Origin of the sequence: Aggregicoccus sp. 17bor-14, assembly GCF_009659535.1 — a bacterium.
GTDB lineage: Bacteria > Myxococcota > Myxococcia > Myxococcales > Myxococcaceae > Aggregicoccus.
The window spans coordinates 1-93714 of sequence record NZ_VJZZ01000022.1; the positions used below are offsets into that span (position 1 = coordinate 1).

General features: G+C 72.9%; 89 protein-coding genes and 1 tRNA gene. 25 read left to right on the plus strand and 65 right to left on the minus strand.

The window, feature by feature from the left end; all coding sequences use genetic code 11:
- Nucleotides 1-1124 precede the first annotated feature (1124 nt).
- Genes gmk through FGE12_RS28170 form a run of 12 tightly spaced genes read right to left on the minus strand, consistent with a single transcriptional unit; the run spans nt 1125 to nt 13646 of the window.
- Nucleotides 1125-1778, minus strand: coding sequence for a guanylate kinase (gene gmk / locus FGE12_RS28115; protein WP_153869730.1), 654 nt, complete (start codon nt 1776-1778; stop codon nt 1125-1127).
- Nucleotides 1775-2653, minus strand: a complete 879-nt coding sequence (locus FGE12_RS28120) for a YicC/YloC family endoribonuclease (protein WP_153869731.1) — start codon at nt 2651-2653, stop codon at nt 1775-1777. The genes gmk and FGE12_RS28120 overlap by 4 nt, the downstream gene beginning before the upstream one ends.
- A 10-nt stretch (nt 2654-2663) precedes the next feature.
- The gene (locus FGE12_RS28125; RefSeq protein WP_153869732.1) at nt 2664-2852 is read right to left on the minus strand and encodes a Trm112 family protein; all 189 of its coding nucleotides are present in this window, start codon (nt 2850-2852) and stop codon (nt 2664-2666) included.
- Between the two features lie 20 nt (nt 2853-2872).
- Nucleotides 2873-3349 carry an adenylyltransferase/cytidyltransferase family protein gene (locus FGE12_RS28130; RefSeq protein ID WP_153869733.1) on the minus strand — a complete coding sequence of 159 codons (477 nt, stop codon included), beginning with the start codon at nt 3347-3349 and terminating at the stop codon, nt 2873-2875.
- On the minus strand, nt 3346-4359 hold the full coding sequence (locus FGE12_RS28135) for a bifunctional heptose 7-phosphate kinase/heptose 1-phosphate adenyltransferase (RefSeq protein ID WP_153869734.1): 1014 nt from the start codon (nt 4357-4359) through the stop codon (nt 3346-3348). The genes FGE12_RS28130 and FGE12_RS28135 overlap by 4 nt, the downstream gene beginning before the upstream one ends.
- A 41-nt stretch (nt 4360-4400) precedes the next feature.
- Nucleotides 4401-5462 carry a tetraacyldisaccharide 4'-kinase gene (lpxK, locus tag FGE12_RS28140; protein ID WP_153869735.1) on the minus strand — a complete coding sequence of 354 codons (1062 nt, stop codon included), beginning with the start codon at nt 5460-5462 and terminating at the stop codon, nt 4401-4403.
- Complete coding sequence (locus FGE12_RS28145; protein WP_153869736.1) at nt 5459-6481, minus strand: glycosyltransferase; 1023 nt, start codon at nt 6479-6481, stop codon at nt 5459-5461. The genes lpxK and FGE12_RS28145 overlap by 4 nt, the downstream gene beginning before the upstream one ends.
- A complete protein-coding gene (locus FGE12_RS28150) occupies nt 6481-7488 on the minus strand; it encodes a glycosyltransferase family 4 protein (RefSeq protein ID WP_370459179.1) in 1008 nt (335 codons plus the stop codon). The genes FGE12_RS28145 and FGE12_RS28150 overlap by 1 nt, the downstream gene beginning before the upstream one ends.
- Nucleotides 7485-8798, minus strand: a complete 1314-nt coding sequence (locus FGE12_RS28155; RefSeq protein ID WP_153869737.1) for a 3-deoxy-D-manno-octulosonic acid transferase — start codon at nt 8796-8798, stop codon at nt 7485-7487. The genes FGE12_RS28150 and FGE12_RS28155 overlap by 4 nt, the downstream gene beginning before the upstream one ends.
- A gap of 27 nt (nt 8799-8825) precedes the next feature.
- Nucleotides 8826-9980, minus strand: coding sequence for a PHP domain-containing protein (locus FGE12_RS28160; protein ID WP_370459180.1), 1155 nt, complete (start codon nt 9978-9980; stop codon nt 8826-8828).
- The gene (locus tag FGE12_RS28165; RefSeq protein WP_370459181.1) at nt 9977-11758 is read right to left on the minus strand and encodes an ABC transporter ATP-binding protein; all 1782 of its coding nucleotides are present in this window, start codon (nt 11756-11758) and stop codon (nt 9977-9979) included. The genes FGE12_RS28160 and FGE12_RS28165 overlap by 4 nt, the downstream gene beginning before the upstream one ends.
- A 1-nt stretch (nt 11759) precedes the next feature.
- Nucleotides 11760-13646: a DUF4388 domain-containing protein gene (locus tag FGE12_RS28170; RefSeq protein WP_153869738.1), complete on the minus strand. Its 1887-nt coding sequence runs from the start codon at nt 13644-13646 to the stop codon at nt 11760-11762.
- 84 nt (nt 13647-13730) lie between these two features.
- Here FGE12_RS28170 and lpxB point away from each other — a divergent pair, with 84 nt between their 5' ends.
- Genes lpxB through FGE12_RS28185 form a run of 3 tightly spaced genes read left to right on the plus strand, consistent with a single transcriptional unit; the run spans nt 13731 to nt 16271 of the window.
- Nucleotides 13731-14891, plus strand: a complete 1161-nt coding sequence (gene lpxB / locus FGE12_RS28175; RefSeq protein ID WP_153869739.1) for a lipid-A-disaccharide synthase — start codon at nt 13731-13733, stop codon at nt 14889-14891.
- Between the two features lie 40 nt (nt 14892-14931).
- Nucleotides 14932-15636: a polyprenol monophosphomannose synthase gene (locus tag FGE12_RS28180; protein ID WP_153869740.1), complete on the plus strand. Its 705-nt coding sequence runs from the start codon at nt 14932-14934 to the stop codon at nt 15634-15636.
- 5 nt (nt 15637-15641) lie between these two features.
- Nucleotides 15642-16271 (plus strand): MarC family protein, encoded by a 630-nt coding sequence (locus FGE12_RS28185; protein WP_153869741.1) that lies wholly within the window; start codon nt 15642-15644, stop codon nt 16269-16271.
- A gap of 9 nt (nt 16272-16280) precedes the next feature.
- On the opposite strand, the gene FGE12_RS28190 is transcribed toward FGE12_RS28185, so the two are convergent.
- From FGE12_RS28190 to FGE12_RS28275, 18 genes are all read right to left on the minus strand, one after another.
- Nucleotides 16281-16739, minus strand: a complete 459-nt coding sequence (locus tag FGE12_RS28190; RefSeq protein ID WP_153869742.1) for a hypothetical protein — start codon at nt 16737-16739, stop codon at nt 16281-16283.
- 14 nt (nt 16740-16753) lie between these two features.
- Nucleotides 16754-17773 (minus strand): OmpA family protein, encoded by a 1020-nt coding sequence (locus tag FGE12_RS28195; protein ID WP_153869743.1) that lies wholly within the window; start codon nt 17771-17773, stop codon nt 16754-16756.
- A 124-nt stretch (nt 17774-17897) separates the two neighbouring features.
- Nucleotides 17898-18701 (minus strand): UDP-2,3-diacylglucosamine diphosphatase LpxI domain-containing protein, encoded by an 804-nt coding sequence (locus FGE12_RS28200; RefSeq protein WP_194798359.1) that lies wholly within the window; start codon nt 18699-18701, stop codon nt 17898-17900.
- Nucleotides 18702-18708: 7 nt separating this feature from the next.
- A complete protein-coding gene (lpxA, locus tag FGE12_RS28205) occupies nt 18709-19485 on the minus strand; it encodes an acyl-ACP--UDP-N-acetylglucosamine O-acyltransferase (RefSeq protein WP_153869744.1) in 777 nt (258 codons plus the stop codon).
- 23 nt (nt 19486-19508) lie between these two features.
- On the minus strand, nt 19509-19973 hold the full coding sequence (fabZ, locus tag FGE12_RS28210; protein ID WP_370459182.1) for a 3-hydroxyacyl-ACP dehydratase FabZ: 465 nt from the start codon (nt 19971-19973) through the stop codon (nt 19509-19511).
- Nucleotides 19970-21034 (minus strand): UDP-3-O-(3-hydroxymyristoyl)glucosamine N-acyltransferase, encoded by a 1065-nt coding sequence (gene lpxD / locus FGE12_RS28215; protein WP_194798360.1) that lies wholly within the window; start codon nt 21032-21034, stop codon nt 19970-19972. Before lpxD ends, fabZ begins: the two co-directional genes overlap by 4 nt.
- A gap of 18 nt (nt 21035-21052) precedes the next feature.
- Complete coding sequence (locus FGE12_RS28220) at nt 21053-21646, minus strand: OmpH family outer membrane protein (RefSeq protein ID WP_153869745.1); 594 nt, start codon at nt 21644-21646, stop codon at nt 21053-21055.
- 171 nt (nt 21647-21817) lie between these two features.
- Nucleotides 21818-24142, minus strand: a complete 2325-nt coding sequence (bamA, locus tag FGE12_RS28225) for an outer membrane protein assembly factor BamA (protein WP_370459183.1) — start codon at nt 24140-24142, stop codon at nt 21818-21820.
- A gap of 166 nt (nt 24143-24308) precedes the next feature.
- Nucleotides 24309-24983: an ABC transporter ATP-binding protein gene (locus FGE12_RS28230; RefSeq protein ID WP_153869747.1), complete on the minus strand. Its 675-nt coding sequence runs from the start codon at nt 24981-24983 to the stop codon at nt 24309-24311.
- A gap of 5 nt (nt 24984-24988) precedes the next feature.
- Nucleotides 24989-27424: an ABC transporter permease gene (locus tag FGE12_RS28235; protein WP_194798361.1), complete on the minus strand. Its 2436-nt coding sequence runs from the start codon at nt 27422-27424 to the stop codon at nt 24989-24991.
- 14 nt (nt 27425-27438) lie between these two features.
- Nucleotides 27439-28959, minus strand: coding sequence for a lysine--tRNA ligase (gene lysS / locus FGE12_RS28240; protein ID WP_194798362.1), 1521 nt, complete (start codon nt 28957-28959; stop codon nt 27439-27441).
- 124 nt (nt 28960-29083) lie between these two features.
- Nucleotides 29084-30203, minus strand: a protein-coding gene (gene prfB / locus FGE12_RS28245) for a peptide chain release factor 2 (protein WP_228531181.1) whose coding sequence is annotated in 2 segments (ribosomal slippage) — nt 29084-30133 and nt 30135-30203 — 1119 coding nt in all. Because the reading frame shifts where the segments join, the coding sequence is not laid out codon by codon here.
- 47 nt (nt 30204-30250) lie between these two features.
- Nucleotides 30251-31558, minus strand: coding sequence for a DUF4105 domain-containing protein (locus FGE12_RS28250; protein ID WP_153869750.1), 1308 nt, complete (start codon nt 31556-31558; stop codon nt 30251-30253).
- 100 nt (nt 31559-31658) lie between these two features.
- Nucleotides 31659-32555, minus strand: coding sequence for an rRNA maturation RNase YbeY (gene ybeY, locus FGE12_RS28255; RefSeq protein WP_194798363.1), 897 nt, complete (start codon nt 32553-32555; stop codon nt 31659-31661).
- A 33-nt stretch (nt 32556-32588) separates the two neighbouring features.
- Nucleotides 32589-35081, minus strand: coding sequence for an HD family phosphohydrolase (locus tag FGE12_RS28260; RefSeq protein WP_153869751.1), 2493 nt, complete (start codon nt 35079-35081; stop codon nt 32589-32591).
- Between the two features lie 66 nt (nt 35082-35147).
- Nucleotides 35148-36194: a PhoH family protein gene (locus FGE12_RS28265; protein ID WP_153869752.1), complete on the minus strand. Its 1047-nt coding sequence runs from the start codon at nt 36192-36194 to the stop codon at nt 35148-35150.
- Nucleotides 36195-36284: 90 nt separating this feature from the next.
- Nucleotides 36285-37460 carry a DUF4388 domain-containing protein gene (locus FGE12_RS28270; protein WP_153869753.1) on the minus strand — a complete coding sequence of 392 codons (1176 nt, stop codon included), beginning with the start codon at nt 37458-37460 and terminating at the stop codon, nt 36285-36287.
- Nucleotides 37460-39568 carry a hypothetical protein gene (locus FGE12_RS28275; RefSeq protein ID WP_194798364.1) on the minus strand — a complete coding sequence of 703 codons (2109 nt, stop codon included), beginning with the start codon at nt 39566-39568 and terminating at the stop codon, nt 37460-37462. The genes FGE12_RS28270 and FGE12_RS28275 overlap by 1 nt, the downstream gene beginning before the upstream one ends.
- A gap of 155 nt (nt 39569-39723) precedes the next feature.
- Between FGE12_RS28275 and mazG the strand changes: the two genes are divergently transcribed.
- Complete coding sequence (gene mazG / locus FGE12_RS28280) at nt 39724-40899, plus strand: nucleoside triphosphate pyrophosphohydrolase (protein WP_153869754.1); 1176 nt, start codon at nt 39724-39726, stop codon at nt 40897-40899.
- A 166-nt stretch (nt 40900-41065) separates the two neighbouring features.
- Nucleotides 41066-41338 (plus strand): 30S ribosomal protein S20, encoded by a 273-nt coding sequence (rpsT, locus tag FGE12_RS28285; protein WP_153869755.1) that lies wholly within the window; start codon nt 41066-41068, stop codon nt 41336-41338.
- Between the two features lie 59 nt (nt 41339-41397).
- Here rpsT and lptE read toward each other — a convergent pair whose 3' ends face one another.
- The 29 genes from lptE to FGE12_RS28430 form a co-directional block, all read right to left on the minus strand.
- Entirely contained in the window at nt 41398-41970 is a 573-nt protein-coding gene (lptE, locus tag FGE12_RS28290) for an LPS assembly lipoprotein LptE (protein WP_153869756.1), read from the minus strand.
- Nucleotides 41971-42025: 55 nt separating this feature from the next.
- Entirely contained in the window at nt 42026-42586 is a 561-nt protein-coding gene (locus FGE12_RS28295) for a hypothetical protein (RefSeq protein ID WP_153869757.1), read from the minus strand.
- Nucleotides 42587-42605: 19 nt separating this feature from the next.
- Entirely contained in the window at nt 42606-45116 is a 2511-nt protein-coding gene (leuS, locus tag FGE12_RS28300; protein ID WP_153869758.1) for a leucine--tRNA ligase, read from the minus strand.
- Between the two features lie 68 nt (nt 45117-45184).
- A complete protein-coding gene (locus FGE12_RS28305) occupies nt 45185-46918 on the minus strand; it encodes a putative ABC exporter domain-containing protein (RefSeq protein WP_153869759.1) in 1734 nt (577 codons plus the stop codon).
- A complete protein-coding gene (locus FGE12_RS28310) occupies nt 46915-47691 on the minus strand; it encodes an ABC transporter ATP-binding protein (RefSeq protein WP_153869760.1) in 777 nt (258 codons plus the stop codon). The genes FGE12_RS28305 and FGE12_RS28310 overlap by 4 nt, the downstream gene beginning before the upstream one ends.
- Nucleotides 47688-48065: a response regulator gene (locus FGE12_RS28315; RefSeq protein ID WP_153869761.1), complete on the minus strand. Its 378-nt coding sequence runs from the start codon at nt 48063-48065 to the stop codon at nt 47688-47690. Before FGE12_RS28315 ends, FGE12_RS28310 begins: the two co-directional genes overlap by 4 nt.
- A gap of 34 nt (nt 48066-48099) precedes the next feature.
- Complete coding sequence (locus FGE12_RS28320) at nt 48100-49113, minus strand: chemotaxis response regulator protein-glutamate methylesterase (protein WP_153869762.1); 1014 nt, start codon at nt 49111-49113, stop codon at nt 48100-48102.
- Entirely contained in the window at nt 49110-49997 is an 888-nt protein-coding gene (locus tag FGE12_RS28325; RefSeq protein ID WP_370459185.1) for a protein-glutamate O-methyltransferase CheR, read from the minus strand. Before FGE12_RS28325 ends, FGE12_RS28320 begins: the two co-directional genes overlap by 4 nt.
- 11 nt (nt 49998-50008) lie before the next feature.
- A complete protein-coding gene (locus tag FGE12_RS28330) occupies nt 50009-51982 on the minus strand; it encodes a HEAT repeat domain-containing protein (protein WP_194798365.1) in 1974 nt (657 codons plus the stop codon).
- Nucleotides 51979-52476 (minus strand): chemotaxis protein CheW, encoded by a 498-nt coding sequence (locus FGE12_RS28335; protein WP_153869763.1) that lies wholly within the window; start codon nt 52474-52476, stop codon nt 51979-51981. The genes FGE12_RS28330 and FGE12_RS28335 overlap by 4 nt, the downstream gene beginning before the upstream one ends.
- Nucleotides 52473-53039 (minus strand): chemotaxis protein CheW, encoded by a 567-nt coding sequence (locus tag FGE12_RS28340; protein ID WP_194798366.1) that lies wholly within the window; start codon nt 53037-53039, stop codon nt 52473-52475. Before FGE12_RS28340 ends, FGE12_RS28335 begins: the two co-directional genes overlap by 4 nt.
- A 27-nt stretch (nt 53040-53066) precedes the next feature.
- Nucleotides 53067-55142 (minus strand): chemotaxis protein CheA, encoded by a 2076-nt coding sequence (locus tag FGE12_RS28345; RefSeq protein ID WP_194798367.1) that lies wholly within the window; start codon nt 55140-55142, stop codon nt 53067-53069.
- A 4-nt stretch (nt 55143-55146) separates the two neighbouring features.
- Nucleotides 55147-55521 carry a response regulator gene (locus FGE12_RS28350; protein ID WP_153869764.1) on the minus strand — a complete coding sequence of 125 codons (375 nt, stop codon included), beginning with the start codon at nt 55519-55521 and terminating at the stop codon, nt 55147-55149.
- A 61-nt stretch (nt 55522-55582) separates the two neighbouring features.
- Entirely contained in the window at nt 55583-56074 is a 492-nt protein-coding gene (locus FGE12_RS28355; protein ID WP_153869765.1) for a M17 family peptidase N-terminal domain-containing protein, read from the minus strand.
- Nucleotides 56075-56091: 17 nt separating this feature from the next.
- Nucleotides 56092-56535 (minus strand): transcription antitermination factor NusB, encoded by a 444-nt coding sequence (nusB, locus tag FGE12_RS28360; RefSeq protein WP_153869766.1) that lies wholly within the window; start codon nt 56533-56535, stop codon nt 56092-56094.
- Nucleotides 56536-56540: 5 nt separating this feature from the next.
- Nucleotides 56541-57029, minus strand: coding sequence for a 6,7-dimethyl-8-ribityllumazine synthase (ribE, locus tag FGE12_RS28365; RefSeq protein WP_153869767.1), 489 nt, complete (start codon nt 57027-57029; stop codon nt 56541-56543).
- A gap of 27 nt (nt 57030-57056) precedes the next feature.
- Nucleotides 57057-58280 carry a 3,4-dihydroxy-2-butanone-4-phosphate synthase gene (gene ribB / locus FGE12_RS28370; RefSeq protein ID WP_153869768.1) on the minus strand — a complete coding sequence of 408 codons (1224 nt, stop codon included), beginning with the start codon at nt 58278-58280 and terminating at the stop codon, nt 57057-57059.
- Nucleotides 58281-58283: 3 nt separating this feature from the next.
- Entirely contained in the window at nt 58284-58964 is a 681-nt protein-coding gene (locus FGE12_RS28375) for a riboflavin synthase (protein WP_153869769.1), read from the minus strand.
- Nucleotides 58965-59083: 119 nt separating this feature from the next.
- Nucleotides 59084-60247: a bifunctional diaminohydroxyphosphoribosylaminopyrimidine deaminase/5-amino-6-(5-phosphoribosylamino)uracil reductase RibD gene (gene ribD, locus FGE12_RS28380; RefSeq protein ID WP_153869770.1), complete on the minus strand. Its 1164-nt coding sequence runs from the start codon at nt 60245-60247 to the stop codon at nt 59084-59086.
- A gap of 17 nt (nt 60248-60264) precedes the next feature.
- The gene (nrdR, locus tag FGE12_RS28385; protein WP_153869771.1) at nt 60265-60783 is read right to left on the minus strand and encodes a transcriptional regulator NrdR; all 519 of its coding nucleotides are present in this window, start codon (nt 60781-60783) and stop codon (nt 60265-60267) included.
- A gap of 31 nt (nt 60784-60814) precedes the next feature.
- Nucleotides 60815-62071, minus strand: a complete 1257-nt coding sequence (glyA, locus tag FGE12_RS28390) for a serine hydroxymethyltransferase (protein WP_153869772.1) — start codon at nt 62069-62071, stop codon at nt 60815-60817.
- Nucleotides 62072-62192: 121 nt separating this feature from the next.
- The gene (gene rpiB / locus FGE12_RS28395) at nt 62193-62636 is read right to left on the minus strand and encodes a ribose 5-phosphate isomerase B (RefSeq protein ID WP_194798368.1); all 444 of its coding nucleotides are present in this window, start codon (nt 62634-62636) and stop codon (nt 62193-62195) included.
- A gap of 100 nt (nt 62637-62736) precedes the next feature.
- A complete protein-coding gene (fabF, locus tag FGE12_RS28400; RefSeq protein WP_194798369.1) occupies nt 62737-63993 on the minus strand; it encodes a beta-ketoacyl-ACP synthase II in 1257 nt (418 codons plus the stop codon).
- 105 nt (nt 63994-64098) lie between these two features.
- Entirely contained in the window at nt 64099-64341 is a 243-nt protein-coding gene (gene acpP / locus FGE12_RS28405) for an acyl carrier protein (RefSeq protein WP_153869773.1), read from the minus strand.
- A 103-nt stretch (nt 64342-64444) separates the two neighbouring features.
- Nucleotides 64445-65197 carry a 3-oxoacyl-[acyl-carrier-protein] reductase gene (gene fabG, locus FGE12_RS28410; RefSeq protein WP_153869774.1) on the minus strand — a complete coding sequence of 251 codons (753 nt, stop codon included), beginning with the start codon at nt 65195-65197 and terminating at the stop codon, nt 64445-64447.
- Entirely contained in the window at nt 65194-66144 is a 951-nt protein-coding gene (gene fabD, locus FGE12_RS28415) for an ACP S-malonyltransferase (RefSeq protein ID WP_153869775.1), read from the minus strand. The genes fabG and fabD overlap by 4 nt, the downstream gene beginning before the upstream one ends.
- 44 nt (nt 66145-66188) lie before the next feature.
- Entirely contained in the window at nt 66189-67250 is a 1062-nt protein-coding gene (gene plsX / locus FGE12_RS28420; RefSeq protein ID WP_153869776.1) for a phosphate acyltransferase PlsX, read from the minus strand.
- A gap of 11 nt (nt 67251-67261) precedes the next feature.
- Nucleotides 67262-67444: a 50S ribosomal protein L32 gene (gene rpmF, locus FGE12_RS28425; RefSeq protein ID WP_194798370.1), complete on the minus strand. Its 183-nt coding sequence runs from the start codon at nt 67442-67444 to the stop codon at nt 67262-67264.
- A gap of 60 nt (nt 67445-67504) precedes the next feature.
- A complete protein-coding gene (locus FGE12_RS28430) occupies nt 67505-68101 on the minus strand; it encodes a DUF177 domain-containing protein (RefSeq protein WP_153869778.1) in 597 nt (198 codons plus the stop codon).
- 175 nt (nt 68102-68276) lie between these two features.
- On the opposite strand from FGE12_RS28430, the gene FGE12_RS28435 reads away from it, so the two are divergent.
- The 12 genes from FGE12_RS28435 (at nt 68277) to FGE12_RS28490 (ending at nt 79805) form a co-directional block, all read left to right on the plus strand.
- The gene (locus FGE12_RS28435; protein WP_153869779.1) at nt 68277-68963 is read left to right on the plus strand and encodes a response regulator; all 687 of its coding nucleotides are present in this window, start codon (nt 68277-68279) and stop codon (nt 68961-68963) included.
- A gap of 12 nt (nt 68964-68975) precedes the next feature.
- Nucleotides 68976-70346: a cell wall metabolism sensor histidine kinase WalK gene (locus FGE12_RS28440; RefSeq protein WP_153869780.1), complete on the plus strand. Its 1371-nt coding sequence runs from the start codon at nt 68976-68978 to the stop codon at nt 70344-70346.
- A gap of 14 nt (nt 70347-70360) precedes the next feature.
- Nucleotides 70361-71413: a metallophosphoesterase family protein gene (locus FGE12_RS28445; RefSeq protein WP_228531182.1), complete on the plus strand. Its 1053-nt coding sequence runs from the start codon at nt 70361-70363 to the stop codon at nt 71411-71413.
- An 81-nt stretch (nt 71414-71494) separates the two neighbouring features.
- A complete protein-coding gene (locus FGE12_RS28450) occupies nt 71495-72184 on the plus strand; it encodes a response regulator (RefSeq protein WP_153869781.1) in 690 nt (229 codons plus the stop codon).
- Between the two features lie 113 nt (nt 72185-72297).
- Complete coding sequence (locus FGE12_RS28455; protein WP_153869782.1) at nt 72298-73491, plus strand: hypothetical protein; 1194 nt, start codon at nt 72298-72300, stop codon at nt 73489-73491.
- A gap of 139 nt (nt 73492-73630) precedes the next feature.
- A complete protein-coding gene (gene pstS, locus FGE12_RS28460) occupies nt 73631-74662 on the plus strand; it encodes a phosphate ABC transporter substrate-binding protein PstS (protein WP_153869783.1) in 1032 nt (343 codons plus the stop codon).
- Nucleotides 74646-75632 carry a phosphate ABC transporter permease subunit PstC gene (gene pstC / locus FGE12_RS28465; RefSeq protein WP_228531183.1) on the plus strand — a complete coding sequence of 329 codons (987 nt, stop codon included), beginning with the start codon at nt 74646-74648 and terminating at the stop codon, nt 75630-75632. Before pstS ends, pstC begins: the two co-directional genes overlap by 17 nt.
- Nucleotides 75629-76474: a phosphate ABC transporter permease PstA gene (pstA, locus tag FGE12_RS28470; RefSeq protein WP_370459186.1), complete on the plus strand. Its 846-nt coding sequence runs from the start codon at nt 75629-75631 to the stop codon at nt 76472-76474. Before pstC ends, pstA begins: the two co-directional genes overlap by 4 nt.
- Before the next feature lie 20 nt (nt 76475-76494).
- A complete protein-coding gene (gene pstB, locus FGE12_RS28475; RefSeq protein WP_370459188.1) occupies nt 76495-77235 on the plus strand; it encodes a phosphate ABC transporter ATP-binding protein PstB in 741 nt (246 codons plus the stop codon).
- 16 nt (nt 77236-77251) lie between these two features.
- Nucleotides 77252-77938 (plus strand): phosphate signaling complex protein PhoU, encoded by a 687-nt coding sequence (phoU, locus tag FGE12_RS28480; protein WP_153869785.1) that lies wholly within the window; start codon nt 77252-77254, stop codon nt 77936-77938.
- A 147-nt stretch (nt 77939-78085) separates the two neighbouring features.
- Nucleotides 78086-79309 (plus strand): glycosyltransferase, encoded by a 1224-nt coding sequence (locus tag FGE12_RS28485; protein ID WP_153869786.1) that lies wholly within the window; start codon nt 78086-78088, stop codon nt 79307-79309.
- Between the two features lie 130 nt (nt 79310-79439).
- A complete protein-coding gene (locus tag FGE12_RS28490) occupies nt 79440-79805 on the plus strand; it encodes a response regulator (protein ID WP_228531184.1) in 366 nt (121 codons plus the stop codon).
- A 55-nt stretch (nt 79806-79860) separates the two neighbouring features.
- On the opposite strand, the gene FGE12_RS28495 is transcribed toward FGE12_RS28490, so the two are convergent.
- Nucleotides 79861-79934: transfer RNA gene (locus FGE12_RS28495), tRNA-Arg, on the minus strand.
- A gap of 111 nt (nt 79935-80045) precedes the next feature.
- Here FGE12_RS28495 and FGE12_RS28500 point away from each other — a divergent pair.
- Together FGE12_RS28500 and hmgA are read left to right on the plus strand one after the other, a co-directional pair.
- On the plus strand, nt 80046-80276 hold the full coding sequence (locus tag FGE12_RS28500; protein WP_153869787.1) for a hypothetical protein: 231 nt from the start codon (nt 80046-80048) through the stop codon (nt 80274-80276).
- Nucleotides 80277-80366: 90 nt separating this feature from the next.
- Nucleotides 80367-81668 (plus strand): homogentisate 1,2-dioxygenase, encoded by a 1302-nt coding sequence (hmgA, locus tag FGE12_RS28505; RefSeq protein ID WP_228531185.1) that lies wholly within the window; start codon nt 80367-80369, stop codon nt 81666-81668.
- On the opposite strand, the gene FGE12_RS28510 is transcribed toward hmgA, so the two are convergent.
- Nucleotides 81665-82282, minus strand: a complete 618-nt coding sequence (locus FGE12_RS28510; RefSeq protein WP_153869788.1) for a transposase — start codon at nt 82280-82282, stop codon at nt 81665-81667. The two genes, hmgA and FGE12_RS28510, sit on opposite strands and share 4 nt — an antisense overlap.
- A 231-nt stretch (nt 82283-82513) precedes the next feature.
- Between FGE12_RS28510 and FGE12_RS28515 the strand changes: the two genes are divergently transcribed.
- The 5 genes from FGE12_RS28515 to FGE12_RS28535 all read left to right on the plus strand — a co-directional run bounded on the left by FGE12_RS28515 (nt 82514) and on the right by FGE12_RS28535 (nt 88122).
- Nucleotides 82514-84622: an ATP-binding protein gene (locus tag FGE12_RS28515; protein ID WP_370459187.1), complete on the plus strand. Its 2109-nt coding sequence runs from the start codon at nt 82514-82516 to the stop codon at nt 84620-84622.
- A complete protein-coding gene (locus tag FGE12_RS28520; protein ID WP_153869790.1) occupies nt 84612-85985 on the plus strand; it encodes a sigma-54 dependent transcriptional regulator in 1374 nt (457 codons plus the stop codon). The genes FGE12_RS28515 and FGE12_RS28520 overlap by 11 nt, the downstream gene beginning before the upstream one ends.
- A gap of 90 nt (nt 85986-86075) precedes the next feature.
- Entirely contained in the window at nt 86076-86597 is a 522-nt protein-coding gene (locus tag FGE12_RS28525; protein ID WP_153869791.1) for an OmpA family protein, read from the plus strand.
- Between the two features lie 100 nt (nt 86598-86697).
- Nucleotides 86698-87159 (plus strand): DUF6232 family protein, encoded by a 462-nt coding sequence (locus tag FGE12_RS28530; protein ID WP_153869792.1) that lies wholly within the window; start codon nt 86698-86700, stop codon nt 87157-87159.
- Nucleotides 87160-87300: 141 nt separating this feature from the next.
- Nucleotides 87301-88122 (plus strand): DUF3014 domain-containing protein, encoded by an 822-nt coding sequence (locus FGE12_RS28535; protein ID WP_153869793.1) that lies wholly within the window; start codon nt 87301-87303, stop codon nt 88120-88122.
- Nucleotides 88123-88135: 13 nt separating this feature from the next.
- On the opposite strand, the gene FGE12_RS28540 is transcribed toward FGE12_RS28535, so the two are convergent.
- From FGE12_RS28540 to FGE12_RS28555, 4 genes are all read right to left on the minus strand, one after another.
- Entirely contained in the window at nt 88136-90529 is a 2394-nt protein-coding gene (locus FGE12_RS28540; protein ID WP_153869794.1) for an ADOP family duplicated permease, read from the minus strand.
- 22 nt (nt 90530-90551) lie between these two features.
- On the minus strand, nt 90552-91217 hold the full coding sequence (locus tag FGE12_RS28545; RefSeq protein ID WP_153869795.1) for a response regulator transcription factor: 666 nt from the start codon (nt 91215-91217) through the stop codon (nt 90552-90554).
- A 138-nt stretch (nt 91218-91355) separates the two neighbouring features.
- On the minus strand, nt 91356-91625 hold the full coding sequence (locus tag FGE12_RS28550) for a hypothetical protein (protein WP_153869796.1): 270 nt from the start codon (nt 91623-91625) through the stop codon (nt 91356-91358).
- 164 nt (nt 91626-91789) lie between these two features.
- Nucleotides 91790-92128, minus strand: a complete 339-nt coding sequence (locus FGE12_RS28555) for a hypothetical protein (RefSeq protein WP_153869797.1) — start codon at nt 92126-92128, stop codon at nt 91790-91792.
- Nucleotides 92129-92415: 287 nt separating this feature from the next.
- Between FGE12_RS28555 and FGE12_RS28560 the strand changes: the two genes are divergently transcribed.
- Nucleotides 92416-93087, plus strand: a complete 672-nt coding sequence (locus FGE12_RS28560; protein WP_194798371.1) for a helix-turn-helix domain-containing protein — start codon at nt 92416-92418, stop codon at nt 93085-93087.
- Nucleotides 93088-93714 lie beyond the last annotated feature (627 nt).

The window sequence follows — 93714 nt, forward strand, 5'->3', positions numbered from 1 at the left end:
TCGCCAGTGCGAGGGGGGCGATGCTTCTAACCCTGGCGCTTTCGCCTGTCAACCACTCCGCCCGTCCTGCCCGCCCGTCCCTGCCGCCCGCTTTCGGGCGGGGCGCGGCTTCTACTTCAGCGCCGCGTTCGGTGTCAACCACTCACCGCTTCGTCTGCTTCCCGCCGGCGCGCGCCCGACTTCGGCGTCTGCTTCTCGGCGGCGGGGCGCGGCTTCTAACCCGCTGCGCCCTCACTCGTCAACCGCCTCGTCATCCAGCGGCTTGCTGCCCGCTGGTGCTTCCGGTCGGCGGGGCGCGGCTTCTACTTCGTCGCCGCGCCTGCTGTCAACCGCTGCTCGTCTTCGCTCTATTTCGGCTCGAAGACCCCTTCGTCCTGCCATGGTCTCGACCCTCTCGAGCGGGGCGCCGTAACTACCCCTTCGACGCTCTCGGCGTCAACATCGACTTCGCCGTCCATTCGTCCTGGCCGCCGACATCTCGGCCGATCCTTCCGGGGCGGGGCGCGGCTTCTACGTCCTGGCCGCGTTTCGTGTCAACCGCGCTCTGCTTCCCCCTATTTCGAGGTCCTCGCCTGGGCGGGGACGTCCGTTCTGAGGGTGTGATGCGGTTGCTTCGCTGCCACGGAGTTCGAGTCGATCCTCACTCTCGGCCCTCTGCGCTCAACCACCCTGCTCTGCTCCCGAGGAGCAGCTCCATCCACCGTCCCGCCACCGTCCGCCAGGGACCTGCCAGTCAACGCGCTTCATGCCGAGCCGAGGGACGCTTCGGGTCCACCGCATAAAGCCGATGGGTCTCTCCGTGCTGCGATCCTTCTTTGCGGCCTCCGCTCCCGAGGGAGAGGCTGCCGCAGCTCGTTCGGTCTCTATTGATGAAATAAAAGAGCAGCAGCGCTTTCGCGCCGTTTTCATCAAACCCTTGTGAGGTTTCCTCGAGCCTGCGGGCTTTCACCCGCTTGCGAGCACCGTTGTGCGCCGCGTTGCCGTCGGTGGGGCGGCTTATGCGTCAAACCTCCGCGCGCCGCAAGAACTTTGTTCAACACCCGCCGATGCCTCTCGGCGTCACGGCTCCCGGGCTCCACGCGAGGTGCGCCCGGTAGGGGTCAAAACGGTCTGCCCCCGGCTGGTCATTCCCTGCCCTTCGCGGGCTCCGACGTCAGCGAGGCCTCGAGCTTCAGGCGCGAGAGATCGACACGTCCGCGGCGGCACCGCTCGGCGGCCACCACTGAGCGGAGGTCGGAGTACGCACGCTCGAAGTCGTCGTTCACGATGATGAAGTCGTAGGAGGCGGCACCCCGCTCCATCTCTGCGCGCGCGGCCAGCATCCGGCGGCGGATGGTCTCGTCCGAGTCGGTGTTCCGGTCGCGGAGCCTGCGCTCCAGCTCCTCCATCGAAGGGGGCAGGATGAACACGAGGAGGGCATCGGGGTGCTTGCGCTTGATCGCCTGCCCTCCCTGCACGTCGATGTCGAAGACGGCGACGCCGTGCTTCGCCTTCGCCTCGTCCACAACCGACTGAGGGCTGCCGTAGAAGTGCCCGTGGACCTCGGCCCACTCCACGAAGCCGCCCTGCTCGATCAGGCGCTGGAAGCGCTCCACGTCGACGAAGTGGTAGTCCACTCCGTCGCGCTCCTGCCCACGGGGGCGGCGCGTGGTGTAGCTCACCGAGAACACGCCCCCGGGCAGCTCCGAGAGGAGCTTGCGAGCGAGCGTCGTCTTCCCCGCTCCGGACGGCGCGGAGAGGACGAGCAGGAGACCGGGATGCAGAGTGGATTCGCTCATTCGACGTTCTGAACCTGCTCGCGGATGCGCTCGACCTCGGCCTTCATCGAGACGACCCGGTTCGAGATCTCGGCGTGCTGGCTCTTGGAGCCCGTGGTGTTCACCTCCCGGTGCATCTCCTGCACGAGGAAGTCCATGCGGCGCCCCGAGGGCTCGCTGCTCTGGATGAGCGCCCGGAACTGCTCGAGGTGGCTCGAGAGTCGGGTCATCTCCTCCGCGATGTCGGTGCGCTCGGCGAAGACCGCGACCTCCTGCGCGAGGCGCTGGGGGTCGACCGTCATCCCCCGCGAGAGCTCGGCCACCCGCTCCTCGAGGCGGCGGCGGTAGTCGTCCACGGAGCGCGGGGCGAGCTGCGCGACCTCCGAGGCCCAGCCGGAGATGAGGGAGAGGCGCGACTCGAGATCGGCCCGGATGGCCTCGCCCTCCACGCGCCGCATCTCCTCGAGCGCGCTCAGCGCCTGGCCCAGTGCGGCCTGACAGGCTGTGGCGGCCTCCTCGACGTTCGCTCCGCGCTCCTCGAGGCGCACGACGCCCGGCTGGTTCACGAGCTGCGAGAGGCTCAGCTCGCCCGAGAGGCCGAGCGAGCTGGAGAGCTCCCGAAACGCGCGTGCGTACTCGCGGGCGAGCCCGAGGTCGATGGTGGGCACCGTGCCTGTGGCCGTCGGCGACTGGCGGCGCACGAGCAGCTCCACGGAGCCTCGGGCGAGCCGGTCCTTCACCTGCTTCACGAGCGCCGGCTCCAGCGTGGCCAGCTCGCGCGGCAGGCGTGCCTTCACCTCGCAGAACTTGTGGTTGAGGGAGCGCAGCTCGACGCTGAGCTCCTCGTCACCTACCCGGGCGCGTCCCGCGCCGAACCCCGTCATGCTCCTCAACATTGCCGGGTTGCTAGGGGCTTTTGGCGGCCAGGTCAAGCGGCCGCGCGCTCTCCGGGAGCAGGTCCGGGACGCCGCCCTCCACCGGGTACGCGAGGCGACACGCCGCACAGACGAGCACGGCACCGTCGCTCCCGTGTGTGAGCGGTCCCTTGCACCGCGGACACGCGAGCAGGGCGAGCACTGCCTCTTCGAGCTTCATGCGGGCTCCAGGGGCAGGCCTCAGGGTTTGAGCCGGGCCGCCAGGGCCGTGGTGCTGTGGTCCTTCGGGTCTCCCGAGACGGCGGTGCGGCCCCCGTAGGCGCACACCTCGTCGGCCTCGGGGATGGTGTCCGGGGTGTAGTCCGTCCCCTTCACGTGCACGTCCGGGCGCAGCGCGCGGATGATGCCGCGGACGTTGGGCTCGTCGAAGACGAGGACGGCATCGGTGCAGGCCAGCGCGGCCACCAGCTCCGCCCGCTCGTTCTCCGGGATGATGGGCCGACCCGGGCCCTTGTACGCGCGGGTGGAGGCGTCCGAGTTCACCGCCACCACCAGGACATCCGCCAGCGCCCGCGCGCCCTCGAGGTAGCGCACGTGCCCCACGTGCAGCAGGTCGAAGACGCCGTTGGCCAGCGCCACGGTCCGGCCTTCGCGCCGCCAGCGCTCGCGCTGCTCCGCGAGGGCCTCGAGGGACTGCAGCTTGTCCAGTGTCCTCATCCGCGCCCCCGCAGCTCCGCCTGCAGCTCCTCGCGCGAGACCGTGGCCGTCCCCTGCTTCTGCACGACGAGTGCCCCCGCGACGTTCGCGAGGCGCGCCGCCTCCAGGAAGGTGCCGCCCGCCGCGAGCCCCAGCGCGAAGCTCGCGATGACCGTGTCCCCCGCTCCGGTCACGTCCACTGCCTCCTTCATCCCGTGGACGGGGATGCGCTCCACGCCCCCCTTCGCATCGAAGAGCACCATGCCGTGGCGGCCCCGGGTGACGAGGAGCGCCTGGCACTGGAGACGCCGCAGGGCGGCGTGCCCCGCGTCCAGCAGCTCTGCCTCGGTGCGCACCGGGCGGCCGGCGAGGCTCTCCAGCTCGGGCTCGTTGGGCTTGCAGACCGTGACGCCCGTGAACGAGGCGAGCGCATAGCGGGAGTCGACGCAGACCGGCATCCCCTCCGCGGCGAGTGCGCGCAGCGACGCTCGTACCTCGTCGCCCACCACCCCTGCCCCGTAGTCGCTCACGACGATGGCATCCGCATCGCGCGCGGCGCGCACCAGCTGCCGCGCGAGCTCGCGCCGCGCCCGCGGCGGCAAGGACGTGCGCCGGCTGCGGTCCAGCCGCAGCATCTGCTGGCGCGTCGTGCTCACACCTCCCGCGAGGATGCGCGTCTTGGTCTCGGTCTCCACGCCCGGGCCGCCCACCGCGCTGAGCGCGATGCCGCGCGAGCGGAACTGCTGCCGCAGCTCCCGCCCCATCTCATCGTCCCCGAGGGCGCCGAGCGCGCGGACCTCGCCCTCCAGGCTGCGCAGGTTCGCCGCCACGTTCGCTCCGCCGCCGAGCTTCACCTCGGCGGACTCGTAGCGGACGATCAGCACCGGTGCCTCGCGGCTCACGCGGTCCGTCTGGCCGTAGATGTAGTGGTCCGCGACCAGGTCGCCGACCACGAGCACGCGGCGGCGAGGGAAGAGGCGGGGCAGACGCGAGAGCTCGGGCGGCTTGCGAGGCGGAGAGGCGGCGCGCATGGGACGGCCGGTTTGTCCCACAGGGCAGGAGGGCCCACAAGTCAGCCGAGGCTGGACGAGAGCCCGAGGGCGCGCCGGAGGTGGGCCTCCCCCTCCATCACCTGCACCTCGAGGCGCACCTGCCAACAGGCGAAGGACGGAGGCAGCCGCACCGCGTCCTTCTCCGTCGTGACCACCCGTGCGCCCAGCTGCTCGGCCTTCGCGCTGACCTCGCGCAGCTCCGCGGCGCTGAAGCGGTGGTGATCGGGGAACAGCGCCGTGCCGCGCAGGTCCGTGCCCAGCGAGCGCAAGGTGGCGAGGAAGCCCGCGGGCCGCGCGAGGCCGGCGAGCGCGAGCACCGGGGCACCCTGGAGTGCCGCGGGAGGCAGTGCCGCGCCGGAGGGTTCGATCCAGGCGCTCGGCGCATAGCGCACGCGAACCACCGGCCCTGGCAGCGCGGGCAGCGGCGCCGCAGGGCCTGCACCTTCGCGAACCCAGAAGAGCGTGGCCCGGTGCAGCGCAGAGGGGGGCTCTCGCAGCGGCCCGCGCGGCAGCAGGTGGCCATTGCCCAGCCCTGCGCTCGCGTCGAGCACCACCAGGTCCTCGTCGCGCGCGAGCTTGCGGTGCTGGAAGCCGTCGTCGAGCAGCAGCGTGTCCAGGCCGTGCTCGTCGCGCGCCTGCCGCGCCAGCGCGCGGCGGTCCGGGCCGACGAAGACCCAGGCCTCGGGGCAGCGCTTCGCGATGAGCAGCGGCTCGTCCCCGACCTCCTCTGGCGAGGGCAGCAGTGCGCGGCCCTGGAAGGCGTAGGGCCGCTTCGCCGTGCGGCCGTAGCCACGGCTCAGCACGCCCACGCGCCGGCCGGCGGCAATGAGCTGCTGGGCCAGGTGCAGCACCGCGGGCGTCTTCCCCGTCCCACCCACGTGGAGGTTGCCCACCGAGACGACGCGCACGCCCTCCACGCGCTCCGGGCGCAAGACCCCTCCCGTGTAGAGCGCCCCGCGCGCCCACACGCCCGCGCCGAACGCCCACGAGAGACCGGTGAGCGGAGCGAGCAGTGCGCGCCTGGACCAGGGCTCGACGCCCCCAGGGTAGAAGACGCGCTCGAGGATGGTGGGCTCGCTCATCGTCGACTCCGCGCGGCGTCGTAGAGGGCGAGCGTGGCCTCGGCCACCTCGCGGTGCGTGGGCAGCGACCGGGGTGAGCGCGTGCCCGAGAGCGATGCCGCGACGACCGCGTCTGGCGTCGGGTCGCTGACGAGCGCGTCGGCGAGCGACGGGAGCGCGCCCTCCGCCACGGCCACCACGCGCACCCCACAGGCGCGTGCCTGTGCGGCAGCCCTCGCGCTCCAGTCATTGCCGAGCCCGAGGAGCCACACCTCGTCCAGCGCCTGGAGCCAGCGGACGAACTCGGCGCCCGAGCGATACCCCGCGAAGGTCACGGCGTGTCCCAGCTCGAGCGCCTGCACCTGCGCACGCAGGGCGCCCTCGAGTGCGCCATCTCCCACGAGCACCAGGTGCGCCCCGGGACGCTTCGGGTGGAGGCGGGCGAAGGCGTCCAGCCCGAGGCCGTGGCGGCGCGAGGGCTGGAAGGTGGACACCATGCCGATCAGCGGCGCGCCGCGCAGGCCGAGCGCCGCGCGCAGGGCGCCGACGTCGGGCGCCGGCGTGAAGCGCTCGTCCACCAGCGCCGGGAGCTGGAGCACGGCGTGCCCTGCGAGGCGTGTGCGGTCCTGGCCGCTGAACACGGTGTACGCGTCCGCATGCGGAAGGCTTCGCCGCAGGCTGCGCGGCGCGTGCACCGAGCGCACGAGCACGCTGCCCGGGGGCCGGCCCCACCGAGCCAGGAGGTGATCGTGCGTGAAGTGCGCGTGCACCACGTCCAGGGGGCGCGTGCGCAGCCGGCGCAGGTCGCGCAGCACGGCCCAGGGCGTGGACTTCACCGACAGCTCCAGGCCTCCCTCGTCCAGCAGGCCCCACTCGCGCAGGCGCGGCGCGATGGGCTCCTCCGCGAGGGTGGACTCGCGCTTGCGGTCGACGGCGATGTGCACCTCGTGGCCGAGCTGCGCCTGCGCCCGCGCGAGCAGCGCCACGTTCTCGGCGGGGCCGCTGAAGAAGGGGCTGGCGAGCAGGTGGAGGATGCGCATCAGCGGTCGAGTGACGCGTAGACCCGGGTGAGTGCCTGCGCCTCGTGGCTCACGCCGAAGCGGGTGCGCGCAGCGGCAGCGGCGGCGGCCCCCATCGCGCGGGCGCGTGCGGGGTCTGCGAGCAGGGAGGCGAGGAGCGAGCGGAGCGCCGGGACATCTCCCGGTGGATAGAGGAAGCCCGTCTCGCCGTGCACGATGGCGTCCTCCGAGTAGGGCAGCCGTGCCGCCACCACGCAGCAGCCGGAGGCCATGGCCTCGAGGAGGACCATCGAGTAGCCCTCGGTGTGCGAGGGCTGCACCATCACCGTGAGGCCGCGGTACCAGCGCTCGACGTCCGAGCGCTCGCCGAGCAGCGCGAGCCCACTGCCGCCCTGCGCGCGCAGCGCCTCCGCGAAGCCCTGCTCGGGCGGCTTGACCGCCCCCACCAGCACGGCGCGCCACTCGGGATGCGCGGCAAGCAGCGGCGCGAGCGCCGCGACGAAGTCCCCCTGCCCCTTCGCGGGACGCACGCGGCCGATGACCCCGATGCCCCAGCGGCCTCCCACCTCCAGGGCGCGCCAGGCCTCGTCCCGATCCTGCGGCGGCACGAAGCGCGAGAGGTCGATGCCGTGGCCCACCACGTCCGCCGGCAGGTGCAGCTCGGCCGCCATGGGCGCCGTGAGCGCGACGACGCGGTCCGCGCCGCGGGCGATGAGGCGGGTGAAGCGCCCGGGCCGCGCGGAGTGCCGGGTGAACACCACGCGCACGCGCCGCCCCAGCGCCTTGAGCGCCAGGCCCCAGAGCAGCTCGTTGTTGCGGTGCGCGTGCCAGATGACCGGCTCCTGTCCCGCCCGCCGCCAGAGCTCGCGCCAGCCGATGGTGGGCAGCCCCGGCTCCAGCGTGCGGCCCAGGGTGCGCGTCTCCTGGTGCTCGGCGAGCGCAGGCACCACCATCTCCACGTGGCGCGTCACGCCCGTGCGGCGCGGATGGAAGTGCGGGTGCACCACGAGCGGACGGGGCGCGCTCACGGGCCCACCGCGGGGCGAGGGCTCGCGCTGCGGTCCTCGCGCCGGCCTCCGGTGAGCAGGCGGTCCATGTGGTCCACGTTGCGCGCGCTCGCGCCGGAGACCTGTCGCACGGCGCTCTGCGCGAGCTCGCCGAGCGAGGCGATGGTGTCCGGACGGCCAAGCAGCTCGGCGATGACGCGGTAGAGGTGATCCGGGTCGTTCACCTGGATGCCTCCGCGCCCCACGAGCACCTGCACGCTGTCGTGGAAGTTCTCCATGTGCGGCCCGAAGAGCACGGGGCGGCCCTGGGCCGCAGGCTCCAGGATGTTCTGGCCTCCGCGCAGGGTGAAGGAGCCGCCCACGAAGACCAGCGTGGCGAGCCGGTACGCGCGGCTGAGCTCGCCGATGGTGTCCAGCACCACCACGGGCGCGCCCTGCCGGTTCTCCTGCGAGCGAAGGCCCGCCGTCAGCCCCGCCTCCTGCGCGAGCGCGAGGATGCGTCCGGCGCGGTCGATGTAGCGCGGCGCAATGACGAGCCGCAGGTCCGGGTGCTGCGCCCGGAGGCGGCGGTAGACCTCGAGGACGTGCTCCTCCTCGCCCTCGTGGGTGCTCCCCGCGATGAGCACGCGCGCCTCATCGGGGAGGCCGAGCGAGCGCCGCAGGCTCTCGTCGGCCGCGGCCACGTTCGGCACGGTGAGCGCGTCGAACTTGGTGTTGCCCGTCACCCAGACGCGCTCGAGTGGGGCGCCGAGTCGCAGGACGCGCTCGGCCTCGTCGTCCTCGCGCATGAGGAAGAGGTCGATCTCCCGCAGCGGGTTGCCGATGAGCGAGAAGAGCGTGCGGTAGCGGCCCAGGTGCGCGGGGCTGAAGCGCCCGTTGGTGAGCGCCACGCGCGCCCCGGAGCGCTTCACGGCGCGGATCAGGTTGGGCCAGATCTCGGTGTACTCGAGCACGAGCAGGTCCGGGCGCAGCGCCCGGACGGCCCGGCGCGTCGCGCCCCAGAGATCGTAGGGCGCGTACACCACCACGTCGATCTGCTTCGCGAGCCGCTCGCGCGCCATCATGTAGCCCGAGTTCGTGGTCGTGGAGAGCACGATGCGGCAGCCGGGGAAGCGGGCGCGCAGCGGAGCGAACATCGGGGAGAGCGCGAGCAGGTCTCCCGCGCTCGCGCCGTGCAGCCAGAGCGTGGGCCCGCTTCCCGCCGGGACGATGCCCGCCGGGTAGAAGCCGAGGCGCTGCAGCAGGCCGTTGCGCGTCTTGCGGTGCAGCGAGAGCACCGGGAAGAGCAGCGCGAAGAGCACGTAGCTGGCGAGGACGTAGAGGAGGCGCATGGCGCGGGCGGGGTTGGGGCTGCTCTATCAGATGCCCGCGGCGCGCGGCAGCACCTGCACGGGGCTGGGGACGAGCCACGGGCGCCACTCGCGTCCCCACAGCCGTCCGGGGCCGAGCACCCAGACCTCCACCTGCACCGCGCCGGGGCCGCTGAGCTGCACGCTGCGGCCGTCCGCCAGGAGCCTCCCCTGCCCCCACACCCGCACGCGCACCTGCTCGGGCGGCAGCGGGGGCAGGCGCACGCGCAGCACGTCGCCTGCGTGCGCGCGGCGGGCCCCGGGACCCGAGGCAGCGAGCCCCTCGAGCGCGAAGTCGGGGGGCTCGCCCAGCGCGCGGAACGCACACAGCGCGCGGCCAGAGCCGAGCGCCTGCACGACCTGCGAGGCCGCGAGCGCGGGGTCCGCGGGCAGCTGGCCCCCGGGCGCGGGGACGTAGAGCGCGAAGGTGCGGAAGACGTCCGCGTAGGGAGGAAGGCCGTGGGCGTCGTGGGCGCAGAGTGCGACCTGCGGCCCACGCGCCGCGAGCCCGAGCAGCCGCGGGAGTGCGGGCGAGTCCTCGTGCGCGAGCAGGAGCAGGCCGTGCTCGGGGTTGGCGAGGAAGGCGCCCGCCGCGGGCAGGAGGCGCGCGAAGGGCTCGGCGAGCGCCTCGCGGAAGAGCGAGTCCGCGCTGTACAGCTCGAGCCCCGTCGCACGCGGCGCCCCCTCCCAGTCGCGCCACGGGTTCTTGCGCTGCACCGGGTGCGCGAGGAAGGCCAGGGCGCCCGCGGCGCGGACCGCGTCGATGCCGCCCTCGCGCGCCGAGGCATCGAGCGGATGCGGGGCGCCGAGCGCGACGAGGTGGCCGCTGGGCGTGGAGAGCTCGACGCCGGGGACCACCAGCACGCCGTCGACATACGCGGGTGCAGCGGGCGCGAAGTCGTTGTGGTCCGTCACGACGACGAAGCCGAGCCCCGCGCGCTTCGAAGCAGCGACCACCTCCTGCAGCGTGCCGCGGCCGTCGGAGCGCAGCGTGTGGACGTGGTAGGCCCCGCGCACCCACGCGCCGGAGGGCCCAGCGGGGGCCAGGACCGGATAGTCCACGGCGCTCGCGCGCAGGCTGAACAGGCCCACGTACCCGAGCAGGAGCAGCACCAGGCCGGCGAGGGCCCTCAGCAGGCGGATGGCGAGCGCCGCGGGCCTCACGCGGCGCTGCCCTCCACCTCTCCGTGCTGCAGGCGCCAGAGCTGCGCGTAGCGCCGGCCCGCGGCGAGCAGCTGCGCGTGCGTGCCGGACTCGACGATGCGGCCGGCCTCCACCACGTGGATGACGTCCGCGTGGACCACGGTGTCCAGCCGGTGGGCGATGACCAGCGCGGTGCGTCCCGGGAGCACCTCGGCGAGCGCCGCCTGCACCTCGCGCTCGCTCTCCGGGTCCAGGCTGCTCGTCGCCTCGTCCAGCAGCAGCACCGGGGCGCGCGAGAGCACCGCGCGCGCGATGCACAGGCGCTGGCGCTGGCCCCCGCTCAAGGTCACCCCGCGCTCGCCCACCGGCGTGTCGTAGCCCTGCGGCAGCGCGCGGATGAAGCCGTCGGCGTTCGCCACGCGCGCTGCGGCGACCACCTCCTCGAGGCTCGCCGTGGGGTGCGCGAAGCGCAGGTTCTCCAGCACCGAGCCCGAGAAGAGCAGCGGCTCCTGGGTGACGAGCGAGAACTGCGCCCGCACGCTCGCCGCGCGGTAGCGCTCCGCGTCCACGCCGTCCAGCAGCAGCCGGCCCTCCTGCGGGCGCTCGAAGCGCAGCAGCAGCGACGTCACCGTGCTCTTGCCACCGCCGCTGGGGCCCACCAGGGCGCTCACCTTGCCGAGCGGCAGCTCGAGGTCCAACCCCTCCAGCGCGCGGCGCGGGCCGTAGGCGAAGTGCACCTGCTCCAGGCGAACGCCCTGCGAGAGCGCAGGCGCCTGCGTGGCGCCCGCAGCATCCTGGACGGGGTGGCGGCGGTCGAAGAGCGCGAAGAGCCGCTCGCCGGCCACGCCCGCCACCACACCGTACTGCGTGACCCGGCCCAGCGCCTTCATCGGCTGGTACACGAGCACCAGCGCGGTGAGGAAGGAGAGCAGGTTCTCGGGGGGCAGCGCGCGGGTGAGCGCCGCCCAGGTGAGCGCGCCAGCGAGCGCGGCGGCGGCGATGATCTCCATCACCCCGGGCACCGCGGCGCGCGCCCAGGCCGCGCGTACCACCGCCTCCTCGTGGGCGCGCGCGTGGGCGTTGAAGCGCGCGAGCTCCGCCTCCTGCCCGTTGAAGGCCTGGATGGTGCGCAGGCCCCCGAGCCCCTCGTGCAGCTGGCCCGCGAGCAGGCCGAGCTGGGCCTGGCCCTCGCGCGTGCCCTTGAGCACCGCGCGGGTGAAGCGCGAGGCCGGCAGCAGCGCGACCGGCAGCACGCAGAGCATCACCAGGCCCAGGCCCGGGCTGAGGCTGAGCGCCACCGCGGAGAGCACCAGGACCTGGAGGGAGTCGCGGATGTACGAGGCGACGGTGAGGGTGGCGGCGGTCTCCACCGCCTGCGCGTCCGCGGAGAAGTGGCTGAGCAGATCCCCCGCGCGCTCGCGAGAGAGCTGCGTGGGCGAGAGCGCGGTGAGGTGCACGAAGAGCTCGCGCCGCAGGTCCATCACCACGCGCTGGCCGAAGAGGCCCGCGAAGTAGAACTGCCCGAGGTAGCTCGCGCCCTTGATCAGCGCGAGCACGATGACGGCGAAGGGCATGCCCCACAGGGCCTGCTCGCGGCTGAGGCTCGAGAGCCAGGGCACGTGGTGGGTGCCGCCGAAGCCGCCCTCCCCTCCCGAGAGCAGGAAGCGCAGGGCCGGGCCCATCAGGTACGCGTAGGCCCCGGTGGCGAGCCCGAGGATGCCCATGAAGAGAAAGGCGAGCGCGAGCAGCCCCAGGTGGGGGCGGCCGAAGCGCGCGAGCCTCAGGTAGGTCTGGAGCACCCTACCGACCTATCTTGCGCAGGGCCGCCTTGGCCAGCTGCGAATACGGGTTGAGCTCGAGCACCTTGAGCAGCTTGCGCCGCGCGCTCGAGGCCTCGCCGCCGTCCGTGTCCACGATGGCCGAGATGATGTGCGCGCGCTCGAGGTAGGGGTTGAGTGCGAGCGCGCGCTTGAGCACGCGCTGGGCAGAGCGGGCGCGCTCCTCGCGCGCGCCCTCACCGGCGAGGTACGTGGCCCAGGCGAGGTGCGAGTAGTACTCGGGCTCGCGCGGGTTGAGCGCCACGGCCTCCTCGAAGAGCTGGCGCGCCGAGCGCGGGTCGCGGCGCTTGAGGGCGGCCTCTCCCTTGCGAAGCAAGATCTCCGCGTCCACGTTCACCGCGGTGACGCGCCCCACGTCCAGCCGGGAGAAGAGATACTGCAGGTAGGCCTTGCGCTTCTCCTCCACCGAGAGGACCCGGTAGGAGGCCGCGAGGCGGTCCTGCACGCTGTCGAGCAGGTCCTGCAGCTCCGAGGTGTCGTGCTCGGGGTAGGAGTCCGGATGGAAGCGCGCGGCGACCTCGTGGTAGGCGCGCTCCACGTCCTCGGTGTCCGCGGTGATGTCCAGCCCGAGGCCGTGGAAGTAGCTGCCGGTGATGATGCGCACCGCGGCCTCGCGCAGCGACGCGGCAGTGTCCGCGGGCAGCGGCTTGCGGCGCCGGGGCGCGATGATGTCCGCGCCCACCGGCCCCATCGTGGAAGGGCCCTCGGTCACCGGCTCGCGCGAGAAGCGCACGCCGCCGGTGAGCTTCAGCAGCCACAGCAGCGAGTAGCCGCGGCGCAGGTCACCGCGCCCGTGCGCCAGCAGGTCACGCAGCGCGATGCGGCCGTTGAACTGCATCGCGACCTTGAGGTCATCCGTGTCCAGCGCGAGCGCCGTCAGGTCCGCGCCGAAGGCGGCCGTGCGCACCGGGAACTCCGCGAGGTGCGGGCGCAGGGAGGCGGCGAGCGTGCGGACGGGGAAGGCGCGGCGCGCACCGTCGAGGAGGGGGGCGAGCGCGGGCAGCTCCACGCGGGCCACGTCCGCGAGGAACTCGTCGCCGGCGTAGAAGGCGTAGCGGCCCTCGCGCATGCCCAGCACCTGGGCCACGCGGTCGCGGGTGTAGTCGCGCAGCAAGTGCAGCAGCACCTCGCCGGCGGCCTCCACGCCGGCCTCGGCGAGCGCCGCGCCCACCCGCAGGCCCGAGGCGAGCGCCTGCGTGAGCCGGTCTCCCTGCGCCTCGGTGAGCTTGCCGCGCTCGACGAGGAAGCGCGGAAGCGCGTCCTGGCGTGCGGTGGACTCGTAGCCCACCGGGCTGCCGTGGGCGAAGTAGATGCGGCGCGAGAGGTCCCCGCGCGCCACGGCGAGGATGCCGTCGCGGCGCAGGCGGTAGGTGGAGTGCAGCAGCGCCGGCAGCGGGAAGCCCTTGAGCTCGCCCGAGGCCACCGGGGGCCGCCCCAGCGTGGCGAGCGCGCCGCGCGCAGGCGCGCCCTGGCTCGCGCGGGCCGTGGTGACGAGCGACTCGAGCTTGGCCACCAGCTCGCCGGGGCGCAGCGGGTCCGCGAGGTAGCCGTTGGCCTTGAGGTCGAGCACGGCGGCGACGCCGCGGGCCTTGCCGAGGTGCCCCTTGTCGATGACGAGCAGCGGCACGCGCGCGCCCTGCTCGCTCGCGCGCAGGAGCGGCCCGAGGTGCGCCCCCTGCAGGCGCGGGAAGTCCACCGCGACGACGACGGCGTCGGGGTTCTCGGCGACGAAGTGCTCGAGCGCGGCGCCCGGCTCGCCCACGCCGCGCACGGAGTGCCCCGCCTGGGACAGCAGTCCGATGAGGTGCTCCAGCGTGGGGCGGTGGTGCTCGGCGATCAGCAGCTTCATGAAGACTTCACGGGGAGCATCGGAGTGTAGACGCTGTTTGGGCGTCGTTGCAGCGCAGCATTCAGTTACCATGCCGGCCCTCTCATGGCTGCTCCCTCTCAGATCCTCGTCGTGTGCGGCGAGGCCTCCGGTGACGCCCACGCTGCCGAGCTGGTGGCCGCGCTGCAGGAACGGCGCCCCGAGCTGACCTTCTTCGGCATGGGTGGTTCCCGACTCGGGGCGCGCGGCGTGGAGCTGCTCTACGGGGCGCACGAGGTGTCGGTGATGGGTATCACCGAGGTGCTGCCGAAGATCCCCCGCATCCTGCAGGTGATGCGCGGGCTCGCCGAGGCGGCGGCCGAGCGCCGTCCCGCCTGCGCCATCCTCGTGGACATCCCGGACTTCAACCTGCGGCTCGCGGCGAAGCTGAAGGCCCTCGGGATTCCGGTCGTCTACTACGTGTCCCCGATGATCTGGGCCTGGCGCCGGGGGCGCGTGAAGACGATCGCCCGCCTGGTCGACCGGATGCTCTGCATCCTCCCCTTCGAGGAGGCCTTCTACCGGGAGGCCGGAGTGAGCGCGCGGTACGTGGGCAGCCCCGTGCTCGAGCAGGTGCCGGCGCCGGCGAGCGCCGGCGAGTTCCGCGAGCGGTTGGGCCTGACCCAGGCGCCCACGCTCGCCCTGCTGCCCGGCAGCCGGATGAGCGAGATCCGCCGCATCCTGCCGGCCATGGTGGGTGCGGCGCGCACGCTGGTTCAGGAGCGACCCGGGCTGCAGGTGGTGGTGCCGGTGGCACCCACCGTGGCGCGCGAGGAGATCCTCCAGCGCTTCGAGGGCAGCGGCGTGACCCCGGTGCTGGTGGAGGGCCGGGCGCCGGAGGTGGTGGGCGCGAGCGACGCGGCAATCGTGGCCTCGGGCACCGCGGTGCTCGAGGCGGGCCTGATGCAGCGGCCGCTGGTGGTGGTCTACCGCGTGTCGCTCATCACCTACTGGGTGGGGCGCATGCTGCTCAAGGTCGCGCACGTGGCGCTGGTGAACCTGCTGGCCGGCCGGCGGCTGGTGCCGGAGCTGCTGCAGGGGGACATGACGCCCGAGCGCATCGCGGGCGAGGTGCGGCAGGTGTGGATGCCGGGCGCGCCGCGCGAGCAGATGCTGCAGGGGCTCGCCGAGGTGCGGGGCACGCTGGGCAGCGTGGGCGCCGCGCACCGGGCGGCCGACGCGGTGCTGGAGCTGCTGCCTCCGGCGCCCGCCGCGCTGCCAGAATAGGAAGAGCGGGGCGGCCCGCTTCTGCTATGTCCGGACGTCGATGAATCCTGCCCTGGTCTGCATCCCCACCTACAACGAGCGCGAGAACCTGGAGCCGATCGTGAGAGCCGTGCTCGCCGCGGACCCTCGCGTGGACATCCTCGTGGTGGACGACAACTCGCCGGACGGCACCGGGCAGGTGGCGGACGCGCTCGCCGCGGAGCTGCCGCGCGTGCGCGTGCTGCACCGCGAGAAGAAGCAGGGGCTGGGCCGGGCCTACCTCCACGCGTTCCGCTGGGCGCTCGCCGAGCCGTACGCGTACGTCATCGAGATGGATGCGGACTTCAGCCACGACCCGCGCTACCTGCCCACGCTGCTGGACACGGCGATGGCGGGCGCGGACCTGGTGCTGGGCAGCCGCTACGTGCCGGGGGGCGGCACGGTGAACTGGGGCGTGGGCCGCAAGCTGCTCAGCCGCGGCGGCTCGCTCTACGCGCGCTCCATCCTCGGCGTGCGGGTGCGCGACCTCACGGGCGGCTTCAAGTGCTTCTCGCGGCGGGTGCTCGAGGCGCTGGACCTGGATGCGGTGGGCAGCAGCGGGTACGGCTTCCAGATCGAGCTCACGTACCGCACGCTGCGCAAGGGCTTCCGGGTGCAGGAGGTGCCGATCGTGTTCGAGGACCGGCGGGTCGGGAAGTCGAAGATGAGCCGGCGCATCTTCCTCGAGGCGCTGACCATGGTGTGGAAGCTGCGCCTGACGGTGTGAGCTCCATGTCCGAGTACGTCTCCCTCTTCCTGGTCTCGCTCTCGGCGGTGTTCTTCGTCGTGGACCCCATCGGCGTGGTGCCGCTGTTCCTCGCGATGACGGCGAACGACCCGCGCGAGAAGATCCGCCGCACGGCGGCGCGCGCGTGCCTGGTGGCCGGCGGGCTGATCCTCTTCTTCGCCCTCTTCGGCGGCATCATCTTCAAGGTCTTCTCGGTGTCGCTCGGGGCCTTCCGCGTGGCCGGCGGCATCCTGCTGCTCATCACCGCGCTGGACATGCTGCGCGCGCGCACCTCCGAGACGCGCACCACGCCGGGCGAGACGCTCGCGGGCGCCGGCAAGGAGGACATCGCGATCGTGCCGCTGGCGATGCCGCTGCTCGCGGGGCCGGGCGCCATCGCCACCGTGATGGTGCTGATGGCCAAGGGCCGCACGCTGGCGAGCGCCATCCCGGTGCTGCTCGCGGTGGTGCTCACCTTCCTCTCGGCCTACGTCATCCTGCGCGCCGCGGGGCTGGTGCAGCGGGTGCTGGGCCAGTCCGGCGTGGCCATCCTCGAGCGCGTGATGGGGCTCATCCTCGCCGCCATCGCCGTGCAGTTCATGGCGGACGGCGCGCGCGAGCTGATGGGACTCTAGGCGCCGGCGCTAGGGCACATCGGCAGTGACCCAGCCGGCGTGGGTGCGGCTCACGTGACCGGTGGGAGGCCCGTCCAGCACCAGGGCATCCGGGCTGGAGCGGCGCGCCTCGTAGGTGTAGCCGCCGTCCTGCGTGGGCTCGAGGTAGAGCACCAGCGCGTCCACGTTGCTCTCGCGCTGCACGGCGAAGCGCCCGTCCGTGCACACCTCGCCCTCGGCGAAGAAGCGCTGCAGCAGCCCCCCCTCGCGCAGGAACACCATCACCGGCGCGGCGCCGTTGGCGGGCTTGAGCTCTTCGACGAGGCGCGCGGGCACCGGGTCCTGGACGAGCGTGCGCACCAGCTCGCAGCGGGCGGCGGGAGGGTCGTCGCGGCCCACGCCCGAGGCCCCGCCGGGGGGCGGAGCGTGGGCGCAGCCGGTGAGCAGGGCGGCGAGGCCAGCGGCGATCAGCGGGAGGCGGGGGCTCATGGGCGGGTCTCCTCTCAGAGCTTGCGCCAGCGCGGCGCGAAGGGAGGATCCGGCAGGCGGGGATCCTCGACGGCGATGATGTACTCGGCGCGGCGGTTGCGGGCCTCGTCGGTCTCGTCCGGGGTGGGCACGCGCGGCGCCTCCTCCCCGAAGCCCTCGACGTAGAGCGGCACCCCGAGCCCCTTGCGGCGGAAGTAGGTGGCGATGCTGCGGGCGCGCGCGAGTGAGAGCGCCCGGTTGTCCGCGGCGGCGCCCACCGTGTCGGTGTGGCCGAGCACGTAGAGGCGCAGCGGTGCGAAGCGGCCATAGCGCGCGAGCGCCTCGGCGATGCGCGCGTGGCTCGCGTCCAGCTTGGGGCGCTCGGCCGCGGGCACGTCCGAGCGACCGGTGGCGAAGTGCACCTCCTCGTGGGGGATGTCCACCTGCCAGGGGAAGAGGTCCAGCCCGTTGAAGAAGTCCGCGGTGTCCCAGACGCGCAGCGAGATGCGCAGCACCCTGCCCTGCGCCGCGGGCCAGCGCACCGTGAGCGGCGTGCCCGCGGGCTCACCGGCGAAGCGCACCTCGCCGTCGAAGGCCTTCGTCCCCGTGTCCATCAGCACCGTGAGCTGCGCGCGCGCGGCGGGGCGCGAGAGCGTGAAGCGCAGCGTGCGCGCCGCGAGGTCCAGGTCGGCGGGGGCGACCGAGAGCTTCAGCGTGCCGAGCACCTCGGTGTCGAAGGAGAGGGGCATGCTCCCCGTCTCCGCGTTGGGGAAGTTCACCACGAGCTCTCCCTCGTAGTGGAAGCTGCCCTCGGGCTGCGGCAGGTCCACCCGGCGGGTGACGCCCGGGCGCCCTCCCCCCTTCACGTCCACGTCCTGCCCGTCACTGCGGCGCAGCTTCACCTCGAAGCCCGCGATGGGCTCCAGGATGTGCACGAGCAGCGCGGGGGGCGCCTGGCCCGGACCCCGCTTCGCCTCGAGCGAGACGCGCACCGCGTCCGCGCGGGCGGCGAAGGGGACGAGCAGGAGCAGGAGGGCACCGAGGCGCGCGAGCATGGGTGGGGTTCTAGTCCGGAAGGCAGAGCGTGCAACCAGGCTGCGGGCGCGCGCATTCCCAGGGGTGCAGGAGGAAGAACCACCTTCCCTCACCCCGTCCCTCTCCCAGAGGGAGCGGGGACCGTCAGCGCACTCCGACGATGGTGATGCCGTGAGTCTGCGCGGCCGCGAAGAGGGCCGGGGCGTCCAGGAGCACCGTGCGGCCCACCTCGAGCGCGAGCACGCGGGCGCCCGCCTCGGCCATCACCTCGAGCGTGCGCGGGCCCACCGCCGGCAGGTCGAAGCGCAGGTCCTGCCCGGGCTTGCAGCGCTTCACCACCACGGCGCCCTTGCCTCCGAGCTGCGCGCCGCGGCGGATGGTCTCGTCCGTGCCCTCCACGGCCTCGAGCGCGAGCACGTGGCCGCCGCGCACCACCACCGTCTGCCCCACGTCCGCGCGGCCCAGCAGCGTGGCCACCTCCACGCCGAGCGCCACGTCGCGCTCCCCTGCGGCGTCCAGGCGGGGCCCGGCGAGGTGGCCCTCGGGGCAGAGCACCTGGGCGAGGAAGTCCGTGGGAGCGACGATGCGCACCCCGCGCGCCTCGAAGTAGGCGGCGATGGCGCGCAGGAGCGCGTCGTCGCGCACGGTGCGCAGCGAGGCGAGGATGCGCAGGGCGCCCAGGTCCGGGCGCACCTCGGTGAAGGCGCGCACCCGGCCGATGCCGCCGGCCATCACCGCGCGCGTGCAGCCGGCCGCCTTGAGCGCGCGCGCGATGCGGTCCACCTGCCCGAGCCGCACCCAGTGCAGCTCCTCGACCTCCGCGGCGAGCGCGGGGTCCGCCTCGCCGCGGTGGGCGACGGCCACCACCTCCAGCCCCTGCTCGCGCGCGGCGCGGGCGAAGAGGAAGGGCAGCTGGCCGTTGCCCGCGATGAGGCCGATGCGCTCCACGCGGGGGCTAGCGGGTGAGGCCGCGCTTGCTCGCGGTGACGAAGTCCACCAGGTGATCGATCTCCGGGTGGCCGCCCAGCTCCGAGCGCAGGCGGTCCACGGCCTCGGCCAGCGGGAGCTTCGCGCGGAAGAGGATGCGGTAGGCCTCCTTGATGCGGCCGATCTGCTCCTCGCTGTAGCCGTGGCGCTGCAGGCCCACGGCGTTGAGGCCGGCGAGCTCGGCGCGGTCTCCCTGCGCGGTGCAGTACGGGGCCACGTCCATCACCACCATGGCGCCGCCGGAGATGAAGACGTGCTTGCCGATGCGGGTGAACTGGTGCACCGCCATCAGGCCGCTGAAGATGGCGTGGTCCCCCACCTCCACGTGACCCGCGAGCGCGGAGCCCTGGCCCAGGATGATGCCGTTGCCGAGCTGGCAGTCGTGCGCCACGTGGCTGTTGGCCATGAGGAGGCAGCGGCTGCCGATGCGGGTGGCGCCGCCGCCGCCCACGGTGCCGCGGTGCAGGGTGACGAACTCGCGCACGGTGTTCTCGTCACCGAGCACCAGCTGCGTGTCCTCGCCCGCGTACTTGAGGTCCTGCGGCGCCGCCCCCACCGAGGCGAACTGGAAGATGCGGTTGCGGGCACCGATCGTGGTGCGCCCCTCGATCACCGCGTGCGGGCCCACCGTGGTGCCCTCGCCCAGGGTGACCTTGGGACCGATGACCGCGAAGGGCCCCACCTCCACCGTGGGGTGGAGACGGGCCTCGGGGTGCACGACCGCGGTGGGGTGGATGTTCGCCATCTGAGCGCCCTCGCGTCCGTGCCTCAGGCCGGCTCGCCCGCGGCGGCCGAGCCGTCCTTGTCCACCACGGTGGCGAGGAACTCGCCCTCGGCGACCTTCACGCCGTCCACGGTGGCCACGCCCTTCTGCTTCCAGACGGCGCCCTTGTGGCGCACGACCTCCACGGAGAGCTGCACGCGGTCTCCGGGGAGCACGGGCTTGCGGAACTTCGCCGCGTCGATGCCCATGAGGTAGGTGACCTTCTTCTCCGGGTCCATGTTCTCGCTCTTGTAGGCGAGGATGGCGCAGGCCTGGGCGAGCGCCTCCAGGATGAGCACGCCCGGCATCACCGGGTGGCCGGGGAAGTGGCCGTTGAAGAAGGGCTCGTTGACGGTGACGTTCTTGTACGCCACCAGCTTCTGCCCGGGGACGATCTCCACGACCCGGTCCACCAGCAGGAACGGGTAGCGGTGCGGCAGCAGTCGCTGGATCTCTCCGATGTCCATCATCCGCCCTTCTCCTTCTCGAGCTGTTCGAGCCTGCGGCGCAGGCTGCGCACTTCCTTGGTGAGGTCCGCGAGCTGGCCCTGCGCGGCCACGTTCTTGAGCCAGTCGCGGTGCGGGATCGCGGGGCTGCCGGAGACCACCTGGCCGTCCGGCACGTCGTGGGCGATGCCCGACTGGGCGCCCACCTTGGCCATGTCGCCGACGCGGATGTGGCCGACCACGCCCACCTGGCCGGCGAGCACCACGCCCTGGCCGAGCTCCGCGGAGCCCGAGACGCCGGCCTGCGCGCACAGGAGGCTGAGCGGGCCCACCTTCACGTTGTGGGCGATCTGCACCAGGTTGTCGATCTTGGTGCCGCGGCCGATGACCGTCTCGCCGAGGGTGGCGCGGTCGATGGTGGTGCAGGCGCCCACCTCCACGTCGTCCTCGATGCGCACGATGCCGGCCTGGGGCACCTTGAAGTGCTGGGGACCCTGAGGGCCCTCGGGGTCGAAGGCGAAGCCGAAGCCGTCCGCGCCCACCACGCAGGAGGCGTGGAGGACGACGCGGTCGCCGACGAGGCAGCCCTCGCGCACGGTGACGTTGGGGTAGAGGATGCAGTCCTCACCCACCCGGGCGTTCTCCCCCAGGTACACGCCGGGGAAGAGCACGCTGCGCGCGCCCACGCGGGCGCCCTCCTCCACCGTGGCGCCGGCCATCACGGTGGCCTCGAGGTCCACGAGCGCGCCGGGATGCACGATGGCGCCCAGGCGCACGCCGGGAGGCGGGCGCACGCGCGGGTGGAAGAGCTCGAGCAGCCGCGCGAAGGCGAGGTGCGGGTTGGGCACCCGCACGAGGCTGAGGCCCGCGCGCGGGGGGACGTCCGGGCCCACCAGCACCGCGGAGGCGTGGGTGGACTCGAACTCGCGGCGGTAGCGGGGGTTGCCGTAGAACGAGAGGTCGCCCGTGGCTGCCTCGGCGAGCCCGCTCAGCCCACGGATGGCCTGAGCAGGGTCGCCGAGCAGCTCGCCGCCCACGTGGGCGGCGAGGTCACCGAGGCGGCGGGTGGGCTTCTCGGCAGTCACGGGCGCGCGCTCCCTTCCCTACTTCTTGACCGGCGCGTCCTTGGCGGGCGCCGCGGGCTTGGCGGGGGAAGCGGCGGGCTTCGAGGCCGCGGGGGAGGCGTTGTAGGTGCGCACGACCTCGTTGGTGAGGTCCAGCTGGGCGAGCGCGAAGACGATGCCGGAGTCGCGCTTCTCGAAGACCATGGTCAGCCCGTCGCGCTGGGCGATGCGGCCGATGATCTGGTCGATCTTCGCCACGATGGGCTCCATCTCCTGGCGCTCCTTGTTGGCGGCCTCGGCGCGGCTGCCCTCGTACTTCTGGCCGAGCGCCATGACCTTCTTCTGCAGCTCGGTGGCGCGCTGGGTGCGCACCTCCTCGCTCAGCGCGCTGGCCTGCTTCTGCAGCAGCTCCTGCTCCTTGCGCAGCTGCTCCTGCTCGCGGTCGATCTCCTTCTGGCGGGACTCGAGCCACTGCTGGAGGCGGGCCTTGGCCGCCTTGCCCTCGTCCACCTCGAGCAGCACGCGCTGGTAGTCCACGTAGGCGAGCTTGGGCGCCGTCTGGGCGGCAGCGGCCACGGGAAGGACGAGCGACAGGGCAACGGCGACGGTCGACACGAGGCTTCGAAGCGACATGTTCAGCAACTCCTCAGCAGGTACGGCACGGGAGACGACAGCAGTGTGAGAGACACACGAGAGACGGCGCGCCGGGGCGCGTGTTCATCCGGGCGGGCGGCCAGGGGCCCCCCGCGCGGATGGGGCCGGCCCCGGGGCGCACGGCGGCGCACCGGGGCGCAGCGAGGGTTATCAGAAGAAGTTGCCGATGGTGAACTCGAAGAGGAGCTTGTCGTCTTCCGGGCGCCTGGTTAGCGGCACGCCCCACTCGAAGCGCAGGGGGCCCACGGGGCTGAACCAGCGGATGCCGAAGCCCACGGAGTGGAACATGCCGAGCGGCAAGTTGTCCTGCTTGTCCTGGAAGAAGCGCTCGTTGGGGGCGTAGGCGTTGCCGGCGTCGTAGAAGAGCACGCCGCGCAGGCCGGCCTTCTCGAGGATGGGCACCTCGAGCTCGAAGTTGAGGACGATCTGCTTGTCGCCGCCCACGTCCAGCTTGCTCACCGTGGCGTCCGGATTGCTGGAGGTGCCGGCGATGATGGTGGGGCTGATGCTGCGCAGGAAGTAGCCGCGCACGGTGTTGATGCCGCCCAGGTAGTAGAGCTCGGAGATGGGCACCGGGCGGGTGTCGTCCAGGTTCTGGATGTAGCCCACCGTGGCGTTGGTCTTGAAGACTGCGCCGAGCACGTGCAGCGGGAAGTACAGGCGCGAGTAGCCGCTGTAGCGCGCGAAGAGGAAGCTGCCGCCGAGGAACTGCGGGGCGAACTCCGCCGAGACCGAGTGGATGAAGCCCTTGGACGGGAAGAGGCGGTTGTCGCGCCGGTCCCAGGTGAGCGAGAGGCGCGCGGAGCTGGTGGTGCCGTCCAGGAAGTAGTTGGCGAGCACGTCGCGCTGCAGCTCGTTGCCGCTGCTCACCTTCACGAACTCGAGCGTGTAGCCGAGGCTCGCGTTGATGTCCTCGGTGAGGTAGCGGCCCAGCGACACGCTGCCGCCGGTGCTGTTGCGCACGAAGCTCGAGTAGTCCGCCTGCTGCCGGTAGAAGTCCGCCGAGAGCAGGTAGTTGGTGTCCAGGAAGTACGGGTCGAAGAAGGAGAGCTGCACCAGCGAGCGCAGGCCGGAGATCTGCGCGGAGGCGCTCACCGTCTGGCCCCACCCGAGGAAGTTGTTCTGGGAGACCTGGGCCGTGAAGATGAAGGTCTCCACGCTGGAGAAGCCGAGGCCGACCTGGAAGGTGCCCGTGGCCTTCTCGCGCACCTCCACCTGGAGCACGATGAGGTCGTCGCGGCTGCCGGGCTTCTGGGTGACCTCCACGCTCTCGAAGAAGCCGAGCGCGGTGATGCGCTCCTTGCTGCGGCGCATGCCGGTGCCGCTGTAGAGCTCGCCCTCGTACACGCGCATCTCGCGGCGGATGACCTGGTCGCGGGTCTTCGTATTGCCCACGATGTCGATGCGCTCGATGGTGACCTGCTTGCCCTTCTGCGCGTCGAAGGTCACGGCGACGGTGCGGTGCTCCGGGTCCGTCGCGGTGACGGGGGAGATGTTCGCGTAGGCGTAGCCCTGGTCGTAGTAGACGTCCGTGATCGCCTGGATGTCCTGGGAGAGCTTGGTGCGGTTGAAGCGCTCTCCGCGGTGGCTCGTCATCAGCGACGCGAGCTTCTCCTTGGGGACGATGAGATCACCGGAGAAGTCGATGCTGGAGATGTCGTAGGGCTCGCCCTCGGTGATGCGCAGGGTGATGAAGATGTAGCGCTTGTCCGCGGACATCTGGACGGTGGGCTTGTCCACCTTCACGTTGATGTAGCCGCGGTCGTAGTAGGCGCCCTGGATGACGGCGAGGTCGCGCTGGAACATCTCCTCGCGGTAGGTGCCCTCGCCGGTGAGGAAGGAGAGGAAGCCGCCCTCCTTGGTGAGCATCACGTCGCGCAGGACGTCCGGGCTCACCTTCTCCGCTCCGATGAAGCGGATCTCCTTCACCATCACCTTCGCGTGCTCTTTGATGTGGAAGATGACGTCGACGGAGTTCTCGTTCGGGATCGGCTTGATCTCGTTGGTGACCTCCGCGAGGAAGTAGCCCTTCTCGATGTACTTCTCCTGCACCTTCTTCTGGTTCTTCTGGACGGCCTCCATGTCCAGGAGGCTGAAGGGCTTGATGTCGAGCGTCTCCTTGAAGTCGTCGTCGCTCAGCTCCTCGTTGCCCTCGAGCTTCACGGAGCGCACCGCGGGGCGCTCGCTGACGCGCACCACGTAGGCGATGCCGCCGGTGGGCAGCTGCTGGGTGAGCAGCTGCACGTCCTGGAAGAAGCCCAGGGCCCAGACGGCGCGCAGGTCGTCGTCCGTGAGCGAGGGGTCGAAGGGCTGCCCCACGCGCGTCTTGAGCGCGCGGCGCACGACCTCGGCCTCGACGCGGCGGTTGCCCTCCACGCGCACCTGCACGACGCGCTCGGCGGAGGGGTTGCCGGCATCGGAGCCGGCGGGAGCAGGCGCACCCGTGTCCGCACCGGTCTGGGCGTGTGAGCGCACCGGAGCCAGGGAGACCAGGGTGGCCGCGATCAGGGGCAGCCAGGAGCGGAGCGGGAGAACGGTGTGCCTCAAGAGAGCAGGGGGGCCGGTGAGGGGCGGGCGAATCTAGACGGAGCGTTCGCCAGCGCTCAATCCAAAAGCGAGCGGGGAGGTAGGACAAACACCTTCAGGCGGGGGTGACGTCGCCGCCGGCGAGCCGCAGGCGCCGCGGCATGGAGGCGGCGAGGACGGCGTTGTGGGTGACCACGACGGCGGTGATGCCGAGGTCGCGGTTCACCTCGCGCAGCAGCTGGTGGATGCCCTCGCCGGTGGCGGGGTCGAGGTTTCCGGTGGGCTCGTCCGCGAGCAGCAGCGCGGGCTTGAGCACGAGCGCGCGCGCGAGCGCCACGCGCTGGGCCTCGCCGCCGGAGAGCTCGCCGGGGCGGTGGTCCACGCGCGCACCCAGCCCCACCCGCTCGAGCAGCTCGCGCGCGTAGGTGTAGGTGGGACCGCGGTCGCGGCGCTGGATGAGCGCGGGCATGGCCACGTTCTCCAGGGCGGTGAACTCGGGCAGCAGGTGGTGGCTCTGGAAGACGAAGCCGATGGTGCGGTTGCGGAACTCGGCGATCTCCGCGTCGTTCATCGCGAAGAGCGAGCGCCCCTCGAAGAGGACCTCGCCGGCCGCCGGCGCATCCAGGGTGCCCAGCACGTGCAGGAAGGTGCTCTTGCCCGCGCCCGAGGCCCCGATGAGGCTCACCAGCTCGCCCTGCGCGATGTCCAGGGACACGCCGCGCAGCACGTCCACGCGCTTGCCGTGCAGGAAGTAGCTCTTGAAGACGTTGCGGATGCTGAGGAAGGACATGGCGCTCACTCGCCCTTGAGCCCTTCCACCGGCTCCACGCTCGAGGCCTTGAGCGCGGGGTAGATGGAGGCGAGATAGGTGATGAGCACGGCGATGACCACCGCGAGCAGGTTCTGCCCCCACTCGATGCGCACCGGCAGGTTGGGGATGTAATAGACCTCGGGGTCCAGCTTGATCCCCACGCGCTCGATGAACTTGCACCACGCGTAGCCGCTGAGCAGGCCGAGGAGGCCGCCCGCGACGCCGATCTGCAGGCCTTCCGCGAGGAAGATCTTCACGATGCCGCTGTCCGAGACTCCCAGCGCCTTGAGCACGGAGATCTCCTTGCGCTTCTCGAGCACCAGCATGATCACCGTGGCCACGATGAGGCCGGCCGCGACGATGATGATGATGGTGAGGATGATGCCCATCACCAGCTTCTCCAGGCGCAGCGCAGAGAAGAGGTTCTTGTTCATCTCGCCCCAGTCCTTCGCCCGGTAGGGGAAGCCCCCGAGCCGCTCCACCACCGCGCCGCCCACGCGCCGCGCATCGTCGATGTCCTCGACCTTGAGCTCGATGCCGTGGGCGCCCTTCACGTCGAAGAACTTCTGGGCCTCGCTGATCAGGATGTAGACGAACTTGGAGTCGTACTCGTACATGCCCGAGTAGAAGATGCCGGCCACCCGGAAGGCGCGGCTCTTGGGCATGGGGCCCGAGGGGCCCAGCTCGCTGCCCAGCGGGCTCACCACGCTCACCCGGTCTCCCACGAAGACGTGCAGGGAGGCGGCGAGCTCGCGGCCCAGGATGATGCCGGGCAGCACCGCAGGCTGCTTGGGCTCGGTGCGCTTGCCGATGATGGGGTCCTCGTCCTCGCCCTCGTCCTTCGCGGCGGGAGGCGGCGGAGGCTTCGCGCTCCCCTTCCCTCCCCCGAGCGCGAGCCCGTCCGGCGGGACGAGCAGGCGGGTCGCGGGCCCCTCGAGCGAGGGCGCGGTGAGGATCTGCTGCGGGTGCACGAGCCAGTCGAGCTTGCCGGGGGGCTGGATGTTCTCGGGCAGGTCGGTGACCTTGCCCACGGTGCCCGGGTCGATGCCCTTGATGATCACGCCGGCCACGTTGCCCTCGGCGATGATCATCACCTCGTTGAGGACGAAGGGGGTCTGCCCCACCACGCCGGGAACCTTCTCGATCTCCTTCATCACGCGGGGGTAGTCCTCCATCCCCTCCGCGCCGTACTTGGAGACCACCGCGTGCGCGTTGGTGCCGAGGATCTTCTGCTGCAGGTCCGCCTCGAACCCGCTCATCACCGAGAGCACGATGATCAGCGCCATCACGCCCACGCCCACGCCGCCCACGCTCAGGGCGGTCATCATGGCGGTGGGGCTCTGCTCGCGCAGCTTGAGGCGGTTCACCGCCGCGGCGGACTGCAAGGGGTCCGCGAGCCCCAGCGCGCGGATGCGGGTGCGCTCCACCGCGGCCTCGGCCGTGGCGATGATCCCGTAGATGATCAGCGGCGGCACGATGCCGAAGAGCAGCACCGCGAGCGTGCCCAGGATGAGCGAGGGGCGGAACACGCTCACGTGGCGGCGGGCCACGAAGAGCTCGAAGCCGTTGCGCAGGTCGAGCCGCCCGCTGCCCGCGGCGACGAAGCCGGTGTTGATGCCCAAGACCAGCCAGAGCACGAGGAAGGAGAAGACGAGCCAGTAGCCGAGCTCGGCGCGGCCCAGGAGCCCCGCGAGGTAGGTCACCTCGTCCAGCCGGTACATCAGCGCGCGCTGCAGCGCGGGCACGCTGCCCATCAGCGTGAGCAGCAGCGGGATGGGGGTGCCCAGGTAGATGACCCCCAGCGTGGCCTCGGGCACGCTGAGGCGGCGGGCGCGCGCGGCGCCCACGAAGCCCGCGGCGAACGCGATGAGCGCGGAGACCGCGAGCGCGATGGCGAAGGCGCCGGTGGGCGGCAGGTGCAGGCCCGCCTCGCGCGGGTTCGACTCCAGCTCACCGAAGCGCACGCCCGTGGCGAGGAAGGTCTGCAGCAGCAGGAAGACGAGCTCGGCGAGCAGGATGCCGCCGCCGTAGGACGCGAGGGTGCTCCAGTAGAAGTCGCGGTACTGCGCGAGCCGCGGGTAGAGCGGCGCGCCGGCGGCCGCGCTCGGTCCCTCGGCGGGGGCGTGCGAGCGGCGGATGCCCGCGGCCACCAGCGCCCAGCCCGCGAGCCACACGGCGGCCCCCAGCAGCAGCGGGCCGCTCGCGTGCGCGCCCTTCGCGGCGCCCCACGAGCCCAGGGAGCCGAGCAGCTGGGCCAGCGGGCCCCAGCCGAACAGCGCGCCGCCCAGCGGCAGCACGGCGCTCCCCCACCCCTCCGCGCGGGTCACGCTCGCGCCCAGCAGCGCGAGGCCCACGAGCGCCACGAGGGCGCCCGCCCACACGAGGCTCCAGCGATAGACGGTCTGCCGCTCGGCGTTCACGGGCGCGGAGGTCCTCACCGCGGCTGCGGCTTGAGGAGGGGGAAGAGGATGACGTCGCGGATGGACGGGGCGTCCGTGAAGAGCATGGCGAGCCGGTCGATGCCGATGCCCTCACCGGCGGTGGGCGGCATGCCGTGCTCGAGCGCGCGGATGTAGTCCTCGTCGTAGTCCATGGTCTCCTGCTGGCCGCGCTGCTTCGCGTCCAGCTGGGCCTGGAAGCGGCCCGCCTGGTCCACCGGATCGTTGAGCTCGCTGAAGGCGTTGGCGATCTCGCGGCCGGCCACGTACAGCTCGAAGCGGTCGGTGACCTCGGGGTTCTGGTCGTTCTTGCGCGCGAGCGGCGAGATGGCCGTGGGGAACTGGGTGATGAACGTGGGGTTCACCAGCGTGCCCTCCACGTGGTGCTCGAAGAGCGCCGCCACCAGCTCGCCGTGGTTCATGCCGGCAATCGCGCGCTTGTCGCTCTCCGAGGTGACGCCCTGGAGCAGCTCGGCGCGCAGCCGGTCCGCGTCCGCCATGTCCTTGTCGGTGAGCGAGGGCAGCTTCTCGCGGATGGCCTCGACCATGGGGATGCGGCGCCAGCCCTTGGCGAAGTCCAGGGTGTTGCCCTGGTACTGCACCTGGGAGCTGCCCGTCACCGCCTGCGCCGCGCCCGAGAGCATCTCCTCGGTGAGGTCCATCAGGTCCTCGTACGTGGCGTAGGCCTGGTAGAACTCGAGCATCGTGAACTCGGGGTTGTGCCGGGTGCTGATGCCCTCGTTGCGGAAGTTGCGGTTGATCTCGTAGACGCGCTCGAGCCCGCCCACCACGAGGCGCTTGAGGTAGAGCTCGGGGGCGATGCGCATGAAGAGCGGGATGTCGAGCGCGTTGTGGTGCGTCTTGAAGGGACGCGCCGCGGCGCCGGACACCAGCGGGTGCATCATGGGCGTCTCGACCTCGACGAAGTCGCGCCCGTCCAGGAACTCGCGGATGAAGCGCACGAGCTTGGTGCGCTTGAGGAACACGGCCTTCACGTCCGGGTTGCTCACCATGTCGAGGTAGCGCTGGCGGTAGCGCACCTCCACGTCGGTGAGGCCGTGCCACTTCTCGGGCAGCGGGCGCAGGGACTTGGTGAGCGGCGTGAGGCGGGTGGCGGAGAGCGTGAGCTCGCCCGTCTTGGAGCGGAAGAGCACGCCCTCGGCGCCCACGAAGTCGCCCAGGTCGCACAGCTTGAAGAGCTCGTAGGCTTCCCCGAGCGCGTCCTTCTTCACGTGGACCTGGAGCTCGCCCGAGCGGTCGCGCAGCTTGATGAAGGCCGCCTTGCCGAAGGAGCGCATCGCGACGATGCGCCCGGCCACCGTGTAGGCGGGGGGCGGCGAGGCCTCGAGCTGCTCGGCGGTGTCGGCCGCGTGGCGCTGCAGGATGTCCGCGGCGAGGTGCAGGGGGCGGAAGCCGTTGCCGTAGGGGTTCGCCCCCGCGGCCTTCCACTTCTCCGCCTTGTCCAGGCGCTGCGCGTACATCTCCTGCTCTTTGGACCCTAAGTCCTTGTCTTCCATGGTCTTTTTGGTCTCGTCGGACATGGCGTTGGCGGAAAGCGCGCCACCCTACATAAGCGCGCCCGCCGCCGCAACGCGCACGGCGCGCGCAAGGGGCCCAGGTAGGGACAGCTCGCGCGGGCCTCTATTCCGCAGCGCTGCGGTTGGGGTTCTTCACGCCCAGCAGCATCGCGGTGATGAAGTCCTCCAGCTCGCCGTCGAGCACGGCGTCCACGTTGCCCGTTTCCACTCCGGTGCGCAGGTCCTTCACCATGCGGTAGGGGGCGAGCACGTAGCTGCGGATCTGGCTGCCGAAGGCGATGTCCTTCTTGTTCGCCTCCACCGCGTCGCGCTCGGCCTCGCGCTTGCGCATCTCGGCCTCGTACAGGCGCGAGCGGAGGATCTTCCACGCCATGTCGCGGTTGGCGTGCTGGCTGCGCTCGTTCTGCATGGCCACGGTGATGCCCGTGGGAATGTGCGTGAGGCGCACGGCGCTGGAGGTCTTGTTCACCTTCTGTCCGCCTGCCCCGGACGCGCGGTACACGTCCACGCGCACGTCCTTCTCCGGGATGTCGATGACGATGGCGTCGTCGATCTCGGGGTACACGGCGACGGAGGCGAAGGCGGTCTGCCGGCGGGCGTTCGCGTCGAAGGGGCTGATGCGCACGAGCCGGTGCACGCCCACCTCGGCCTTGAGGTAGCCGTAGGCGTACTCGCCGGTGACGGTGAAGGAGACGTTCTTCACGCCCGCCTCCTCGCCCGCCACGAAGTCGTTGATCTCCACCTTCCAGCCGCGCGCCTCGCAGTAGCGCGTGTACATGCGCAGCAGCATGGCGGCCCAGTCCATGGAGTCGGTGCCGCCGGCGCCGGCGTTGATCTCCACGAAGCAGCTGTTCGCGTCGTTCTCGCCGGAGAGCATGCGGGCGAGCTCCAGCTTGCCGAGGTCCGCCTCCACGGGTGCGAGGCTCGCGTCGGCCTCCTGCAGGCTCGCCTCGTCTCCCATCTCGGTGCCCAGCTCGAAGAGCACCTTCGCGTCGTCGAGGCCGCGCTGCACGCGCTCCACCGCACCCACGCTCGCCTCCAGGCCGTTCTTCTCCTTGAGCAGCGCCTGCGCCTTGGTGTTGTCGTCCCAGAAGTTGGGCAGCGTGGACTCGCGCTCGATCAGCGCGATGCGGCTGCGCTTGCGGTCGAGGTCAAAGATACCCCCGGAGCGCGTCCAGCCGCTCCCGAAGGGCTTCGATTCGCTGAAGGGTGTCGTTGGCCATGGTCGGTGGGTCCTCTTGGAGGAAGTGCGAAGAAGGAGTGAAGAGGCTCAGGAGGCGCGCGGCGCAGAGGGCGCGAGCGGCTCGGCCTCGGCGGCGCTGCGGCGCGCCGGGGCGAAGAGGAGGAAGCCCGCGGCGCAGCCCAGCGAGATGGGCAGGATGAGGGCGATGAGGCGCCAGTTGTCCTGGTCGAAGCGGGGCAGCACCTTGAGCACGAGCCCCAGCACGCCCGTCACCGCGAGCGCCGCCCACACCGCGCGCAGCCGCGCCCAGGTGCGCGGGTTCTTCCCGCGCGCGAGCGAGATGCCCAGCGGCAGCGCGAGCAGCGTGAGGGGATTGGCCAGCAGCAGGTTCTCGTTGCGGTGCGTGACCGTGTGCTCGGTGAAGAGCCACATCAGCATCAGGAGCAGCCCGGGCAGCCCGAGCACGAAGCCGAGCAGCGCCTGCTGCAGCCCCAGGCTCACGCGTGCCCAGCGCGCTCCGGCGCGCGCGCGCTGCGCGAGGCCCAGCGCCACGAGGCCCAGCGCCACCCCGAGCGCGAGCACCCAGGGGCCGTAGGCAGGGGGCTCCTCGGGCGTGGGGCCGTGGTGCTTGGACGTATGGAAGCGCACGTCGCGCGCGACGAGGGGGCTGCCGTCCGGGTAGCGGAAGGCCTCGACCTGCTTCTCCAGCTCGTCCGGGAGGAAGGCCTCCTCCCAGCGGGTGATGGGCTGGTCGATCTCGTCGTTCATCCAGAAGTCGAGCAGCAGGCTCATCGGTGCGAACACCGCGGTGTAGCGCCGGGTGTGGCCGCGCAGCGTGAGGCGCGCGGGGGCCGACTGCGCCTGGTGGAAGAGCCCGCCCGTGGCGAGGTCGATGCCGTCGCGCAGCCGCGTGGAGCAGTTGTCGTTGTAGTGGTGGTACAGGTACTCGCGGTTCTGCGGCAGCACGTTCTGCGCGAGCGCGCGCGCGAGCACCAGCCGCTTTTCCGGAGGCAGGTTCAGCTCCTGGATGCGCACGTCGCGGTCGAGCATCCGGTAGAGCCGGTAGGTGCCCAGGGCGCTCGCCTCGCCGACCCAGAACTCGAGCCGGCCCATGAGGAAGCGGGCGAGCATGCGGCCGTCGAAGGTGAACATCCCGTAGTTGTACAGGCGCTCCTGGTTCAGCCGGCGGTCCGTCACCACGAGCGAGCCGTGGCCGAACCACGAGGGGATGTCGTCACCCGGCCCGAAGGTGACGAGCGAGATGGTGAGGTCCTCGGGGCGGCTCTGCCCGGTGGCCCAGGGCGGCAAGGGGACGCCGTCGTCCTCCTGCGCGCGGGCAGGGGCCGCGGCGAGGGCGAGCAGCAGGGCGAGAGGCAGGAGGGTTGCGCGCAGCATGGTCGGAGGGCGTCCCTATCACGCCCGGGGGGTCGAAGCAGAAGACAACGCGGACGCGGGGGACCCGGCTTCCCGCGGCCGTGGGGGCCCGGACGAGCGCTCAGACGAGCCGGGCCCGCCGCTGCTTCAGGGGCACGCCGTCCGCCACCATGCCCCGCCCGCCGAGCAGCCGCTCCTCGAGCGAGGCCATGCGCCGCGCCTCGGCCGGCTTCTCGTGGTCGTGCCCGAGCAGGTGCAGGATGCCGTGCGCGAGGTAGCGCGCCATCTCCACGTCCAGCGAGCGCTCGTACTCCTTCGCGTTGCGGCGCGCAGTGTCGATGGAGATGACCACGTCCCCCAGCAGGCGCGGGCCCGGCACGCCCTTGGGCGCCTCCCCCGCGGGGAAGCTGAGCACGTCCGTGGCCTTGTCCTTCTTGCGCCAGGTGCGGTTGAGGCGGCGGATGGCGCGGTCGCCCACCAGCGAGAGCGAGAGCTCGCAGTCCTGCAGCTCGAGCCGGTCCAGGTACTGGCGCGCGAGCGCCTCCAGCGGCTCCGCGTAGCGCTCGCCCTGCGCGTGCGCCACCTGCACGGTGACGTGATTGGCGCCCGGGTCCTTCCTGCGCGCGGCCTTTGCGCGAGGCGCGGGCTTCGGCTCGGGCTCCTCCTCCGGAGCCTCCATGTGCGCGAGCTGCGGGAGGAAGGCCGGGGCGCAGACGGAGAAGTAGTCGCAGGCCACGCCGGCGTCATTGCGGTACACGACGCGCTTGCCGCGCGGCACCAGCCCCACCTCCCCTGCCCCGATGCGCTCGCGCTTGCCCTCGATGACGAGGGTGAGCTCGCCCTCGAGCACCATCACCACCTCGTCGAACTCGGGCGTCTGCGCGGGCTCGGCCCAGCCGGGCGGCGCGTTCATGCGCGCGACGGACACGCTGGAGGTGGCGGTGGTGGCCTGGCCCACGAACTCCTCGATGCGCTTGCCATCGTCACGCGGGATGATCTTGCCCTTGCGCAGTCTCACGGAGGTCCTCTCGGGGAAAAGCGTGTGCCCGCGCTAGCTGCCGGAGCTGCGCGGGCGCGGGTCGTTGCTGGAAGTGGGAGCCGCCGTGGAGCCCACGCTGCGGGTTTCCGCCACGCCGACCGCCGGCGCCTTGAGGCCCGCGGCCACCGCGCCCGCGGGGTACACGGGGCGCGCGTGGTAGATGCCCTCCAGCGTGTGCAGGAACGAGCGCTGGATGAGGTGCAGGTCCTTGAGCGTGAGGTCGCACTCGTCGAGCTGCCCCTCGGAGAAGATCACGTTGATGATCTTCTGCACCTGCGCGTGGAGGCGCTGGGGCGTGGGCTCGGGCAGGGCGCGGCAGGAGGCCTCCACCGCGTCCGCGATCATCACCAGCGCGGCCTCGCGGAACTGCGGCTTGGGGCCCGGGTAGCGGTAGATGCTCTCGTCGAGCGGGGGCGCGCCCTCCTTGCCCTCCTGCTCCTTCTGCGCCTTGTGGAAGAAGTAGCCCACCAGCCGCGTGCCGTGGTGCTGGGGGATGGCGTCCGCCACCAGCTTGGGCAGCCGGTAGTGGCGCGCCATTTCCAGGCCCTCGGTGACGTGGCGCTTGATGATGACCGCGCTCATGGCGGGGGCCATGGCGTCGTGCCGGTTCTCGCCCTTCTGGTTCTCGCCGAAGTAGAGCGGGTTCCGGCCCTTGCCGATGTCGTGGTAGTAGGCGCACGAGCGCGCGAGCAGCGGGTTCGCCCCGATCGCCTCCGCCGCGTTCTCCACCAGCGTGCCGATGATGATGGAGTGGTGGTAGGTGCCGGGCGCGCGGACGATGAGCTCCTTGAGCGCCGGGTGGTTGAGGTTCGCGAGCTCCAGCAGCTTGAGGTCCGAGGCGTAGCCGAAGGTCACCTCGATGAGCGGCGTGAGCGCCATCACCAGCACGGGCACCGCGAGCGTGGTGCCCACGAAGGCGAAGAGCGCGGTGACGAGGCTCTCGGCGCCCAGGCCCTTGCCCTCGGCGAGCATGAGGCAGAGCACGCACAGGAGGTTCGCCACGCCCGTGGCCACACCGGCGCGGAAGATGCCCACGCGGTCCTTGGCGCGCGGGATGCGCCAGGCGCCCACGAGCGAGCCCACCAGCGTGTAGATGCCGAAGGCGAGCGAGTTGCCCAGCATCACGCCCACGAGGCAGGAGAGCACCAGCGCGAAGAGCAGCGCGTGCTCCTCCGAGAGCACGAAGCGCACCAGCATCGCGCCCGCGGCCACGGGGATGGCGAAGTAGAGCGCCTCGAGCGGCAGCTGGGTGTAGCGGTCCTGCACGGCGTCCGCCACGGACACCCAGAGCTGGATGACGCCGAGCATGCCCACCAGCAACCCGCCCAGCAGCAGCCCGTCGCGGCGGGTGGGCCGGAAGCGGCGGAACGCGGCGGTGCAGAAGGCGTAGCAGGCGGCGACGATCACCGCGACGAGGCCCGTGCCGCCCACCTGCAGCTGCAGCAGGTCCACGCGGTCCGTCTGCGCGCGCATCCCCTTGAGCACCACCAGGTGCGTCTCGTTGATGAGCTCGCCGTCCCCGATGACGCGCTGGCCCTTCTTGATGGAGATGACCGCGTCCTTCACGGCGGCCGCGGCCTGGCGCCTGCGCGCATCCGTCTCGGCGAGGTTGATGGTGAGGTTCGGGCGCACGAGGCGCTTGGCGAGCCGGAGCACCGCGCGGCGGCGGGCGGCCGGCGCGTCCGGCAGGAGGCTCGCCGGCAGCGAGGCGAAGCGGTCCAGCTCGGCGTAGGTCTCGGCCACGTCCTGCAGGCGCGGCGACTGCGGGGGCAGCGAGAGCTCGGTGTGCTGGCGCAGGTCGCGCAGCGTGAGGCCCTGCGGCCCCTCGCGCTGCAGCTCCTGGCGCGTGCCCAGCACGTACGTGGGGGCGCTGGGCCCCTGCGAGTAGGCGCGCTCGAGCAGCGTGAGCGTGGCGGCCTCCACGTCCGGGCTGAAGCTCGCCGCGCGCAGCGCCTGGAAGTCGTCGGGCTCGAGCCCTTCCGCCTGGCCGAAGAGCTTCGCCTGGAACTCCGCGCGCAGCGCCTCCAGCGCCTCGGGCTCCAGGCGCTCCTCGCGCGCGCGGGCACCCTTGCGCACGGGGGCCTCGGCGGGGCCGGGCACGCTCGCCACGGCGAGCCGCTCGCGCGCCCCGGCGAAGGCGCTCTGCACGGCGCGCCGCACGTCCTCGGCGACGGAGGGGCTGTAGTCGTAGACCGGGTGCACCGAGGCGCGCGCCTCGGCGCGGCGCTGGGCGGTCATCCCCGCGTGGAGGATCTCGTAGTCGTGCCCCGCCTTGAAGCCCGAGGGGGAGCTGGCGCGGAAGGGGCGCCCGAGGGACTCGGGGCCCAGCGCCGGGATCTGCTGCGTGTAGAGCCCCGGCGAGATGAAGAAGCCGGCCGCGGCGGACACGAGCGCCAGCAGCAGCAGCTGGGTGAGGAGGCGGTTCCAGCCCGCGTGCACCCGGAAGCGGCGAGCGAGGGCGTCCAGGGGGCTGGGCGCTGGCGGTGACGTTTCCGGGTCGGCCATGGGACGGACACCCTAGGCGCCGGGCCCCCCCGACTCAAGGACGGGGGCTGCCGGGCTGTCAGGGGCTCAGACCTCCGCTGCGGGGGCGGCAGCGGCGGGGGCAGCGGCCGCCTCGGCCTGCTCGCGCGCGGCATCCGCGCGCTCGTAGGCCTTGATGACCTCCTGCACGAGCGGGTGGCGCACGACGTCCACGTCCGAGAACTCGCTGAAGCCGATGCCCTCGATGTTGCGCAGGATGCGCTGCGCGTGGCGCAGGCCGGAGGCCTTGCCGGTGGGCAGGTCCACCTGGGTCACGTCGCCCGTGACCACCGCCTTGCTGTTGTAGCCGATGCGCGTGAGGAACATCTTCATCTGCTCGACGGTGGTGTTCTGCGCCTCGTCGAGGATGACGAAGGCGTCGTTGAGCGTGCGGCCGCGCATGAAGGCGAGCGGCGCGACCTCGACCACCCCCTGCTCGATGAGGCTCGCGGCGCGCTCGGCCGCCATCATGTCGTTGAGCGCGTCGTAGAGCGGGCGCAGGTAGGGGTTCACCTTCTCCGCGAGATCACCGGGGAGGAAGCCGAGCTTCTCGCCCGCCTCCACCGCGGGGCGCGCGAGGATGATGCGCTTGACCTTGCGCTCCTGCAGGAAGGCGACCGCCATGGCCATGGCCAGGTAGGTCTTGCCGGTGCCCGCGGGGCCGATGCCGAAGACGATGTCGTGGGCGCGGATGGCGTCCACGTAGCGCTTCTGCGCGATGCTCTTGGGCGCGATGGAGCGGTTGCCGTGGCTCTTGAGCACGGGCGTGGTCATCACGTCCTGCAGCGACTCGGCGCCGCGCCCGAGGACCTTGATGGCCTGCTCCACGTCCTCGCGGTACAGCGGGCGTCCCGCGCGGATCATCTCCTCGAGGTTCTCCACGAGGCGCACCGAGAAGGCGACCGCATCCGGGGGGCCGCTCAGCAGCAGCTCGGTGCCGCGCTGGCCCACGCGCACCCCGAGCCTGCGCTCGATCAGCTTGATGTTCTCGTTCTGGTTTCCGCAGAGGGCGAGCGTGGTCGCGTTGTCGCGGACATCCACCTTCGCAGAGGTGGGCGTGGGGGGCGCTTCCAGCGTGGCAGTCGTGGTTGGCAACCTGGCGTGTTCCTCCGGCAGGGCTCGGGCCTCTCTCGACCCAAAGCTAACGACGTCTCTCTAGCGACGAAAGGCGCCGCCTGCAGGAGACTAACGCAAGGGAGGAAGCAAGACGTACTCCCGACCAGCCAGGCGTCGGTAATGGTACGGCTCCTGCCAGGGGTAGCGCAGGTCCGACTCGGAGAGCAGCCCCGCCTCCACCAGCGCGGGCAGCGCCTCGGGCAGCCCGCCCCTCTCGAGCCGGAAGACCTCCAGCGCCGCCTCGATGCGGGCGCGCTGGGCGCGGGAGACCAGGCGCTGGGCCGCCGGGTCGGCGAACGAGCGGGCGGCCGGGGGCGCGAGCCCTGCCCCCTCACCGTGCACGCGCGAGACGACGAGCGCGAGGGTGCCGACCACGGCCACGCTCACCGCGAGCCGGCCGAGCATCCCGGCGGCCGCGCGCAGCTGGCGCAGCGCCCCGGCGCCGCCCACCGCGGGGAGCCGCACCGTCGGCGCGCGGGCGCGCAGGTGGCCGAGGCTGACCAGGTTGCAGAGCGCCTTGCAGGTCTCGAACTCTCCGAGGCAGGCGAGGTCCACCAGCTTGCGCACGGTGCGTCCGGGCCGCACGAGGGCGAAGACGCGCCGCTCGCTCTCGCCCACCGTGCGCAGCTCGCTGCCGCCCTCCTCGCCGTCCCCGTCTCCGGCTCCGGCTCCGGCTCCGCGCGCCGTGGGCGCGGGCAGGGGCTGGGCCAGCTCGAAGGTGAGGCCGTCGTGGGGGATGGTGCGCCGGATGACCGGCCACTCGTCCACCATCCGGAAGCCCTCCATCAGCACGCTCTCGGCGCGCAAGGGAGTGATGGACTCGCTGTCGGGCTCGGCCGCGACGCCCTCCTCGGGCGCGAAGGCGTAGGTGCCGTTCTTCCAGGTGAAGAGGCGGTAGAGCGTCTCGGTGGCCTGCAGCTGCATCATCTGGCGGAAGCGCTCGGTGGAGAGCGCCCGCTCGGAGACGAGCACGTCGCCGAGGCGCATCAGGGTGCGCCGCTGCGTCTCCAGCGCCTGCTCCAGCTGGGCCTCGGTGATGAGCTCGGCGCGCACCAGCATGTTGCCGATGAGATCCTTCTTGCGCCGGGTGGTGCTCTCCGCGCGCACGATGCTGCCGTCGCGGAAGGTGACCTGCACCTCCTGCTCCTTCGCGCGCAGCACCAGCGTGCCGGTCTTCTGCTGCTGGCCGATCAGCTGCAGGATGTCCGCGATGCCGAAGTCCTTCAGCGTGCCTTGCAGCGCCATCAGTGCGTCTCCGGGGCGGGGCGCAGCTGCTGGCGGCGGCGCAGGGAGCGCAGCGAGAGCAGGTGCAGCGGCACGAGCACGAGCACCAGCAGCGCCACCTTGAGCCCCGCGGGCACCTCGCCGTAGGGCGCGCGCACCAGGCCCTGGGGGCCGGCCACGCCCAGCAGCAGGAAGAGGAAGAGGAAGGCGTGCAGCGCGCCGCGCACCGGCAGCCCGCTGAGCACGTGGCCCGCGCCGCCCACGAGCGTGCCGGCGGCGAGCGCGAGCCGCTCCATGCGCGTGCGGTGGCGCTCCACCTCGAGCTCCTTGCGGGCGCGCACCTGGGGGGCCACGAGGCCACGGCGCACGAAGGCGTTCACGCACTGGCTGCACTGCGCGCCGCGCACGCCCAGCGCGCGGTCGCAGCGGCGGCACACGCTGCGCCCGCAGCGCTCGCAGCCACGGCTCGCCCGGAGCCGCTCGCCCGCGCTCGCCCAGAGCAGCACCAGCGCTGCCGCGGCCGCGGGCAGCACCGAGGCGAAGGGCCCGCCCCACCCGCCCAGCAGCGCCTGCTCCAGCTGCGCGCGCACGGCGGCACCCGCGTCCGGCCCGGTGAGCGCGAGGAGCTCGGCTTGCGTGAGCCCCGGGCTGAGCAGCAGCCGGTTCATCAGCAGGCGCTCGCCCGGGGGCGGCACGCGCCCGAGCAGCGAGGGGTCCAGGCGCTCGGCGGCGGTGAGCGCGGCGCTCGCGCGCCCCGCCGTCTCTCCCACCTGGAAGTCCGGGAGCAGGGCGGCGCGGCGCTGGTACACCTGCGCGACGTTGAAGGCCGCGGCGGCGAGCGTGGCGTCCTCCTGGCGCGCGCTCTCGTAGAGCTGGGCCGCGGCCTCGGGGTCGCCGGAGGCGAGGCGGATGTTGCCCAGGTTCGTGAGCACCCGGGGGTCCGCGCTGCGCAGCGCCGCGGCGCGCTTGAAGTGCGCCGTGGCGCGCGTGAGCTCCCCGCGGCGCGCCTCGTAGCGCCCGAGCGCGAAGAGCTCGGCGAACTGGGCGCGCAGGGCCTCGTCCCGCGCCTGCACCCGGGCGCCCGCGGCCGCTGCGGCGAGCCCGCCGCGCTCCAGGACGTACACGTCCTCGGCCACGGTGCCGGCGAAGGCCGTCTCGCGCGCGAGCTCACCGGCGGCGAGCGGGAGCAGCCCGAGCAGCGCGAGCAGTGCGGCGCCCAGCAGGCGCTCGGCGCGCGTCAGGTACAGCGCCACCGCGGCGAAGAGCGCGAGCAGCAGCGGCACCCAGCCGAGCCGGAAGGCCGCCGGCAGGCCGAGCAGCAGCAGCGCGAGCGCCGCGGACTGCCAGCGCGCGGTGGAGCGCGGGAAGAGGTGGTGCACGTCGTGCAGCAGGTAGCGCAGCCCGCGCAGGAAGAGCAGCAGCACCACCGCGCTCGCGGCGGCGAGCAGCGCGAGCAGCCCTGCGCCGCCCACGTCCGCGAGCGCCGGGCGCAGGTAGCGCGGGTCCGCGGCGAGCGCGCGCAGGCCGGCCATCGCCTGCGGTGCGTAGAGCACCACGTCCAGCGGCGCGCGCCGGGCGTTGCTGCGGGCCAGGGCGAAGTGCACGTAGGGCAGGTCCGGCGCGAGCGAGACCGCGCCCTCGGCGAGCTGCAGCGCGGAGGCCTCGTCGCCGGCGCGCGCGCGCTGCTCCGCGAGGCGGGAGAGCGCCAGGGCAAAGGGCTCCAGGTCGCTCGCGCCCACGTCCTCGCGCAGCGCGACGAGCGCGCGCAGGGCCGACTCCATGGCCGCAGGCTCGCGGGCCGCCTGCACCCGGGTCCACGCGGCCGTGAGCTGCGCGTCGCCCACGCGGGGAGCGACGATCGGAGGCGGAGCCGGGCGGCCCGACGGGGCGGCGGCAGCCTCGGCGGCAGCGGCGGGCTGCGCCGCGGGCGCCTCGCGGGTGCGGCTCTCGCGGGGGGCCTCGGACGCGGGCTCCGCGGCGGCTTCGCCCTCCGGCTCCGGCACGTCCGCGCGGCTCGCGGCGTCCGGATCCACCTCTTGCAGGGGGGCGGGCGCCTCCACCTCCTGGGCAGCCGCGCGCGTCGCCGAGCCGAAGCAGAGGAGGGCCAGGAGGAGGGAGAGGGCGCGCACGGGGGCGCGAGCATAGGCGAGCGCACCAGGGGCCGGAAAGGGAGCGCGGCCCCTTCCCTGCCGGGCATGCTAGAGGGCACGGCGCAGGCGGGGCGGCGACTGCCGGGACCCCACATTGTCCCCTGCTCCCGCCCCCACTCCCTCGAGGTGCCCGCATGAGCTCCCCCGGAACCGAACTCGAGCGCCTCATCGCGATCATGGCGCGGCTGCGCGCACCGGATGGCTGCCCCTGGGACCGCGAGCAGGACCTGCGCTCGCTGCGGCCCTACCTGGTGGAGGAGTGCTTCGAGGTGGTGGACGAGATGGACCGCGCCGGCTACGCGGGTCCCTGGCGGGCGCTGGGCGAGGAGCTCGGAGACCTGCTCTTCCAGATCGTCTTCCACGCCCAGCTGGCGGCCGAGCGCGGCGAGTTCACCATGGCAGACGTGTGCCGCTCCATCAGCGACAAGCTCGAGCGCCGCCACCCGCACGTCTTCGGTGAAGGGGCCAAGGGCGCGCCGGGCGCCGAGCAGGTGCTGGCCAACTGGGCGAAGCTCAAGGCCGAGGAGCGCAAGCACAAGACGGGCAGCGAGGGCTCGGTGCTGGACGGGGTGCCCGTGGCGGCCCCCGCGCTGCTGCGCGCCGAGCGCCTCACCGAGAAGGCGAGCCGCATCGGCTTCGACTGGCCGGACACCGCCGGGGTGCGCGCGAAGCTGGACGAGGAGCTGCGCGAGCTGGACGAGGCGATCGCGAGCGGCGACCGCGACGCGCTGGAGCACGAGCTGGGGGACGTCCTCTTCTCGGTCGCGAACCTCGCCCGCTTCATCCGCACGCCCGCGGAGGATGCGCTGCGCATGGCCATCGGCCGCTTCACCACCCGCTTCCACCACGTGGAGGCCGGCCTGAGGGCGGACGGCGCGGCCTTCGGTGAGGCCACGCTGGAGCAGATGGATCGCCACTGGCTCGCGGCGAAGCAGGTGGAGAAGTCCCTGCCGCCGGTGCGCTCCCAGGGACGCGCGGCGCTCGCCCTGGTGCGGCTGCCCGTGCCCGCGCTCGCCCCCCAGCGCGCCTTCTGGGACGCGCTCGCCCCGCTGCTCGGCTGGAGTGCACTGCCCGCTCCCGGCGGCGAGGCGCGCTACGGCGACGCCGCGCTCGCCTTCGCCTTCTTCGAGGGCGCAGCAGGCGCCGGGGCGCCCGCGCTGGAGCTGCACGCCCCCTCGAAGGGCGCGGTGGAGGCGCTGCGGCGGGCGCTCGCGGAGCGCCACCCGCAGGCGCTGCGCGAGGGGGACGCCGCTGCGGGTCGGCTCTCCTTCGTGGACCCGGCGGGGCTCTCCTGGCGCTACGGCGCGTAGGGGCTGCGCTCGTGGAATCGCGGAATCCGAGGGGGCGGATGGGGGTTCTGCTCGCACCCCCGGGGCGGCCCCGGCCGCATTAAGCCCACGCGCGCCTTGACGCTGGCGGGCCGCCGCTGTAGGTACGCCGCCTCTTTTCCCAAGCCTTTAGAAGCTGGAGATTGCCTTGGCCAACACCAAGTCCGCAGAGAAGCGCAACCGTCAGGCCCTCAAGCGCCGCGCGCGCAACACCACCGTGCGCACCACCGTGAAGACCGCCGTCAAGCAGGCGCGCGAGGCGGTGGCGGCCAAGGATCCCCAGAAGCTCGCCGAGGCGGTGGCCGCGGCCACGAAGCAGCTGGGCAAGGCCGCGTCCAAGGGCGTGATGCACAAGCGCACCGTGTCGCGCCGCATCTCGCGCCTGGCCAAGGCGGCGAACGCGGCCAAGGCCGCGAAGTAGCACCGCAGCCGTAGCCTGGAGCAGCGCCGTGCGGCAGCGCGCCCTCTCGGGGCGCGCTGCTACCAGCTGCTGGCCAGCCGGTCGTAGCCCTCGCGCATCAGCGTCTCCGTGAGGCGGCGCAGCGCGGCCTGCCGGTTGGTCTCAGCCTCGACCACGTCGCCGCCGGGAAGGAAGTCCTCCCAGCCGGTGACGGCGGTCTCGGAGAGCACCCGCCCATCCTTCTTCAGCCGCAGTACCACGCCGGCCGAGGCGCGGTAGCTGGCGAGCTGCGGGTTCTGCAGCACCGTGACCTTGTCGTCCGCGAGCACCGCCTGCGTGACGATGGTGGGGCCGCTGCCGATCCACTGCACCTCGCCCTCGATGCGCGCCTCGCAGCCGCCGTGGGCGAGCGCGCCGGCGCGCACGAGCTGCTCGCGCAGCGACTGGGTGAAGAGCGTCTCCAACCCGGGCTCGGCGGTGTGGTTGACGAAGAGGGGCGCGCAGACGGACTTCACGCCCTCGGGCAGCGCGCCGCCGCGGGCCGTGAAGCGGTAGCCGCAGCCCGAGCCGCCCCCCGCGGCCAGCAGGGCACCCAGGCCCAGCCCGAGCCCCGAGAAGGTCCGCCTCCAGCCTGCCGCGCGCGCTCGCACCATGCGCGGCACAGTAGCGGCAGGCAGCGGGGGGTCAAGCGCCCCGCGCCCCCGCCCGCTACAGCCCCGTGCGCTCCTCGACGGGCAGCCCGCGCGCGCGCAGCGCCTCGGCGAGCGTCACCCAGGTGGCCGCGAGCTGGCGCTCGCGCGCGCTTCCCCGCCCCGCCGTGCCCAGGCGCCACTGGTGGCGGCGCCCCTCCCCCAGCGTGAGCTGCAGCGCGTGGAGGCGGAAGAGGAGCGCGAGCGCGCCGAGCAGCAGCGCGAGCACGAGCAACACCCCGCGCGCCGCGACGCCGTCCACGAGGAGTGCCGCGACCAGCGCCGCGGCCGCTGGCGCCAGCGCCTCGTAGGTGGGGCGGCGCACCAGGACGGCGCCCGTGAGGGCCTCAAGCGCCACGGCCTGCGGCGCGGCGCGGGCGCTCGCCTGGAAGGTGAGCGCGCCCTCGCGGCTGCTCAGGTGGCGCCCTCCGCCCAGCGGCGCCTCGAAGGAGCGCGCCGAGAGGGCCCGGCCCGGCAGCGGCGCCTCGGGGAGGCGCGCGTTGCAGAAGGCGCAGGTGCCCCGCACCGCCGGGTTGGGGCGGCGGCACAGGGAGCACAGGACGAGCACCTCGGGCGGCATGTGCGGAGCGCCGGCCGGGCTAGCCGACCACGAGGTTCAGCAGGCGCTTGGGCACGAACACCACCTTGCGCAGCGTCTTGCCCGCGAGCGCGCTCTGCACCTTCTCCTCGGCCTCGGCGAGCGCGCGCACCTGCGCCTCGGTGGCGTCCACCGGCGCGCGCACCTCCGCGCGCAGCTTGCCGTTCACCTGCACGGCGTAGGGGATGACGTCGTCCACCACGAGCGCCGGGTCGAAGGTGGGCCAGGCCTCCGTGACGGTGAAGGCGCGGGCGCCGTAGGCCTCGGCGATCTCGTCCGCGATGTGCGGCGCGAACGGGGTGAGCACCGCGGCGAGCAGCCGGATGGCCTCGGCCATGGCGGCGCGCTCGGCCGGCGTCTCGGGCGTGCCCTGCTGGTAGAGCGCGTTCACGCACTCCATCACGCCGGCGATGGCGGTGTTGAACGAGAGGCGCTCGATGGCCTCGCCCACCCGCTTCACGCACTTGTGCGCGATGCGGCGCGTCTCCAGCGCCTTGCCCTCGAACGAGCCCTCATGCTTCGCGTCCGCGCAGGCCACGTGCGTCTGGGCGAGCACCCACACGCGCTTGAGGAAGCGGTGGGCACCCTCCACCTGGTCGTCGGACCAGTCGAAGTCGCGCTCGGGCGGGCCCGCGAAGAGCACGTAGGTGCGCGCCGTGTCCGCGCCGTACTTCTGCACGATGGAGGCGGGCGCCACGGAGTTGCCCCAGCGCTTGGACATCTTGCGGCCGTCCGGCCCGTTCACGATGCCCTGGGTGATGAGGCGCGTGACGGGCTCGTCCACCGGGGTGAGGCCCAGTTGCTTCATCTGCCGGCTCCAGAACCGGAAGTAGAGCAGGTGCATCACCGCGTGCTCGGGGCCGCCCACGTAGATGTCCACGGGCAGCCAGCGCTGGGCCTCCTTCGGGTCGAAGGGGGCCTGGTCGTAGTGCGGCGAGAGGTAGCGCGCGTAGTACCAGCAGGAGTCGACGAAGGTGTCCATCGTCTCCACCTCGCGCCGCGCGGGGCCTCCGCAGGTGGGGCAGGTGGTGTTGACGAACTCGGGCACCTTGGCGAGCGGGGGCTCGCCCTTGCCGGTGAGCACCGCCTGCACGTCGATCTCCGGCTGGCGCACCGGGAGCTGATCCAGCGGCACCGGGATGCCCTTGCGCTCGGGGTCGCACTTCTCGCAGTAGATGATGGGGATGGGCGTGCCCCAGTAGCGCTGGCGGCTGAAGCCCCAGTCCTTCTGGCGGTACGTGACGGTGGCCTTGCCCTGCCCCTTCGCCTCCAGCTGCGCGCTCATGCGGCGGCGCGCGTCCGCGGAAGGCAGGCCCGTGAACTCTCCCGAGTCCACCAGGATGCCGTCCTCGGTGAGCGCGGCCTCCAGCGTGGCCGCGTCCGGCACGGGCTCCCCCGCCTTCTGCTGAGCCTCGCCCTGCACCACGACCCGCAGCGGCAGCGCGTACTTGCGCGCGAACGCGAAGTCGCGCTCGTCGTGCGCCGGCACGCTCATCACCGCGCCGGTGCCGTAGTCGGCCAGCACGAAGTTGGCGATCCAGATGGGGACGGGCTTGCCGGTGAAGGGGTTCACCGCGTAGCTGCCCGTGAAGACGCCCTCCTTCTCGGCGCCCTCCTGGGTGCGGTCCGTCTTGCTCATCGCGGCCATCTTCGCCACGAAGGCCTGCACGCTCGCCGCCTGCTCCGGCGTGGTGAGCCCCTTCACCAGGCGGTGCTCGGGCGCGAGCACCACGTAGGTGCAGCCGTACACCGTGTCGATGCGGGTGGTGAAGATGCGGATCTTCTCGTTGCTCCCCTGCACGGCGAACTCGGCCTCGGCGCCCTCGGAGCGGCCGATCCAGTGGCGCTGCATGCTGGTGATGCGCTCGGGCCACTGGGTGAGCGTGTCCAGGCCGTCCAGCAGGGCCTGCGAGTCGCGCGTGATGCGGAACGCCCACTCGGGCATCTCCTTGTCGTGCACGGGCGAGTCGCAGCGCTCGCAGCGGCCCTCCTTCACCTGCTCGTTGGCGATGACCGTGTGGCAGCCGGTGCACCAGTTCACCTTGCTGAAGCGCCGGTACACCATGTCGCGCTCGAGCATCTTGATGAAGAACCACTGGTTCCAGCGGTAGTACTCGGGCTCGCTGGTGTTCACCTCGCGGGTCCAGTCGTAGCTGTAGCCCAGCGTCTTCATCTCGCGCTTGAAGGACGCGATGTTGTCGCGGGTGCGGATGGCCGGGTGCACGCCGTCCTTGATGGCGGCGTTCTCGGCCGGCAGGCCCAGCGCGTCCCAGCCCATGGGGTGCAGGACGTCGAAGCCCAGCATCCGGTAGTAGCGCGCGTACACGTCACCGATGAGGTAGTTGCGCACGTGCCCCATGTGCATCGCCCCGCTGGGGTACGGGAGCATCTCGAGGACGTACTTCTTGGGGGCCTCGGGGCGTGCGCCCGCGCGGAACACCCCGGCCTCTTCCCAGCGGGCCTGCCACTTGCCCTCGATCGCCTGCGGCTCGTAACGCTCGTTCATCGCCATGTCGGCAGGTCTCTTATGAGAGCCACGCCTGCTCTGCAACAGACGCGGGGGCCCGGACGCCCGGCGCCCTACTCGCCCAGCGCCTCGCCGGACACGTCCAGCCGGTCGAAGGCGCGGCCGAGCAGGAGCACCCCCAGCGCCACCTCCCCCAGCAGCAGCGCCGCCGCGGCGGCCCCCGCGGGCACCAGCGCCCAGGGGCCCAGCAGGCCCTGCAACCCCCAGCCGAGCAGCAGCGCGAGGAGGCTCGCCGGCACCAGCCCCAGCGCGAGCACCAGGAGCGTGCCGGCCAGCATCAGCAGCCGCTGGCCGAAGACTTCGATGCCCCGCGCCGGCTCCACCTGGCCCGCAGCGGCCGTGGGCAGCCAGGAGGGAAAGAGCACCACGGCCACGTTCTGCACCAGCAGCCCGGCGAGCGAGATGGCAGGCAAGAGCGGCAGCAACCCCAGCGTGGCGGCGGCCCTCAGGGGCAGCGGGAGCCCCGGGACCGGCTCACGGGACGAGAGCGCGAAGCCGAGCACCAGGAGCAGGGCCTGCAGCAGCGCGAGCAGCAGTCCGGGGGCGAGCAGCTCGCCGGCCACCACCTGCGAGCCTCGCAGGGGCAGCGCCCGCAGCAGCTCCAGCTTGGGCAGGTCCATGCGCAGGTCCACCCGGAGGCTCCCGGGCCCCAGCACCGCGAGGAAGCCCGCGAGCCCCACGCACACCGCCGCCACGAAGACGAGCCGCCCCCCGAAGGCCCCGCCCGCGGAGCCCACCAGCAGGCCCGCCAGCACCGCGCCCAGGGCCAGCGTCACGCCCAGGAAGGAGAGTGCGCCCAGGCGCCGCCCGGCGACGAGGTTCTTCCACAGCAACGCCACCTCGGGGCGCCCCGTGGGCGCAAGGCGGAAGGGCACGGGCTTGAGCGTCACCCGCTGGCGGCGCAGCCCGCGCGTGCCCAGCCCCCGCGCCCGCGCGTCCGCAGCACCCACCGCGGCCTCCTCGAAGGGCACCTCCAGCCGCTCGAGCCACACCCCGTGCGCGAGCAGCAGCCCCAGCGCCCAGGGGAGCGCGCGCACGAAGTGGCGCAGGTCCACCGCGAGCGCCGGCGCCACCAGCGCCCGGAACGGCGCGAGCGCCCAGTGCAAGGGGCGGCTTCCGAGCACGGCCTCCCCCCAGGCCTGCACCTGCCAGCTGCGCATGCCGGGCCCTGGCAAGGGCTGGCCGCGCAGGGCGAGCAGCAGCGCGAGCGCGAGCGCGCCCACGACGAGCGCGACGCCCACCCAGCGCAGCCACGCGCGCCCGCGCTCGGCGAGCCGGGTGCGCACCAGGGAGGCCGCGGCCACGTGCAGCTGCAGCGTCCCCAGCGACAGGAAGGAGCCCACGGCGAAGAACCCGGCGTGCGAGGCCATGCTGCGACCGAAGAACAGCGTGGTGAGCAGCGCGCTCAGGGCGGCGCGCAGCAGGCCGCGCGCCGCGCGGTAGCGCACCAGCGCGCGCCGCGACACGGGCGCGGGGAAGAGCAGCTGCACCTCGGCCTCGGTGAAGGTGAGCTGCGGCCGGTCCGCGCCGAGGCTCCAGGCCCCGAGCACGGTGAGCAGTGCGCCGCCGCACAGCAGCACCTCCAGCACCAGGCGCGCGCCGTACGGGGGGCCGCCGCGCCCACCGCCCCCCAGGTGCAGCCGCTGCAGGAACACCGAGTAGAAGTAGGCGAGCCCCACCACCGCGCCCGCGAGGTACTTGGGCTGGGCGAGCCGGCGCAGCTGGCGGCGCACGCGGTTGCGCGCGCTGCTCAGCCAGAGGAAGGCCACGGCGCGCGCGAAGCTCAAGCGCCGCCCGCGTCCGTGGTGATGCGCACGAAGAGCTCCTCGAGCGAGGCGGGAGCCTCGGCGTCCGTGCTGCCCTGCAGCCGCGCGCGGATCTCCGCGAGCGTGCCCAGCGCGACGACGCGCCCGCGGGCGATGACGAGGATGCGGCTGCACAGCTCCTCCACCAGCGGCAGCAGGTGGCTGGAGAGCACCAGCGCCGCGCCCCCTTCGGCCCGCTCGCGCAGGCTCGCCTTCATGCGGCGGATGCCGAGCGGGTCCAGGCCGGTGAGCGGCTCGTCCAGGAGGATGAGGCGCGGGGCGTGCAGGAGGCCGCAGGCGATGGAGAGCTTCTGCTTCATCCCGCGCGAGAGCTCGCCGGGCAGCGCCCCCTCCTTGCCCGCGAGCTCCATCTCGGAGAGCAGCGCCTCCGCGCGCGCCTCCCAGTCCGCGACGCCGTAGAGCCGCGCGAAGAAGGCGAGGTGCTCCTTCACCGTGAGGTACTCGAAGAGGCGGGGCTCGTCCGGCAGGAACGCCAGCTCGCGCTTCGCCTGCACGGGGTGCGTGGCGAGCGCGTGGCCCGCGACGTGGATGCTGCCCGTGGTGGGCGGCAGGATGCCCGCGAGACAGCGCAGCGTGGAGGTCTTCCCTGCCCCGTTGGGCCCCACGAGGCCGAGCAGCTCGCCCGGGGCGACGTCGAAGCTCAGCTCCTGCACCGCCTGCAGCGTGCCGTAGCGCTTGCTCAGCCCCTGCACCGAGAGCAGCGGCGCGGGTGCCATCTGCGGGACGTCCGTCATGGCAGCTTCAGCAGGCCCTTCACCGTCTCGAGCACGGTCGCCGCCTGCACGGGCTTGACCAGGTACGCGCTCGCCCCCAGCGCCATGGCGCGCGCGCGGTCCTCCGCGGCCGCCTCGGTGGTGATCACCACCACCGGCACGCCGCGGTGCGCCTCGGACTGGCGGATGTGGTGCACCAGCTTGAGCCCGTCCATCAGCGGCATGTTGATGTCGGTGAGGACGAGGTCGAAGCGCGCCGCCGTGAGCTTCTTCAGCCCCTCGGCGCCGTCCGCCGCCTCCTCGCAGTGCAGCCCCGCGATGCGCTGCAGGGCGAACACGAGGCTGCGGCGCATCGCCTGCGAGTCGTCCACCACCAGGGCGCGCAAGTCCGTCATGGCGGTCGAGGCTAGCCCGGGCCGCCTCCCCGCGTCAGCGCCCAACGCGCAGCCGCGCGAGCAGCGCCTGTCCGATGTCCCCCAGTGGAAGGACGCGGCGCACCGCGCCCGTGGCGATGGCTTCCTTGGGCATGCCGAAGATGACGGCGGTCTCCTCGGACTCCGCCCACACCTCGCCGCCTGCGTCGCGGATGGCGCGCGCGCCGCGCGAGCCATCCGAGCCCATGCCGGTGAGCACCACGCCGAGCGCCTGCGGCCCGAGGCACGCGGCCACGCTCTTGAAGAGCCGGTCCACGGAGGGCGCGTGGCGATCCGTGGGGTCGGAGGCCGGGGTGCGCAGGAGCAGCTTCGCGCCCTGCCGCTCGAGCACCAGCTGCCGCCCGCCCGGCGCGATGAACGCGTGGGCCGGCAGTGCCTCGTCTCCGTCCTCCGCCTCCTTCACCGTGAAGGGTCCGAGCCGGTCCAGCCGCTGCGCGAAGGCGCGCGTGAAGTGCTCCGGCATGTGCTGGGCCACCAGCACGCAGGCGGAGGGCTCGGCGGAGAGCGCCTCGAGCAGGCGCTGCACCGCCGGAGGGCCGCCGGTGGAGGCGCCGATCGCCACCACCGCGAGCGGTGCGCCGGGCTCGGGACGGGCGGGCGCGGGCCGCGCGAGCCGCGCCGCGTGCACCTTCTCCAGCAGGGTGGTGCGCAGCGCCTCCTGGGCATCGGGGGTTGCGCGCGAGGGCTTGGCCACGAAGTCGAAGGCGCCCAACTCCAGCGCCTTGAACACGTCCACGCGGTGCGCGTAGCTGGAGACCACGATGACCGGCGTGGGCACGCTGCTCATCAGGAGGCGCAGGAAGCCGTAGCCGTCCAGCTTCGGCATCTCCAGGTCCAGGGTGATGACGTCCGGGCGCAGCAGCTTCACCTTGCGCAGGCCCTCTTCCCCATCCTGGGCGCGGTCCACCACGCGCACGTCCGGCACGGACTCGAGCAGCGTGGTGAGCACCCGGCGGTTGTGCGCCGAGTCGTCCACCACGAGCACGCGCGTGGTGCCATCCGCGCTCATGGGCGACCTCCCGTGGCGGGAGCGATGGGCTCCGGGCGGCGGTAGACGAGGTCCGTGCGCAGGTGCACCAGCTCGAAGTCGGCGCTCAGGTTGAGCAGGTTCTCCGAGTGGCCGAGCAGCAGGTAGCCGCCCGGCACCAGCTTGTCGTGGAACACGCGCAGCACCTGCCTTCGCGCCGCCGGGTCGAAGTAGATCATCACGTTGCGGCAGAGCACCACGTCCACCTGCGGCACCAGCTGCGCGGCCCCCGGCTCCAGCAGGTTGAGCTGCCCGAAGGACACCCAGGCCCGCACGTCCTCGCGCACGCGCAGCCGCCCTGCCCCGCCGCTCACCGGCACGAAGAAGCGCTGCTGCACCTCGGGGGGGATGGCCCGCATGGACGAGGGCCCGTACTCGGCGCGCCGCGCCGCCTCGAGCACGCGGCGCGAGATGTCCGTGCCGTAGACCTCCACGTCCCAGCCCTCGAAGCGGCCGCTCGCCTTGAGCAGCATCGCCACGGTGTAGGCCTCCTCCCCCGTGGAGCAGCCCGCGCTCCAGAAGCGCAGCCGGCGCGTGCGCGCATTCTTGCGCTGCAGCTGGGGCAGCAGCTCGTCCGAGAGGGCCCGCAGCTGCTGGGGCTCGCGGTAGAAGTAGGTCTCGTGCGTGGTGAGCGCCTCCACCGCCGCCTCGAGCTCCGCGCGCCGCTCGGGGGCGTAGCGCAGGAAGCGGTAGTAGGCGCGGAAGTCCTCGAGCCCGAGGGCCTCGAGGCGCGGCGCGAGCCGGCGCTCCATGACGAACTGCATGTCCTCGCGCACCAGGATGCCGCAGTGCGCGTGCACGAGGTCGCGCAGGAGGCGGAAGTCCTCCGGAGACATCTGCGGGCGCGGTTCGTCGAAGGCCGCCACGTGCGCCGCTCCTAGCCCCGCCCGAGGCGCCCCAGCGCCTGCGTGAGGGCCTCTCGCACCAGGGCATCCGGCTCGCGCGCGAGCGCGGCCTCGAGCGCGGGCCCGGCCGCCGCGCCTGCGTGCTGCGCCAGCGTGCGCGCCGCGGCCGCCCGCACGTCCCAGCGCGCGTGGCCGAGCAGCCCCTGCGCGAGCACGGCCACCTCGGCCGTGTAGGGCGCGCCGGCTTCCAGCGCCGCCTTCACCACCTCCGCGTCCGGGTGGCGCGCGGCGGCGCCCAGCAGCGCCGGGCTGAGGGCGCGCAGCCGCCCCAGCGCCGCGAGCGCCGCCCAGGCGAGGCCGCCGTCCTCCCCCGCGACGAGCGCCTGCAGCAGCGGCACGCAGCCCTGCGCGCCGCACTCCCCGGCCGCCTCCACCGCGGCCATGCGCACGCCGCCGTCCTCGTCGCGCAGCGCGCGCTGCAGCAGCGCCTCCGCCTGCGCCGAGCCGACGCGCCCCAACGCGCGCACGGCCGCGCGGCGCACGGCCGCCGCCTCGTCCGCGAGCGCGTAGCGCGCGAGCTCCGCGGCTCCGTCCGCGCCCAGCTCCGCCACGGCCTCGAGCGCCGCGGCCCGCAGCGCCGGGTCCGCGCTGCGCGCCGAGCGCCGCAGCAGGGGCAGCGCGCCGCTGCCGCCCACGCGCCCCAGGGTGCGCAGCCCCGCAGGGCTGGGCTCGCGCTCCTGCGCGCGCTCGAGCGCCTCGCGCACCGGCACCTGCAGGCCCGCGGAGAGCCCCTGCAGGGCCCGCCCCGCCCCCGCCCCCAGGTCGGGGTCGGAGAGCAGTGCGAGCAGGAGCGGCAGGGCCTCGAGGCTGCGCGAGCGGCCCAGCGCGCGCACCGCCAGCTCGCGCACCCCGGGCTCCGTCTCGGAAAGCAGGCCGCGCACGGCGCCGATGCAGGCGGGCGAGGCCACCTCCACCAGCACCTCGCCCACCGCGGCGCGCGCAGGGGGCGGCAAGGCCACGAGGTGGCTCGCGAGCGCGTCGCAGGCCTCGGGGCCCAGCTGGCGCAGCGCGTGCGCCACCTCGCCCGCGAGCCGCTCCTCGAGCCCTGCGCGGGCCACGGGAAGCGCGAGCGCGGGGTCCTTCAGCGCGGCCGCGGCCGCGAGGGCGCCCGCGCGCACGGACAGCTCCCCCGTCTCCAGCGCCTCGGTGAGGCGCGCGCTCACCTGGGGGTCCCCCTCCAGCGCGCCGCGCACGGAGGCCTCGAGCGCCCCGCGCTGCGCCGGAGGCACCCGCCGGGCCTGGGCGCCGAGGGCCTCCAGCGCCGCCTCGCGCACCGCGCGCGACGCGGAGGCGAGCCCGCGGGCGAGCAGCGGCAGCGCGCCGGGCTCCTCGACGAACCCGAGGGCGCGGTACGCGCTCGCGCGCAGCCGGCCGTCCTCGAGCAGCGGCGCCACCACGCCGAGCGGGGGCGGGAGGCCGAGCCGCGTGAGGGACTCCAGCGCGGCGAGGCGCAGGAGCGCCTCCGGGCTCGAGAGCAGCGGGCGCAGCGCGCCTGCGGTCGCCTCGTCCCGCGCGCCCACGCCGCCCAGCGCCTCGGCCACCGAGACGCGCACGTTGAGGTCGGGGTCCGCGAGCGCCCGCACGAGGTCCGGCGCGGCGCGGGCGCTGCCCAGCTGCCCGAGGATGTCCGCGGCGAACTTGCGCTGGTCCGGGTCCGCGTGCGCGAGCAGCCCGCGCAGGCCCGGCAGCGCCCGCTCCCCCAGGCGCACCAGCGCCTCGGCCGCCGCGTTGCGCGCGCCCGTCTCTCCGCGCTCTCCCAGCACCGCGACCAGCGGCGCCACCGCGCGCTCGGGGGCGGCGAGCCGCGCGAAGCCCTCGGCGGCGATGCGGCGCACGCGCCAGCTCTCGTCGTGCAGGCCCGCGAGCAGCGCCTCGAGCGCGCCTCGCGCGGCAGGGTCCAGCTGCTGCAGCGCCTGGTAGCGCAGCTCCTCGGCCTGCGCACTCACGGCGCCCCCTTCGCATCGGCGGCGAGCAGCGCCTTGAGATCCAGGAGCAGCTTGAGCCGCGCGGGCGGGCCCCACACGCCCACGACGAAGGGGCGCTGCCCGGCCGCCTGCAGCGGGGGCGCGGGCTTGATCTCGCTCTTGCGCACGTGCACCACCTCGGTCACGCGGTCCACGGCCACCGCCACCCGGCGCCGCCCGAAGAGGCAGATGAGCAGCCGCGTGCGCGAGGGGGGCGGCGCGCCGGGCCCCAGCAGCCGCTTGCGCAGGTCCACCACCGGGAGCACCGCGCCGCGCAGCTGGATGACCCCCTCCACGTACACCGGAGCGCGGGGCATCGCGGTGAGCGGCTGGGGCGGGAGGATCTCCTCCACGCGCATGATGTCCACCGCGTACTCCTCGCTCCCCACGAGGAAGGCGCACAGCTGCACGGGCGGCTCGTGCGAGGGCAGCTCGCTGTGCGGGCGCGTGGGGACGAGGGACGGGCGGGTTCTCATGCGAGCGCCTGTTCGAGGTCGAGGAGGATGAAGAGCTCCGGCCCGCGCCGGCCCAGCCCCACCACTGCCGGGCGCTCACCCGAGGCAATGCCCGCGGGAGCCGGCTCCAGCGTGGAGGGGCGCAGCCGCACCACGTCCCGGATGGCGTCCACCCAGATGCCGGCCCCGCCCTCGCTGCCGCCGTGCACCACCACGATGCGCGCGGCGCGCGGCGCGGGCACCGCGTCCGGACCGGCGCGCACCGCCGGCACGTCCACCAGGTTGAGGCGCTTCTTGAGGCCGTAGACGGGCATCACGTCGCCGCGCAGGTTCATCACGCCCAGGAGGTGCGCCGGAGCGCGCGGCAGCTCGGTGAGGGGCGGCACCTTCACGATCTCCCGCACCTGCCCGATGGGCACCGCGTAGCACTCGCCCTGCAGCTCGAAGGCGAGGAACTCCTGCGGCAGCTCCTCGGGCGCCGCCACGGGCACCTCCTCCCCGCCGGCGAGGAGCGCATCCAGGGCGCTCACGTCCTCGTCGGGGCGGTAGAAGAACTCGTCCAGCAGCTCGGAGAGGCGGGCCACGGTGGGAGGATAGCAGCGGCCGGGGCCCTACGCCCGCTTGCGCTCGCCCGCCATCCCCTCCTCCATCAGGCCTGCCACGTCCAGCACCAGCACGGTGCGCCGGTTGCCCAGGTCGGTGGCCCCCGAGATGCCCCGCACGGACTGCAGGCGGGCGCCCAGCGGCTTCACCACGATGTCCTGCTGGCCGTACAGCTCGTCCACCGCGAGCCCCATGCGCTCCTGCGCGAGCCCCACCACCACGGCGAACTGGCGGCCGCCGGGCCCCCCGCGCTCGGGGAGGGCGAAGAGGCGCGAGAGCCGGGTGAAGGGCAGCGTCTGGCCGCGCACGTCCAGCACCTCGCGCCGCTCCACGGTGTGGATGTCCGCGGGCTGCACCGAGAGGATCTCCAGCACGCTGTTGAGCGGCACCGCGTAGGTGCGCCCGCTCACCCCCACCACCAGCGCACGGATGATGGCGAGCGTGACGGGCAGCGTGAGGGTGAACACGGTGCCCCGGCCCGGCTCGCTCCACACGTCGATGATGCCGGACAGGTTGCTGATGTTGTTCTTCACCACGTCCAGGCCCACGCCGCGCCCGGAGAGCTCCGAGACGCTGCGCGCGGTGGAGAAGCCGGGCAGGAAGATGAGGTTGAGCAGCTCCCGGCGGCTCATCTCGGCGGCCTGGGCGGGGGTGATGAGGCCGCGGCTGAGGGCCACCTCGCGGATGCGCAGCTCGTTGAGCCCCGCGCCGTCGTCCCCCACCTCGATGACCACGTGGTTGCCCTTCTGGCTCGCCGAGAGGCTGAGCACCGCGCGCCGCGGCTTCCCGGCGCGCGCGCGCGCCTCGGGCGCCTCCACGCCGTGGTCGATGGCGTTGCGGATGATGTGCATCAGCGGGTCGCTGAGCTCCTCGACGATGAGCTTGTCCAGCTCCACCTCGCCGCCGCTCAGCGCGAGCTCCAGCTCCTTGCCCGCCTCGCGCGCGATGCGCCGCACCAGGCGCGCGAGCTTGTCGAAGACCTGGCCGAGCGGGACCATGCGCGCTTCGAGCAGCCCCGACTGCAGCGCGTCCAGCTTGCGCTCCAGCTGCCGGCTCTCGCGCTGCAGCTCCTGGCCCCACAGCTTCGAGAGCACCGCGCCGCCCTCCTGCCGCGCGCTCTCCGCGAGCCGCTGCAGGTTCGCCTTGATGAGCAGCAGCTCGCCCACGGTGTTCATCAGCCCGTCCAGCCGGCGGATGTCCACGCGCACCGTCTGGGTGAGCGAGCGCAGCGAGCCCTCCGGCTCGACCCTCCCGGCGCCGTCCTCCGGGCCGGGCCCGGGCGCGGGCTCCGGCACCCGGTGCAGCGCGGGCGGGGCCTGCGGCTCCTCGCGCACGGGCAGCGCGGTGAGCTCGGCCGGGGTGCCCTCGAGCGCGGCGCGCAGCTCCGCCTCGGGCGCCTTCACGCCCACCAGCAGGTCGAAGGCGATGCCCGTGCCGCCGCCGGGCTCCGCGGAGGGCAGCGTGCTGATGACCTCACCGAGCGGCTTGAGGCGCGCATTGAGCTCGGCGAGCCCCGTGTCGAAGTCCGCGAGGTCGAAGGCCGCGCGCACGCGCCACAGCGGCACGCCGCGCCGCACGTTCTCGCGCAGCCGGTGCTCCTCGTACTCGGTGAAGACGGCGCGCACGGAGGGCTCGAGCGGCAGGCGATCCAGCGGGTCCGCGCCCGCCTGCGCCACGGCCTCCCCCACCCCGCCGAGCCGCTGCGCCACCGCCTCCGCGCGCCGGCCCAGCTCCGGGCTCTCCTCGCCGCGGGAGGCCTCGGCGAGCAGCGCCTGGAACACGTCCACCGACTCGATGAGCGCGTCCAGCACCGCGTCGCTCAGCGAGAGCCGCCCGAGCCGCAGCCGGTCCAGCACGTCCTCGGCCCGGTGCGCGAGCCGCGTCACCCGGTCCTGCTGGAACATCGCCGCGAGCCCCTTGAGGGAGTGTGCGGCACGAAACACTGCGTTGAGCGCAGCGGGGTCCGGCTCCTGGCCGCGGCGCTCGTCCAGGGCGAGCAGCTCGCGGCCCAGGCCGTCCAGCGTCTCGGTGGCCTCGGCGACGAACTCCGCGAGCGCCTTGCTGCCGGAAGAGCCCGAGCTCACGCGCTCACGTCAGCCGCAGGTAGCGGCGCACGAGCGCCTCGAGGCTCTCGGGCGAGAAGGGCTTCACCAGGTACTCGGCCGCCCCCAGCGCGAGCCCGCGCTCGCGGTCCTGCTCGCGCCCCTCGGTGGTGATGACGAAGAGGGGCACGTCCCGGTAGTTGGGGTTCTTCTTGACGAAGTTGATGAGCTCCAGCCCGTTGATGTCGGGCATGTTGATGTCCGTGATGATGAGCTCGAAGCGGTGGCGCGGGAGGATCTTCAGCGCCTCGAAGCCGCTCGCCGTCTGCACCGCCTCGAGGCCGTCGATCGACTCGACCGTCGCGGCGATGAACTCGCGCGAAGCCTTCGAATCCTCGACGATCAGGACCTTGAAGCGCATGGGAGGCCACCCATGCTACCAGATTGCCCGCCCGACGGGAGAGCACTCAGGGGGAGAGCGCTCAGGAGCGGGGGTCCACCGGGAGGAGCCGGGCGAGTGCCTTGTCGGCGAGCAGGGCCACCCGCTTGCCCGAGAAGGTGGGCAGGAATTCCCGCTTCAGGGCGTCCGCGCGCACCCCGTCCTCGAGCTTTCCGGTACCCGGCAGCTCCAGGGCCACCGACTGCGCGCCCGCCTTCTGCAGCACCCGCGCCGCCTCGCGCAGCACGCCCGAGAGCCCTGCGGCATCCAGCGCCTCGCGCCGCCCCAGGCCCGCCACGAAGATGCGCCCCACCGGCAGGCGCCTGTCCGCGGGCAGGAGCAGGCTGTCGCCGGCGCTGCCGGTGAAGAAGCCCGCCTGCAAGAGGCGCGAGAGCTGGCCGTTGAGGCGCCAGTCCACGTAGCCCGCGCTGCCCTGCAGGGGGCGCTCGTCCTCGCCCACGAAGAGCAGCAGCGCGTCCACGCCCGTGAGCGCGTCCAGCCCCTCCAGCCCGATGTCGTGCGCCGTCATGGCCATGGGGAAGAGACTCTGCCCTACTTCTTGCCCAGCGCCACCGCGATGCGATCCAGCAGGCCGTTGACGAAGGCGCTGGACTCCTCGGTGCCGAAGTTCTTGCCCAGCTCGACGGCCTCGTTGAGCGAGACCTTCTTGGGGATGTCCGGGCGGTACTTGAGCTCGAAGATGCCCAGGCGCAGCACGTTGCGGTCGATGCGGCTCATGCGGTCCAGGCGCCAGTTGTGGCTGTGCTCCTCGATGAGCCGGTCGATTTCCGTGCGGTTCTGCACCACGCCGGAGACGAGCTCCTGCGCGAAGCGCTGCGCCTCGGGGTCCGGCTTGCCCTCGGCGGCCGCCTGCGCCGCCTCCGCCCCCTCCGAGGCCCAGGCGCTCGCGAGCGCCTCGGCCGGGGTGCCCGGGGTCATCTCCAGCTGGTAGAGCGCCTGCAGCGCGCGCTCGCGTCCGGTCCGCCGTGCGCCCATCGCCCCTACCCCTTCTTCCCGTCCAGCTTCGCGAGCTGGGCGTGCAGGTTCACCATCTCGATGCAGGCGAGCGCGGCCTCGGCGCCCTTGTTGCCCGCCTTGACGCCCGCCCGGTCGATCGCCTGCTCCACCGTGTCGCAGGTGAGCACGCCGAAGGTGACCGAGGCGCTGGAGGTGAAGGCCACCTGGCCGATGCCCTTCGCGCACTCGCCCGCCACGTAGTCGAAGTGGGGGGTGCCGCCGCGGATGACCGCGCCGAGCGTGATGATGCCCGCGTAGCGGTTCATCTCCGAGACGCGGCGGGTGAGGCCGGGCAGCTCGTAGGTGCCGGGCACGCGGTACACGTCGATGGCGTCGTCCGCCACGCCGTGGCGCACCAGGGTGTCCACCGCGCCCTGCACCAGGGCCTCGGTGATGAAGCCGTTGAAGCGGGCCACGCAGATGGCAAAGCGGCCCTGCGGGGGCAGGAAGTTTCCTTCGATGAAGCGGGGCATGGGGGCTCTCTACACCAGCGTGGGCGCTTAAGTCTTCGGTGAGTTCTGGCGGGACTTCTGGCGCGCAGGCTGCGGGCGGCGCCGGGGGCTGCGGGCTGCGCGCGCGGGGGCCGCGGGGGCGTGCGACTCGCTCAGGGGGATCTGCTCCACCACCTCGAGCGCGTAGCTCTCCAGGCCGACGATCTTCTTCGGGTTGTTGGTGAGCAGCTTGAGGCGGCTGAGGCCCAGGTCTTTGAGGATCTGCGCCCCCACGCCGAACTCGCGCAGGCGCGTCTGGTCCGCGTGGCCGGGCACCGCCTCCTCATTGGAGACGTGGGTGCACTGCAGCTTCCCCTTCCCGCTCGCCTCGCGCTGCAGGTACACGACGACGCCGCGCCCCTCCTCGCGGATGCGCTGGAAGGCCTGCTCGAGCTGGTAGCCGCACTCGCAGCCCGCGCTGCCCAGCAGATCTCCTGCGAGGCAGGCGCGGTGCACGCGCGTGAGCACCGGGGCCTTGCCCGCCACGTCCCCCTTCACCAGGGCCACGTGGACGGCCGGGTCGACTTCACTGCCGTAGGCGTAGGCGGTGAAGTCACCGCCCGTGCGCCGCTGGAAGGGCACCTCGCCGATGCGGTGCACCAGCCGCTCGCGCTCGAGGCGGTAGCGGATGATGTCCGCCACCGAGAGCAGCACCAGCTTGTGCTTGCGCGCGAACTTCACCAGGTCCGGCCGGCGCGACATGGTGCCGTCCGCGTTCATGATCTCGCAGATGACGCCGGCGGGCTTGAGCCCCGCGAGCCGCGAGAGGTCCACGCTGCCCTCGGTCTGCCCGGTGCGCACGAGCACCCCGCCCTGGCGCGCGCGCAGGGGGAAGATGTGGCCGGGGCGCACGAGGTCGCCGGGCTTCGCGTTGGGCGCCACCGCCACCTGGATGGTGCGCGCGCGGTCCGCCGCGCTGATGCCGGTGGTGACGCCCGTGGCCGCCTCGATGGAGACGGTAAAGGCCGTCTGGTAGGGGCTGTTGTTGTCCTGCACCATCAGGGGCAGGTTGAGCTGGCGGATGCGGTCCTCGGTGAGCGAGAGGCAGATGAGGCCGCGGCCGTGGGTGGCCATGAAGTTGATGGCCTCGGGCGTCACCTTCTCCGCCGCCATCACCAGGTCGCCCTCGTTCTCGCGGTCCTCGTCGTCCGTGAGGATGACCATGCGGCCCTTGCGGATCTCCGCGAGCGCCGCCTCCACGAGGTGGATGCTGCTGCTGCTGCCGTGCGCCATGTGCTAGCTCCCGCCCTTCGAGCCGAAGCCGGCTGCGCGCAGCACGTCCTCGCTCAGGCCCTGCTGCCCGCTGCCGTTCCCGGCGAGACGGGGCTCCTGGCGCAGGCTGAACAGCCGCGCCACGTACTTGCCGATGAGGTCCGCCTCGAGGTTCACCCGGGCCCCCACGCCCTTGGCCTGCAGCCCCGTGCGCTCCTGCGTCTCCGGGATGAGCTGCACGCTGAAGGAGTCCCGCCCCACGCTGTTCACCGTGAGGCTGATGCCGTCGATGGCCACGCTGCCCTTCTCCACGAAGAAGGGCGCGAGCTCGGAGGAGAGCGCGAAGCGCATCACCCAGGAGCCGCCCTCGGCGCGCGTCTCCAGCACCTCGGAGACCGCGTCCACGTGGCCCGCGACGAGGTGGCCGCCCAGCCGGTCTCCGAGCGCGAGTGCCCGCTCCAGGTTCACCCGCGCGCCCGGGCGCAAGGAGCCCAGCGTGGTGCGCCGCAGCGTCTCGGGCGCCGCCTGCACGCGGAAGCGGTCGCCCGCGCGCTCCACCACCGTGAGGCAGGCGCCATCCACCGCGATGGACTCGCCCAGCGTGAAGGTGGCCGCGCCGAGGCGGGTGCGGATCCACAGGTCCGTCATCCCGCCCGGGAGGACCTGCTCGAGGGTACCGACGTCCTGGATGAGCCCGGTGAACATGGCGGGCGGGCTTATAACGCGTTGCGGCCCGGGTCGCCGGGATTCGCCGGAACGGGACGGGGCGGGGCAGGTTCCAGTGTCACTGGAGCGGCCGTTGGGCAGGCGAGCGGGGGAAGCGCCTAGAGGTCCGCGAGCAGGAGCAGGTCCTGCCCGTGGTGCTCCACCCGCACGTCCTTCACCTGGAGCGCGCGCGTCATCGCGCTGATGCCCAGGCCGCCCACCCAGGAGAGGCCCTCGGCGCCCAGGAGCTTCGGCGCGAGGAAGAGCGCGAGCGTGTCCGCGAGCCGCGCCTTGAGCAGCGAGCCGTACATCTCGGAGCCGCCCTCCACGAGCACGTGGTTGAGCCCCTCCTTCGCCACGCGCTTGAGCAGGGCCTTGAGGTCCACCCGCCCGTCCTTCGCGCGCACGGTCCAGACCTCGGCGCCCGCGTCCACGAAGCGCCGCGCCTTCCGGCCGCCCGCGTCCTCCAGCGTGGCCACCACGGTGCGCGCGGCAGAGCGCTGGGTGAAGACGCGGTAGTCCGGGTCCAGGCGCAGCCGCGAGTCCACCACGATGCGCACCGGGTCCTTGCCTCCGCCCCCGGGCAGGCGCGTGGTGAGCTGCGGGTCGTCCTGGCGCACGGTGTTCGCGCCCACCAGCAGCGCGTCCACGCGGTCGCGCAGCTGGTGCACCCACGCGCGCGCCTCCTCGCCCGTCACCCAGCGCGAGTCGCCGGTGCCGGTGGCGAGCTTGCCGTCCAGCGTCACGGCCGCCTTCAGGGTCACGTAGGGCAGGCCCGTGCGCATCACCTTGAAGAAGGGGCGGTTGAGGCGATCCGCCTCGTCCTTGAGCACGCCGGTGAGCACCTCCACCCCGGCGCGCCGCAGCCGCGCCACGCCCCGGCCGCTCACCAGCGGGTTCGGGTCCTCGGAGGCGCAGATGACGCGGCGCACGCCGGCCTCGAGGATGGCCTGGCTGCAGGGGGGCGTGCGCCCGTAGTGGTCGCAGGGCTCGAGCGTCGTGTACAGGTCCGCGCCGCGCGCGCGGGCTCCCGCCTGCTCGAGCGCCACCACCTCCGCGTGCGCGGTGCCCGCCTTGCGGTGGTAGCCGCGCGCGAGCACGCGGCCGCCCTTCACCAGCAGCGCGCCCACCACCGGGTTGGGGCTGGTGCGCCCCAGCCCCTTCGCCGCCTCCTCGAGCGCGCGGCGCATGAAGAACTCCGCCACGGCGCGGTCGAAGTCCGCGGCCCGCTTCGCGCGCGGGGTGCGGGTGGCCTGCAGACGGGCTCGGGTGAGCAGCCGCATCGTCGGTGGCCTCTCCTCTAGCCCTTCACGGGCGGCGTCACGCGGTGCGCGAGCGCCGGGCCCTTGCCGCGCTCCTGCGCGCGGTTGTCCTCGAGCAGGTCCTTGAGCTCGCTCATGAACTCGGCGATGTCGCGGAAGGAGCGGTACACCGAGGCGAAGCGCACGTAGGCCACCTCGTCCAGGGCCTGCAACCTCCGCATCAGCTCCTCGCCGATGACGGTGGAGGGGACCTCCTTCTCCCCCATCCCCTGCAGGAGCCGCTCGATGCCCTGCACCGTCTCCTCCACCTGGTCCGCGGACACGGGGCGCTTCTCGCAGGCCTTCTTCAGGCCGCTCACGATCTTCTCGCGGTCGAAGGCCTCGCGCCGCCCGTCCTTCTTCACGATGAGCGGGTAGAGCTCCTCCACCCGCTCGTAGGTGGTGAAGCGGCGCTTGCACTGCAGGCACTCGCGGCGCCGGCGGATCACCGCCCCTTCATGCGACTCGCGCGAGTCGATGACCTTGTTCTCGGGGTCCTGGCAGAAGGGGCAGCGCAAGGGCGGGGCTCCGGAGGGGGGCGGGCGGGGGCTACTTCAGCCGGCTCGAGTAGAGGGGGAAGCTGCGGGTGAGCTCCTTCACGCGGCCGCGGATGGAGGCGAGGCGCGCGTCGTCCTGCGCGTGGTCCAGGGCCTCGCCGATGAGCGCGCCCACGATGGCCATCTCGGCCTCGCGCATGCCGCGGCTGGTGAGCGCGGGGGTGCCCACGCGGATGCCGCTGGTGACCATGGGCTTCTCGGGGTCGAAGGGGATCATGTTCTTGTTCACCGTGATCCCGGCCTTGCCCAGCACGCCCTCGGCCACCTTGCCGTTGAGGTTCTTGGAGCGCATGTCCACCAGCATCAGGTGGTTGTCGGTGCCGCCCGAGGTCAGGCGCAGCCCGGCCTTCTGCAGCGCCTCGGCGAGCGCCTTGGCGTTCTTCACGATCTGCTGCTGGTAGCTCTTGAACTCGGGGGTGAGCGCCTCGCGGAAGGCCACCGCCTTGCCCGCGATGACGTGCATCAGGGGCCCGCCCTGGATGCCGGGGAAGATCTGGCTGTTCACCGTCTTGGCGAACTGCTCGCGGCAGAGGATGAGGCCGCCGCGGGGGCCGCGCAGGGTCTTGTGCGTGGTGGAGGTCACGAACTCCGCGTACGGCACCGGGGAGGGGTGCAGCCCCGCGGCCACCAGGCCCGCGATGTGCGCCATGTCCACCACCATGGCCGCGCCCACGCTGTCCGCGATCTCGCGGAACTTGGCGAAGTCGATGATGCGCGGGTACGCGCTCGCGCCCACCACCACCACCTTGGGCTTGTGCTCCTTGGCGAGCGCGGCGGCCTGCGCGTAGTCCAGGGTCTCGGTGTCCTTGGTGAGCCCGTAGTGGACGATGGTGTAGAGCTTGCCGCTGAAGTTCACGCCGCTGCCGTGCGTGAGGTGGCCGCCGGAGTTGAGGTCCAGGGACAGCATGGTGTCACCCGGCTTCATCAGCGCCATGTACGCGCCCATGTTGGCCTGGCTGCCCGAGTGCGGCTGCACGTTCACCGCGTCCGCGCCGAACAGCTCCTTGGCGCGCGCGATGGCCAGCTCCTCCACCTTGTCCACCACCTCGCAGCCGCCGTAGTAGCGGCGGCCCGGGTAGCCCTCGGCGTACTTGTTGGTGAGGGTGCTGCCCACGGCCTCCATCACCGCCGGGGAGACGAAGTTCTCGCTCGCGATGAGCTCGAGCCCCTCCTCCTGGCGCGCGGTCTCCTCGTGCACCAGCCGGGCGATGTCCGGGTCCACCTGGGCCAGCGTGCGGGTGTTCTCCATGGCGGTACGTCCTTCCGTGAGCTTTGCGGGGGGAGGACGGGCCGCGGACTCCCGGGCGGGAGGCCGTGCGCGTCCGGGAGATCGTGTGGCAGGGCTCTTAACGCGGGCTCGCGCGCCCGCGCTAGCCCGCCGTCTCGGCGTCGTGGATCTTCTGCACGCGCTTCTGGTGGCGGCCGCCCTCGAAGGGGGTCTGCAGGAAGGCGTCCAGGATGGCGCGCGCGACGCCGGCGCCCACGGTGCGCTGGCCGAGGCACAGCACGTTCGCGTCGTTGTGGGCGCGCGCCATGCGGGCCTCGAACTCGGTGCTGCACAGGGCGGCGCGGATGCCCCGGTGCTTGTTGGCCACCATGCTCATCCCGATGCCGGTGCCGCACACGAGCACGCCGAGCGTGTACTCGCCTCGGGCCACCGCGCGGCTCACCTTCACGGCGAAGTCCGGGTAGTCCACCGAGTCGCGGGTGGTGGGGCCCACGTCGTCGAAGGCGACGGAGCGCTCCTTGAGCAGGCTCACCAGCTCCTGGCGCAGCTCCAGGCCGGCATGGTCCGATGCGATGACGAGCTTCACGGGCGTATGGCCTCCACCTCTCCGGGGGAGGCCCCACCGAGCGTCCTCGCCCCGCCCTGCCCCGGGCCCGCCAGCAGCGGCTCCCGGGGCATGCGTTGGTCTACTTGAAGCGCTTGAAGAGCAGCACCGCGTTGGTGCCGCCGAAGCCGAACGAGTTGCTCATCACCGCGTCCACCCGGGTCTCGCGCGCCGTGTTCGGCACGTAGTCCAGGTCGCACTCGGGGTCCGGCGTGGCGTAGTTGATGGTGGGCGGCAGCACGTTGCGCGTGAGCACCTGCACCGCCACCACCGCCTCCGCGCCGCCCGCCGCGCCCAGCATGTGGCCGGTCATGGACTTGGTGGAGGAGACGGCGACCTTCTTCGCGTGGCTACCAAAGACCGTCTTGATGGCCTTGGTCTCGTTCGCGTCGTTGAAGGGCGTCGAGGTGCCGTGCGCGTTGATGTAGCCCACGTCCTCGGGGTTCATGCTCGCGCTCGCGAGCGCGAGGCGCATGCAGCGCGCCGCACCCTCGCCCTCGGGGGCGGGAGCGGTCACGTGGTGCGCGTCCGAGTTGGCGCCGTAGCCCACCAGCTCCGCGAGGATGTTGGCGCCGCGCTTCTTCGCGGCCTCCATCTCCTCGAGCACGAGCACGCCGGCGCCCTCGCCCATGACGAAGCCGTCGCGGTCCTTCTCGAAGGGGCGGCTCGCACCGGCGGGGTCGTCGTTGCGGGTGGAGAGCGCCTTCATCACGCTGAAGCCGCCGATGCCCAGCGGCGTCACGGCGGCCTCCGAGCCGCCGGCGATGACCGCGTCGCACTCGCCGACCTGGATGCTCTTCATCGCCTCGCCGATGGCGTGCGCGCTCGTGGCGCACGCGCTCACCGGACCCCAGTTCGGGCCCTTGGCGCCGTACTTGATGGAGATGAGGCCGGGGGCCATGTTGATGATCATCTGGATGATGAAGAAGGGGGAGAGGCGGTCGAAGCCCTTCTCCACGCCCTTCTTGTGCTGCTCCTCGAGGCTGGCGATGCCGCCGATGCCCGAGCCCACGATGACGCCGACCTTCTCGGCCGCGTAGCCGTGGGGCTTGTCGCTGCCGATGGGCAGCCCGCTGTCCTTCATGGCCATGTCGGCCGCGGCCAGCGCGTACTGGGCGAAGAGGTCCATGCGGCGGACCTCGCGCTTGTCGATGAACTGCTCCGGCTCGAAGTCCTTCACCTCGCCGGCGAAGCGGGTGTCGAGCTTCGCCACGTCGAAGCGGGTGATGGGCGCGATGCCCGACTTACCGGCGAGCATCGCCTGCCAGTTCTTCTCGGTGCCGGTGCCCAGCGCCGTGATGAGCCCTGTTCCGGTGATGACCACGCGTCGGTTTGCCACGTTCTCTCCGCCTCGGATTGCAAAGCCGGAGCGCGCGCACCCGCAGGCGCGCACGGCTCCGGGCCCTTCCCTGTTCCGGGGGCAGGAACAGCCCCCGGGTGATGCCTACTTCTTGTGGGTCTCGACGTACTTGATCGCGTCGCCCACGGTCTTGATGTTCTCGGCCTCCTCGTCGGGGATCTCGACCTCGAACTCCTCCTCCATGGCCATGACCAGCTCGACGATGTCGAGGCTGTCGGCGCCCAGATCCTCGATGAAGGAGGCCTCGGGCTTGATCTCGTCCTCACCCACGCCCAGCTGGTCGGCGATGATGGACTTGACCTTGGTCTCGATAGCGGACGTCGACATAAAGGAGATTCCTCCAACAACCGTGTAGGGGTCCGTCAGGCTTCCCGGACAGTCAAATCCGGCGGGGTATACCCCACGCCGGGAGTCATTCCAACCACTCTGGCTACATGTACATCCCGCCGTTCACCTTGAGGACCTCGCCCGTGATGTAGCTGGACGCGTCACTCGAGAGGAACAGCACTGCATTGGCAACTTCCTCGGCGCTCCCCAGGCGAGCCAGGGGGATGGCCTCGAGCATCTTGGACTTGTTCTCGTCGCTGAGCCCGTGCGTCATGTCCGTGCCGATGAAGCCCGGGGAGATGGCGTTGACGCGGATGTTGCGGCTCGCGAGCTCCTTCGCCACGGCCTTGGTCAGGCCGATGAGCCCTGCCTTGCTCGCTGCATAGGCGGCCTGACCGCCGTTGCCCATCTCGCCGACGATGGAGCTCACGTTCACGATGGCGCCGCCGCGCTGCTTCATCATCGGGCGGCTCGCGGCGCGGATGAGCGCGAAGGCGCCCTTGAGGTTGGTGTCCAGGGTGCGGTCCCAGTCCTCGTCCTTGAAGCGCATGATGAGGCCGTCCACCGCGATGCCCGCGTTGTTCACGAGCACGTCGAGGCGCCCGTGCGCCTTCACGATGCCGTCCACCGCGGCCTGGCACGCGGCGGCGTCCGCCACGTCGAACTTCACGGCTTCACCCGCGACGCCCGCGGCCTGCAAGAGGCCCAGCGTCTCCTGCGCCGCGGCCTCGTTGCCCGCGTAGCTGATGATCACCTTCGCGCCCGCCTTGGCGAGCGCCACGGCGCACGCGCGCCCGATGCCGCGCGAGCCACCCGTCACCAGCGCGACCTTCCCCTGCAGTCCCTGCGTGCTCATGCGGCCCCCAGTGCGGCGAGCGTCTTCTCCAGGCTCGCTCCGTCCTCGACGTTGAAGCACTCGATGTCCTTGGCGATGCGCTTGACCAGGCCGCACAGCACCTTGCCCGGCCCCAGCTCCACCACGCGCGTGACGCCCGCGGCCTTCAGCGCCTCCACGCTCTCCACCCAGCGCACGCTCGCGCTCACCTGCTCGAGCAAGAGCGGCACCACGCGCGCCGCGTCCGAGTTCGGCGCGGCCTCCACGTTGGTGACCACCGGCACGCGCGGCGCGGAGAGCTGCACGCGCGCGAGCACCTCCTGCAGCCGCGGCTTCACCGGCGCCATCAGCGCGCAGTGGAAGGGGGCGCTCACGGGCAGGGGCAGCACGCGCTTGGCCCCCGCCTCCTTCAGCTTCGCGCCCGCGCGCTCCACCGCCGCTGCGTGCCCCGCGATGACGGTCTGCTCGGGCGAGTTGTAGTTCGCGGGCGACACCACCTCGCCCGGGACCTCGGCGGCCGCCGCGTCACACGCAGCCTTCACCTGCGCGGGCAAGAGCCCCAGCACCGCGCTCATGGCGCCCACGCCCGCGGGTACCGCCTCCTGCATGAAGGTGCCGCGCGCGCGCACCGCGTGCACCGCGTCCTCGAGCGAGAGGGAGCCTGCGGCGACCAGCGCCGAGTACTCGCCGAGGCTGTGGCCCGCGACGAAGGCGGGCGCCTGGCCGAAGCGCGCGGCGAACACCGCGTGCGCCGCCACGGAGACCGTCAGGATGGCCGGCTGGGTGTTCGCGGTGAGCTTCAGCGCCTCGTCGGGACCCTCGAAGCACAGGCGGCTCAGGGGCTCGCCCAGGGCGGCATCCGCCCGCTCGAAGATGGCGCGCGCCTCGGGAAAGCGCTCGCTCAGATCCTTGCCCATCCCGACGCTCTGGCTGCCCTGCCCCGGGAAGATGAACGCGACCTTGCTCATGTCCTTCGCTGCCCTTTCTGGAAGCGGTGAACGCGGCGCGCTCTCTACTCAGAAATCCCCTCTCCTGTCGCTTCTTTTCCCCGGCGGCGCGCGGGAAACCAGCCCTCGGCACGCTCGATGCAACGCGTCAACTCGGGCAGCAGTCCGGCCTCTGCCGTCTGCGCCGCAGCGCGTAGTGCGTTGAGGAGCGCCCGAGGGCTCGAGCGCCCGTGTGCCACGATTCCGACGCCGTTGATGCCGAGCAGCGGCGCGCCTCCGTACTCGGCGTAGTCCACGACGCGCTTGAGGCCCGCGAAGGTGCTCTTGAGCAGCAGCGCGCCGAGCCGCTCCGGCAGGCCGCCGCGCCGCTCGATCGCGTTGCGCAGGAGGCCCGTGACGCCCATGGCCACGCCTTCGGACGTCTTGAGCACGATGTTGCCGGTGAAGCCGTCGGTGACGACGACCTCCACCTCGCCGCTGAAGACGTCCTTGCCCTCCACGTAGCCGGTGAAGTGCAGGTCGCCCTGGCGCAGGAGCGCGCTCGCCTCGCGCGTGAGCTCGGTGCCCTTCGAGTCCTCCTCGCCGTTGGAGAGGATGGCCACGCGCGGGCGCTCGATGCCGAGGCGCGAGCGCACGAAGGCCTCGCCCATCACGGCGAACTGCACGAGGTGGCTCGCGCGGCAGTCCACGTTGGCGCCCGCATCCAGGAGCAGGCAGCGACCGCCGCCCCGCAGCGCGGGAAAGAGCGTGGCGATGGCGGGGCGCTCCACGCCGGGCAGGCGCCCCAGCACGAGCAGCGCTCCGGCCATCACCGCACCGGAGTTGCCGGCGGAGACCAGGGCGCACGCCTCCCCATCGCGGACGAGCTCGAAGCCCACCCGGAGGGAGGAATCCTTCTTCTTGCGAATGGCGGCGCTGGCGCTCTCCGCCATCTCCACCACTTCCGAGGCATGCCTCAGCCGGACGTTGGACGGCGGGCGGGCGCGCTCCAGGAGCGGGCCCACGCGCGCCTCGTCCCCCACCAGCAGCAGCTCGTGCCCGGGGTGCGCGCGCGCGTAGAGCACGCCCCCCTCCACCGCAGCGGCGGGAGCGTGGTCACCGCCCATCGCGTCCAGCACGAGCCGCAAGGGGCCCCCCGCTACTCGGTAGCGAGGACCTCACGGCCGCCGTAGTGGCCGCACGCGGCGCAGGCGCGGTGAGGCATCACCGGCTCCTTGCACTTGGCGCACTTGATGACCTGCACGGCCGAGCGCAGGTTGCTGTTGGCCGCACGGCGGCGATCGCGCCGCATCTTCGACGTCCGCTTCTTGGGAACTCCCACGACTCACCTCGGCATCGGCTCCGTCCGCCCCCACAACCCTTGCGGGGGACATTGGAACCGTCAGTTCAGCTTGATGTCCTTCAGGGCGGCGAGCCGGGGGTCGATGACCCGCTGCTCACAGCCACACTTCTTCTCGTTGAGGTTCTGGCCGCACTGCGCGCAGAGCCCCTGACAGTCTTCCCGACAGACCACGCTCATCGGGAGCGCGAGCAATACCTGCTCTCGGACGATCGGATCCAGATCGATCGTCTTTCCGTCGAAGACCTCCTCGTCCGTGTCCTGGAGGTCGAAGGAGCCCTCGCTCTCCCCCTCGCCGCCGCGCACGTGCTCCTCCACCCCCTCCTCCTCGTCCCGGCGCACCAGGCTCTCGGGGACGAGGTTGAGGGTGAAGCGCACGGGGACGTCCAGCTTCACGTCCACGAGGCAGCGCTTGCAGGGGATGGAGGCGGAGACGTCCAGGCTGCCCTCGAGCAGCACGCCCCCGCTCACCTTGCGCAGGAACGCCTTCAGCCGGGCGGGCCCGGTCGCCTTGAAGCCGGTCTCGGCGCCGGACGCGCTGCGCGAGTCCAGGTCGAGCGCCTCCTGGATCAGGGCGGTGGAGACGGGCTCGTCGAGCCGCAGTCCCTCTTCGCGAATTTGTTCAATCTTTACGACCATCTACGAGGCTTTCCCGGCGAAAAAGGCGCGCAACATAGAGAGGGACCCCCCAAAAGTCAACGCGCCATGTGAGCCCGGAGATGTAACAGCATCGTCACGCGGCGGCCTGCCCTCGCGCGGCTATGGAGGTGCGGGCTGGCCGCACGGCCGGGCCACAGGAGAGGGCGGTCGACGCATGGTGCGCATTCTCATCATCGAGGACGAGCAGGACCTCGCGGGGCTCATCGAGTACAACCTGAGGCAGGCCGGCTTCCAGGTGGAAGCCGCGGGCAGCGGCGCCTCGGGGCTCGCGCGCGCCCGCGCCTTCCGCCCGGACCTCGTGCTCCTGGACCTGATGCTGCCGGACCTGCCGGGCACCGAGGTCCTGCGCCTGCTCAAGGCGGACCCCGAGCTCAGGCGCGCCGCCGTCATCATCGTGAGCGCGAAGGGCCAGGAGTCCGACCGCATCCAGGGCCTCGAGCTGGGGGCAGACGACTACGTGCCCAAGCCCTTCAGCGTGCGCGAGCTGCTGCTGCGGGTGCGCGCGGTGCTGCGGCGCGGCGAGGCGGACGAGGGCGGCGCGCAGGCGGTGCTGCTGCGCGCGGGGGACATCGAGCTGGACGGGGCGCGCCACCAGGTGCGCGTGGGAGGGCAGGAGGTGGTGCTCACGGCGCTCGAGTTCCGGCTGCTTCGCACCATGCTGGAGCGGCCCGAGCGGGTGCAGACGCGCGAGGTGCTGCTCTCGGACGTGTGGGGCATCCAGGCGGAGATCCACACCCGCACCGTGGACACGCACATCAAGCGGCTGCGCGAGAAGCTGGGCGCGGCCGGAGACATCATCGAGACGGTGCGCGGCGTGGGCTACAAGCTGAGCGTCCCCTAGCCCTGCCTCCGGATGCGCCTGACCTCCCTCCTCCTGGTACTGCTCGCGCCGCCGCTGGCCGCCTTCGCGCTGCTCGCCCTGCTGGACCATGGGAGCGCGGCGGCGCTGGAGGCCGCGCTCGTCGCCTTCGGTGGCGCGCTCGCGGCCTACCTGGCCACGCGGGGCAGCGCCGGTCGGAGGCTCGAGCTGCTCGCGCGCCAGACCCGCCGCCGCGGCGAGGGCGCCGCGCCTCCGACGCTGCAGGCGCCCGGGCTGCGGGAGCTCGAGGAGGTGCAGGGCGCCATCGAGTCGCTCGAGGCGAAGCTCGCCGCCCGCAACGCGGCCCTCGAGCGCGAGGCGCGCATCCAGAGCGCGGTGCTGGACAGCATGGCCGAGGGCGTCTGGGTGACGGACGCGCAGGGCACCGTGGTGCGCCACAACGACGCCCTGCCCTCGCTGCTCGCCACGTCGCCGGGGCCCCGGCGGGAGATTGTCGGCCAGCGCCCCATCGCGCTGGTGCGCCACGAGCCGCTGCACGCCGCGGTGCTCGCCGCGTGCCGCCAGGGCGAGAGCACCCAGCTGGAGCTCGCGCTGGAGGGGCTGTACCCGCGCACGCTCGCCATCCGCGTGACGCCGCTGGGGCGCGAGCTGCCCGGCAGCGCCGCCGTCTTCCACGACGTGACCGAGCTGCGGCGCCTGGAGAAGGTGCGCAAGGACTTCGTGGCCAACGTGAGCCACGAGCTGCGCACCCCCATCACCGCCATCCGCGGCTACGCCGAGACCCTGCAGGGCGGCGCGCTCGCGGACTCCACGGTCGCCCCGCGCATGGTGGGCATCATCCACCGCCAGGCCGAGCGGCTCGGCGAGCTGGTGGAGGACCTGCTCGAGCTCAGCCGCCTGGAGGGGCGAGAGCTGCGGCTGCAGTCCACCCGGGTGCCGCTCGCACCCGCCGCGGCGCGAGCGGCCGAGACGGTGCGGCTCAAGGCGGAGGGCAAGGGGCTGACGGTAGGGCTCGAGGTGCCCGCGGACCTGAGTGCCCACGGGGACGCGCGCGCCGTGGAGCAGGTGCTGATCAACCTGCTGGACAACGCGGTGAAGTACACCCCGGCGGGCGGCAGCGTGCAGGTGAGCGCGGAGCAGGCAGGGGGGCGCCTCGTGCTGCGGGTGCGCGACACCGGGGTGGGCATGGAGGCGCGCCACCTGGGGCGCATCTTCGAGCGCTTCTACCGGGTGGACCCGGGCCGCAGCCGGGACATGGGGGGCACCGGGCTGGGGCTCTCCATCGTCAAGCACCTGGTGGGCGCCATGGGGGGCGAGGTGCGGGTCGAGAGCGAGCCCGGCCGGGGCTCCACCTTCACGGTCTGGCTGCCCGCAAGTCCTCCCGTCGCGCCGCCGCCGGGGTGATAGGATGCGGCCCCATGAGGGTCGCGGTGCTCGCCGACATCCACGGCAACCTGCCCGCCTGCGAGGCGGTGCTCGAGGACATCGCGCGCGTGGCGCCCGACTACATCGTGGCGGCGGGAGACCTCGCGCTGCGCGGCGCCCACCCCCGCGAGACGGTGGAGCTGCTCTTCGACCGCTGCGACGCCCTGCTGATGGGCAACACCGACTGCTACCTCGCGGGCAACTACCTGGGCGGCGCCTACCGCGAGCGCGACCACTGGAAGACGGAGCTCCTGCGCTGGACGCGAGACCAGCTGGGCGAGGGCCTGCTGCAGCGTCTGGGCGCCCTGCCCTTCAGCGTGCGCTACAGCCCGCGCAAGGGGCAGGACCTCTACGTCTGCCACGCGAACCCCAAGAACCTCGAGGAGTCGCTGGACCCCACGCTGGACGACCTCGCGGTGCGCCGCTTCTTCCAGCACCTGGACGCGGCCGCCTGCGCCTTCGGCCACCTGCACTTCCCCTACCGGCGGCGCGTGGGCCGGCTGCTCATCGCGGACGTGGCCAGCGCCGGCATCCCGCGCGACGGCGACCTGCGCCCCGCCTACGGCGTCTTCACCTTCACGCCCAAGGGCTGGCGCGTGCAGATCCGCCGCGTGCGCTACCCCGTGCGCAAGGCGACCCAGGCCATCACCGCGCGCCGCGTGCCGGGCGGCCCGCTGCTCATCCACAAGCTGGTGGAGGCGCGCTACCGCCACCACGCGGCCCTGATGGAGGCGGCGCGGCGGCACTCGGGCCTGCCTCCCGCGGCGCTGTCCGCGCGCGGAGGGCCGGGCATTCACGGAGCACATGGCCCGCACGGCCCGCGCGCGCCCCACGTGGCGCCGCTCGCCCCCTGCGACCTGCCGCCCGGTGAGGTGGACCCGGCGCTGCTGCACGATGGGCCGCACGACCTGAACGATCCCTTGCCGGACGCCGCCGAGGACGCGGGCGCGCACGGGGACGAGTCGGGCGCGGGCGCTTCGGGCATCGCGGACGCAGGCGGCGGCGAGCCCGGTCCCCAGGGCACCGGCACCAGCTTCGACCCGTAGCGCCCGCTCTCCCCGGAGCGCGTCACGCACTTGTTGCGGGCTCGTCACGCCAGGGCAAAGTGAGCGCGAGAGGGTGGGCGCATGGCCCACGTCCTCATCGTCGAAGACGAGCACGACCTCTCCGCGCTGCTCGACTTCAACCTGCGCAGTGCCGGCTTCTCCACCTCGGTGGCGCTGACGGGCGCGGCCGCGCTGCAGTCCGCGCGCGAGCGCCGCCCCGATCTGGTGCTCCTGGATCTGATGCTGCCGGACCTGCCCGGCACCGAGGTGTGCCGCGAGTTGCGCGCCGCGAGCGACACCCGCGACGTGCTCATCGTGATGCTCACCGCCCGCGGCGAGGAGGAGCACCGCGTGCGCGGCTTCGAGCTCGGCGCGGATGACTACGTCACCAAGCCCTTCAGCGTGCGCGAGCTGGTGCTGCGGCTGCAGGCCATCCTGCGCCGCGCGCCCTCCGGCAAGGCCGGTGCGGAGCCGCTGAGTCTCGGCCCCCTCTCCCTCGACGTGGAGGCGCACCGCTTCTACGTGGAGGGGCACGAGGTGACGCTCACCGCACTGGAGTTCCGGCTGCTCGAGCACCTGCTGCAGCGGCTCGGCCGCGTGCAGACGCGCGAGGCGCTGCTCGAGGAGGTCTGGGGACTCTCCTCGTCACTGGAGACGCGCACCATCGACACGCACGTGATGCGCCTGCGCGACAAGCTGGGGCCCGCGCGCGCCCTGCTCGAGACGGTGCGCGGCGTGGGCTACCGGCTCGTGGATCCGCGCGCTGCCTGAGCGCCTCGCCTCGCGTCACACGCCTCGTTGCAGAGATGTCACGGCCCAGCCGTGAAGCAGCCACAGGCGACCTCTAGATCGCAGTCCGCAAGTCAACCAACGGAGCCCAACCCGTGAACCGCAGCCTCGTCGCAGCCCTGCTGACCCTTGCCACCTCTCCCGCGCTCGCGCAGACCAGCGAGCCCTCCACCCCGTCCTCCGCGCAGCCCGCCGCTCCCGCGCAGGCCACGCCGCCTCCCCCCGAGGCGGGTCAGGTCACCTCCACCACGAGCCAGGCCGAGAAGAAGCCCCAGGAGGCCTCGGGCAGCTGGATCGACCGCGTGAAGCTCTCCGGTAAGAGCTACCTGCGCTACTCGTACGATCTGCGCGGTCCCACCGAGAACGCCAACTCCTTCGGCATCGACCGGCTTTACCTGCAGTCCGAGTTCCAGCTCACCAAGACCGTGCGCTTCCAGGCCACGCTCGAGGGCGGTGACCTGCGCCAGGGCGGCAACCAGTACTTCGACGTGACCACGAAGTACGCCTTCCTCGAGGTGAAGGACCTCTGGCACACGGGCAGCTTCCTGCGCGTGGGCCAGCTGCCGCTCGCGTGGATCTCCTACGAGGAGGACCTCTGGGGCTACCGCGTCACCGGTCCGGTGGCGGTGGACCGCTGGGGCTACCTCACCTCTTCGGACCTGGGCCTCGCCGTGGGCGGCACCATTCCCGGCAAGTACGGCAGCTACCAGGTCAACGTGAACAACGGCGAGGGCTGGAAGTCCGCCGAGCTCGGCAAGCGCAAGGAGCTGCAAGGGCGCCTCACCCTCAACCCGCTCGCGGGGATGGGGGGGGCGGCCGCGGGCCTCTTCGTCACCGGCTACGCCTCCACCGGCAAGTACGACGACGCCAAGGGCATCTCCAACACCAAGGAGCGCGCCATCGGGCAGGTGGGCTACCAGAGCGCGCCGCTCACGGTCGCCGCCGAGTACTTCGCCGGGCGCGACGCGAACGACAAGGTCACCCGCTTCACCGTCAACCCGGCCGAGCCCACCGTGAAGTCGCGCGGCGTGAGCGCCTTCGCGGTGCTCAACCTCGGGCTGCTCGGCGCGGGGCCCGTGGCGAACGTGGACCTGCTCGCGCGCTACGACAACATCGACCCGGACACCACCCTGGACGGGAACAACGTGAAGCTCGGCCTCGCGGGCGTCGGCTACAAGTGGAGCAAGTCCATCAAGTCGGTGGTGGAGATCGAGCGCACCACCTACGGCGCGGCCACCCTCAAGCCCAACGAGACCCGCGGCAAGCTGCTCGCCGAGGTGAAGTTCTAGTCCCGCCCCGCCGTCCCACCCCCGCGCTCCCCGGGCGGGCCAGCAGGCGCGCCCGGGGTTGTCACGCGCTTGTCACATCGCCGCAGCCGTTCCGACCCTACAAACGCACCGGCGTTCAGCCGGTGAAAGGACCTGGACCATGAAGAAGCTCCTCGCAGCAGCCCTCCTCACCGTCGCGGGCACTGCGCTCGCCGCGGACCCCGTGCTGATGACGGGCGCGGGCGCGACCTTCCCCGCGCCGCTCTATACGAAGTGGTTCAGCGAGTACAACAAGCTGCACCCGGACCAGCAGTTCAACTACCAGGCGATCGGCTCGGGCGGCGGCATCCAGCAGATCACCAAGGGCACCGTGGACTTCGGCGCCTCGGACGCGCCGATGAGCGACGAGGAGCTGCAGAAGGCTCCGGGCACCGTGAACATCCCCACCGTGCTGGGTGCGGTGGTGCTCACCTTCAATGCTCCCGTCACCGAGCTGAAGCTCACCCCCGAGGCGCTCTCCGGCCTCTTCCTGGGCAAGATCACGAAGTGGAACGACCCGGCGCTCGCCAAGGCCAACCCCGGCGTGAAGCTGCCGGACCTCGCCGTCACCATCGTGCACCGCTCGGACGGCTCGGGCACCACGGCCATCTTCACCGACTACCTCGCCAAGGTGTCGCCGGAGTGGAAGCAGCAGGTGGGCGCGGGCAAGAGCGTGAAGTGGCCCACGGGGCTGGGCGCCAAGGGCAATGACGGCGTGGCGGGCCAGGTGAAGCAGACCCCGGGCGCGCTGGGCTACGTGGAGCTCGCGTACGCGAACCAGACGAAGCAGCCCACCGCGGCGCTGCGCAACAAGGACGGGCAGTTCGTGAAGCCCAGCATCGAGAGCACCTCGGCGGCGGCCGCGGGCGTCACGGTGCCCGCGGACTTCCGCGTCTCGATCACCGATGCGTCCGGCAAGAACAGCTACCCCATCGCCTCGTTCACCTACCTGCTGGTGCCGCAGGACCAGAAGGACCCGGTGAAGGGCGCCGCGATGCTGCGCTTCATCGACTGGGCCCTCCACGACGGCCAGAAGATGGCCGGCCCGCTCGACTACGCGCCGCTGCCCGCGCCGGTGGTGGCGAAGGTCCAGGCGAAGCTGCGCACCATGACCGTCCAGGGAAAGCCGGTTCCGTTTGCTTCCAGCAAGTGACATCGCAGCCCGGCCGCAGGCGCTGAGCCGTGTCCGGCGCCGCGGCCGCTCGAACGTCGGCGACCGCGTCTGGGGGGCCCTGCTGGCCACCCTGGGCGCGGCCGTGCTCGTCATCGCCGGCCTCATCGTCTTCGTGCTGGCGGAGGCCGCCTGGCCCACGATCTCGGCCATTGGCCTCGGCGCCTTCCTCAAGGGGACCGACTGGGACCCCGTGTCCGAGGTCTTCGGCGCCCTGCCCTTCATCTACGGCACGCTGGTGACCAGCGCGATTGCGCTCGTGGTGGCGCTGCCGGTGTCCATCGGGCTCGCGCTCTTCCTCACCGAGATGGCGCCCAAGTGGCTGCGGCCCGGCGTGAACTTCGCCATCGAGACGCTCGCGAGCATCCCCAGCGTGGTGTACGGCCTGTGGGCGCTGTTCGTGCTCGTGCCCTGGCTGCGCACCACGCTCGAGCCGGCGCTCGCGAAGGCGCTGGGCTTCCTGCCGCTGTTCCAGGGCGCTCCGCTGGGCGTGGGCTACCTCGCCGCGGGCCTGGTGCTCGCGGTGATGATCCTGCCAACCATCTCGTCCATCACCGGTGAGGTGATGCGCACGGTGCCGCAGAACCTCAAGGAGGGCGCGCTCGCGCTGGGGGCGACGCGCTGGGAGGCCATCCGCCTGGCGGTGCTGCCCTACAGCCGCGCGGGCATCCTGGGCGCCACGCTGCTGGGGCTGGGGCGCGCGCTGGGCGAGACCATGGCGGTGACGATGGTGATCGGCAACTCGCCGGACATTCGCGCCTCGCTCTTCGCGCCGGGCTACTCGCTGCCCGCCGTCATCGCCAACGAGTTCGCCGAGGCGACGGCCGGGCTGCACACCGGCGCGCTCGCGGCGCTGGGGCTGGTGCTCTTCGCCCTCACCCTGCTGCTCAACACGCTCGCGCGGCTGCTCATCCGCACCGTGGGCGGGCGCGCCGTGGGAGGTGCACGGTGAGGAGCGTGCGTGCGCGGCGGGCGGTGAACGTCCTGATGACGGGGTTGTGCGGGCTCGCACTGCTGGGCGCGCTGGTGCCGCTGCTGTCCCTGCTCTGGCTGGTGGTGAGCCGGGGCGCGGCGGGACTCTCCCTCACCTTCTTCACGGCCCTGCCCACGCCGGTGGGCGAGCCGGGCGGCGGCGTGGGCAACGCGCTGCTGGGCACGCTCTACCTGGTATTGCTCGCCTGCCTCATCGGGCTGCCGCTGGGCATCGGCGCGGGCGTGTTCCTCGCGGAGCAGGGCGACGGGCGCTTCGGGCGCGCCGTGCGCTTCACCGCCGAGGTGCTCTCGGGCGTGCCCTCCATCGTGGTGGGCATCGTGGCGTACACGCTGGTGGTGGTGCCGATGAAGCACTTCTCCGCCATCGCCGGGGCGGTGGCGCTCGCGCTGCTGATGGTGCCCACGCTGGCGCGCACGACCGAGGAACTTGTGCGGCTGGTGCCCCCGTCCCTGCGCGAGGCCTCGCTCGCCCTGGGCGTGCCGCGCTGGAAGACGAGCCTGCGCATCGTGCTGCGCACCGCCATGGGCGGCATCGTGACGGCGGTGCTGCTCGCCGTGGCGCGCGCCGCCGGAGAGACCGCGCCCCTGCTCTTCACTGCCCTCAACAACCAGTACTGGAACACGCGGCCGGATCAGCCGACCGCCTCGCTCACCGTGCAGATCTTCAACTACGCGATCAGCCCCTACGAGGACTGGCACCAGAAGGCCTGGAGCGCCGCGCTCGTGCTGCTCCTGTTGGTCGGGGGCCTCAACCTCGCCGCCCGCCTCCTCACCCGCTCGCGGCTCGGGAGGGCCGGATGAGCACGAACGTGCGCAACAAGATCCAGGTCGAGCAGCTCGACGCCTGGTTCCGCCAGAGCCAGGTGCTGCGGAAGGTCTCGCTGGACGTGCCGGTCCACAGCGTGCTCGCGATCATCGGGCCCTCGGGCTGCGGCAAGTCCACCTTCCTGCGCTGCCTCAACCGCATGCACGAGCTGGTGCCCGGCGGACGCGCCGCGGGGCGCGTGCTGGTGGAGGGGCAGGACCTGTACGCGGGAGACGTGGACCCGGTGCAGCTGCGCCGCCGCGTGGGGATGGTGTTCCAGCGCCCCAACCCCTTTCCTACCATGTCCATCTTCGACAACGTGGCCTCCGGGCTGCGGCTCAACGGCATCCGCGGGCGCACCGAGGAGACCGTGGAGCGCTGCCTGCGCCAGGCGGCGCTCTGGGACGAGGTGAAGGACCGCCTCGACTCAGGCGCCATGGGGCTTTCCGGCGGCCAGCAGCAGCGCCTGTGCATCGCGCGGGCGCTCGCGGTGGAGCCCGAGGTGCTCCTGATGGACGAGCCGGCGAGCGCGTTGGATCCCATCGCCACCGCGAAGATCGAGGAGCTGATCCACGAGCTCAAGGCGACGTACACCATCGCGATCGTGACCCACAACATGCAGCAGGCCGCCCGCGTGAGCGACCGCACCGCTTTCTTCTACATGGGCGAGCTGGTGGAGTGCGGGCGCACCGAGCAGATCTTCACCAACCCGCGCGAGAGGCGCACCGAGGACTACGTCACCGGCAAGTTCGGGTAGGCGTAGGGAGACAGGCATGCCGGCGACCCACACGGACAAGGCGTTCGAGCAGGACCTGAGCGACCTGCGCGACAAGCTGCTCACCATCGGCGCGAAGGTGGAGGCGAACATCGCCGACAGCGTGCGCGCGCTCACCGAGCGCGACAGCGCGCTCGCCGAGCGCGTCACCCAGTCGGATGGCGAGGTGAACCGCCTCGAGGTGGAGATCGACGACATGTGCCGGCGCATCCTCGCGCTGCGCCAGCCGGCCGCGAGTGACCTGCGCCTGATCACCACCGCGCTGAAGATCGTGACGGACCTCGAGCGCATCGGGGACCTCGCGGTGAACATCGCCGAGCGCGCCATCGACCTGAACCAGGTGCCCCCGCTCGCGCCCTACGTGGACACGCCGAAGCTCGCGCACCTGAGCCAGGAGCAGGTGAAGAAGGCGCTGGATGCTTTCGTGTCCGCTGACGCCGCCAAGGCCGAGGAGGTGCTGCGTGGCGACAACCTGCTCGATGCGCTCTTCCTCAAGATCTTCAACGAGCTGCTCGCCTACATGATGGAGGACTCGAAGAACATCCGGCGCGCCACTGCGCTCATGTTCATCGCGAAGCACCTCGAGCGCGTGGGCGACCACGCGCTGAACGTGGCCGAGATGGTGGTGTACATGGTGCGCGGCACCGACATCCGCCACCCGCACAGCCGCAACCTCGCGCGCTAGCCCGCGCCCGCTTCACCCGCCTGTCGCAGTGAGTTTTCGCGGCCGTCTTCCGACCGCCGCGGCCCTGCCCCAGCCGCCCCGTAGCGTCTCTCCCGTGGCCGCGTGGACCTCCTCCCCGCGGCCCGCTCATCCGGGAGAACGCCGCGCATGCTCACGTCGCTCAGCCTCACCCTGCTCGCCCTCGCCGCCGTGGGACTCGTCGCGCTCGCGGTGCAGCTCGCCGTGACCCTGCTGTGCTGGCGGCGCGCGCCTGCGCAGCCGCCCCGTCCCGTGGAGGCGGTGGGCATCTCGGTGCTCAAGCCGCTGTGCGGCGTGGACGACGACCTGGAGGAGAACCTCGCCTCCTTCGCCGCGCTGGACTACCCCCACTTCGAGGTGGTGCTCGGCGTGAAGGACCGCTCGGACCCGGCCTACGCCGTGGCCCGCCGCGCGGTGGCGCGCTGGCCCACGCGCTTCCGGCTCGCGCTGCAGCACGGCGAGCCCGGATTCAACCCCAAGGTGAACCAGCTCATCACGCTCGCGGACGCGGCGCGCCACGACCTGCTGGTGGTGAGCGACTCCAACGTGCGCGTGGGGCCGAGCTACCTCTGGGAGGTGGCGCACGCCTTCGGCGACCCCGAGGTGGGCTGCCTCACGCACCCGGTGCTGGGCGTGGGCGAGCGGCGGCTGGGCTCGCTCCTGGACAACCTGCACCTCGCCTCGAGCGTGGCGCCCGGGATGCTGGCCGCGAAGGAGCTGGCGGGCCGGGACCTCGTGGTGGGCAAGTCCATGGCGCTGCGCCGCGAGGACCTGGAGCAGCTGGGCGGCTTCTTCTCGGTGAAGGACGTGCTCGCCGAGGACTACGTCATCGGTGCGTGGGTCACGCGACAGCTGGGCAAGCGGGTCGTGGTCGCCGCGAGCCCCGTCTTCAACGTGTCGCAGGACAAGAGCGTGGGCGCCTTCTTCCGGCGCTATGCGCGCTGGAGCATCATCCACCGCACCGCCGTCAGCCCCCTCACCTCGCTCGCGCAGGCGCTGCTCAACCCCGCGCCCCTCGCCCTGCTCGCGCTGCTGCTCTCCCCCTCGCCTCGCGCGGCCGCGGCGTGTGCGAGCGTCACGGCGCTCAAGCTCGCGATGGACCTGCTCCTCTTCCACGCGCTGCGCGGCGAGCGGCTGCAGCTCGCGGGGCTGCCGCGCCTCGTCGCCGCGGGGCTGCTCAAGGACGCGCTGCTCGCCGTCACCTGGACGCGGGCGCTCACGTGCCGCAGCGTGGAGTGGCGCGGCCAGAGACTGCGCGTGCTGCCGGGCTCGAGGCTCGTCGCTCCCGCGGGGCTCCCATCCGCCGCGGCGCTCCCCCTGCCCTCACCGGAGGACGAGCTCCTTGCGAGCTGAGGTGCGGAGGATGGCCCGTGGGACTGCCCTCGCTCTCCTGCTCTGCATGCGGGCGGCGCTGCGCTGCGTCGGGCGAATTCGAGGACACCTGCGGTGGGTTGTCTCTGTCACCGGAGGATTCTTGGGGCGAATGGCTTCGACGGGCAGCGCGCGCAGGGTACTGGTGGTCGACGACGACGCGGACTGGCGCGAGTTCCTGCGGCTGAGCCTCGAGGACCTGGGCTACGAGACCGTGGAGGCAGCCGACGGCGAGGCCGCCCTCTCCACGCTCGCGCAGGAGCGCTGCGGCGTGATGCTGCTGGACCTCAACATGCCCGGCATGAGCGGCACCGAGGTGGTGGAGCGGCTGCCGCACGACGCGCCGCGCATCGTCTTCCTGACCTCGGCGCCGGCCCACGAGGTGGGCACCGCCCTGCTCTCCGGACCGCACTACTACCTGCCCAAGGGCGCGAGCCGAGAGGAGCTGAGCCTCATCCTCCAGTCGCTCGACGCCTGAAAGGGAAGAGGCCGAAACCCTCTGGATTTCTCCAGGAGTTCCGGCCTCTTGGGTGTGCGGAGTACAGGAGTCGAACCTGTGGCCTCTTCCTTCGGAGGGAAGCGCTCTATCCAGCTGAGCTAACCCCGCGGCTGCGTCGCGGGGACAAGTAGCCGACTTCCCCCCTCTGACGCAAGCACGCGTTCCGGGCCCCCCACAGCGGCGCTTTCCCTTGGACAGGCGGGGCCTTAGAAGAAGGGTGTGCCCGATCCCAGCGATCCCCAGGTGAAGGAGGCCCTCGAGCGCGCGAGCGACGCGCTGGGGCTGCCTGCGTACTACCGCTCCTGCGTGCGTCCCCTGCTGCGCAACCCCGAGGGCCGCTGGCCCCGCTGCTGCGGCGGCGGCTGCGAGCCCTGCGCCGAGACGCTCATCCAGGTGGCGCTCGAGGTGCTCAAGGAGCTGGGCACGCCACGCACCGCGCCGGTGGACTAGCGCGCGATTTTGCACGTCCTGGGGCCGCGCGAGCAGGCATACAGTGGCCCGGCGGCGCACCTGCGGGGCGCGACACTTCGAGGAGGGCAGATGACGACGAGCGGCTACATGTCCGGGTTTGGAAACGAGCACGCCACGGAGGCCGTGCCGGGTGCGCTGCCCGAGGGGCGCAACTCGCCCCAGCGCGTGCCGTACGGGCTGTACGCCGAGCAGCTCTCGGGCACGGCCTTCACCGCGCCGCGGCGCGAGAACCGCCGCAGCTGGCTGTACCGGCTGCGCCCCACGGCGAACCACCCGCCCTACCGCCCGCACGCGGAGCGGCTGCTGCGCAGCGGCCCCTTCGAGGAGGTGCCCGCCACGCCCAACCGCCTGCGCTGGAGCCCCCTGCCCCGCCCCACCGAGCCCACGGACTTCGTGGAGGGGCTCGTCACCATGGGCGGCAACGGCTCGGCGGCGCACGGCGCGGGCATCGGCATCCACCAGTACCTGGCCAACCGCTCCATGGTGGACGCGGTGTTCTACGACGCGGACGGCGAGCTGCTGCTCGTGCCGCAGCAGGGCCGGCTGCGGCTGGTGACGGAGCTGGGCGTGCTCGCGCTCTCACCGGGTGAGGTGGGCGTGGTGCCGCGCGGCGTGCGCTTCCGCGCGGAGCTGCCGGACGGCAGCGCCTCCGGCTACGTCTGCGAGAACTACGGCGCGCTGTTCCGGCTGCCGGACCTGGGGCCCATCGGCTCCAACGGCCTCGCCAACCCGCGCGACTTCCTCACCCCGGTGGCGGCCTACGAGGACGTGGATCGGCCCACGCGCGTCATCCAGAAGTTCCAGGGCAAGCTGTGGTCCACGGAGCTGGATCACTCGCCCCTGGACGTGGTGGCCTGGCACGGCAACCTCGCGCCGTACAAGTACGACCTGGCGCGCTTCAACACCATCGGCACGGTGAGCTTCGATCACCCGGATCCGTCCATCTTCACGGTGCTCACCTCGCCGAGCGACACGCCGGGAACCGCGAACTGCGACTTCGTCATCTTCCCGCCGCGCTGGATGGTGGGCGAGGACACCTTCCGCCCGCCCTGGTTCCACCGCAACGTGATGAACGAGTTCATGGGCCTGGTGAAGGGCGCCTACGACGCGAAGGCCGCGGGCTTCTCGCCGGGCGCGGCGTCCCTGCACAACTGCATGAGCGGCCACGGCCCGGACCGCGAGACCTACGAGCGCGCGGTGTCGGTGGAGCTCAAGCCGCACAAGATCACCGACACGCTCGCCTTCATGTTCGAGAGCCGCTGGGTCATCGCCCCCACGCGCTTCGCCATGGAGACGCCCGCGATGCAGCTCGACTACGACGACTGCTGGTCGAGCTTCGAGAAGGCGAAGCTGCCCGGCGCGAAGTCCTAGGCGCCCGCAGGGCTGCGCAGCGCCTCGGAAGGGGCGCTGCGGCCCGGCAGGAAGCACCCGCGGGCCCCGAGGCGGCGCTGCAGCTCCTCGAGCAGGCCCCGCGCCTCCCAGCGCCGCCACGTCGCGTACACGGTCCTCCAGGGCGGAAGGTCGTGCGGCAGCATCCGCCAGCTGCAGCCCGAGCGCGCCATGTACGAGAGCGCGTCGAGCACGGCGCGGGCGCCGTACTCGGGAGGCCTCCCCGCCCCGCGCCGCTGCTCGAAGAGCGGGCTCACCCGCGCCCACTGTGCGTCCGTCAGGTCCGAGGGGTACGCGCCCCCCGCGCCCGGCCGCCCCTGCTGCGTGCGCGAGCGCTGCGCCCCGGCATCGCGAGGCCCCCGCGGGCCGCGCAGGCGCGCGAGCCCCAGCTCCCGCAGGTAGCGGTACGCGGTGACGCGGCTCACCGTGCGCCCGTCGAGCTCCTCGCGCAGCAGCTCGAGAATGCGCACCCGTGGCAGCCCGGGGTGCAGCAGCACCAGCTCGACGAGGCGCTGCCGCTCCCGGGCGTCGAGCTTCTTGAGCGGCCCGCCGGGAGCGGGACGGGGGGCGGCGGGCGAGGGCAGCGGGGCGGTCATGGCGGCGGAGCCCGCTGTTGCAGCTTCGGTACCGGCCCGCGTGCCCTCTCCCTCGCCCTGCGCGGCGAGCGGAGACCCCGCCGGGGAGTGCAAGGCACGCTGCGGGGGTATTGCAGAATGCAACGCCTCGACGTGGCGTTGTGCGACGACGGCCCGCGCGTGCCGCACTGCGCGACCCGCCCGCGGCTGGCACCCCGCTTGCGTTGTCCTCCCACTCCCCCTGGACCCACCGTGTTCGACCGCCGCCTGCTCCCTCCCCTGCTGCTCTTGCTGGCCTTGGCGGGCGTGACCGCGGGCGCCATCGGGTTCATCCAGCACGACCGCGAGGCGCTGGTGCTCGAGTTCGAGCGGGACCGGCAGGCGCAGCTCGCGGAGGCCAGCCGCGAGGTGTCCTCCGCGCTCGAGGACATCGCGGACGGCCTGCGCTTCGCGGGCGAGCTGATGGGGCAGCCCGGCACCGCGGAGGATCACCGCCGCGAGCTGCGCGCGCTCCTCGAGGCCGTGGGTCAGTTCCGGGTCGTGGCGGTGTACGGCGCCCGGGGCGAGGAGCAGCTCACGCTGGTGGACCGCCGCGCGAGCCGTGAGCCCGGGATGAACCTGCAGCCGCAGGCACTGGCCGCCACCGCGCGCGAGGCGCTCGCGCGACCGCCCGGCCAGTTCGTCATCTCGCCGCCGCTGGGCGAGGGAACGTCGCGCTGGATGCGCGTGCTCGCGGTCTCCTTCGCGGAGGAGTCGCCCGGGGTGAGCGGGGCCGTGGCCATCCTCGTGGACACCGAGCCGCTCTTCGCGCCGCTGCGCCTGGTGACGAACGACGGGGACACGCGCCTGCTGCTGCTCGGGGCCCACGGCTTTCCTGCGCCACTGAGCGACCCCACCCTGGCCCGGCTGCACGCGCAGCTGGGCGGCACGAGCAGTGGGCAGCTGCCGGGGCTGCACGCGCTGGATGCGCGCCTGCGGGCGCGCGAGTCCGGCGTGCTGCGCATCGAGGAGGCGGAGGCGGTGCGCCTGGGGCTGGGGCCGGCGGACGTGGCGGTGGCGTACATGCCCATCCGCATGGGCGGCGAGCCCTCCTGGTCCGTGGCCACGCTCTCGTCCACGCGCACGCTGCGCAGCCACGAGCGCACGCTGGTGCTGCGCCTCACGCTCGCGGCGCTGCTGGTGGCGCTCTTCCTCGTGACCTTCGGGACCTACGTGGTGCTCGCGAGCCGCCGCGCGGTGCAGCTGCGCGAGAGCCGCCGCCACGCGGACCGGCTCGCCCACCTGCACGAGAAGACGCAGAAGATCCTCGACCACATCCCCGCAGGCGTGCTCGCGCTCGGCGAGGACGGCCGGCTCAGCTCGGTGAACCGGGCCCTGCGCGAGCACCTGCCCCCGCACGCGCTGGGCCTCTCCCTGGAGGAGGCCTTCTCCCACGCCGCTCCCGCGGTGCTGCAGCGGCTGCAGGCGCTCGTGCGCGCGGCGAGCGCGGACGGCCACGTGCACAGCCTCCACGGCGAGGCCCTGCGCCTCTTCCGGGAGGAGGGCCACTACAACGTGCACGCCGTCCCCCTGGAGCGCGGCGATGCGGACGTGCACATGCTCCTCGTCTTCGAGGACCTGAGCAGCGTGCGCATGCTGGAGGACCAGCTGCTGCGCGCCGAGAAGCTCGCCACCGTGGGCGTGCTCGCCGCGGGCGTGGCGCACGAGATCGGCACGCCGCTGGGCATCATCCGGGGGCGCGCGGAGTACATGCGCAAGAAGGCGCCGGAGGCGAGCTCCCAGAGCCGAGGGCTCACGGCCATCATCGAGCAGATCGACCGCGTGGGCCGCACCATCCGCCAGCTGCTCGACTTCTCGCGCCTGCAGCCCGCGCAGGCCGGCCCGGTCGCACTCGCACCGGTGATGCACGGTGTCGCGGAGCTGCTGCAGGTGGAGGCCGACCGGCGCAAGGTGAGCCTGCAGGTGGAGCTGGCCGGGGAGCTGCCCGCGCTCGCCGCGGTCTCGGATCAGCTGCAGCAGGTGCTGCTCAACCTGACCATGAATGCGTGCGACGCCTGTGAGCCCGGAGGCCACGTGCGGCTGAGCGCGAGGTCCGCGGGCGCGATGGTGGAGCTGCAGGTGCAGGACGACGGCTGCGGCATCTCGCCCGAGCACCTGAACCAGGTCTTCGACCCCTTCTTCAGCACCAAGAAGCGAGGCCGCGGCACGGGCCTGGGGCTGACCGTGGTGGCGCAGATCGTCCGCAACCACGGGGGCCGCATCGAGCTGGACAGCGCGCCGGGCGAGGGCACCCGCATCACCGTGTGCTGGCCCGCGGCCGCGCCCGCCGAACCTCACGAGGAGCAACGCCATGCCGTCTAGCCCGCGGGTCCTGGTGGTCGATGACCACGTCGAGATGGGCCACATGCTCGAGGAACCGCTCCTGGAGGAGGGCTACCGGGTGGACATCGCCGCCGGCGGCGCGGAGGCCATCGCCCGGCTGCGTGCGAACAGCTACGACCTGGTGCTGTGCGACCTGCGGATGAAGGAGGTCGACGGAATGGACGTGCTCGCCGCGGCGCTCAAGGTGGACCCCGAGCTCCCGGTGTTGCTGATGACGGCCTTCGGCGGCGTGGAGAGCGCCGTCGAGGCGATGCGGCGCGGCGCGTACCACTACCTCACCAAGCCCTTCCTCCTGGACGAGGTGATGCTCCACGTGGGCCGCGCGCTGGAGCAGCGCCGCCTGCGCCTCGAGCACCGCAACCTCCAGCGCCAGGTGGGTGACCGCAGCGGGCTGGGGGCGCTGGTAGGGCGCAGCGCCGCGATGCAGGCGCTCTACGGCCTCATCGAGCGCGTGGCGCCCTCGGACGTGGCGGTGCTGCTGCGCGCGGAGAGCGGCACGGGCAAGGAGCTGGTCGCTCGCGCGCTGCACGCGGAGGGCCCGCGCAAGAGCGGGCCCTTCGTGCCGGTGAACTGCACGGCGCTGCCGGCGGCCCTCCTCGAGAGCGAGCTGTTCGGCCACGTGAAGGGCTCGTTCACCGGCGCGAGCGGGCCGCGCCGCGGGCTCTTCGTCGAGGCCGACGGAGGCACCCTCTTCCTCGATGAGATCGGCGACATGCCCGCCGAGCTGCAGGCGAAGCTGCTGCGCGTGCTGGAGGACGGGGAGGTGCGCGCGGTGGGCGCGGATGCGCCGCGCAAGGTGGACGTGCGCATCGTGGCGGCGACCCACCAGGACCTCGAGGCGCGGGTGAAGGAGGGGCGCTTCCGCGGCGACCTCTTCTACCGCCTCAACGTGGTGGCCCTGCGCATCCCGCCCCTGCGCGAGCGGCGCGAGGACGTCCCGCTGCTGGTGGAGCACTTCCTCGCCCAGGCCCGCTCGCGCAACCCGCACTCGCCCGTCACCCAGTTCGCCCCCGAGGTCGTCGCCGAGCTCGCGCGCCATCCCCTGCCCGGCAACGTGCGCGAGCTGGAGAACCTGGTGCAGCGGCTCGTGGTGCTCGGCACCCAGCCCACCGTGGGGCTCGAGGTGCTGCGCGAGCACGGCGTGGTGAGCACGCCCGGCGGGCATGCGCTCTTCAACGCCCAGGACCGCGTGGCGCCGCTGCGCGAGATGGAGAGCGAGTACATCGCGTGGGTCATCGCCCGCTGCGGTGGCAACAAGACGCGCGCCGCGGAGCTGCTGGGCATCGACGTCTCCACCATCCACCGGCGCGGCAAGGGAGAGAGCGGCACTTCGCAACGCTGAGCCGTTGCGTCCTGCGGCACTGGCGGCGCACCCCCGAGCCGCTCGCCGGGTGCCGGACGTGGGGCACGGGCCTTGCTGATGGGCTCGGCCATGAACCGACTCCTCCCCGCCCTCGTCCTCGCCCTCAGCCTCGCGGGCTGCGCTGCCCGCACGCGCAACACCGCCGACACCTCTTCCGCAGCCACGCCGCCCGCGAGCCCTCCCTCCGCGCAGGCGCCCGCGCCGCGCGCGCAGGAGGACTCCGAGGCGGACGCGCAGCGGCAGCTGGCCGCGCTCGAGACCGCGCCCGTCCACTTCACGCTCGACTCCTCCACCCTCACACCCGAGTCGCAGGAGGCGCTCGTGCGGCTCGCCGAGGCACTGCGCCAGCGCCCGCGCGCGCGCGTGCAGGTGTCGGGGCACACCTGCGAGCTGGGCACCACCGAGTACAACCTCGCCCTGGGGCGCCGGCGCGCGGCCGTGGTGGAGGGCTACCTGGTGCGCCTCGGCGTGGAGCCGCAGCGCATCTCCACGCTCTCCTACGGTGAGGAGCGCCCGCTGGACGACCGCGAGAGCGAGGACGCGCGCGCGCGCAATCGCCGCGCCGAGTTCTCGTTCCGGCTCGACAGCTGAGGCGCGCGAGCGCCGCGGCTGCGTGCGGGTGCGCTCTGCGCGGCGGCCTTTCCACCTGCGCCGCCGCGTGCGGCGCAGCTCCCCTTCTTCCGGAGCTCCGATGTTCGAGCCCTTCCCGCTGCGCGACCCCGTCCCCGCGTCCCACCCGCTCGCTGCCTTCGACGAGGAGGGCATCGGCGTCTTCTCCACCCACCTCGCCATCGGCGCGCGGCGCTGGGAGCTGAGCGACGTGACGCGCGCCGAGGTGCTGCGCGAGGGACCGCAGTGGCGCCCCTATGTCGCGACGCTGCTGGCGGGGGTCCTGCTCGGGCTCCTGTTCCTCGTGTCGGCGCTCGGGCGCGCCTCGCCGGAGGGCACGCTGCACGCCGTCGGGCTCTTCGTCGCCGCGGGCCTCATCTTCGGCTCGCTCTCTCGGCTCCTGCTGCTCACCGACACCACCTGGCTCGTGCTGCACACGCCGCGAGGCAGTGAGCGCGTGTACCGCACCGCGGACCACGCGCTCGTGGTGTACGTCGCCACCGTCCTCTCGGATGCGCTGCGCGCCGCCTCGCGCGGCCCCTGAAGCGCCGTGGCGAATCGCATCGCGCGGGCGTTGCGCGTTGCGAGGCCATCGAAGCGCGCGTCCTTCCTCCCAGAGGGGACCCGCGCTGGCCCGGCGCTTGCGATGCCCTCCCCTACCGTCCCTCCCTCCCCTGGAGTCCCGATGAACACCGAGCTGCCCACGCCCCCTCCCGAGTCCCCCGCCCCCCTCTTCTCCTACGACGCCCGCCCGAAGCGCGGCCGCGTGCTCGCTGCGCTGCTCGCGGGGGTGCTTCTCGCCGGCGCGGGAGTCACGTGGCTCGCGCTGCGCTCCGAGGCGCCCGCGCCTGCGGCCGCGGAGGCTCCCGCGGCCACGCCCGCCACCGCTGCGCCCGCGCTCGCGTCGCTCGAAGGGACGGACCCGCGGGTGCGCGAGCTGCTGCGCGGCCTCTCGGGCGACGTGGAGTTCCTGCGCTGGCTGGCCGCCGATGATCTCGTGCGCCGCCTCGTCTCGTCAGCGCACGCCGTGGCGGAGGGGCAGCTGCCGCGTGCTCAGCTCTCCCTGCTCGGCCCCAGCGCGGCCTTCCGGGTGACTTCGCGCGCAGGCCAGACCACGATCGCGCCGCAGAGCTACGCCCGCTACGACGGCGTGGCGAGGGCCTTCGCCTCCATCGACGCGCAGGCCGCAGGCCGCGTGTACGGGGAGCTCAGGCCGCTGCTCCTCGCGGCGCACGCCGAGCTGGCGCCTCCGGGTCGGAGCCTGGACCAGACGCTCTCGCAGGCGATCGGCCACCTCACGCGCGTGAGCGCACCCGCGGGGGCGCTGCGGGTGGTGCCCAAGGGGGCGCTCTACGCGTACGCCGACCCGCAGCTCGAGGCGCTCAGCCCCGCGCAGAAGGCGCTGCTGCGCATGGGCCCGGACAACATGCGCCGCGTCCAGGAGAAGCTGCGGCAGCTGGAGAGCGCCCTGCAGCTCGAGGCGTCCGCCCGCGCCGCGCAGCCCTGAGGCGGAGGCTCCGTCAGGGGCGGCGCAGCGCCTCGGCCGGATCGATGCGGCCCGCGCGCGCCGCGGCCCCTGCTGCCGCGAGCGCCGCGGCGGCCGTGAGCGCGAGCGGCAGCAGGGCAAAGGTGAGCGGGTCCACCCGCTGCACGCCGAAGAGCAGCCCCTCCAGCAGGCGCGAGAGGCCCACGCCGGCCGCGAGCCCCAGCACGCAGCCCGCGCCCACGCGCAGCAGCGTCTCGCGGGTGACGAGCCCGATGAGCCCCGCGGGGCTCGCTCCGAGCGCGAGTCGCACGCCGAGCTCGCGCCTGCGCTGCGCGACCCCGTACGCCGTGACGCCGTAGATGCCGGCGAGCGCGAGCAGCGCGGCGACCAGCGCCATCGCCCCCAACAGCTCGCGGCTGAAGCGGCGCAGCGCGAGCGAGGCGTCCACGCGCTCGCCCATCTCCTGCGGGTGCACCAGGGGCAGCTCGCGGTCCAGCGCCGCCACGTCCGCGCGCACCACCGGCAGCAGCGCCCCGGCGCGCACCTTGCCGCGCACCACCAGCGTCAGGTTGGGCCAGCCCACCGCGCCGACGGGACGCCAGGCCTCTGGACGAGGCTCCGCGTCCAGCCCGGTGTGGCGCACGTCTCCCACCACGCCCACCACCTCGCTCGGCGTCTCCTCACCCCACACGAGGATGCGCTGGCCCAGCGCGTTTCCCGCGGGAAAGGCGCGGCGCGCGGCCGTCTCGTTGAGGATGACGGCGGGCGGGGCGTCGGAGTCTGCATCGCGCGCGGTGAAGGTGCGGCCCGTGCGCAGCGGGATGCGCAGCGCCTCGAAGTAGCCCTCGGTGGCGAGGCGCAAATCGAGCGGGAAGGCCTCGGCTTCGCGGCCCGGGATGGTGAGGTCGCCCACCGTGTTGCTCGGCGAAAGCGGCAGGCGGGACACGAGCCCGGCCGCGTCCACCGTCGGCTCCGCCTGCAGGCGGCGCAAGAGCTCCCCCATCGCCCGGCGCTGCGCGGCGGCGTCCGGGTAGCGGGCCTTGGGCAGGGGCAGGTCCACCGCGAGCACGCCCTCCGCGCGAAAGCCCGGGTCCACCGCGGTGAGCCGAGCGAAGCTGCGCACCAGCAGGCCCGCACCGAGCAGGAGCACGAGCGAGAGCGCGACCTCGAAGACGAGCAGCGCGGAGCGCAGCCGCGACTGCCGGCGCCCACCTCCCCCACCGCGCCCGCCCTCCTTCAGGGCCTCGCCCGCGCGCACCGGCTGCAGCGCGGCGATGAGCCCGAGGCTCGCCGCGCAGGCGAGCGCGAGCGCGAGGGCCAGCAGCACCACGCGAGAGGAGAGCTCGGGCGCGGGGAGGCTCGCTGCCTGCGGGCTCGCCGCCACGAGCAGCGGCGCGGCCCACGAGGTGAGCAGCGGCCCGAGCGCCGCGGCGGCCACCGAGAGGACCAGCGCCTCGGCGAAGAAGCTGCGCCAGAGCGCGCCGCGCGTGGCCCCGAGCGCCACCCGCACGGCCACCTCGTGTGCGCGGCCCACGGCGCGCGCGAGCGACAGGTGCGCGACGTTGGCCCAGCCCACCAGCAAGAGCAGCGCTGCCACCCCCAGCAGGCCCAGCAGCTGCGGGCGCAGCTTGCCGTAGAGCTGCTCGCGCAGCGGGAGGAGCGTCGCCCCCACGTCCCGCTCCTCCTGCGGGGCCTGCTCGCCGAGGCGCTTCTGCACCACCTGCAGCGCCGCCTGCGCCTGCGAGAGCGAGACGCCGGGCCGCAGCCGCGCGAGCACCGTGAGGTAGTGGCGCGAGCGATCGTGCTCCGGGTCGATGGGATAGGTGGGGTGCTCCGGGACGCGGGTGCGCGCGCAGACCCAGAGCTCGGCCGTCGCCGGGTAGCGGAAGCGCGCGGGCATCACGCCCACCACCTCCACCGGCTCGCCGTCGAGCGACACCGTGCGCCCCACCACGTCCGGCGCGCCTCCGAAGCGCGAGCGCCAGAGGGCCTCGGAGAGCACCGCGGTGCGCGGCCCCGCGGCACCGGGCTGCGGCACGCGGCCGAGCAGGGGCGCCGTGCCCAGCAGCGCGAAGAAGTCCGCGCTGACGATGGCGCCCTCGAGCCGCTCCGGCTGCTCCGCGCCCGCGAGGTTGAAGCCGCGTGCGCTGACGGCTGCGAAGCGCTCGAAGGCCTCGCGCTCCTGCGCCCAGGCGAGGAAGTCCGCGCCCGTGACGGTGAGGTTCGTGCCGCCCGCGCGCAGGTTCGTCTGCCAGGCGTTGACGAGGCGCTCGGGCGCGGCGAAGGGCAAGGGCCGCAGCAGCACCGCGTCCACCACCTCCGCGACGGTGAGCGCCGCGCCGAGGCCGAGCGCGAGCACCCCGGTGGCGAGCAGCGCGAAGAGCGGGGCGCGCCGGAGCTGGCGCGCGGCGAGCGAGAGCGAGGTCATTCCCCGCACCCTACCCCCATCCTCAGGCCACGGCCTGCAGGCCGAGCGCGCGCCCCTTGAGGGCCAGCTCGGTGCGGTTCTCCACGCCCAGCTTCCGGTACAGCGCCGTCATGTGGGACTTCACCGTGAGCTCGCTGATGCCGAGGTGCGCCGCGACCTTGAGGTTGTCCATGCCCGCGGAGACGCAGCGCAGCACCTGCCACTCGCGCGGGGTGAGCTCCGGGCGGCGCATGCCCTCGGCTCGCTGCTGCGCCTCCTGCGCGCGCAGCTGCCCGAGCCCTCCGTCCTGCAGCTGCTGCTCTCCGCGCGCCGCGGCCTCCACGGCCTGCAGCAGCTCGGTGGCCCCCAGGTCCTGCATGCGCAGCGCCGCCACCGCGCCCAGGCTGCGCGCCTCGGCGCCGAGCGCGTCACCGCCGCGGGTCAGCAGCACCACGACGTGGACGTGGAACCAGAAGCCCTTGAGCTCGCACAGCAGCTGGCGCGCGTCGGGGTCGAGCCCGGGGAACTCGCTGGACGGGTCCAGCAGGACGACCGCGGCGTCGAAGGGGCTCGCGTCCAGATGGGCGAAGAGCTCCTGCGCCGAGGTCGCCTCCGCCACCTCGAGGCCCGCTTCGCGCAGGGTGCGCGCCACCAGCTCGCGCAGCAGGCGCCGGGGCTCCAGCACCACCACCCTCCGTGTCTCCTCCATCCCCGCCTCCCACACGCCGCGTGCGGCAGAGGGATAAACACGGCTCGCGAGACGGCGAGGGGGCGCGACCCGCGTCTGCCTGCTGCTGGACAGCTGACTCGCTCCGCTCGCGCATCCCGCGGGACTGCGGCTCGGCGATCAGGCCGCGGCGGGCGACGCCTCGACGCGCTTCACGTAGAGCGTCCGCAGGTCCGCATCGATGGTGAAGAGCGCGCGCGCCGTGCTCACGTGGGCCGCGAAGCAGGCGTCCGGCTCGCTGTAGAGGTTGCGCAGCTCGCTGGGGCGCCGGAAGGCCGCCAGGGTCGCCACGTTCTCGAGGTGCAGGCGCACCTCCTGCTGTAGCTGCGCCGGCAGGGCGCGCAGTCCGCGCAGGGCGGCGGGAGGGAAGTAGATCCGGTAGGGGTTCACGCGCGCCTGGGCTGGAGGTTCGAAGGGTGCAGCACGTGCGCTCTGCAATGCCCTACCGGATGCACCCCAACCAGAGCGCGCACCGCCGCGGCGCATCCCGCCGGTCCGGCGCGTGACACTGACCGCGCGGGACGTGGTGAAGCCGACGGTTGCGGGGCCGGGAGCTACGGACCGGCCCCCTCGTCCTGGGTGAGTCCCCAGACCGCCGAGAGCACCTCGCCCATCCGGACCGGCGTTCGCAGCACCGTGCACCGCGGCAGGCCCGGGGGCGGCATCGAAGACGAGAGCAGCAGCGTGGGGAAGTCCGCGAGTTGCTCCTGGTCCTCGAGCAACTTCAGCAGCGCCGGCGCCGGCATGCTCGAGAGCGCCGCCCCGAGCACGAGCACACACGGACGGGACTCGAGCTGGGACAGCTGCCAGAGCGCCTCGCGCCCCGTCCCCGCCACCAGGACGTGGAAGCCCGCGAGCGCGAGCGTCTCCGCGATGGCACCCCGCAGTGCCACGTCCCCCTCTGCCACCAGGACTTTCCTTTTGTGCGCCAAGCGACCGCTGAAGTCGCACATTTCCACCATGGATGAAAAGCCGGGCGCCGCCTTCGGACGGTTTCGAGACGGCCCGGGCACCCGGTCCGTTGGATTCTGCTCAGCCGCAAGGTTCACTGGGCGATGGGCGGGCCCCCGGACCCAGGGCTGCGCGGCCCCTTTCTGTCGGCTGTCGGGTCCGTGTCGTCTCGATCTGCGCCGACTTGGCGCATAGTGCAGGCAACGGAGCAGGCGCTCCGGAGGCCTGCATGCCTGACAAGCTCACCCCCCTCGCCGAAGTCATCCTCTCGCGCCGCCAGCAGCTGGGCTGGTCCCAGGAGCAGCTCGCGCTCGTGGCGGGAGTGAGCGTGAGGACCGTGCAGCGCATCGAGGCGGGAGGCCTCGCGGCGGTAGAGACGGTGCGCAGCCTGGCGGCGGCGCTGGACCTGGACCCGGGGCACCTGCTCGCGCTGCGCCAGCCGCGCGCGGCCGTGGACCCGGCGCCGGACGTGCCCCGGATGCTTCCGCCGCTGAGCCTCGGCAGCCAGGTGACGGCGCTCATCGACGGGGCGCGGGCGCACCGCTTCACCTTCGAGGACCCGACCAACGCCGAGGTCTCGCAGCTGCTCTCGGACTTCGGGCAGAACCTGAAGGAGCACATCGAGGTCTGGGACGTGCTCGAGCCGCAGCACCGCGTGGAGGCGGTGGAGCTGTTCGGAGGCTTCCTGCGCCAGCTTCGCAAGTGGGGCTGGAGCGCCTTCGGCTCGGCGACGGACGAGCTGTACGGCGGGCCGCAGGGTGCGCTGCTCAAGGTCGTCAACGTGCGAGTGCTCCCCCTCACCTCCCCCGAGCTCTCGTGGGACGTGGAGGCGCTCGCGAAGCTGCGCGAGCTGCTCGCGGGCGTGGGCGAGGCGCCGCGCGCGAAGGCCTTCGTGAACTGAGCGGAAGCGGCGCTCCCGGAAGCACGGCGTGCAGCCGGGCGAGGATGCACGAGCCGGGGATCGAACCCGCCGAGGGCAGGAAAAACCCCCAAGCAGGACGCGCACTTACCAGCCCTACCCTCGTCTTTCCGGAGACTTGGCCTCCGGCTCGTGCCGTCCCGTACCGCCTCGTGGCGCCCTGTGCCCCGCTGTCGGGGCACATACGGGGCACATGGAGAGGCCGGTCCACCTCTCGCACGCGCGGGGCCGCGCCTGCCCAAGGGTGGGACGCGAACGTTGTGCTACGGCGTCTCGGAGTGCGCCTTCGCGTGCCGGCCCCGCGGTTGCGTCAGGAGCACCTCCGTTTCTGCCGGCGGCATCCACGGTTCGTTCCGACCCCCTGCGTGCGTGCGGGGCTATTGGCAGCAGGGAAAGGTGCAGTCCTCCGGGTTCGTGGAGGTGCACTCCGGCCGGTCGCAGATGCCGCAGCGCGCGGGTGCGGTGCAGGTGAGTCTATCGCCCTAAGCCCCCGGACATAGATAATGTCCACCCCCAGCATGGACTCGCTGCGGGTGGACAGGGCAGAGCGGGAGCGGCTGCGAAGCATTGGCCACTCCGCGGACGTGGATGCGGCCGAGCGCGACCGGG

What these genes read in the sequence shown, in the direction of transcription:
- FGE12_RS28525 (WP_153869791.1), top strand. Translation starts at nt 86,076, where the DNA reads ATGAACCGACTCCTCCCCGCCCTCGTCCTCGCCCTCAGCCTCGCGGGC.
- FGE12_RS28130 (WP_153869733.1), bottom strand. Translation starts at nt 3,349, where the DNA reads ATGAGGACACTGGACAAGCTGCAGTCCCTCGAGGCCCTCGCGGAGCAG.
- FGE12_RS28490 (WP_228531184.1), top strand. Translation starts at nt 79,440, where the DNA reads ATGGCTTCGACGGGCAGCGCGCGCAGGGTACTGGTGGTCGACGACGAC.
- FGE12_RS28230 (WP_153869747.1), bottom strand. Translation starts at nt 24,983, where the DNA reads ATGTCCTTCCTCAGCATCCGCAACGTCTTCAAGAGCTACTTCCTGCAC.
- FGE12_RS28270 (WP_153869753.1), bottom strand. Translation starts at nt 37,460, where the DNA reads ATGGCGCTGCAAGGCACGCTGAAGGACTTCGGCATCGCGGACATCCTG.
- FGE12_RS28335 (WP_153869763.1), bottom strand. Translation starts at nt 52,476, where the DNA reads ATGAGAACCCGCCCGTCCCTCGTCCCCACGCGCCCGCACAGCGAGCTG.
- pstS (WP_153869783.1), top strand. Translation starts at nt 73,631, where the DNA reads ATGAAGAAGCTCCTCGCAGCAGCCCTCCTCACCGTCGCGGGCACTGCG.
- FGE12_RS28155 (WP_153869737.1), bottom strand. Translation starts at nt 8,798, where the DNA reads ATGCGCCTCCTCTACGTCCTCGCCAGCTACGTGCTCTTCGCGCTGCTC.
- FGE12_RS28120 (WP_153869731.1), bottom strand. Translation starts at nt 2,653, where the DNA reads ATGTTGAGGAGCATGACGGGGTTCGGCGCGGGACGCGCCCGGGTAGGT.
- fabZ (WP_370459182.1), bottom strand. Translation starts at nt 19,973, where the DNA reads ATGATGGACATCGGAGAGATCCAGCGACTGCTGCCGCACCGCTACCCG.
- FGE12_RS28180 (WP_153869740.1), top strand. Translation starts at nt 14,932, where the DNA reads ATGAATCCTGCCCTGGTCTGCATCCCCACCTACAACGAGCGCGAGAAC.
- FGE12_RS28250 (WP_153869750.1), bottom strand. Translation starts at nt 31,558, where the DNA reads ATGCTGCGCGCAACCCTCCTGCCTCTCGCCCTGCTGCTCGCCCTCGCC.
- FGE12_RS28350 (WP_153869764.1), bottom strand. Translation starts at nt 55,521, where the DNA reads ATGCGCTTCAAGGTCCTGATCGTCGAGGATTCGAAGGCTTCGCGCGAG.
- FGE12_RS28520 (WP_153869790.1), top strand. Translation starts at nt 84,612, where the DNA reads ATGCCGTCTAGCCCGCGGGTCCTGGTGGTCGATGACCACGTCGAGATG.
- mazG (WP_153869754.1), top strand. Translation starts at nt 39,724, where the DNA reads ATGAGCTCCCCCGGAACCGAACTCGAGCGCCTCATCGCGATCATGGCG.
- FGE12_RS28310 (WP_153869760.1), bottom strand. Translation starts at nt 47,691, where the DNA reads ATGACGGACGTCCCGCAGATGGCACCCGCGCCGCTGCTCTCGGTGCAG.
- FGE12_RS28220 (WP_153869745.1), bottom strand. Translation starts at nt 21,646, where the DNA reads ATGTCGCTTCGAAGCCTCGTGTCGACCGTCGCCGTTGCCCTGTCGCTC.
- FGE12_RS28510 (WP_153869788.1), bottom strand. Translation starts at nt 82,282, where the DNA reads ATGACCGCCCCGCTGCCCTCGCCCGCCGCCCCCCGTCCCGCTCCCGGC.
- FGE12_RS28375 (WP_153869769.1), bottom strand. Translation starts at nt 58,964, where the DNA reads ATGTTCACCGGGCTCATCCAGGACGTCGGTACCCTCGAGCAGGTCCTC.
- acpP (WP_153869773.1), bottom strand. Translation starts at nt 64,341, where the DNA reads ATGTCGACGTCCGCTATCGAGACCAAGGTCAAGTCCATCATCGCCGAC.
- FGE12_RS28445 (WP_228531182.1), top strand. Translation starts at nt 70,361, where the DNA reads ATGAGGGTCGCGGTGCTCGCCGACATCCACGGCAACCTGCCCGCCTGC.
- phoU (WP_153869785.1), top strand. Translation starts at nt 77,252, where the DNA reads ATGCCGGCGACCCACACGGACAAGGCGTTCGAGCAGGACCTGAGCGAC.
- ribB (WP_153869768.1), bottom strand. Translation starts at nt 58,280, where the DNA reads ATGGCGCACGGCAGCAGCAGCAGCATCCACCTCGTGGAGGCGGCGCTC.
- FGE12_RS28435 (WP_153869779.1), top strand. Translation starts at nt 68,277, where the DNA reads ATGGTGCGCATTCTCATCATCGAGGACGAGCAGGACCTCGCGGGGCTC.
- FGE12_RS28535 (WP_153869793.1), top strand. Translation starts at nt 87,301, where the DNA reads ATGAACACCGAGCTGCCCACGCCCCCTCCCGAGTCCCCCGCCCCCCTC.
- FGE12_RS28125 (WP_153869732.1), bottom strand. Translation starts at nt 2,852, where the DNA reads ATGAAGCTCGAAGAGGCAGTGCTCGCCCTGCTCGCGTGTCCGCGGTGC.
- fabG (WP_153869774.1), bottom strand. Translation starts at nt 65,197, where the DNA reads ATGAGCACGCAGGGACTGCAGGGGAAGGTCGCGCTGGTGACGGGTGGC.
- gmk (WP_153869730.1), bottom strand. Translation starts at nt 1,778, where the DNA reads ATGAGCGAATCCACTCTGCATCCCGGTCTCCTGCTCGTCCTCTCCGCG.
- FGE12_RS28320 (WP_153869762.1), bottom strand. Translation starts at nt 49,113, where the DNA reads ATGAGCGCGGATGGCACCACGCGCGTGCTCGTGGTGGACGACTCGGCG.
- FGE12_RS28135 (WP_153869734.1), bottom strand. Translation starts at nt 4,359, where the DNA reads ATGCGCGCCGCCTCTCCGCCTCGCAAGCCGCCCGAGCTCTCGCGTCTG.
- lpxB (WP_153869739.1), top strand. Translation starts at nt 13,731, where the DNA reads ATGGCTGCTCCCTCTCAGATCCTCGTCGTGTGCGGCGAGGCCTCCGGT.
- FGE12_RS28440 (WP_153869780.1), top strand. Translation starts at nt 68,976, where the DNA reads ATGCGCCTGACCTCCCTCCTCCTGGTACTGCTCGCGCCGCCGCTGGCC.
- lysS (WP_194798362.1), bottom strand. Translation starts at nt 28,959, where the DNA reads ATGGAAGACAAGGACTTAGGGTCCAAAGAGCAGGAGATGTACGCGCAG.
- FGE12_RS28355 (WP_153869765.1), bottom strand. Translation starts at nt 56,074, where the DNA reads ATGGCCATGACGGCGCACGACATCGGGCTGGAGGGGCTGGACGCGCTC.
- FGE12_RS28260 (WP_153869751.1), bottom strand. Translation starts at nt 35,081, where the DNA reads ATGGCCGACCCGGAAACGTCACCGCCAGCGCCCAGCCCCCTGGACGCC.
- leuS (WP_153869758.1), bottom strand. Translation starts at nt 45,116, where the DNA reads ATGGCGATGAACGAGCGTTACGAGCCGCAGGCGATCGAGGGCAAGTGG.
- lpxK (WP_153869735.1), bottom strand. Translation starts at nt 5,462, where the DNA reads ATGAGCGAGCCCACCATCCTCGAGCGCGTCTTCTACCCTGGGGGCGTC.
- FGE12_RS28170 (WP_153869738.1), bottom strand. Translation starts at nt 13,646, where the DNA reads ATGAAGCTGCTGATCGCCGAGCACCACCGCCCCACGCTGGAGCACCTC.
- FGE12_RS28185 (WP_153869741.1), top strand. Translation starts at nt 15,642, where the DNA reads ATGTCCGAGTACGTCTCCCTCTTCCTGGTCTCGCTCTCGGCGGTGTTC.
- FGE12_RS28295 (WP_153869757.1), bottom strand. Translation starts at nt 42,586, where the DNA reads ATGCCGCCCGAGGTGCTCGTCCTGTGCTCCCTGTGCCGCCGCCCCAAC.
- FGE12_RS28430 (WP_153869778.1), bottom strand. Translation starts at nt 68,101, where the DNA reads ATGGTCGTAAAGATTGAACAAATTCGCGAAGAGGGACTGCGGCTCGAC.
- FGE12_RS28450 (WP_153869781.1), top strand. Translation starts at nt 71,495, where the DNA reads ATGGCCCACGTCCTCATCGTCGAAGACGAGCACGACCTCTCCGCGCTG.
- lpxA (WP_153869744.1), bottom strand. Translation starts at nt 19,485, where the DNA reads ATGGCGAACATCCACCCCACCGCGGTCGTGCACCCCGAGGCCCGTCTC.
- FGE12_RS28540 (WP_153869794.1), bottom strand. Translation starts at nt 90,529, where the DNA reads ATGACCTCGCTCTCGCTCGCCGCGCGCCAGCTCCGGCGCGCCCCGCTC.
- ribD (WP_153869770.1), bottom strand. Translation starts at nt 60,247, where the DNA reads ATGCGGCTGCTCACCCGAGCCCGTCTGCAGGCCACCCGCACCCCGCGC.
- FGE12_RS28485 (WP_153869786.1), top strand. Translation starts at nt 78,086, where the DNA reads ATGCTCACGTCGCTCAGCCTCACCCTGCTCGCCCTCGCCGCCGTGGGA.
- fabD (WP_153869775.1), bottom strand. Translation starts at nt 66,144, where the DNA reads ATGAGCAAGGTCGCGTTCATCTTCCCGGGGCAGGGCAGCCAGAGCGTC.
- FGE12_RS28545 (WP_153869795.1), bottom strand. Translation starts at nt 91,217, where the DNA reads ATGGAGGAGACACGGAGGGTGGTGGTGCTGGAGCCCCGGCGCCTGCTG.
- glyA (WP_153869772.1), bottom strand. Translation starts at nt 62,071, where the DNA reads ATGGAGAACACCCGCACGCTGGCCCAGGTGGACCCGGACATCGCCCGG.
- FGE12_RS28145 (WP_153869736.1), bottom strand. Translation starts at nt 6,481, where the DNA reads ATGCGCATCCTCCACCTGCTCGCCAGCCCCTTCTTCAGCGGCCCCGCC.
- nusB (WP_153869766.1), bottom strand. Translation starts at nt 56,535, where the DNA reads ATGGGCGCACGGCGGACCGGACGCGAGCGCGCGCTGCAGGCGCTCTAC.
- FGE12_RS28315 (WP_153869761.1), bottom strand. Translation starts at nt 48,065, where the DNA reads ATGACGGACTTGCGCGCCCTGGTGGTGGACGACTCGCAGGCGATGCGC.
- FGE12_RS28530 (WP_153869792.1), top strand. Translation starts at nt 86,698, where the DNA reads ATGTTCGAGCCCTTCCCGCTGCGCGACCCCGTCCCCGCGTCCCACCCG.
- hmgA (WP_228531185.1), top strand. Translation starts at nt 80,367, where the DNA reads ATGACGACGAGCGGCTACATGTCCGGGTTTGGAAACGAGCACGCCACG.
- FGE12_RS28190 (WP_153869742.1), bottom strand. Translation starts at nt 16,739, where the DNA reads ATGAGCCCCCGCCTCCCGCTGATCGCCGCTGGCCTCGCCGCCCTGCTC.
- lptE (WP_153869756.1), bottom strand. Translation starts at nt 41,970, where the DNA reads ATGGTGCGAGCGCGCGCGGCAGGCTGGAGGCGGACCTTCTCGGGGCTC.
- FGE12_RS28195 (WP_153869743.1), bottom strand. Translation starts at nt 17,773, where the DNA reads ATGCTCGCGCGCCTCGGTGCCCTCCTGCTCCTGCTCGTCCCCTTCGCC.
- ribE (WP_153869767.1), bottom strand. Translation starts at nt 57,029, where the DNA reads ATGCCCCGCTTCATCGAAGGAAACTTCCTGCCCCCGCAGGGCCGCTTT.
- FGE12_RS28560 (WP_194798371.1), top strand. Translation starts at nt 92,416, where the DNA reads ATGCCTGACAAGCTCACCCCCCTCGCCGAAGTCATCCTCTCGCGCCGC.